The organism is Chitinophaga japonensis, assembly GCF_007830125.1.
GTDB lineage: Bacteria > Bacteroidota > Bacteroidia > Chitinophagales > Chitinophagaceae > Chitinophaga > Chitinophaga japonensis.
Genome location: NZ_VLLG01000003.1, coordinates 1851143 through 1966485 on the forward strand (window position 1 = coordinate 1851143; position 115343 = coordinate 1966485).

98 protein-coding genes and 1 tRNA gene (2 of these 99 running past the window's edge) are annotated in these 115343 nt (G+C 51.6%); 39 read left to right on the plus strand and 60 right to left on the minus strand.

Annotation, left to right across the window (positions count from 1 at the left end):
• Positions 1 to 88, plus strand: the final stretch of a protein-coding gene (locus tag LX66_RS16555; RefSeq protein WP_145715416.1) for a hypothetical protein. It extends 200 nt beyond the left edge of the window; only the last 88 of its 288 coding nucleotides appear in the window; its start codon lies off the left edge, out of view; the stop codon is at positions 86 to 88.
• A 10-nt stretch (positions 89 to 98) separates the two neighbouring features.
• On the opposite strand, the gene LX66_RS16560 is transcribed toward LX66_RS16555, so the two are convergent.
• Positions 99 to 488 carry a DUF1801 domain-containing protein gene (locus LX66_RS16560; protein WP_145715432.1) on the minus strand — a complete coding sequence of 130 codons (390 nt, stop codon included), beginning with the start codon at positions 486 to 488 and terminating at the stop codon, positions 99 to 101.
• A 94-nt stretch (positions 489 to 582) separates the two neighbouring features.
• Between LX66_RS16560 and LX66_RS16565 the strand changes: the two genes are divergently transcribed.
• Positions 583 to 1113 (plus strand): hypothetical protein, encoded by a 531-nt coding sequence (locus LX66_RS16565; protein WP_145715434.1) that lies wholly within the window; start codon positions 583 to 585, stop codon positions 1111 to 1113.
• 1 nt (position 1114) lies between these two features.
• Here LX66_RS16565 and LX66_RS16570 read toward each other — a convergent pair whose 3' ends face one another.
• On the minus strand, positions 1115 to 1831 hold the full coding sequence (locus LX66_RS16570) for a TVP38/TMEM64 family protein (protein ID WP_145715436.1): 717 nt from the start codon (positions 1829 to 1831) through the stop codon (positions 1115 to 1117).
• 258 nt (positions 1832 to 2089) lie between these two features.
• On the opposite strand from LX66_RS16570, the gene LX66_RS16575 reads away from it, so the two are divergent.
• Positions 2090 to 2539 carry an SRPBCC family protein gene (locus LX66_RS16575; RefSeq protein WP_145715438.1) on the plus strand — a complete coding sequence of 150 codons (450 nt, stop codon included), beginning with the start codon at positions 2090 to 2092 and terminating at the stop codon, positions 2537 to 2539.
• A gap of 103 nt (positions 2540 to 2642) precedes the next feature.
• Here LX66_RS16575 and LX66_RS16580 read toward each other — a convergent pair whose 3' ends face one another.
• Positions 2643 to 2933, minus strand: a complete 291-nt coding sequence (locus LX66_RS16580) for a winged helix-turn-helix transcriptional regulator (protein ID WP_244620429.1) — start codon at positions 2931 to 2933, stop codon at positions 2643 to 2645.
• 165 nt (positions 2934 to 3098) lie between these two features.
• Here LX66_RS16580 and LX66_RS16585 point away from each other — a divergent pair, with 165 nt between their 5' ends.
• From LX66_RS16585 to LX66_RS16610, 6 genes are all read left to right on the plus strand, one after another.
• Positions 3099 to 3854 carry an SDR family NAD(P)-dependent oxidoreductase gene (locus LX66_RS16585; RefSeq protein WP_145715442.1) on the plus strand — a complete coding sequence of 252 codons (756 nt, stop codon included), beginning with the start codon at positions 3099 to 3101 and terminating at the stop codon, positions 3852 to 3854.
• An 11-nt stretch (positions 3855 to 3865) separates the two neighbouring features.
• Complete coding sequence (locus LX66_RS16590) at positions 3866 to 4636, plus strand: SDR family oxidoreductase (protein ID WP_145715444.1); 771 nt, start codon at positions 3866 to 3868, stop codon at positions 4634 to 4636.
• A gap of 114 nt (positions 4637 to 4750) precedes the next feature.
• Complete coding sequence (locus LX66_RS16595) at positions 4751 to 5083, plus strand: PadR family transcriptional regulator (RefSeq protein WP_145715445.1); 333 nt, start codon at positions 4751 to 4753, stop codon at positions 5081 to 5083.
• A 1-nt stretch (position 5084) separates the two neighbouring features.
• The gene (locus tag LX66_RS16600; protein ID WP_244620430.1) at positions 5085 to 7733 is read left to right on the plus strand and encodes an ABC transporter permease; all 2649 of its coding nucleotides are present in this window, start codon (positions 5085 to 5087) and stop codon (positions 7731 to 7733) included.
• Between the two features lie 178 nt (positions 7734 to 7911).
• Entirely contained in the window at positions 7912 to 8916 is a 1005-nt protein-coding gene (locus tag LX66_RS16605; protein ID WP_145715447.1) for an aldo/keto reductase, read from the plus strand.
• Between the two features lie 155 nt (positions 8917 to 9071).
• A complete protein-coding gene (locus LX66_RS16610) occupies positions 9072 to 9812 on the plus strand; it encodes a helix-turn-helix domain-containing protein (protein WP_317130574.1) in 741 nt (246 codons plus the stop codon).
• A gap of 448 nt (positions 9813 to 10260) precedes the next feature.
• Here the strand turns inward: LX66_RS16610 and LX66_RS16615 are convergent, their stop codons facing one another.
• Entirely contained in the window at positions 10261 to 13218 is a 2958-nt protein-coding gene (locus LX66_RS16615; protein WP_145715451.1) for a hypothetical protein, read from the minus strand.
• Between the two features lie 928 nt (positions 13219 to 14146).
• Here LX66_RS16615 and LX66_RS16620 point away from each other — a divergent pair.
• Positions 14147 to 15493 carry a site-specific integrase gene (locus LX66_RS16620; protein ID WP_145715453.1) on the plus strand — a complete coding sequence of 449 codons (1347 nt, stop codon included), beginning with the start codon at positions 14147 to 14149 and terminating at the stop codon, positions 15491 to 15493.
• 140 nt (positions 15494 to 15633) lie between these two features.
• On the opposite strand, the gene LX66_RS16625 is transcribed toward LX66_RS16620, so the two are convergent.
• The 6 genes from LX66_RS16625 to LX66_RS16650 form a co-directional block, all read right to left on the minus strand.
• Complete coding sequence (locus tag LX66_RS16625; RefSeq protein WP_145715455.1) at positions 15634 to 16431, minus strand: hypothetical protein; 798 nt, start codon at positions 16429 to 16431, stop codon at positions 15634 to 15636.
• A gap of 97 nt (positions 16432 to 16528) precedes the next feature.
• Positions 16529 to 16735, minus strand: a complete 207-nt coding sequence (locus tag LX66_RS16630) for a DUF433 domain-containing protein (protein ID WP_145715457.1) — start codon at positions 16733 to 16735, stop codon at positions 16529 to 16531.
• Between the two features lie 8 nt (positions 16736 to 16743).
• Complete coding sequence (locus tag LX66_RS16635) at positions 16744 to 16998, minus strand: hypothetical protein (protein WP_145715459.1); 255 nt, start codon at positions 16996 to 16998, stop codon at positions 16744 to 16746.
• Between the two features lie 7 nt (positions 16999 to 17005).
• A complete protein-coding gene (locus LX66_RS16640; protein WP_145715460.1) occupies positions 17006 to 17314 on the minus strand; it encodes a hypothetical protein in 309 nt (102 codons plus the stop codon).
• Positions 17295 to 17564 (minus strand): hypothetical protein, encoded by a 270-nt coding sequence (locus LX66_RS16645; protein WP_145715462.1) that lies wholly within the window; start codon positions 17562 to 17564, stop codon positions 17295 to 17297. The genes LX66_RS16640 and LX66_RS16645 overlap by 20 nt, the downstream gene beginning before the upstream one ends.
• A 23-nt stretch (positions 17565 to 17587) precedes the next feature.
• Complete coding sequence (locus LX66_RS16650) at positions 17588 to 18577, minus strand: sensor histidine kinase (RefSeq protein ID WP_145715465.1); 990 nt, start codon at positions 18575 to 18577, stop codon at positions 17588 to 17590.
• 447 nt (positions 18578 to 19024) lie between these two features.
• Here LX66_RS16650 and LX66_RS16655 point away from each other — a divergent pair, with 447 nt between their 5' ends.
• A complete protein-coding gene (locus tag LX66_RS16655) occupies positions 19025 to 19288 on the plus strand; it encodes a hypothetical protein (RefSeq protein WP_145715466.1) in 264 nt (87 codons plus the stop codon).
• Between the two features lie 317 nt (positions 19289 to 19605).
• Here LX66_RS16655 and LX66_RS16660 read toward each other — a convergent pair whose 3' ends face one another.
• The 5 genes from LX66_RS16660 to LX66_RS16680 form a co-directional block, all read right to left on the minus strand.
• The gene (locus tag LX66_RS16660; protein ID WP_145715467.1) at positions 19606 to 20202 is read right to left on the minus strand and encodes a hypothetical protein; all 597 of its coding nucleotides are present in this window, start codon (positions 20200 to 20202) and stop codon (positions 19606 to 19608) included.
• Positions 20203 to 20239: 37 nt separating this feature from the next.
• Positions 20240 to 21019, minus strand: coding sequence for a relaxase/mobilization nuclease domain-containing protein (locus LX66_RS16665; protein ID WP_145715469.1), 780 nt, complete (start codon positions 21017 to 21019; stop codon positions 20240 to 20242).
• Positions 21009 to 21371: a plasmid mobilization protein gene (locus tag LX66_RS16670; protein ID WP_145715471.1), complete on the minus strand. Its 363-nt coding sequence runs from the start codon at positions 21369 to 21371 to the stop codon at positions 21009 to 21011. The genes LX66_RS16665 and LX66_RS16670 overlap by 11 nt, the downstream gene beginning before the upstream one ends.
• A gap of 190 nt (positions 21372 to 21561) precedes the next feature.
• Positions 21562 to 21912, minus strand: coding sequence for a helix-turn-helix domain-containing protein (locus tag LX66_RS16675; protein ID WP_145715472.1), 351 nt, complete (start codon positions 21910 to 21912; stop codon positions 21562 to 21564).
• Positions 21913 to 22005: 93 nt separating this feature from the next.
• Positions 22006 to 22728, minus strand: coding sequence for a hypothetical protein (locus LX66_RS16680; RefSeq protein WP_145715474.1), 723 nt, complete (start codon positions 22726 to 22728; stop codon positions 22006 to 22008).
• A 266-nt stretch (positions 22729 to 22994) separates the two neighbouring features.
• Here LX66_RS16680 and LX66_RS16685 point away from each other — a divergent pair, with 266 nt between their 5' ends.
• The 3 genes from LX66_RS16685 to LX66_RS16695 are packed head-to-tail and all read left to right on the plus strand — an operon-like array spanning position 22995 to position 26324.
• Positions 22995 to 24371, plus strand: coding sequence for a DUF262 domain-containing protein (locus LX66_RS16685; RefSeq protein WP_145715476.1), 1377 nt, complete (start codon positions 22995 to 22997; stop codon positions 24369 to 24371).
• Between the two features lies 1 nt (position 24372).
• Positions 24373 to 25509 carry an AAA family ATPase gene (locus tag LX66_RS16690; protein WP_145715478.1) on the plus strand — a complete coding sequence of 379 codons (1137 nt, stop codon included), beginning with the start codon at positions 24373 to 24375 and terminating at the stop codon, positions 25507 to 25509.
• Entirely contained in the window at positions 25506 to 26324 is an 819-nt protein-coding gene (locus tag LX66_RS16695) for a hypothetical protein (protein ID WP_145715480.1), read from the plus strand. Before LX66_RS16690 ends, LX66_RS16695 begins: the two co-directional genes overlap by 4 nt.
• 695 nt (positions 26325 to 27019) lie before the next feature.
• Here the strand turns inward: LX66_RS16695 and LX66_RS16700 are convergent.
• Positions 27020 to 27442, minus strand: coding sequence for a hypothetical protein (locus LX66_RS16700; RefSeq protein ID WP_145715482.1), 423 nt, complete (start codon positions 27440 to 27442; stop codon positions 27020 to 27022).
• A 71-nt stretch (positions 27443 to 27513) separates the two neighbouring features.
• Positions 27514 to 28272 (minus strand): sensor histidine kinase, encoded by a 759-nt coding sequence (locus LX66_RS16705; RefSeq protein ID WP_145715484.1) that lies wholly within the window; start codon positions 28270 to 28272, stop codon positions 27514 to 27516.
• 390 nt (positions 28273 to 28662) lie between these two features.
• Between LX66_RS16705 and LX66_RS16710 the strand changes: the two genes are divergently transcribed.
• The gene (locus LX66_RS16710) at positions 28663 to 28905 is read left to right on the plus strand and encodes a helix-turn-helix domain-containing protein (protein WP_145715486.1); all 243 of its coding nucleotides are present in this window, start codon (positions 28663 to 28665) and stop codon (positions 28903 to 28905) included.
• A gap of 4 nt (positions 28906 to 28909) precedes the next feature.
• Here LX66_RS16710 and LX66_RS16715 read toward each other — a convergent pair whose 3' ends face one another.
• The 15 genes from LX66_RS16715 to LX66_RS16785 all read right to left on the minus strand — a co-directional run bounded on the left by LX66_RS16715 (position 28910) and on the right by LX66_RS16785 (position 41978).
• On the minus strand, positions 28910 to 29584 hold the full coding sequence (locus tag LX66_RS16715; protein ID WP_145715488.1) for a hypothetical protein: 675 nt from the start codon (positions 29582 to 29584) through the stop codon (positions 28910 to 28912).
• Positions 29575 to 30873, minus strand: coding sequence for a hypothetical protein (locus LX66_RS16720; protein WP_145715490.1), 1299 nt, complete (start codon positions 30871 to 30873; stop codon positions 29575 to 29577). Before LX66_RS16720 ends, LX66_RS16715 begins: the two co-directional genes overlap by 10 nt.
• A 334-nt stretch (positions 30874 to 31207) precedes the next feature.
• Complete coding sequence (locus tag LX66_RS16725; protein ID WP_145715492.1) at positions 31208 to 32065, minus strand: relaxase/mobilization nuclease domain-containing protein; 858 nt, start codon at positions 32063 to 32065, stop codon at positions 31208 to 31210.
• Positions 32062 to 32442 carry a plasmid mobilization protein gene (locus LX66_RS16730; RefSeq protein ID WP_145715494.1) on the minus strand — a complete coding sequence of 127 codons (381 nt, stop codon included), beginning with the start codon at positions 32440 to 32442 and terminating at the stop codon, positions 32062 to 32064. The genes LX66_RS16725 and LX66_RS16730 overlap by 4 nt, the downstream gene beginning before the upstream one ends.
• A gap of 119 nt (positions 32443 to 32561) precedes the next feature.
• Positions 32562 to 33473: a toprim domain-containing protein gene (locus LX66_RS16735; protein WP_145715496.1), complete on the minus strand. Its 912-nt coding sequence runs from the start codon at positions 33471 to 33473 to the stop codon at positions 32562 to 32564.
• Entirely contained in the window at positions 33436 to 33714 is a 279-nt protein-coding gene (locus tag LX66_RS16740; RefSeq protein ID WP_145715498.1) for a hypothetical protein, read from the minus strand. The genes LX66_RS16735 and LX66_RS16740 overlap by 38 nt, the downstream gene beginning before the upstream one ends.
• The gene (locus LX66_RS16745; RefSeq protein ID WP_145715499.1) at positions 33711 to 34010 is read right to left on the minus strand and encodes a helix-turn-helix domain-containing protein; all 300 of its coding nucleotides are present in this window, start codon (positions 34008 to 34010) and stop codon (positions 33711 to 33713) included. The genes LX66_RS16740 and LX66_RS16745 overlap by 4 nt, the downstream gene beginning before the upstream one ends.
• A gap of 684 nt (positions 34011 to 34694) precedes the next feature.
• On the minus strand, positions 34695 to 35360 hold the full coding sequence (locus tag LX66_RS16750) for a hypothetical protein (protein WP_145715502.1): 666 nt from the start codon (positions 35358 to 35360) through the stop codon (positions 34695 to 34697).
• A gap of 26 nt (positions 35361 to 35386) precedes the next feature.
• Positions 35387 to 36271: a DNA adenine methylase gene (locus LX66_RS16755; protein WP_145715504.1), complete on the minus strand. Its 885-nt coding sequence runs from the start codon at positions 36269 to 36271 to the stop codon at positions 35387 to 35389.
• Complete coding sequence (locus tag LX66_RS16760) at positions 36255 to 37493, minus strand: hypothetical protein (RefSeq protein ID WP_145715505.1); 1239 nt, start codon at positions 37491 to 37493, stop codon at positions 36255 to 36257. Before LX66_RS16760 ends, LX66_RS16755 begins: the two co-directional genes overlap by 17 nt.
• 13 nt (positions 37494 to 37506) lie before the next feature.
• The gene (locus LX66_RS16765; RefSeq protein ID WP_145715506.1) at positions 37507 to 39051 is read right to left on the minus strand and encodes an ATP-dependent nuclease; all 1545 of its coding nucleotides are present in this window, start codon (positions 39049 to 39051) and stop codon (positions 37507 to 37509) included.
• A gap of 4 nt (positions 39052 to 39055) precedes the next feature.
• Complete coding sequence (locus tag LX66_RS16770; RefSeq protein ID WP_145715507.1) at positions 39056 to 39253, minus strand: helix-turn-helix domain-containing protein; 198 nt, start codon at positions 39251 to 39253, stop codon at positions 39056 to 39058.
• 183 nt (positions 39254 to 39436) lie between these two features.
• A complete protein-coding gene (locus tag LX66_RS16775; RefSeq protein WP_158642656.1) occupies positions 39437 to 40699 on the minus strand; it encodes a site-specific integrase in 1263 nt (420 codons plus the stop codon).
• 216 nt (positions 40700 to 40915) lie between these two features.
• A tRNA-Lys gene (locus LX66_RS16780) sits at positions 40916 to 40988 on the minus strand.
• Between the two features lie 183 nt (positions 40989 to 41171).
• Complete coding sequence (locus LX66_RS16785; protein ID WP_145715509.1) at positions 41172 to 41978, minus strand: MBL fold metallo-hydrolase; 807 nt, start codon at positions 41976 to 41978, stop codon at positions 41172 to 41174.
• A 265-nt stretch (positions 41979 to 42243) separates the two neighbouring features.
• Between LX66_RS16785 and LX66_RS16790 the strand changes: the two genes are divergently transcribed.
• Positions 42244 to 43752, plus strand: a complete 1509-nt coding sequence (locus LX66_RS16790) for a S8 family peptidase (protein ID WP_145715510.1) — start codon at positions 42244 to 42246, stop codon at positions 43750 to 43752.
• 147 nt (positions 43753 to 43899) lie between these two features.
• Positions 43900 to 45141, plus strand: a complete 1242-nt coding sequence (locus LX66_RS16795) for a purple acid phosphatase family protein (protein WP_211366259.1) — start codon at positions 43900 to 43902, stop codon at positions 45139 to 45141.
• Between the two features lie 12 nt (positions 45142 to 45153).
• On the opposite strand, the gene LX66_RS16800 is transcribed toward LX66_RS16795, so the two are convergent.
• Positions 45154 to 45855 carry a DsbA family protein gene (locus tag LX66_RS16800; RefSeq protein WP_158642657.1) on the minus strand — a complete coding sequence of 234 codons (702 nt, stop codon included), beginning with the start codon at positions 45853 to 45855 and terminating at the stop codon, positions 45154 to 45156.
• Position 45856: 1 nt separating this feature from the next.
• A complete protein-coding gene (locus LX66_RS16805; protein ID WP_145715512.1) occupies positions 45857 to 46810 on the minus strand; it encodes a manganese catalase family protein in 954 nt (317 codons plus the stop codon).
• A gap of 214 nt (positions 46811 to 47024) precedes the next feature.
• On the opposite strand from LX66_RS16805, the gene LX66_RS16810 reads away from it, so the two are divergent.
• Positions 47025 to 47393: a hypothetical protein gene (locus tag LX66_RS16810; RefSeq protein WP_145715513.1), complete on the plus strand. Its 369-nt coding sequence runs from the start codon at positions 47025 to 47027 to the stop codon at positions 47391 to 47393.
• A gap of 28 nt (positions 47394 to 47421) precedes the next feature.
• Positions 47422 to 47799 (plus strand): SRPBCC domain-containing protein, encoded by a 378-nt coding sequence (locus LX66_RS16815; RefSeq protein WP_145715514.1) that lies wholly within the window; start codon positions 47422 to 47424, stop codon positions 47797 to 47799.
• 67 nt (positions 47800 to 47866) lie between these two features.
• On the opposite strand, the gene LX66_RS16820 is transcribed toward LX66_RS16815, so the two are convergent.
• Positions 47867 to 49708 carry a family 10 glycosylhydrolase gene (locus LX66_RS16820; RefSeq protein WP_145715515.1) on the minus strand — a complete coding sequence of 614 codons (1842 nt, stop codon included), beginning with the start codon at positions 49706 to 49708 and terminating at the stop codon, positions 47867 to 47869.
• Between the two features lie 115 nt (positions 49709 to 49823).
• Here LX66_RS16820 and LX66_RS16825 point away from each other — a divergent pair, with 115 nt between their 5' ends.
• The 3 genes from LX66_RS16825 (at position 49824) to LX66_RS16835 (ending at position 53056) form a co-directional block, all read left to right on the plus strand.
• Positions 49824 to 51917, plus strand: a complete 2094-nt coding sequence (locus LX66_RS16825; protein ID WP_145715516.1) for a M48 family metallopeptidase — start codon at positions 49824 to 49826, stop codon at positions 51915 to 51917.
• 13 nt (positions 51918 to 51930) lie between these two features.
• Positions 51931 to 52521 (plus strand): Crp/Fnr family transcriptional regulator, encoded by a 591-nt coding sequence (locus LX66_RS16830; RefSeq protein ID WP_145715517.1) that lies wholly within the window; start codon positions 51931 to 51933, stop codon positions 52519 to 52521.
• Between the two features lie 88 nt (positions 52522 to 52609).
• Positions 52610 to 53056, plus strand: coding sequence for a DoxX family protein (locus LX66_RS16835; RefSeq protein WP_145715518.1), 447 nt, complete (start codon positions 52610 to 52612; stop codon positions 53054 to 53056).
• A gap of 149 nt (positions 53057 to 53205) precedes the next feature.
• On the opposite strand, the gene LX66_RS16840 is transcribed toward LX66_RS16835, so the two are convergent.
• Both LX66_RS16840 and LX66_RS16845 read right to left on the minus strand, forming a co-directional pair.
• Positions 53206 to 53610: a response regulator gene (locus tag LX66_RS16840; protein WP_158642658.1), complete on the minus strand. Its 405-nt coding sequence runs from the start codon at positions 53608 to 53610 to the stop codon at positions 53206 to 53208.
• A 100-nt stretch (positions 53611 to 53710) separates the two neighbouring features.
• On the minus strand, positions 53711 to 54139 hold the full coding sequence (locus LX66_RS16845; protein WP_145715522.1) for a DUF1801 domain-containing protein: 429 nt from the start codon (positions 54137 to 54139) through the stop codon (positions 53711 to 53713).
• Positions 54140 to 54281: 142 nt separating this feature from the next.
• On the opposite strand from LX66_RS16845, the gene LX66_RS16850 reads away from it, so the two are divergent.
• The 3 genes from LX66_RS16850 to LX66_RS16860 all read left to right on the plus strand — a co-directional run bounded on the left by LX66_RS16850 (position 54282) and on the right by LX66_RS16860 (position 59957).
• Complete coding sequence (locus tag LX66_RS16850) at positions 54282 to 54740, plus strand: VOC family protein (RefSeq protein ID WP_145715524.1); 459 nt, start codon at positions 54282 to 54284, stop codon at positions 54738 to 54740.
• 115 nt (positions 54741 to 54855) lie between these two features.
• Positions 54856 to 57387, plus strand: a complete 2532-nt coding sequence (locus LX66_RS16855) for a phosphocholine-specific phospholipase C (RefSeq protein WP_145715526.1) — start codon at positions 54856 to 54858, stop codon at positions 57385 to 57387.
• A 125-nt stretch (positions 57388 to 57512) separates the two neighbouring features.
• On the plus strand, positions 57513 to 59957 hold the full coding sequence (locus LX66_RS16860) for an ABC transporter permease (RefSeq protein ID WP_145715528.1): 2445 nt from the start codon (positions 57513 to 57515) through the stop codon (positions 59955 to 59957).
• Positions 59958 to 59961: 4 nt separating this feature from the next.
• On the opposite strand, the gene LX66_RS16865 is transcribed toward LX66_RS16860, so the two are convergent.
• Positions 59962 to 61284 carry an ABC1 kinase family protein gene (locus tag LX66_RS16865; protein WP_145715530.1) on the minus strand — a complete coding sequence of 441 codons (1323 nt, stop codon included), beginning with the start codon at positions 61282 to 61284 and terminating at the stop codon, positions 59962 to 59964.
• Positions 61285 to 61294: 10 nt separating this feature from the next.
• Positions 61295 to 61921: a TetR family transcriptional regulator C-terminal domain-containing protein gene (locus LX66_RS16870; protein ID WP_145715532.1), complete on the minus strand. Its 627-nt coding sequence runs from the start codon at positions 61919 to 61921 to the stop codon at positions 61295 to 61297.
• A 212-nt stretch (positions 61922 to 62133) separates the two neighbouring features.
• On the opposite strand from LX66_RS16870, the gene LX66_RS16875 reads away from it, so the two are divergent.
• The 3 genes from LX66_RS16875 to LX66_RS16885 all read left to right on the plus strand — a co-directional run bounded on the left by LX66_RS16875 (position 62134) and on the right by LX66_RS16885 (position 65218).
• On the plus strand, positions 62134 to 62625 hold the full coding sequence (locus tag LX66_RS16875) for a DUF4251 domain-containing protein (protein ID WP_244620431.1): 492 nt from the start codon (positions 62134 to 62136) through the stop codon (positions 62623 to 62625).
• A 38-nt stretch (positions 62626 to 62663) separates the two neighbouring features.
• Positions 62664 to 64718: an acylase gene (locus LX66_RS16880; protein ID WP_211366264.1), complete on the plus strand. Its 2055-nt coding sequence runs from the start codon at positions 62664 to 62666 to the stop codon at positions 64716 to 64718.
• 65 nt (positions 64719 to 64783) lie between these two features.
• A complete protein-coding gene (locus LX66_RS16885; RefSeq protein ID WP_145715536.1) occupies positions 64784 to 65218 on the plus strand; it encodes a nuclear transport factor 2 family protein in 435 nt (144 codons plus the stop codon).
• Between the two features lie 126 nt (positions 65219 to 65344).
• Here LX66_RS16885 and LX66_RS16890 read toward each other — a convergent pair whose 3' ends face one another.
• Positions 65345 to 66637 carry an amidohydrolase gene (locus LX66_RS16890; protein WP_145715538.1) on the minus strand — a complete coding sequence of 431 codons (1293 nt, stop codon included), beginning with the start codon at positions 66635 to 66637 and terminating at the stop codon, positions 65345 to 65347.
• An 82-nt stretch (positions 66638 to 66719) separates the two neighbouring features.
• Here LX66_RS16890 and LX66_RS16895 point away from each other — a divergent pair, with 82 nt between their 5' ends.
• The 7 genes from LX66_RS16895 (at position 66720) to LX66_RS16925 (ending at position 74135) form a co-directional block, all read left to right on the plus strand.
• The gene (locus LX66_RS16895; RefSeq protein ID WP_145715540.1) at positions 66720 to 67706 is read left to right on the plus strand and encodes a 2-dehydro-3-deoxygalactonokinase; all 987 of its coding nucleotides are present in this window, start codon (positions 66720 to 66722) and stop codon (positions 67704 to 67706) included.
• On the plus strand, positions 67696 to 68355 hold the full coding sequence (locus tag LX66_RS16900) for a bifunctional 4-hydroxy-2-oxoglutarate aldolase/2-dehydro-3-deoxy-phosphogluconate aldolase (RefSeq protein ID WP_145715542.1): 660 nt from the start codon (positions 67696 to 67698) through the stop codon (positions 68353 to 68355). Before LX66_RS16895 ends, LX66_RS16900 begins: the two co-directional genes overlap by 11 nt.
• Positions 68356 to 68361: 6 nt before the next feature.
• Complete coding sequence (locus tag LX66_RS16905) at positions 68362 to 69162, plus strand: SDR family oxidoreductase (protein WP_145715545.1); 801 nt, start codon at positions 68362 to 68364, stop codon at positions 69160 to 69162.
• A 63-nt stretch (positions 69163 to 69225) separates the two neighbouring features.
• The gene (locus tag LX66_RS16910) at positions 69226 to 70941 is read left to right on the plus strand and encodes an IlvD/Edd family dehydratase (protein ID WP_145715547.1); all 1716 of its coding nucleotides are present in this window, start codon (positions 69226 to 69228) and stop codon (positions 70939 to 70941) included.
• Positions 70942 to 70957: 16 nt separating this feature from the next.
• Positions 70958 to 72271, plus strand: coding sequence for a gluconate:H+ symporter (locus tag LX66_RS16915; RefSeq protein ID WP_145715549.1), 1314 nt, complete (start codon positions 70958 to 70960; stop codon positions 72269 to 72271).
• 60 nt (positions 72272 to 72331) lie between these two features.
• Complete coding sequence (locus tag LX66_RS16920) at positions 72332 to 73282, plus strand: terpene synthase family protein (RefSeq protein WP_145715552.1); 951 nt, start codon at positions 72332 to 72334, stop codon at positions 73280 to 73282.
• Positions 73283 to 73298: 16 nt separating this feature from the next.
• On the plus strand, positions 73299 to 74135 hold the full coding sequence (locus LX66_RS16925) for a metallophosphoesterase family protein (protein ID WP_145715554.1): 837 nt from the start codon (positions 73299 to 73301) through the stop codon (positions 74133 to 74135).
• Between the two features lie 2 nt (positions 74136 to 74137).
• Here LX66_RS16925 and LX66_RS16930 read toward each other — a convergent pair whose 3' ends face one another.
• From LX66_RS16930 to LX66_RS16980, 11 genes are all read right to left on the minus strand, one after another.
• Positions 74138 to 75709, minus strand: a complete 1572-nt coding sequence (locus tag LX66_RS16930) for a M28 family metallopeptidase (RefSeq protein ID WP_145715556.1) — start codon at positions 75707 to 75709, stop codon at positions 74138 to 74140.
• A gap of 43 nt (positions 75710 to 75752) precedes the next feature.
• A complete protein-coding gene (locus tag LX66_RS16935; protein WP_145715558.1) occupies positions 75753 to 77468 on the minus strand; it encodes an STN and carboxypeptidase regulatory-like domain-containing protein in 1716 nt (571 codons plus the stop codon).
• 174 nt (positions 77469 to 77642) lie between these two features.
• Positions 77643 to 78950, minus strand: coding sequence for a condensation domain-containing protein (locus tag LX66_RS16940; protein WP_145715560.1), 1308 nt, complete (start codon positions 78948 to 78950; stop codon positions 77643 to 77645).
• Positions 78947 to 80272, minus strand: a complete 1326-nt coding sequence (locus LX66_RS16945) for a phthiocerol/phthiodiolone dimycocerosyl transferase family protein (protein ID WP_145715561.1) — start codon at positions 80270 to 80272, stop codon at positions 78947 to 78949. Before LX66_RS16945 ends, LX66_RS16940 begins: the two co-directional genes overlap by 4 nt.
• A gap of 110 nt (positions 80273 to 80382) precedes the next feature.
• Positions 80383 to 81678 carry a condensation domain-containing protein gene (locus LX66_RS16950; RefSeq protein WP_145715563.1) on the minus strand — a complete coding sequence of 432 codons (1296 nt, stop codon included), beginning with the start codon at positions 81676 to 81678 and terminating at the stop codon, positions 80383 to 80385.
• Positions 81679 to 81753: 75 nt separating this feature from the next.
• Entirely contained in the window at positions 81754 to 82962 is a 1209-nt protein-coding gene (locus LX66_RS16955) for a glycosyltransferase (RefSeq protein WP_145715565.1), read from the minus strand.
• Positions 82963 to 83036: 74 nt separating this feature from the next.
• Positions 83037 to 84257 carry a glycosyltransferase gene (locus LX66_RS16960; protein ID WP_145715566.1) on the minus strand — a complete coding sequence of 407 codons (1221 nt, stop codon included), beginning with the start codon at positions 84255 to 84257 and terminating at the stop codon, positions 83037 to 83039.
• An 11-nt stretch (positions 84258 to 84268) separates the two neighbouring features.
• Complete coding sequence (locus LX66_RS16965; RefSeq protein ID WP_145715568.1) at positions 84269 to 85033, minus strand: alpha/beta fold hydrolase; 765 nt, start codon at positions 85031 to 85033, stop codon at positions 84269 to 84271.
• On the minus strand, positions 85024 to 85323 hold the full coding sequence (locus tag LX66_RS16970; RefSeq protein ID WP_145715570.1) for an acyl carrier protein: 300 nt from the start codon (positions 85321 to 85323) through the stop codon (positions 85024 to 85026). Before LX66_RS16970 ends, LX66_RS16965 begins: the two co-directional genes overlap by 10 nt.
• Positions 85311 to 89618: a type I polyketide synthase gene (locus LX66_RS16975; RefSeq protein ID WP_145715572.1), complete on the minus strand. Its 4308-nt coding sequence runs from the start codon at positions 89616 to 89618 to the stop codon at positions 85311 to 85313. Before LX66_RS16975 ends, LX66_RS16970 begins: the two co-directional genes overlap by 13 nt.
• 113 nt (positions 89619 to 89731) lie before the next feature.
• Complete coding sequence (locus tag LX66_RS16980) at positions 89732 to 96769, minus strand: type I polyketide synthase (RefSeq protein WP_145715574.1); 7038 nt, start codon at positions 96767 to 96769, stop codon at positions 89732 to 89734.
• A gap of 912 nt (positions 96770 to 97681) precedes the next feature.
• On the opposite strand from LX66_RS16980, the gene LX66_RS16985 reads away from it, so the two are divergent.
• The 3 genes from LX66_RS16985 to LX66_RS16995 are packed head-to-tail and all read left to right on the plus strand — an operon-like array spanning position 97682 to position 100341.
• A complete protein-coding gene (locus LX66_RS16985) occupies positions 97682 to 99259 on the plus strand; it encodes a hypothetical protein (protein ID WP_158642659.1) in 1578 nt (525 codons plus the stop codon).
• A gap of 5 nt (positions 99260 to 99264) precedes the next feature.
• A complete protein-coding gene (locus LX66_RS16990) occupies positions 99265 to 99618 on the plus strand; it encodes a hypothetical protein (RefSeq protein ID WP_145715578.1) in 354 nt (117 codons plus the stop codon).
• A 6-nt stretch (positions 99619 to 99624) separates the two neighbouring features.
• Entirely contained in the window at positions 99625 to 100341 is a 717-nt protein-coding gene (locus LX66_RS16995; RefSeq protein ID WP_145715581.1) for an invasin domain 3-containing protein, read from the plus strand.
• Positions 100342 to 100347: 6 nt separating this feature from the next.
• Here LX66_RS16995 and LX66_RS17000 read toward each other — a convergent pair whose 3' ends face one another.
• From LX66_RS17000 to LX66_RS17040, 9 genes are all read right to left on the minus strand, one after another.
• A complete protein-coding gene (locus LX66_RS17000) occupies positions 100348 to 101802 on the minus strand; it encodes a TolC family protein (RefSeq protein ID WP_145715583.1) in 1455 nt (484 codons plus the stop codon).
• Between the two features lie 10 nt (positions 101803 to 101812).
• The gene (locus LX66_RS17005; protein WP_145715585.1) at positions 101813 to 104983 is read right to left on the minus strand and encodes an efflux RND transporter permease subunit; all 3171 of its coding nucleotides are present in this window, start codon (positions 104981 to 104983) and stop codon (positions 101813 to 101815) included.
• 24 nt (positions 104984 to 105007) lie between these two features.
• Complete coding sequence (locus LX66_RS17010; protein WP_145715586.1) at positions 105008 to 106123, minus strand: efflux RND transporter periplasmic adaptor subunit; 1116 nt, start codon at positions 106121 to 106123, stop codon at positions 105008 to 105010.
• Between the two features lie 253 nt (positions 106124 to 106376).
• Entirely contained in the window at positions 106377 to 106784 is a 408-nt protein-coding gene (locus LX66_RS17015) for a hypothetical protein (RefSeq protein ID WP_145715587.1), read from the minus strand.
• 207 nt (positions 106785 to 106991) lie between these two features.
• A complete protein-coding gene (locus LX66_RS17020; protein WP_145715589.1) occupies positions 106992 to 107930 on the minus strand; it encodes a transglutaminase family protein in 939 nt (312 codons plus the stop codon).
• 18 nt (positions 107931 to 107948) lie between these two features.
• On the minus strand, positions 107949 to 108890 hold the full coding sequence (locus tag LX66_RS17025) for an alpha-E domain-containing protein (protein WP_145715591.1): 942 nt from the start codon (positions 108888 to 108890) through the stop codon (positions 107949 to 107951).
• A gap of 15 nt (positions 108891 to 108905) precedes the next feature.
• Positions 108906 to 110351: a circularly permuted type 2 ATP-grasp protein gene (locus LX66_RS17030; RefSeq protein ID WP_145715592.1), complete on the minus strand. Its 1446-nt coding sequence runs from the start codon at positions 110349 to 110351 to the stop codon at positions 108906 to 108908.
• A gap of 108 nt (positions 110352 to 110459) precedes the next feature.
• Positions 110460 to 111977, minus strand: coding sequence for a RagB/SusD family nutrient uptake outer membrane protein (locus LX66_RS17035; RefSeq protein WP_158642660.1), 1518 nt, complete (start codon positions 111975 to 111977; stop codon positions 110460 to 110462).
• Positions 111978 to 112044: 67 nt separating this feature from the next.
• Entirely contained in the window at positions 112045 to 115101 is a 3057-nt protein-coding gene (locus LX66_RS17040) for a SusC/RagA family TonB-linked outer membrane protein (RefSeq protein ID WP_145715596.1), read from the minus strand.
• A 176-nt stretch (positions 115102 to 115277) separates the two neighbouring features.
• Here LX66_RS17040 and LX66_RS28485 point away from each other — a divergent pair, with 176 nt between their 5' ends.
• Positions 115278 to 115343, plus strand: partial view of a hypothetical protein gene (locus LX66_RS28485; RefSeq protein ID WP_244620432.1) — the beginning only. Its footprint extends 84 nt past the window's final position; 66 of the gene's 150 nt are visible here — the first part of the coding sequence; its start codon is at positions 115278 to 115280; its stop codon lies off the right edge, out of view.

The following is a 115343-nucleotide window of genomic DNA, read 5'->3' on the forward strand; positions in this document are numbered from 1 at the left end:
CTATATCGGGGCGCCCACGGACAAGTTTGTGCCGATCACATTTGTGAGTAAGGAGAGCCGGAAGCTGCTGCAGCGGACCAATGCCTGAAGCCGGGAAGCTAGCGCAAGCGCTCCAGGACGCCTTTGCGCTTAACAATGTTCTTGTAATCCCACTGGATCTTCGCGGATTTTTCAAGCCAGCGCTTTAACAGCGCGGTGTCTACCTGTTTTACATCCGTGTAGCGGGCTTCTGCTGCCTTGAAGCTGCCTTCCGGTTGCAGGTCTGCTTCATCAAAAGATTGCCCGCTCCAGAACAAAAGGCGCACGCAGCCTTTGAGCTTGCTATAGCCCACAATGGGGTTGCCATCCAGGAACCATACCGGGTGCCGGTGCCATATCTTGCATTCCGCCTTAGCCAGGTGCCTGTCAATTTCCCGGGCAAGCTGCTGGCAGATCGCTTTATCTGCGTCCGGCATGGAATCATTGTAGGCCTGTATTTCCTTGTTCATATGCTGGTAGTTTTACAAACTTAAAACTACTATATTTGTTGATGCCCATACAGGCCCGATATGTCTTTAACCCAAAAAAATCAATGACCATACAATGAGACGAAGCACGGAACAGATCATGCTGGCTGCCGCCTTTTTACTGGTAAGCATGGCTTCCTGCAAACCCCGTAAAGCCATCGCGCTCAAGGAAAATATTGTCCGGAAGGAACGTATGGTATTTAACATGCTGGTGGGCAAAAACGGCCTGGAGGAACAGAAACTGAACTTCCTGGTAAAGAACGACTTCCAGGGCGCGCTGGCGCAGGTGGACAAGCAGGAAAAGGAATTTGACCAACTGATCCGGGAGATTGAAACATTGCCGGCGGAGGGCATCAGGCAGGGCCATGAGCTGAAAACGGCCGCCGTAGCCTATTATACGGCGCTGAAGGAGCTGCACGTCTTTGACCGGGAGGAAATTTCCCAGCGGGAAGCTATCCAGCAGGCCGGGGGGGAAGCATTGCGGGCCGCGCAGGACAAGTATCTTGAACTGAACCTGCAAAAGCAGGATAGGTATAAAAAAGTGTATGAGAAGGAAAGAGCGTTTTACCAGGCCCTGGAGCAGTTTAACGCCGTTAATGATATCTAGGTTATGGCTGGTGCTTCCTTTTTTTCCGCCGTTTGTCTATGATGATATAAAGCACCAGCAGCACCAGCGAAATGGCGGCTATCCAGATCAGCGCTTTTTCAATCCGGCCGTTCTTGCCATAAATGGCCAGCAGCACTACCAGCGGGGTAATGCCCGCCAGTGTGGCCAGTATGTATTTCCAGTAGCTCATTTTCAGGATGCCCGCCACAAAGCTGAGTGAATCGTTGGACAGGGAAGAAAGTCGGGTAATGGCAATGGCCGGCACGCCATACGCTTTAATAAAGCCCCGGATCTTTTCCTGCGTTTTTACACTGATGAATTTATTTACAATGGACGGACCGAGGAACCGGCCGATCATATAGCCCAGCGACGAGGAGGCAAAGACCCCCACCAGTGAAATGAGCGATCCCCATACCGGTCCGTAGCAGGTAATGGCCACCAGCATTACCAGCACGTTCGGCACAACAAACAGGAACATCTGCACCATCATCAACACGACCAGTATCAGCGGCCCAAGCAGGCCGAACTGTGATACCCAGTCATTGATCCGCTGCCGGTCTTTGCTGGTGAGGACCTCAAACGCTTCCTTCACAGCCTCCTGGAAAGGAGGGATCAGCCAGTAGCATAGCCCGAGCATCGCTATTATTGCCAGGGAGAAGAGGTAGGGCAGCTTACTGTCTGTGCTGTTGTTTGCCTGTGCTGTTATTACTTTCGTCATAGCCGGTCAGTTATAAAAATAGCTGATCAAAAATGATACTAGAAGCAAGGGGGAAATGCTTGAGGCCGGCAGGATAACGTGTCGCAAACGGCCCTTTAATTGTCATATATAGCCACGCTCCAAGTTCCATCTTCTTGCCATCTTTGTTGTGTCGAAAGGCAATCGCTAAACAACCAATATACAGCTAAGTGGAGCAGCGACCACAAAAAACGGGCGGAACCGAAAAGCCAGACGAGTAGGAACAAAAAATATTATCTTATGTCAAGCAACAATGTTTCACTACACAGGGTGCTTAAAGCATCCCCGGAAAAAGTATACCGGGCATTTACGGAAGCTACCGCTATCGCATCATGGTTACCTCCTTATGGATTTACCTGCACCGTGCAGGAAATGAAGGTAGAGAAAGGGGGCACTTTCAAAATGTCGTTCCAGAATTTCTCAACCGGGAATGGCCATTCATTCGGCGGAACGTACCTGGAACTTACACCTAACGAGTTTTTAAAATATACGGATAAGTTTGACGATCCCAACCTGCCGGGAGAAATGGTCACCACCGTGTGGCTGCGGAAAACCATTGCCGGTACCGAAATAAAGATCACGCAGGAAGGCATTCCCGCCGCGATACCGGCCGAAATGTGTTATTTAGGCTGGCAGGAATCGCTGGAGAAACTGGCCAAATTAGTGGAGCCCGAGATACCGGATGCCTGATCCGGGAAGGCGCCCTTAAAATATTAAAGCCGCATAGATCGCAGGGTCTATGCGGCTTTGATGCTGTAGCACCACGGGTTATACAACAAATTTTGATAAAAAACTATTTCCCGATTATTTCCTTCCGGTGCTTTATTCCCCAATCCGTGAGGTTGTTGATGATGGTCTGCAGGGTTTTCCCGTGCTCGGTAAGCTCATATTGAACCGTTACAGGTTGTGTGTCCAGGACGGTCCGTTTGATCAGTTTGTTCAACTCCAGTTCCTTCAGTTCCTTGCTCAGCATTTTGTTGGAAATACCCTCTATATCGCCCAGGATATCGGAAAACCTTCTCTTGTTATAATAGCAGATGGACGAGATGATGGCTATTTTCCATTTCCCGTTCAATACGTCCATTGAATCCTGGATAGCCCTCATTTCATTTTTGTGTGTCTTTTCAAAATCGGTGCACGTCATAAGTTACTTTGTTACCTCAAGGTTACTGTTACTTTTGGATACAAAGTAACTAAAATAAATCCACATGGTCTAACTTCGCAGCCCAGGAATTAAACCATCAAAAGAATGACTAAACTAAAGAATAAGGTAGCCGTCGTTACAGGCGCTTCAAAAGGAATAGGAGCCGCTATCGCCCGGCATTTTGCGGCAGCAGGAGCAAAAGTGGTCGTGAATTACGCATCCGGTAAAGAAGATGCGGAGAAAGTGGTGAAAGCCATTACGGATAGCGGGGGCACGGCCATCCCGGTGCAGGGCGATGTTTCGAAAGCAGCCGGTATAACCGGGCTTTTTGAGGAAACGAAAAATGCTTTCGGGGGATTGGATATCCTGGTGAACAATGCCGGCATCTACGAGTACCAGCCTATTGAACAGGTATCGGAAGAAGCTTTTCACCGCCAGTTCAACGTCAATGTCCTGGGATCTTTGCTCGCCATCCAGGCATCTTTGAAACTGTTTGGCGAGAAGGGCGGCAATATCATCAATATCAGTTCCGAGGCCGGTAAAATGCCGCTTCCCACGGGGTCGGTGTATTCCGCCACCAAGGCAGCGCTGGATACCATTACGATTGCGTTATCCAAGGAATTCAGCGGGAGAAATATCCGCATCAATTCCATTCTGCCCGGTGTTGTGGAAACGGAGGGTTCGCGTAGCGCGGGCTTTATCGGCAGCGATGCCGAAGCCAGGCTGGTGGCCAGTACGCCGCTGGGTCGTACCGGGCAGCCGGAAGATATTGCAAAAGTTGCCGTGTTCCTTGCTTCGGATGACGCAGCCTGGATCACCGGCGAGAAGATCTCTGTTTCGGGAGGTATTTACGGTTTATAAAAACAACAAGCATGGATAAGTTAAAAAATAAGGTAGCCGTGATCACCGGCGGCAATAGCGGTATTGGATTCGGCATTGCGGAGGCATTCAGGAAGGAAGGGGCGGTTGGCGCGATTACCGGAAGGAATGAAGCAACATTGAAAAGCGCTGTAGACGCGCTGGGCGCCGGTTTTATCGGCATTAAGGCGGATGTTACAAGCATCGACGACCTGGAGAATATATTTGAAAGGACCGCTGACAGGTTCGGGAAGATCGATGCGCTGGTAGTGAATGCAGGCGGTATCGTGGATGGTTTTCCGATGGCGGCCATCACCGATGTCACGGTAGAGAACTATGACCGTTATATGGACCTGAATTTAAAAAGCGCCTATTTCACCGTGCAAAGATCGCTTCCCTATCTAAACGACGGCGCTTCCGTTATACTGATCGGGTCCAGCGCTGCGCACCGGGCCGCACCGGGAATGGCCATTTACAGCGCAGCGAAGGCGGCCATCATATCATTGGCCAAAGGCTTGTCGCTGGACCTGTTGCCGAGAAAGATACGGGTGAATGCGCTGTCCCCCGGCTCTATCGATACCCCTGTTTTTGGAAAGATCGTACCGCAGGAACAGTTGGAACAGGTGAAACAGGCCTGGATAGCTATCACGCCGGCAGGCAGACAGGGGCTTCCCGCAGATATCGGCAACGCCGCTGTATTCCTGGCATCGGATGATTCAGCTTTTATAGTTGGTACGGAAATACTTTCAGACGGCGGTCTTACCAATATCAGCCTGATGCGGTAATCCGGCAATACTGACAATACATGAAATGCACGCCAGGCGGCGTGCATTTGTTTTTTTACATTTTGTATGTATAATACCGTCTTTTTACATACATTTACGGAATTAATACCGGAGATGAAAGGTACAAACCTCGGAGAATTTGAAGAGCTGGTGCTGCTCACGGTTGCAGCCTTAGTAAACGAAGCATACAGCGTAGCGGTATGCGACGAGCTCTCGAACCATACCGGCCGTTCCGTGAAGCTTGGCGTGGTGCACGCGGTGCTCAATCGCCTGGAAGAGAAGGGCCTTGTGAAAAGTGAACTGGGGGAAGCAACGAAGGCCCGTGGCGGTAAACGCAAAAGGTTCTATCAACTTACTACACAGGGAAAGGCCGCATTGATCAACGCCAGGTCGATGCGTGAGCAACTGTGGGCCAGGATACCGTTGCTGGCCTGGGAAAAAATGTAGCATGAAAGAACAACGGCCACACCATCCGCCCTCCTGGGCGCAGCGATTTATAGCATGGTATTGTAAGCCCGGGCTCGCAGAGGACCTTATGGGCGACCTCCACGAATGCTTTGAGCGGAATGTGCGCTCCACCGGGCCGCGCCGTGCAAAGCTGATCTACATCATTGACGCTTTCAAGTTCTTCAGAAGTTATACGGTGCGAAGATCAATATTTGTCCACCTTTTTATGAACCGGGTCATGATCGGAAGCTACGTCAAAACATCAGGGCGCAACATCATGCGCAACAAGCTGTTCTCATTCATCAATATCCTGGGCCTCGCCATCAGTATGTCCGTAGGGTTACTGCTGATCGCGTTTGTGCTCGACCTGCGTTCCTACGACAGGTTCCACAAAAACGGCGAGCGGATCTATCGCATTACCAACATACTGACGTCCAACAATGAGCAAAACGGCAAGTTTGCGACCACATCCATCAGGACGGGAAGGCTCATCCGCGAGAAGGTGACGGGCATTGAAGAAGTGGCTATTATGCGCAACGACTTTTCCGGCGATGCGCAGGTAGGCGACAATATACTCCCCATCAGGGGCTTCTGGGCGGAGCCGTCGCTGTTCAGGATCTTTACCTTCCCGATGCTGGAAGGCAATCCCGAAACGGCGCTGAAAGATCCTTATTCGGTTGTGCTCACGGAGACGGCCGCCAGGAAGCTGTTCGGCCACCAGGCTGCGCTTGGGAAGGCCATCAGGATCGATACGGTCGTTTACCAGGTAACCGGTATCATGAAGGACGTTCCCTTCTTTTCGCATATCAGTTTTGAAGCGCTGATATCATTGTCCACGGCTGAGCAGCTCCATAAAGCCGATAAACGTTTTACCGCCTGGACAAACATGTGGTCCAGCTCCGTGTACCTGCTGCCCTCGGAAGATGCCGACATGGCCGCCATCCGCGCGCAACTCAACGCGCTTGCCAGGGAGGAGAACCTTGCCGAAGAAAATACCAGGATCCAGCTCGAACTGCTTCCTTTATATAACATCGTGGTAGGAGAGAGCCTGCGTCAATCCGAGGGCGGCCCCGGCTTCACGGGCCCTCACATGCCCCCTGTGGTACTCTGGATACTCGGCGGGCTGGCATTTGTTGTGATATTATCTGCGTGTTTCAATTATACCAATCTTTCGATAGCGCGCGCGATGCGCCGCGTTAAGGAAATAGGCCTCCGCAAAGCGATCGGCGCCGGAAAAAGCGAGGTGCGGCTGCAGTTCCTGGCCGAGGCGGTCATGATCTCCCTGGCATCCCTGCTGCTTTCATTTTTCCTGTTTCTCGTATTGCGGCCGTTGCTGATCAACATGGCCCCGGAGATGCAGCGCACGGTGAAGCTGGACCTCACGCCAGCCATGGTGGTAGTTTTCATCGTTTTTTCGGTAGGCGTAGGCGTTATTGCCGGTTTTATGCCTGCGATATTCTTTTCAAAAGTCAACCCCATTCATGCGTTTGGCAGCGCTTCATCCGTGAAAATGTTCAAGCACCTGACGCTCCGCCGCGCTCTGGTGGTGGTGCAATACACGGTTACGCTGATCTTTATCACCACCACCGCCGTCGGCTATGTGCAGTACAGGCACATACTGGCATTTGACCTGGGATTCAGTACCGCCAACATCCTGAACATTAATATGCTGGATAATACACCCGATGTATTGATCCGGGAGCTTCGTGAGATGCCGGAAGTAACCGGGGTATCCCGGTCGCTGATCACCACCGGCGTTGGGAATGCCTGGGGCGGCGTTATGAAATACAAGGATTCGCGGGATTCTGCGCTGGTGATGACCAACCATGTTGATGAAAATTATTTGCCGCTGCATGACTATAAGCTCCTGGCCGGCGGCAATTTCATTGCCCGGCCGGCCAGCGCCGAGGCGGTCAGCGAGGTGATCGTTAACGAGCAGGTTTTAAAGCGGTTCCACATTGGCGCCAACAACCCCCGGAAGGCAATCGGGGAGCAGATCACCTTGAACGGGCGCAAATTGACCATTGTTGGCGTCATGCAGGACTTTCATTACGGCAAGGTGGAGCACCTCATTGGCCCGGTAGCATTTACGTTCTGGACACCTGAAGACCGGGCCATCATCAGCGCCAAAATACAAAGCGCCAACATGCCGGCTACCCTGGACAGGATAGCCGCCGCATGGAAGGAGATCGACCCGGTGCATCCATTTACGGCTGAATTCTATGATGAAGCAATAGAAGATGCCTACAGCGAGTTTTCCACCATGATCAAGATCATTGGTTTCCTTTCGTTTCTGGCCATTTCCATTGCGTCAATGGGTTTGTTCGGCATGGTGGTATTCACTACGGAAACAAGAATAAAGGAGATCGGCATCCGGAAGGTGATGGGCGCCAGCGTTGGCAACCTTATATACTTACTGAGCCGCGGTTTCCTGTTGCTCCTGTCGGTATCGGCGCTTATCGCCCTGCCGGCAACCTACTTTTTCTTCAAAACCGTTGTGCTGCCCAATTTTCCCTATCATACACCCGTGCAAATCACGGAATTGTCCGCCGGCCTGCTGCTGGTATTGCTGATCGCGTTCGTTATGATCGGGTCGCAGACGTTGAAGGCCGCGAGGAGCAACCCGGTGGTGGTGCTGAGGAGGGAGTAGGGGGGGATCCAAAGGAATAGTTTTGCGTCCAGACTGTAACTGTTAAATCGATTTTCAAAAGATGAGATGCAAAGTTATTTATATACTGGAGGACGTTTAAAATACCATTCCCTGGTTCGCTTACAAGCTTCGGGGATTTGCATACAGGCGCGCGATTGGGTTTGCCGACCTTTGGATCATGGAAATAAAACAAATTGCATTGGGCAGCCAGGGTTTGGTGGTGCCAGTGATCGGCCTGGGCTGTATGGGCATGACAGGCTTTGAAGAAGGGCATATGTATGGCCCTGCGGACGAGCAGGAAGCCATCAGGACGATTCACCGTTCGCTCGAGCTGGCCGGTAATTTTTTGGACACTGCTGACCTGTATGGGCCGCTGAAAAATGAGCAGCTCATTGCGAAGGCCATCAGCGGTAAACGCGATCAGTATATTTTGGCCACCAAGTTTGGCTGGGAAATTGATGACAACAACAAAGTGACCTGGGCCATCAACGGTAAAAGGGACTATGTGAAGAAATCTTTAGAGCGTTCGCTAAAGAACCTCGGTACCGATTACATCGATCTGTATTACCTGCACCGCCTGGATAAAAATACGCCGATCGAGGAAACGGTTGAAGCCATGGCAGAGCTGGTTAAAGAAGGTAAAGTAGGTTATATCGGTCTGTCGGAAGTGTCGTCTGAAACGGTTAAGCGGGCGCATACCGTGCACCCGGTCACCGCAGTACAAAGCGAGTATTCCTTATTTGAACGAACGGTGGAAGAGCGCGGGGTGTTGGCAACATTAAATGAACTGGGTATCGGGTTTGTAGCTTACTCACCATTGGGCCGTGGGTTCTTGTCGGGACAGATCAAAAGCATCGATGACCTGCCGGAGAACGATTTCCGCAGAGCGATCCCGCGTTTCCAGGGCGAAATGTTTAATAAGAACATTGAATTGGTCAAGGCAATTGAAGCCATGGCGGAAGCTAAAAACGTTACTTCTTCGCAACTGGCTTTGGCCTGGATCATGAGCAAGGGGATTTTACCGATCCCGGGAACGAAACGCAGAAAGTACCTGGAGCAAAATCTTGCGGCGACTACCATTGAGTTAACGGAGGCGGATCTTTCACAACTGGAAAGCATCGTTCCTTTGGGTACGGACACGGGCGCACCTTATGACGAGTTCAGTATGGGCTTAATTGATTAATTTTGGTTATGAACGCCATTAATTCGATATCAGAATTTCACAGGCTGCTGTCATTGGCCGAACCTCGTCACCCACTGGTGAGCGTGATCAATTTGGCGGGAAGCGTTTTTCTGGAAGACGAGGTCTGGAAAGGTTTCATTAACCGCTTTTATTGCGTGGCGCTCAAACGTGAAGTCAAAGGCAAGATCAGGTACGGACAGCAGCATTATGATTACGATAAAGGCGTATTGAGTTTTACCGCGCCTAACCAGGTGCAACAACTGGACCTGCAAAATATGGAATGCGGGTCCGGTTATCTTTTGATCTTTCACCCGGACTTCCTGTTACAACATACGCTGGCGAACAACATTCATCATTACGGTTTTTTCGATTACGCGGTTAACGAAGCGCTACACCTGTCGGCCGAAGAGGAAGATGACCTGATCACGATCCTTCATAAAATTGATAAGGAGTGCCAGCATATCGATAAGCACACCCAGGAGATCATCCTGACGCAGATCGAGAGTTTGCTTAAATACTCCAACCGTTTTTATGAGCGGCAGTTTTTGACCCGTAAGAATAATAATTCGGCGCTGCTGACCAGGTTTGAGCAATTGCTCGATGACTACTATAACAGCGAAGTACCGGGTTTGCTCACGGTACAATATATTGCTGCGCAGATGAACCTGTCGCCGAACTACCTCAGTGACCTGCTTCGGATTCACACCGGGCAGAATACACAGCAGCATATTCATGAAAAACTGATCGCCAAAGCCAAAGAAAAGCTTTCCACGACCCGTCTCTCCGTCAGCGAGATCGCCTATACCCTGGGCTTTGAGCACGCGCAATCCTTTAGCACGCTTTTCAAAAAGAAGACGAATTTGTCGCCACTGGAATTTCGTCGGGCTTTTAACTGATTGCTCGGGTACCAAATGTCGGAAAAGAAAAAGGGTACCCGAATAGGTACCCTTTTTGCCTGTAATTACTTGTACGTGTTTGTTATGCTTTTTTGTGGAAACCGTTGATTTTACATGGGTTTGCAAGAAAAAAGCCACTTTTTAAAAGTGACTTGGTGCTCCCGCTGGTACTATGTTAATGCCTTATAGATCGCGGCTTTTAAGTAGCTTCAGGCTTATTGTATTTAGATGGAAAGGAAAAATTTTGATGTATCCTTTTACATTATAGTTCAGTGCGTAAATTTACGAGTTGCGTAATACAGGAATATTTTTAAATAACGAGCAATCCCGAGACTATTCGGTTGGCAATTGGAAGGGAATTTTAAATAATATCAAAAATCTTCTGGAAAAATAACATCAATGGCTACGATTGAAAATCAAATAATAGAGACTTGGTTCATCAATCACCTCACTTCTTGCTCCACGTGGGAAACCTCATGCATAACTCTTTCATATTCAAATTTTTAAACTCACATCGAAACTTTCCTCTTTTAAAATTGTCTACACTAGCGGTAAAATGTCTGCCTGATGGCAAATGAATAATATGTATTGGAGGTTTGACCATAATCTTTTGATTTGGAAAGGCTGGATAATATTGACCATGAAATAAGTCATTAAACATCTGTAATATGTCTTCTTGGGGTATTTTTCTTGGTTCCGGGTTGGTTGTCAGGTAATATCTGTGGAAGCAATCCTTTCTTTGGCATTGAATAGGATGCGCTCCTTTGTTCATTCGTACTGTTATCCAGTTCCAACTTGAATAAAATAAATGGCCACATCTCAAATCCTTAATTAATAAGAGCTGTTTGCTGCAAACATATTTTTTTCGGGGAGTATGCAACTTATACATTTTTTGTTTTGTAAAAAAAGGAATTATTTTCCTATCATAGACTGCTAACTTCCGTTTTGCTTCCAACGGGTTTTTATGAATAAATATCTTAAAATTACTTTCGTTTTCTGCTATCAACTTCCCAATATAATCAGCATCTGCATCTTCTTTCATGCATCGGTTTATAAACTTAGCTTTTATATGGTATTGGTTAAACAAATGGGTAGTTCTTTTATTATATAACAAACGATTATCTCGACCTATGTTTGCCGTTGACACAAGCGCATATCTAGCCACACGGCTGCTTGGGGCAGCGATCTCCCTGTGGTATTTATTGGTTCTGTAATCGTTATATCGACCACAGGCTATTTTCTTTTCCAGCACTTTGGCAGGGAAACTTAAAAGATCTCTCAATGGAAGATATATTTCTCTTTTTCTATGACTATCCCACACTGGAAAAACGACTGTTAGAAAAAAAAATGCAGGCTGATTAGTTTGCCAATATTGAAGGTCGAATTTGCCATTAAACTTTGATTCAACTAACTCTCTTATTATGTTAATTTTTCCTTCGCCAAAAAGATAGCTATCCTGTTTCCCTGTGTGTATCTTTTGGGAACAAACGGGGCAGATGAAATGCATTCTGAATACTGAAATAATATTCCTTCTAAAAGATTCCTGATTCACTGTACAATGAAATTCAGTCTCGTTCGTCCTTCTTGTTTCTAGAATACCAACATGTCCTTTATCCTTAAATTCAATATGGTTACCGTGGTAATAATGAAGTTTTTTGGCAATATTTGTAATTCTCGAATTTCTAAAGAATTGATCGTCTTTTTTAGCTTCCTCAATTTCATTTCTGGTAATATGTATTCCATTATTTGCAGCCCTGTTAGCAAAGGCGTCCTCTATCACTCTTAATTGAATCTTTGTTGGCAGGGCCCGATGTTGGTCATCATATAATTTGATACGTTCAATATTACCTTTAAACTTTAAATCTTTCTGCCTATCTCTTAGCATGTATGATTCCCTATTTTTTTTATCCCACCCGTTACCAACGTGAAGTGTGCTGTCTATTTCAAGAAAATTAGGTTTTGTCACTAATTTGAAATCAATTCTATAGGTTGTTTTGTCATCAATTTTAACCGGATATTCAGGGATATATTCCTGCTTGAAATATTCCAGTAAAGCCTGATAATAATTATGAGCATATGATACATTACTTTCCTTAGAACATTTACCACATGCCATGTGTCGATAATAGAAACTGCCCCAGGAAATTTCATACTCATCATGAAGCGCACATGTCAATTCTTTTAATCGTATTTTAACAGAAGCAAGATGTTTAAAAGGTTTTATCTGATTATCAATCTCATCTTTGGAAGACAGTAGCTTAAATCTTTTGCCCGAATGTGTAAAAAAACGATCTTCATCCATTTCAACATAATTCCTGATAAAATCAAAGTCCTTGTGATAAGAAGTAGAGCTGGAGCAATATGAACACCGTTTATTCTTATATATTACTTCAATTGGACTTGCATAAAAAGCAGGATGATGACTATTTGCCACACAGTGATGTAATAATTTCTCTGAGAGGTTCAGTTTCCCATCGATATTATCATCAACTGTTAAAGCTAAGTCTTTAATTTTAGCATTATATTCGTCAGAAGTTGTACTACGCAATCTTTGTTTACGGCAAAGGTTGCAACAATAGGTACGGCCATTTCTGTCTGAATGCAGAAATGATTTCCAGGCAAGCAGGTACGTTCCACACTCAGGATGCTCAATACATGAGACCGTAAATGTGCGGGAATCAAAATCAAAGTTGTGAAATTTCAATTCTCCCCTCGTTTTGACCTTAAAGTAGGCACTTATCTGTTCTAAATCCCTCATTTTGGTGATCGCCACTTTATTTGAAGAACAGAAAAAACAGGAATACCTGTGAACGAGATTTGGATTACTCGAATAATAATAATTACCACATTTTTGGTGCATTATCTTAAATCCATCGCTAGTTTTGTTTACATCAAGCTCAAATTCTCCCTTGGTTCTACTTGCGGTTTTCTTTTTCCAAACACTTCTTATTTTACATTCCTGACAACGTATATGCCCTGGACGTTGAATACATGTTTGAATATTTGAGGACGAATGTTCTGCTGGTGTATTGCAGGTTCTACAAAGTAATGGTAATAATGATTTAGAATCGTACCGCCTATTGGGGATCAATAGGGATTCATCTAGCATCCACGGAAAATCAGGAATTGAATTAATTCTATCTTTTACTCTTTTAACTACGTTTTCGCTGGTTCTCTTTCGTTCAGTCTCTGTTAAACACCTTGTACATCGGCAATGTGCTATATTTTTAAGTAGCGTGTGCTTAATATTACCGACAGAATGTTTCTTTCTATTCCCACACTTCTTACATATTAATCCTACATAGTCTTTATTCAAAAGGCTAACCGGCAATGAAGTTTCTTCATCAATAACCCAATCGGAATGGGGGTATTTCTTGAATAACTTTTTAAAATCAGTAGCCTGCATAACATCGTTTTTTTATGTGAACTTTGAGGTGTACCCTAAGTTTAGGACAGGGGGTGTGCAATTTAAGAAAATATTAGGCATTGGTAAAGAGGGTGCCCGCACTCGATCCCGACTGATTGTTTTACGCAAAGTTGGCTATAAGCAAGTCCGCTGCCTCGATCAGCATATGCTTTGTGATTTCTTGCGTCTGGACGGCTGTAGGGGGCGCTTCTAATCCGTTAAAGACATTTTTTAGCATAGAAGTGGTCACAATTCATAGGTTTGGGTCAGTACCCGAAAATGCGCTTCTAGGTCTATAATCGCTTTTTTAAATAGGTGTGGATTTTCTCGTGATCGTCAGCGCCGGGTAAGCACTTTTTTTGACATTTGTCCCAATAGTCAGGGTGAACCATAGCGCCGATGGCTATTTCCTCAGGTCGGCCATCAATGGTAATTCAGATGTTGACGGGAGCTCTACCGTCCTGTTGTCTTGGTTTTGATGCCCCGGTGCCATACCAGGATCGACAAATTTTGTTTGCTTTTAATTCTCCACTATTTAAAAGTCAAATAGCCCGACATTGTTGTCGCAGCTCATCTGATTCTTTCAAAATCCCTTATCATGGCGCATTTCAAAGAAATTGGTGACCAAAAATAATCAATATACATTGGTCACCAAATAGGTCATGAATTAGGTGTTTCCATATGCGATAAATGAACGAAAATTTGCTAAAAGTGCCGGATTGGAGGGGCATAAAAGCGAAAAAGGCACTATTTCTAGTGCCTTTGTGATCCCGCTGGGATTTCCTTCGCAGTTTTCCACTAGACGGCAAACTACATAACACTACAATAACTCTATGATTTTCAATATTCTATAACTCCGTTGGGCTTTTCTATGAACTACCTTTATAGAGGCCGACAGCATTTTTATAGAGTAAATTATAGAGTAACTATGCTTCCAATCAAACCTGTATGTAAAAAGAAATTTGTACGTCGGGACGGCACCAGCGTAATCTTTATCCAGTATTGCCATTCCATTGATAAGCGCACCCTTTTAAATTCAGGGATAGCCATTCCTCCGGCCTACTGGAACATCAAACGGTCGCGCATAGACGGCAACCTTCCCGAAGTTTACGGCAATGCGTCATCGCTTAATGAGCGGCTGCAGCAGGCCATTAGAGTAGCACAGGATATATTGAATTTTACGATGAAAGAAAAGATCAGCGATCCGCTTTCGTTCCTCAAAGCTACATTCCGGCCTGATTTTGATCCGGTCTCGCTTACCCAAAAGGCGAAGGCGGCGGCGGCAATTGACCCTAAAATCAATCTTGACCTGTTTTTCCAGATAGACGATTACATTAAATGCAAGACAGGCAAAGTTGTACCTGGTATGCTGAATATCTACCGCAACATGAAAGATCATCTGGCGGCCTTTCAGGAATACAGAAAAAAGCCCATTACGTTTGAGTGCTTTGATTATAATTTCTATGAGAGCTTTGTAGACTTTCTTGCCTATGAATATGTTCAGCGCAGGCGGTCCCAGGAAGTAAACGGGAAGCGGGAAGTAATAAAGGGGCTGAAGACTGCAACCATTGGAAAAACCATCAAACATCTACGGATATTCCTCCGCGACAGGATGCGGCGCAAAATCATTGCCTCTATTGACCTTTCCGACTTCAAAATACTGGACGAGGAATCAGATGCGGTATATCTTACCTGGGCAGAAATAGGACGGATATATCAAACCGACCTATCAGATGCCCCTCACCTGGTTAAGTTCCGGGACTTATTTGTATTGGGATGCCTTACCGGCCTTCGTTTCTCGGATTTTGCAACTATCCGGCCAGAAGATATACGCCGGGATATGTTGCACAAAAAGCAGGGAAAGTCCGACCATTGGGTAGTAATACCATTGAGGGATGCTGCGGAAGATATACTGATTAACAAATTTAACAGGCATATCCCTGTAGTCAACAACCCAGACTTCAATGAGTATATAAAGGAAGTGGCAAAACTGGCTGGCATTTGCGAGCCTGTTAAGTTCTCCTATAAGAAAGGGAATAAAGACATAGTGATTGTCCGGCCAAAATATGCCTGGATAACTTCCCATACCTGCCGCCGGTCTTTCTGTACCAATGAGTTCCTGGCCGGTACGCCGGTGGAGCTAATTATGAAGATCAGCGGTCACCGAAGCCTTAGAGATTTTTATAAATATATTAGGATTAGCCCAGAAGAAGCAGGCCGAAAAATCAAAGAAATCTGGGAAAAGAGAGACGCCACTTTATTAAAAATCACTTAAATAATTGATTATCAACGAAAATATTCAAATAGTAGCTTTTCGCTAAAATTTAGTATCTTTACACTTCCTTTTTTCACTTCGCTTGAACCCAAACTTATTTAAGATACAGGCAAAGCCAATGGTAAATAACATGACTACGGTTATGTAAGACCGGCGGCTGCCAGTTTTCCATAAAGTGTGTTGTTATCGTTTATAAAATTAAGATAACGTGAGAATAGCGCCCCCATGATTTTACCCATACTTTTTCTTGAAAGCTTATTAGTATAAATCTCCCTTGCTCTTATTACCTTATGCTTGGGGTCAAAGTGATTAATTAGCGTTGATACAATGACACCATAGACCAATATTCTTTGCCTTTTGTCTTTGTCTGTGCATTCACATAATTTCCTTTCAAGGACTGCAATCCAGTTTTTTAAAGGGGAATCTGTATTATTAATTGAGCGGACAAAAGTATTCAAACTCATTACTCTGAAGTTATTGTTGGCACTCTCGACTAGCCCTTCGCCGATGATTCTTTGAATAGATCGATCTAGGATTCTAAATTCTCTCGATTCAAAAGTTTCAATGAATCTTATTAATTGTTTGCCCTTTTTAGTTCTGGCAATCGAGGAGTATTGACTTTTAATTCTTACATATTCTAAATGAGCCCAGAACTGTGCGAATAGGTAACAAACATAGGTCCTATTGAGAGCGACGTCATCAGCAGTTGAATTTCGTTCATTAATGAATGTAGAAAAGTCCTCCTTCGCTAAGGAAACTAATTTACCATATAGTTCATCCGCAGCTTTAAGAATTGGGTCGAGATTATCAACGAGAATCCTTCTAGACGCTTTTATACCATCTAACCATTTGTTGACCTCAGGATAAGCAAATTTTATTCCTTCCCATAAAAAGCCACCACTTAGAAATAAAATTAAATTTTGAAACCAAGTATTCATTATATGATCAATGATATGTAAATATATCAAAATATTAATTCGATTAGTATTTTTGAACTTTATAGAGTTAAATTTCTTTTGAACGCTGCTTGTCAATTTATTTTTTCATCCATTTTTGATATTCCGTCAGCGCCGCGTGAATAACTTCTGAAGTAAGATGCGGATAAGCTACCAAAATATCATCTATTGTTTCTCCATTAGCCAATTTCTCCAAAATTAGCTCCACCTTAATGCGCGTCCCTCTAATGACGGGCTTACCAAACATGATCTTAGAATTGATTTCTATGTATTTAAATCTATCCACAAGCCTTACTATTGCCTATTTTCAGCGTATTGATAGTTACGGGTATGCTCTAGTCTTATCGTTAACGTTGCCAACTGAATCCGGATAATATTTTGGACATCAGCAGGCAAGAACAGTCTGGTGCCTGTAGCCTGTTGCTTAAAATCCTGCGGCGTCCATCCAAATTCCTTGCAAATAAGTGCATGAAATTCCGCTCCATGAAAAAGGGACTGCAGGTACATATCGCGCAGCACGTTGCTTGTAGTGAAAAGATTTGTCTTCATATTCGTATTACTGAGGGTTTACGATTTCCAGGTTTATTCCATTCAATAGATGCTTAATCCTTACTAGGAGTGCATTATGTATATCCGGCACGGCCTTTTCTAACTTTGCCTTCCATTCTGTCGGAAGGTCTGGTCCATCTGTCCCACAGGAAGCCAGTATATTGACCTTTTCCTGCTTCAGAAAGTCGCTGCTAAGGAATGCGGTATAGGCTCCCCAATCATTAAAGACGACCTTTAATGTTCTTTGTACGGGCATGTTATGCTCACCCGGCTTATCAAAGGAGAAATAAACGATATTAAAGGGATGATTCTTCATTGCGTTGGTTTATTAAATGAACAGCTTCTATCAGACGATCAAGATTTTCAAAGAGGGTTATTACAGCACCGGCATTGACCTCACTGTTATGCAGGGCATCAGAAAGCCAACCCCATAAGAGCTTTCGCACCTCTGGAAGCGGATATTCCCAACAAAAATCCTCCAACACCTGCATAGGATTGGCGATTTCATTTACCGTCAACCTGAATGGTTTATCATGCCATACAGGATATACAATTTCATCTTCCATAAATTATCATTTGAATCAGGCGTCTAAAGCCGGTCGGGGATGTCTACGGTAAATATGTTCAGGCCACTGTCCCTGCTTTCTACGGCTATGTTCCCGCCTAACAATTCTGTATACAGCTTGCAGATATACAATCCTAATCCGGTGCCTGCTTTACCCTGCTCTAACCGCCGGTAAGGCTCAAAAATGATATCCAGATTTTCAGAAGGGATGCGTTCACCAATACTGCTGACCTTAATGATCATCCGGGAATTATTCCAACTGCAATCCAGTACTACGTTGGTTTCGGGAATACTGAATTTAAAAGCGTTGTATAGCAGGTTGTATATTACCTGTTCTAACTTAACTTTATCGGTAGTAAGCTCACCTCTCGCCAGAGGCTGTAGCTTTATGTCCAGTTTTTTGCTGTGGATAGCCTTGTAGTACGAGAAGGGGAGTTCAAAGGAATTTATGAACGGTACAACCCGGAACGTTTCTTTTTGAACGGTCATTTCAGTACTGTCGCTGCTGAGCTTGGCAGTAGCAAGCATGTTCTTCAATACGTTAATAGTGGCTGTGATGGTTGATTTGATAGCATTAAAGTGAAATGTGGCATCCATACTGTATTTGCCGGTGTTTTCGTCCTTGTAAGAATCGATGCAACTAATAGCTGTTATGGCAGTGGATAGCTGAGTGTTCAGCTCATGCCCCAATAGGCCCATGAATTGCTCAACGACGGTTTCATGGTTACTTTTAAGAAGATCACGGCTTGGCTTTTTATTCTCCAGGATAAGGTGAGCAGCCTCTGTCAGCCTTTCCAGGTTCTCACGCATTGTCAGGTAATCGTATACCCCGGTTTCTGATTCACCGGAGTAGACTGCATCAGTAAATAAGTCCTTCAGGCGGCTTCTGACATCTTGCAATGAAAATTTCTCAAAAAATCCTTCTATTACTTCTATAGGGTTTTTCATTTCGGCCAAAGTAAGCCGGAGTGGCTTTTCATGCCATTCGGGGTATAACTTGTCATTATTGTTCATAGCCTATTCGTTTAGGTAAAACAATCTTAAGCAGCCTTAAGCTGGGTCATAAAACACCTGGTAAATTTTACTAATTCTTTGAGAGAGACCGGGGCTGGGAATAAGCGATAAAATAAAAAAGAGCGCAGGTCTCTACTTGCCGCTCCGGACCGCCAAGGTTTGGAACACAGACAAGCGAGTACCCACGCCCGTAGACGTGAGCACCACTCCTCATCTCGTGTTCCTTCTTTTGGCGGTCCGGAACGAGAATCAAAGCAATGCGCTTAATTACTTTAAGACAGCAAAGCTAAAATTATTTTCTTTATAAGAACTGTATGCTTGTTTTCATAAGCTAAGGTAAAGCGAAAATATCAAAATACTGATATTAATTATCAATATTTATATTATTTATATAATAATATTGACATTATAAATAAGATTGTTGATCTTCTTTCTACATTCGCTTTAATGGCAAAAGATAGGAGATACAAAACTGTAAAGGCTTTAATCGAAAGTGGGCAGTTGAAAAACTTCCAGGATATTTATGATATTCTGCCAAAATCAGTAATTGGGGCAGATTTGAAGATCAATTACTATAAATCAACAAAACACTATAATAATCCTGGCACTTTTGAGGTGGACGAGATCATTAAGCTATCCAGGCTCATTGAAGTAGACGATGTAGTGCTATATCAGCTTTTGTCAAAAGCCAGGAAGGGCGCTATCAAATAAACAGTCTCCTCAATAAATATTATTAAAGCCGCTGCCGCAACAGTGGCTTTTCTTTTTCACCAGCAGCAAATAAAGCAAAGGACGGCTGCTGAGGGGGATGGGAGAAAAAGCCCCTTTTGTATAGATGATTTTTCCGTGAACGCCGGGTAGCGTGTTGGCGCTGCAAAAATCATCTATACAAAAGGGGCAAGCCCGCGGCAGGCGGAAAGCCGGGATTACTGCCATAAACCGGGGAGCTACGCGCCGCTCCCCGTGTCCCTGGCGTGGGGTTCCAAACAATGGAAACAGAATTTGTTACAGTTTATTTTGCACAACCACTACTTACGTTGTGCCTGCTCCCTGAGTAACTCGGCCTCCCGTTCTTTCTGCGCGGCTTTTTCCTGTAGCTCCATGCGCCGCTCCCGGTCTGCTTCCCACTGGACCACGCTATCCCTCATTGCCTTCATATCCTTGTGGTAGAGGCTGTCCATTTTGTACAGCAAAGCCTGTAAAGATGAAGTCCCCTCTATTTTCAGATAACGGTATTTAATGTCATTTGCCTTGTAATTATCCTGCCTTTCATACAGCCGGTATATCCAGCAGGCGCATATAATCAATAGCAGCCCCAATACACCGCTGGCAATAATGCCTTTTGCTAGATGATGGTGGTGTCGTATTTCCTGTTTGGGTGGCCGCCTTAGCAGATCATTATTTACTTCCAGGTGCTGCGTCAATGTATGGACGGCGGCTGTAGGGAATTTTAACTGCAGGGGCAGGCTGACAACACTTTCCTGCGCCTGGGTGATAGATTGATTAATAGCTGTCAATTGTCTGCTATAGTCGGGGACTGTAGGCATTTTCTCCTTTAGCTGACCTACGGTTGCATCTATCTCGTTTAGTTTATCTACTATGGTTTGCATTAATACCTCACTCATAATATCATCGTTTTAATTGTTTTGAAATGATTTGGTTTCATCTGCGCATTCCACGCCGGGGACTTGGCGGTATTTGCTGTTGTTTGACCTCCTTTTGCTGCATGACCTTCTGTAATCCGGCAAAGGAAAATTTTCGGTCAATGCTGCTGCCCTTAAATGAATACTGGCCTTTCCTAAAGCTGATACCCTGGATCTCCGTTGTGTCACCTTTATACTTATACTGTATATCGATTCCCTGCCTTAGCAAAAGGGCTTCCAGTTCATTAAGACTGTTACACCGGGGCAATCCTGTTTCGATTGCCTGGAATATTTCATAACGGGTGCTTTCTTCATTGTTCAGGGCCTGCAGGTTGGTTTTAGCAAGCTTCTTTTCAGTGGCCGGGATAAGCCGGTACTGCTGTGTTAATGCCTGGGCAGCCTTCTTGCCCCGTAACCCTATCCAGCTATCACTGATAGCCTTGCCCTGGTTGCTAACCAGGTTAGCGATAACGTGCAGGTGTAGATGATCTTTGTCCGTGTGTTTGGTAATCACATATTGGGTATCAGTGATTCCTAGCTTATCAAGATATTCCTGGGCGATCTGCACCATCAGGGTATCGCTTAGCTGCTCACCGGGGTAAAAGCTGAGGATGCCATGAAACACGGCCTTTTGTTTTTCCGGTAACTGTTGCCTATTCAGCTCAAAGTCATTCCCCATGTACCTGTAGTTATAATCCCTTACCCCGGCGGCGTCCAGCACCACCGCCCGGCGCTCGTCCCTGCACACGTAGCGGCAGCAGCCGTAAAAGGTCTTGCCGGTTATTACCTTACTGATCATGTCGAATCCGGTTTAAAATGCCATCCAATTGCTCCCGGTAGCTTTCAAACAGTACCATAGCGCTCAGCATCCCATCCCTGCGGGCGATTTTTGCCAGTTGGTTCAGGTTATTACCCATACCGCTGAGCTGCCGGAAATCCTGCCTTTCTTCCTGGCTTAGCCGGGCTGTTACCTGTCCATGTATTGCCATGTGCCGGATATAAACCGTATAACGCATCCGGGCTTTCCGGGCTTTTTCCTTCACAATAAAGAAGTCCGTCCGGCTGAATCGGACCCCGGAGCGGACCTCCAGTTTCACATTTTTGGCGGGCCTGCCGCCCTTCCCTTTTTTCTTTTTCACGGTGTTTTCCATTCTTCACGGTTTTAAAAGTTTCCTGGTAGCTTCGCTGCATTCCCCCACGGCGACCAACGGGAGCGGGGGGCGAGCGCGTTTTTGCGGAGCAAAAACACCGCTCGCTAACGGAGCGAAGCCCGTTCCGAATCCGCGTACAGGCGGCCTTGCCACCTGTACGATCTCCGCAGACGGGTAGCGAAGCTGCCCGTCAATCTCCCGGGCAACCCCTGCGTTCATCTTCCGGTTTTAGTAGTTGCTGGATGTCGTTCCATAGGAAATAAACCCTGGATTTGATCTTATAGGGCTTTAGCCTGCCGTCCTTGATCCAGTCGTAAATAGTCTGGCGGCATACCTGGAACATGGAGCAAACCTCTGCGATCTTAAACAGGGGCTTGTAGGTGAGGCCAGGGGTTTCATAGGTCGGGGCTACTGATCGGACCTTTTCTGCCTGCTGCACTTTTTCACGTACAATCTGGCGGACGCTTTGCCAGAACTGCGCCGGTTCATAGGGAAATAACATCGGCGCTGCTGTACTTCCTTTGTTCACATTGTCTTGCATAGCTCAAAGATTTTTCTGCAACTATAGCAAAACAACAAGCCCGTAAAAAGGAAAGTATACTTTTAACGGGCTTGACAATATTTGGCATGATCTTTACGTAGAACTACGCTTCTTAAATTTCCTGTCTAGGTTTGCCACAACCTCAATCCCATAGGGAAATTCGATACCCTCAAAAAAGCTACGGGCTTCTTCCAGGCTTTTCTCAATCTCGGTTTGCTGGTGAGGGGAAAGCTTCTTCGCTTTACAGGTAATCAGCTTTAAGTCTTCATGCATAGCATCAGGGTCTTTTCCGAACAGGTGCGTTAACAGCCTTCCATATTGACGGGTTACCCCCGAAATCGGTAGTCCACTGGCATTAGCGAAAGCGAAATAAACGACCGCCGCAGCAAAATTGGACATTTGCGCTCGCTGACACTTTTTGAAGTGCTGTAGCTGCTTGCCTTCATAGTTCTCTATGATAGTGTCCAGCTTGGGTAGGAAATCGACGTAAAAGAGTTGGCCGTATAGCCAGAAGGTTAAGACTGATAGACTAATCATTCCCGCCAAAAAGAAGCCTGGGAATGCAAACTGGTTAAAATTGGTACTAAATGGTAACGCAATAAGCACCGATACCAGATAAAATGCACCAAAATGAGTTAAAACGTGTTTAATCCAGTAGTTTGCAATGACCTTTTTCCGGGTGGCGCTTGTGCTCCAGCCGGGGTAGTCTTTGCGGTAATTCTCATGGGTGGTTACAAATGCTTGCTGGATGTAGGTATTTTCAAGGGGACGGTCGAAGGTGAAAAAGGTTTTTAGGCTCATCAAAATCTGTTTCATACACAAATCCTTTACCGAAATATACTATTTTTACGTAATAAAAAAAAGAAACTTATGAGTTTAAGCGTAATCGAATACCCTAAAGGAGCAAACAAAGAATTACTTGCTGCGAGAAATAAGGTAAGATATCCGGTTACACAACGGGCCGAAGAATCCAGTAAACTCTATGGTATCAATTTCGAGCTAAACTATAGAGGATTTAAAGCTATTATTATAACCTTTATCAAGAAAAATAATTATTATAATAAATTGAACACATTGAATCTATGGAAATGAGCGTCAAATTGAAATCGGGTCAGGAAATAAGATTAAAAACAATTCACTTTTCTGATAAGCCTGATGAGGTCAACATATATAGATTGGTACCACTTGTTGGAGGGAATGTCTATTTAAAGCTGGAGTTAAAGGATAATCGATTCCAAATTCTGGAACAGTCCTTAGAAATAGATGAAGACGGAGAATTATTACAAGAAAAATTAGATGAGCTTTTACTGCTCATTAATCCGATGGAAGCATCCATAGGAACGGAAGATAATGAAATAGATGACCTGGATACCAACCCATATGATCCTGAAAAAATAAGAGTCGATACCAAACCTTTTTCATTACGGCAAATTTACGATATGATAGAAATGGGGGATATAGATCTTTCCCCAGACTTTCAACGAAATTTAGTTTGGGATAATTTGCGCAAATCACGTCTTATTGAATCAATTTTATTGAGAATACCTCTTCCAATGTTTTATTTTGCACAGGATGAAGATGGAAAAATCTCTGTTGTGGATGGTTTGCAGCGGTTGAGCACCATTCGAGAATTTATGGACAACAATTTTTCGCTCAATAATTTGGAGTATTTACAAGATAAATGTGGTGGTAAATATTACAATCACTCTGAAAAAAATAAGTCAATTGACCCCAAATATTTTAGATGGTTTAACATGACGCAAATTACTGTGAATGTAATTGATCCTTCTTCCCCTTTCAAATTAAAGTATGATATTTTCAGAAGAATTAACACAGGAGGGCAACCTTTAAATGCACAGGAAATACGGAACTGCCTCGCAAGCGGCAGTTTGAGATCTGCTCTAAGAGAAATGGCGCGACTTGATAGTTTTTATAGTGCAACAGGTTGGAGTGTAAAAGACGTAAGGATGGAAGCCCAAGAACTAGCGCTCAGATTCATTGTTTTTTATACAAAACATAATGAAGATCCATCATTAAACAATTATAGCGGCAATATTGATTACGAATTAAACACTTATACAGAATTGTTGAGTAAAAATAAATCGTTCAACTATCAATATTATATCTCCTTATTTGATAATGCTATGAAAAATGCATGGCATTTATTCGGAGACTATAGTTTTAGAAAATGTTTGATAGATCATCTAAAACCTGGAGCAAGGCGTCAATTGATTAATAAGGCGCTATTTGTATCCTGGTCAGTATTATTAGCTCAATTTGACAACGATACAATTGTTACTAAGAATAAAAAGGACGCACTTGTTTATCCATTAGCAGAAAGAATAACTAATGATAATGAGCTGTTGATGTATTTGACTTATGGAACGAATTCAAAAGCAAACATTCAGAGTGCATTTAAGGCCGCAAATGATCTCATTTCTGCTAATCTAAATTATTAATATGTATTTTTTAAGAATAAACAACTTTAAATGCTTTCAGGAGATAGATATTCATCTCAATAGATTGACATTAATGGCAGGCGCTAATGGAAATGGGAAAAGCACTACAATTCAGGCCCTACTTTTTTTGCGTCAAACAATAGAAGAGAATTTTAGACTATTTGAAGATTATTATGTCTCGGAAAGACCAGATATTAATATCAATGTGCCATTGAACGCATCTTTCCTACTAACATTAGGTAATAGCGCACATTTGATAAATAGAACATCTGACAAAAATGAGATACAAATTGGCATTTTCTCAGAAGAAAAGGAAATGATTGTTGATTATGTTGCAGATAACCTAGAGCCTAAACTCTTCCTAACAGCCGTAAAACAAACGGATTATTCTGCTGCAACAATGCCAATACTAAAAAAGGAGTTCTATTACCTTAATGCCGAACGAATAGGACCCAGAGTAAGCCAAAGCATTCAGTTTTTTGATTACCCAAACGCGGGTTGGCAAGGAGAATTTGTAGCTCAATTGATTTCTGAACGTAGCGGATATTTACCAGTAGAGAAAGAAAGGCTCTTTGGCAATACCACAAATCCAGGATTGGAATTTCAGGTCAATGAATGGCTTAATGATATTATGCCAGGAGTGAGAATTACTGCGAAACAGAATGCTGATACATTCACTTCTCAAATTCAAGTCGAAAATATATATACAAAAGGAGATCCTACAATAGCAACTAATATTGGGTTTGGCATCAGTTACATACTCCCTATTATTGCAACAGGCCTAGTAGCAAAAAAGGAAAGTTATTTCATTGTAGAAAACCCTGAAGCTCACTTGCATCCATCTGCACAATCAAAAATAGGGAAGTTTTTAGCAATGGTTGCAAATGCAGGAGTGCATGTAATAATTGAAACGCATAGTGATCATATCATTAACGGTTTGCAAATAGCAGTTGCAAAAAGCGATTTGCAGCATCAATTTTTGACAATAAATTACTTCAGTGATAAAGACGGAAACATTCAACCAGATGTATTACCCATTACAATTTCAGAGAAAGGAGAGCTAACTGAATGGCCTAAAGGCTTCTTTGACCAGATGCAAATTGACTACGCAACCCTTTTCAAACTCCGAATGGGATGAACAATTTCTTTTTACTAAACGATGCGCTGAATACAACATCTATCTCTGAATTTGAAAATGGTATTTCCAGTTTGAATACGATTTTGACTGAGAAAAATAACGAAACAGATGTTTTGATGATGCATTCCTCTTTGTGGACGCATAACAATGGATTAGGTATTATTACTGATTTTTATTTTAGTATCGTCTCGGCAGAAATTCAGCGGTTAATTCCCAAATTTTTTGGTTCGCTAAGTGAGTACCCGGATTATATAGATTCTGAAATACAGTTTGACAGACATTTTCCAGGAGATTGCAATGCGTTTAAGGGAATAAAATTTTCCGGCATACCGATTTCTTCGGCCAAACAGATTACAGATAGTACAACTTTTAAATCTTTTAAAACTATTTGTGGGGCCGCCGTTGGTTACACATCCATACGGGCTTTTTGGGATGCTAGGGAATCTCTTTATCCCAATCTTATTTTTTGTGACAATGTTTTAGGCCAAATCCAACATCTATCAATTGGTGATGATAGGTTCAAATTGATTATAGAAAAATTGAGTCGATTAAACAATTTTACCCAAAAATGGACATCTGGTGCCTTTGATTTTAAAAGTTGCGGATTAAACTGCTCACCTGATACTCCTAAAAGAGTTGAGGATACTAAAACCCTTCGGACTTTTGAATGCCCGAAATTAGGACCACGTGTTTTTAACTTGCACGCTAAATGGTACTTTGGGAGTGAACCATTTAGGTTATACTTTTTCCCAGAAGCAAGTAATCATAAAGTATACATTGGATATATAGGCGATAAGGATGGAATCGGATTTTAAAGATGATTTTAATTTTTTGCTACTTTATATAGTTTCGACACTCAAAGAAGACATCTTCGCGCAGCCTTCTTACAACAAACACTATCGTAATGAGTAATTCACCTGCAGAAGCTTTAATTAAATGGTCGTTGTCTATCGCCCCCATGTGTAAAAAGGGTTACCATAAAAAAAGAGTTATATAAATATTTGTGTCGGATAATGAATATGTTCTATTTTGATATTTGTATGCAAAAAAGGAACAATCTTGTTATAAGATTGTCTTATTTACTAAAGTAAGATAGTATTGGAGACGTTTGATATCTGTTAATTTAATTGTAAATTCGTCTAGATAGTTCGCTCTTTGTAAAGCTACGTCCACCAGAAAAGGCCCCTCACGGCTTTTATAGAGTAAATTATAGAGTAGAAATAGAAAACCCGCCACTATGGCGGGTTTCAAGAAATTCCTGTGATCCCGCTGGGGACGATCAACTATTTTATAACCACTTAACTTTTAGTGTATTGCAGCGCTGGATAATTACAGGTACCCTTAAAGGTACCCTTTGCCTTTGTAGCTGTTTGTAGCGTTTTAGCAAGAACTATACTAACAAAGATAAGGAATTTCGCCTTTCAACGGAGCAAAACGTAGGCTCCAACAAAGGACAAGGCCGCTCAAACTTGAACGGCCTTGTGGCTAATCTGTGTAAGGTATTCAACCGCTATGATGCAAGCTTATTGGGCAATTGTCTGTACTCGTCATACTGCGCCCTTGTTTCCGCGTGTACTTCGTCAAAAATGTGAATGATCCGTTCCTTTTCCGCATTGGATATAGATGGCACTCTTTTGGTCTTATCCTTTATGCTTACCTTATCCAGCATACGCATCTTCCTGTAAAAAGTAGGTATTGACCAGCTACATTCTGCACAAACTCGATCTCTGAATTTATTGGGAAAACTTTCTGCTAGTGTATAGATATTATACAATATGCTAGGCATAATTGGCCGGTATCGTTTTCTCTTCCTTTTCTTTTGCTCGGTACTTTCAGGGGGATTTTCATTGGCAGTGTCACCGTTCATAGTAACATTGTTTGGTGAAACACTGATCGGCATTTTTACGAGTAAACCTTCTGTTCTGTTTTCCATTTGCTTTTGTTTTATGTGGGTTGGTTAATAGCTCCAATAGGTGTATAGGGTACATTTCCGGGAAATGACGACTATAGCGGCAGTGTAATGGTAAACATACTGCCTTCTGTAACCTTGCTGACCACAGAAATAGTACCCTGCAACTGCTCTATAATGCTTTGACAATTGGAAAGTCCGATACCTAGCCCCGGTTCGTTGGTATTTAGCTGGACGTAGGGTTGAAAAATAGTGACCAGTTTATCTTCGGGGATGCCTATTCCTTCATCCTGTACTTCAAAGTAAAGCAGGTTTGTTTTGCTGTAGGCTCTTACCGTAATGGCCCTGTCCTTGGTATCCGGGGTAAATTTAATGGCATTCCCCAGCAGATTGGAAATAACCCGCGTTAGCTTCAGCTTATCGCCATTAAAAGTAAAAGCAGGATCAAGGTTCATATTTAAATCTATTCGGATGCCTTTAGCTGTAGCTAATGGTCGGTACATACGGACAACTGGCGGTAGCCAAGTAGCTAATACGATATTTTCAGTACGTACAGTATCAGTATGGCCGTTAAGAAAGTCCCCAATATTACTGTGGATATCATTCAGCATCAGGCAACTCGTGTTTAATATATCCAGCACATTTATGAGGTCGTTGCTGTCCTGTACATTTTTAAGCAGGGCTATTGCTGCCTGCATTCCATGAATAGGCATACCAATATCATGGCTCCATGCCTTCAGGAAGGTTTCTATCCTTTGTAATTCCAGGCGCAAATGCCCGGTACGTTCTGTGACCAGCTTTTGTATATAGGCGGAATGCTGCAGGGGAGTGAGGAGCATGCTGAGTGCGGACATAAGGGCAAGTTTTAGATTTTCATAATGAGAACCGCCCTAAATTGAATAAGGCGCGGAACTTAACTTCGCCGCCTGCGACCCCTAGGAAGGTTTGGGACGGACAAAGAAAAGCCCACGCCTTTTTCAAGACGCAAGCCTTCTCCTTTCATCCCATCCCTGTTAGAATTTCCTAGGTTCGCAGGTGAGATTCCAGAAGCAGCTTAATATTTTAAAGCCGCAAGTTAGAATTTTTTAGGTCTTGGTCATATTCGTATATTTTTTAATTAATGAATAGTTTTGTACCTGCTAAATGATTCTCGGAGTAGCAATATAATACAAAAAGGGAAAACAACCTAACATGTTAGGTTGTTTGCAGCCTGTATAAAACCTTGCTTACACTCCAAAATATTTATGGAAAGTAAGCCGCACGCATCAGATATTGATCTCTATGTAATAGAGCAGGTAAAGAAGAAAAGACAGGAACTTAAAATATCCCAACTGGCGCTTTCGCAGGCACTTTCAGCAGCGGACAGCTTTGTGTCCAATGTTGAAAGCAGTAAATACAGGACAAAATATAATGTGCGGCACTTGAACGAAATTGCCAGGATTCTGAAATGTTCCCCGAAAGATTTTTGGCCGGATGATCCGCTATAGATATTTATGGCAATTTGTAGGCTACACCTACATACATCATGGGCAAGCCGTCCAGCCCAACATATTCAATATCTAACCTACCTTGATATTTTGCCATGCGAAAACTTTCGTGAATTCTTCCGGTTACAAGTGATTCTGAATAACGAGAGTAATTCAGTAATACTACACCCAAACCTGAAGCGGCATTAATCCTTATCTTACTGCTGATGTCATAATAGAGGTTAAGGCCAATTGTTGCTTCCAGTGCAAGACCAGGCTTGGTGTAGAATATATCATGCTCGTAAGTTCCTGACGGGAGAGTTAATAAATAGTTTTTTGCTTTCAAACTATGCCAGGTCAGTAATACATTGCCCGAAGCCTGAAGACCCAGGCCACGATAATGGAATATGCGGTAGCGAAACTTGCCGACGAGGCCAAAATGTTCCCACAATTTAGAGGCATAGCCATTCTGGTAATAAACATGATTCTGACGATTCTCATTGAGCGAGTAGGTATTGACCATTACCCTTAAACCGGCACCAACTGCCCACCTGGATTGGGTGGGCAGTTGGTAGGTCAAATGAAAGCCGTTAGATAGATGATTAATCCCGGCTCCAAGTTCAATGGATTGGGCATTGGCTACGCCGCTCAAAAGCAGTAGCGCAAAGGTAGGTCGGAATAATATTTTGATTAGTCCCATCTGTGTAATCTAATTTCACCTTTGGTGTAGTTGGTGTAGGTACTGTGCCTGGTAGGGTTCCTTTGGGCAAAATTATAGCTATTATTATCAGCAGGGTTAAAGTAATACCATTCATTTTCAAATTTTCTTCTTCCCTTCCAGGTTTCCCAACCTGAACTATTTTTAGCGTTCATTACGTTTTTAAAGGTAGAGTACCAGTCTTTTTCATAAACGCCGAAAGCGTAGCCTTCATAAAGTTGCTGTGAAAGGGACATTAACTCTATTTCAAAACAACCAGGGGATTGAAACATGTCAGGTGTAAATATAACAAATTCGTAGTCGATCAGCTTACCGATGTCATTCTTATGCACATCTTTCCCTTCCGACCCTGTAACCGTATAGTCTGCCCAGTTGTTGTTAGAGGGCAAATACGCCAACCGTGCTACCCATATAAATGTAACATCCGATTGACCTGTACGTTCATAACGATGATTGATCTTAAACTTAGTCTGGCTCAAATGTTCATGTAGGTGTTGGGTCGGGGGCAGTCCGCAGCTCATGGGTACTACCGGCGGCAGGACTGGTTCTTCATAGATAGGGTTGTATATGGACTCCTCGCAGCCAAAATTGGCATTACTGACCAGGACCAACGGATTGAATATTTGCTTAGCCATTGGTTCATTCACCGCTGTTAATTTAGTGCCGCCGTTACCGTCACCTATCCATACCGGAATGTGGTTGGAGAAATTAGTAAATTTCTCTTCATTTATTTCAAACGGTGCCGCTACATAAGGTTGTAAATTAACGTCAAGATTAGCGCCGATATTGGCAAAGTGTACGAATGGCGTATAGGTAGTATCGTAATGATAATTCTGATCGATGAAGTCCTGCCAGTTAGTGTAATTTGAAAAGTCCTCGAAACGTTGCGCAAATATGGTATTGAAGATTGTGTTTACCGTAGGATTATCATTGGCAAAGGTAAGCAAACTATATATCTTGTTGCGTGTCCCATTGATATCGCTTACGAGTTGGGCCATTATTGCCGGATGGTTATTATATATCTCCAATAGCCCCAGCGTCATTGCAAAGTCAATTTTGTTAAATGCTTCTTCAGCCGGGTCGTCCGGATTAGCTAGAAGATCATCTTCCGTAATGTCTGTGCCGAACGTGTAGTACGTAAAGGCAGGAGCTGACATTGTTTGCAGATTACCTTTGGCCGGGTGGGTAGTTGTTTGTTCCGTGGCCTTCTTAGTGCATCCTACAGCCAATAAGGCCGTGACAAGGCCCATTGCGATAGATTGTTTAAGCATGATTGGGTGGTTTTATTGTGAATGAAAATTTTCCGTGCAAAGCTATAGCTATTGTTTACTAGCTATTACAGGCAATAACCTGTAATTATTACAGTCATTTGCCTGATGCGCTGGTGCAAATGCCTTCTCTTTTCTCCAGTGACGATGTATGTGGTTTCTCCTGTTGTGGGTGTCCAGTTGTCCCTATATTATTTCCTTCCGGTTGTCGATCCGGTAATCCGAATGTATAGAAATTGGATGGTAATGGCATTGCAGTAAGCCAAAGAAACCAGGAGCCAAATACTACCTTATAAAGCAACCTGGCATCCCGTTCCAGGGTTTAATAAGAGAGCGTTTAAATACCCCTTCCTTTTTTCTTCTTCCTGCGCCATGCCTCAGCTACGGGAGAGATATACGCTCCGCTCTTGCTGCGTTGCCCTTGCGGCAACCGCTGATTCAGGATAAGGGCTTTTTCCAGGGTAGCCAGGGAGTAGCCAATGTCACTGCCTTTGGTCTTTACCTTTTTATCGTCCACAAAGGAGATACCCCTGCCTTTGATGACGGTATAGCCCAAAGCCTGCATGCGCTGCTCAAATTCCCTGTAAGTGCCGGACTTTTCCAAAGCCTGTTGTACATCCGTTTTAAGTTGCTCCTTACGTTTGTCGCTGCGGGGCAGCAGCCGTTCTTTGGGCGACAGAAAGGCGCGGGGGCTAAGGACTTCCCGCAGGCCATACTGTTTTTCCAGCCTGCGGCAGAGGGCGGCGGTGCGCCTGTAGTCTTGGCTGTCCTTGGCCGCCTTGCCATTGAATCCTACCCGGTTGGCTACGATGTGAATATGCGGTTGTGCGGCATCCTTGTGCAGTATGCAGATATATTGGTGATCTTCCACGCCAAATTCCGCGGCACAGGCCTGGCCTATCTCCATCCATTTATCATTAGAAAGGGTTTCACCCGGCGCCAGCCGCAGGGAGATATGCAATACCGGCTTTTCTACCCGGCTGCTTAGGGCGGCTACCTCCCTGAAATCCCTTGCCAGCTCCCTGGTATTTCCGCTACATCTATTGTAGAATAAGACCTCTGCCCGGTCCTTATGTTGTAAGTTATCCTTCAGGGAAAGTTGCGCTTTCTGAAGGTCGGAAAGCCCCTTTTTATCCTTCAGGCAATAGCGGATACAACCGGAAAAGGATTTACCTTTTGTTACACGCCCGATCATCGTATATAGCTTTTTATTTCCGTGACCAATGCCTTTATCTCTACTGCCAGATCCATCAAGGTGGTACAATCCTGGTCGCTTAAGACGTCATTGCTGTTCCGTTTTCTGGCGATCTGGTTCATGTTGGCCGACAGGTGGTTCAGCAATCCTGTAAATTCCAGCACTTCCCCCGGCAGCGGTCTGTGGCTGCTGTCAATTTTTCCGGTCAGCCCCATCTCCCGCAGGTAATTGGAAGCGTCCAGGAGCACTGCTTTGGCCCTCTTCTCGATGTCTTCTTTCTCGGTCAGGCTGCAATGCACACTGATACAGGCCTCCCTTTTGACCAGCTTTTTGGGTCGCCCCCCTTTATTCTTCTTCCTCACTTTCTCTGCTTCCATATAGCGATCTTTTAATCATCAGGAACACCTTTATCCAGCCGGACCAGCCCCCCGAATGCGATAGCATGAGGGGGGCCAGCGGTTTTGGGCTTCCCAAAACATAGCTGGCTACGTCAGCGTCAAAAGCGCTGGCGTAGCCGCCGCTGCTCCCCGGGGCTTCGCTGCTGCCGGATAAGCCAGTCGTTTAAGTCCTTTTTATGTTGGTAAAAATCACTGCGGTCTATATACTTTTCCCTGTCCCATTTCAGGGCCTTTTGGGTGTAGCTCCTGCCGCTGTCGTCCCTGTCCAGCATGAGGTGTATCCTGGGGTATTGCTCCATCAGGGCGCGGCTTTTTTCCAGGAAAGCCAGTGAGTTGAGGATAAGACAATTTGTCAATGGTCGCTGTTGCTCCTGGTTGACGGTGAAGAAAGACAGGAAATTAAAGAAGCCCTCAAAGACGGTAAGCGCTCCTGCCTTGTTATTAATAAGGGTCACATCCTTCGGGGAGCTGCTGCCTTTAAAACTGCTGCTGCGCAGTTCATAGCCGCCGCTGTTGTTGGAAAAGCCTATGGCTTTTTGCTGCTTTCCGTACAAATGAAAGTCCACTTCTTTGCAGAAACGGGCGGCAAGTGCTGGCGGAATGCAGCGGCTTTGCAGGTAATCCAGCAGGGATTTATCAGCCAGGGGGCGGCTGGAAAGGACAGTGATCTTGCTGCCCGGAGCGGCTTTCTTTTCACCCGCAGGATGTTTGGGCGGGTGAAAAGAAAGAGAGGGGGCCGGCCATCCGGCAGACAGGCGGGCCAGCAGACTGCCTACCGGGCAGTTAAAGTATAGCGTCCCGAAGTCTATCAGGTCGCCGCCTTGACCGCTGCCATGATCGTACCATAGGTTTAACCGGCGGTCCACCTTAAAGGAAGCGGTATTTTCCGATCTGAGCGGGGACAGATACCAGTAATCATTATGGCGCACTTTCACCGGGTGGTGACCCAGGGAGTGCAGATAATCTACCAGGTCAATCTGTTTGGCCTGGGTACAGGTTAGCTTTTTCATACAGCGCTTTTTTTTGGTAGGCGTTCCGTTTGAGCAGGTATATCCAGTCGCAGGCCAGCGTTTTCCAGCTCGGGACAGGCTTTCCTTTTACGCCTTTCCAGCCCCTTGCCTGGTAATGCCGGAAGAAGGTAGCGGCCTCGTTACCGCTGCAGCCCTTTTGCAGAAAGTAGATCTCCACATGATGGAACAAGGGCGGCAGGTGCCGCCCCAAGCCCAGGAAAGAGAACTTTTTGCACTTCATCGGGATGGAATTTTACGCTCGAAAAGTTGTTGGATGTCCTCGATCTTATAATAGATCACATTGCCGATCCTGGTATAAGGCAGGGTGCCGTTGGCGCGAAGCGTCAGCAGCTTGCCCGCCGATATGCCCAGCAGCTTTCGCACTTCATCGGATTTTAACCAGGGTTTGGCGGCAGTAGCCCCTCCGGGTTTAAGCAGGTGTTTCATGGTATCTATCAGCTCTGCCTTTAACTGTTCCAGGTCACTTATGGTTACAAGCTGGTCCCTGGTGATCCTCTTCTCTGATTGACTGTTCATACTTCTACCTGTTTTAAGCGGTACACATTTATCTTTCTTCACCTTATCATTCACGAAGCATAAAGCAAGCGGCACGATAGTTTATCAGGCTGTAGTATTAGCCATTAGCTGCTCTTTCAATCCTTTACTGCCTACTTCTTGCTGCCCTCTGTACAAACTTAGTATGAGGCAAAGGCCCAGAAGCAGGTATGGCGCTGAGCGGAACGATTTGGCGTTCGCTGGCGCTGCGATTTTTGGAACGGGAGGTTTGGAGGCAGGAAGGGCTAAGGTAGGGCCGGAGAAATTAGAAAAGTATCACCAAGGGCCATACCTGAAAGAAATAGTGCGGTAAGGCAGGCTGGGACTGGGATGTCCTATAATGATTTGATGCAATATATTGCGCAGATAGTGATAAAAGGACTTCGCGGCGGTGTACTATCTGTCTGTTGGGTTTGGCTATATTGGTTGTTTTCCCGGCACGGATACGGGCAGTAGATACAACAACGCCAAGCTGTTTTTTTGCTACAATTAATCCGTCCCGAAGGGCGGATTTTATGTTCACCGGAACATAGCAAGTTGTGTTTTGAGCTGCTCGAAATATTCTCCGCAGCTCAAAACAGCTTCCGGGGGCTGTAAAAACTCTTCTGTAGTCAGGGTTCTGAGAAAAAATGAAATAATGATATTTGGTCGTACCAACTTTTATTTTTAAATCCAGTTTCCATCAATAAATCTTTGAAATCGCTCATCGGTTATTGGGATGGTAAACACTGGTTCAATATAACTACGCAACCTTTTTGCTAAGTCATGGTACTTCAAAAATTGCTTTCCACTGATGTTATCGGGCAAGACCCATTTATGCCGGTAGTCGACATAAAAACCGCAATTCTTTAAGGTATTGGCTTTATTCATCAATTCAATAAGCTGTTTAACTTCTATCGGTTGTAACGAGCCTAACCTAAGCCCTTTACTTAAAAAGTGTGCTACTGTTTGAAGCTTATTGTCTGAGCCGCCATCGAAAGGATTTTGGTGGCAAGATTCAATATTGGGATCAGATAGTGATGTTAGAAACTCCTTTATATTTAAATGTTTATAGTCGTGTTTTATAAACAGGTCTTGTTTCTCATTTGGTTTAAGCAAATATGGATAAACATAAGAAGATATTAGCAACAAGGACTTTATCATTTCTTCGATACCTAAAACCAAATGAGATACACCAATACCATAATCCTTTTGCGTTTGGGCCATGTCTGCATAAAGTAAATGCCTTTTGCTGTTCTCAAAAGAGTAACACGCACCGGACATGTAATCGCAGTCTAACCAATATCCATACTCATCATCTTTAGGAGCTTTATGTCTTCGAGATGTTGCCACAAGTACCGTTTTATTTGGCGTCAGGTCTAAATTTGATTTAATATCACTGGTGATTTTAATGCTTTTACGGATTCCGTAAAATTAATTTCCTTTGAAAATACTATTATTTCATCACCTACTCTATTGGAGGCTGCCTGTGAAAGTTTGTAAAGAATTTTCCTTTCCTGGGCATAGAGATTTAGAATAAAATCATGATTGTCGTATGAAACCATCCACTTTTTTTTCATTTTTAAGACCTGCCTTGACAGCTTTTGGTGATCACTATTAGAATAGAAATTCATGTACAAATCTGCTCCTTTCTGATAGTATGGAGGGTCTAGATATATAAAGACTTCTTCATTGATTCGATTCATCTTGTTAATAAATGTTAGGCCATCCATACAAGTTAGTGTTATTCTATCTCTCAGTTCGGCGATCCGCTTAATCCTTTCTATTAAGTCTTGTTTATTAAATCTAGCATCAATCTTATATTTGCCGGTCTGATTTTGGCCTCCAATAACACCCCCCTTAATAACTCCGGACACATTCGTCCTATTCAGAAAAAAAGTTGATTTAGCAAGTTCAAACTCATCCAACTCATACGCTGTTTTTTGAAATTCTTTATACTTATGCCAATTTTTCATTGTTATTTCTACTTCGCTAATCCATTCACAAAATTCTTCTGGTCTGTTTAATATCGTTAACCAAAATGAATAAATTGAGCGATCTAAGTCATTTATATAAACATGATTTACGTACCCTTCAAATAGCAATCGTAGTGCTAACCCTGCTCCACCTGCATAAGGCTCCGCATAACTACAGCCAATAAAATTATTTTCGTAGAACAGTTTTGAAACGAAAGAAAAAATACAATTTTTCCCTCCGGGGTATCGCAAAGGTGAATAATAGTTAGTGTTAACCTTCTTTTCCATGTGTTAACGTTAAGATTGATCCTATAATAATTGAGATGGCGATCGTTTGCTCAATATTTGATGTAGATTGATAGTTGTGGGCTCCAGTATGCAACAACTGAACAATACTTTCTTTTTTCACATTTTGATTGGACAGCAAAGTTTTGATATCTTGATTTATTTCTTTTTTTGCTTCCTCAAAATTGTCCTTCAAATAGTCTTCAAGTCTCTTTTTACAACTATTTGCTGCCGTCTCGCAAAGTAAGCGCAAGGACATACGAATCAAGCCTGGGAAAGAGCTTGAAAGCTCATCTTTTCGAGAAGTGTAAAATATATATAAGTCGGTTATGTCCCGATAAAGGTTGCTGACTTCACCGATTTTAAGATATAGTTTTCCTCCAAACAACTCAACACCTTTCTTTACAATGCGTCTAGAAAGACGAGATGCTTTCTGTCTTTCCGTGGTTTCGTCAAATCGTATTTTAGATAAATGAAGTTTATTATCTTTGTTCCTGTCTATAATTTGTTGTGAGGTCGGTTCTAATACCTCTACTACTTTTCCTCTATTCTCTCTTGTGCTGATTGTTTTTGCCTTTATCTTTTCTGAAATATCTGATAAAATAGCCCTTGCATCATCGTCATCATGTATGCTATTTAACCTTCCCCTTTTTATGAAGAATCCAATAGAATTCAGAATATCCTCTTTAAATATTTCCTCTTTTACAAAACGTTGATTTAAATGAGGGTTATTACTAATAATTCGTGTATCTTCTTCTAAAACCAGAAAAGGGCTTTTCTCTTCTCCCATAAACTTATGTAAAAATATATCCCTCTCTAGAGGCTGCCAAGATCCGGTATCACTATGCTTTCTGTATACGTTATTTAATGCTATCTTTTTTGTGCATACATTACATGGAATTTCTAAAGGGAAATCGGGGATTTGAAGGGCTGTGCCTTTGGGGATCGTGACACATCCATGTTTTATTTTACCAAGAATTATTCTCCGGTTTCCATCATATACTAATGGTTTTTTCCCGTGATAGACAACGGTAGGCAACTCACTAAAATCATAGTAATCGCCCATCTCTTTAGCTAATTTAGATAAAGACCATTTAAGAGACTTGTCTTCGATTGCCCTATCAACAATATCTTGATCTTTTGCACGGGCATCAATAGGATCACGGGGGTTTTCCGTCCAGAGAACCAAGTCCTTAATATTTATATATTCAACTTTTTGTTCCATAATGAATAGGTGGTTAATAATTCTTATACTTGGTTAATAAGATTTCATATTCTGAAATAAATTCCTCTACCTCCTGAATATTGTTTTCTATCCATGGATTTATCACATTGGTACAATTCCTGCCCCAATACTGCTTTTGAGAATTGAACCAAGCTTTAGCTTTATCTCTGTTTGTTTGTATTTCCTTTAAAGTAAAATCTTGAAAAACATGTTGCTTACTATAGCCATGTTGAATTTTATCCCAAATAGGTGATTCATCAGAAAGACCATGGAGAAATTCAGCTAGTATCCTTTCAGGAGATTTTTGTCCTGGGAGTATAATGATATTGTCAAGCTGATTTATTCTCCTCATTTTAGAAGATTCAGACTTAACATCACCATCAAGAACTATTAGTGATTCAGGGAACTTAAACCCTTTGATCCTTTTTCGTGACAATTCAATAAGGTTATCACAACCTAATGTACAATTTAGGAACTCCAGACCAGAGCTTCTTCTCTTTATTATTGCTCTAAAGAAAATTTCTCCTTCACTATCTTCTGTAAATACGGGAATTTTCCTTGTTGGCGGCTGGATTGCTAATGCAACGTTTAGTTTGTTTCTAATTACATCAAAGGATACGTTTTCAAGGGCTTTAACTTTGGAGTCGATTTTTTGCAAATAGACAACCTTCACTTGATCCTTTTGGTGTTGATCTTGATGAAGTTCGCAAGCCCTTTCCAAAATACTTAGGGAATGTGTAGTAAAAATAACTTGCAAATTCAATTGGGAAGAAAATTTTCTTAGAGCTTCAATGAGTTTTATTTGCGATGCCGGATACAGAGTAGCGTCTAATTCATCGATTACTAAAATTCCTCCTCTGTATGCGGCACCGTGAGCAGTTTTTAGACGCTTAAAAGATAGAATGGCCAGTAATATCTTACCGATATTGTCTTGCCCAGCGGAATTCATTTTCCAGTCATAAAATTCAGTATTTACACCCAAAGTGTTTTTCTGCTTGCTTACCAAGTAATCAACAGTAGTCATTTCAACGTCTGGGATAATTAGAATTTTATTATGCCAATCTTTATAGAAATTAAACTCGTCATTTGTAAGAACTATCTCTTTGCTTGTACCTATTCCTGTATCTTCTCCTATAGGGAATAACCTAGACAAACTCAGATAAATTACAGGTAATTGAATGTATCCCGATCCCTTAGAACGGTCTCCCTTTTTCCAGAACCGAATACCAGAATCTCTTTTAATACTCTCCACAGTAAACTCCGGATCTTCATCATCATTTATATGGAGTGTCCACTCATGACTTTGAGGCGTGTCAAAAGCGTCGGATAGTTTGAACTTCTCACTGAACAAAGATTTGTAGTTGCCTCCACAAAGGGGTCTTTCACCATAGAGAGGATTCTCTTTATCTGTAATAGTAAATGGTTGGCTTAAAATACCTAGCAAGGTAGTTTTCTGAGTACCGTTTTGTCCAGCAATAACGGTTAGATTTGTACCTAAAATAAAACTAACATCATTGAAGCCCCTAAATTTCTTAATGTGTACACTTTTTATAAACATAAACCTAGGTGTTTTTTAAGTCAACAAGCAATTCTTTTGCTTCCACATTAAGTATTCGGGCTATCTCGTAAAGAATTTCGAGTTTGGGTTGTTTGCGATTCTGCACGTAGCTATTCACCATATTGTAACTTTTCCCAAGTTGCTCTGCCAGCCATGTTTGCTTAATTCCCTTTTCTTCCAATACTTCTTTGATGCGGTTCATTGCTTAAGGCATTTAACGCTAAAAATACCTTATTTTTTATAAAAACATATCATTACAGGAGATATTTTTATTACCTCGTATCATCATAAAATAGCAAGCCACGGATCATTCGGCCTTTCTATTGTTTATTCTTCGCGGTTAAAGCTTGAATAGTTTCTACAATAAGAAAGGCTTATCTTATTTTTACACCGCCTTCTTTTTCAGCATAGACACCGGCATTTTCAACTCTAACCGCTGCTTTAACGCCTGCATATCCTGGCTTATCTTTTTCGCTACGATCTTGGCATAGATCTGCGTAGTACGGATAGATTTATGGCCCAATAAGGCGCTAACCGTTTCCAGTGGTACACCGTTGGCAAGGGTAACAGTGGTGGCAAAGGTATGACGGGCGGTGTGGGTGGTAAGGTTCTTTTCAATACCACATAGTTCTGCAAGCTCTTTCAGGTAACTGTTCATCTTCTGATTGCTCTTTATGGGCAGCAGTACATTGTTAGCAATGCAATAAGCGTTGTTCTTGTATCGTTCCACTATCTCTTTAGCTATCGGCAGCAAGGGCACATTTTCCCGGCACCAGGTCTTTTCCCTGTTTTTGATAATCCAATCCTCGCCGTCGAAGTGTTTGGTAACGTGGGCCGGTTGCAATAAGGAAGCATCCTTATAAGCATAGCCAGTAAAGCACATGAATAAATAGGCGTCCCTGACCTCCACAAGCCGGGCAATAGGCAGTTTCTTGTGATAAAGCTGCATGATCTCCATTTCGTCCAGTATATCCCTTTCCGGGTTGAAATAGGAGCATTTATACCCGGCCAAAGGGCTTTTATCCAGCCAGTCTCTTTCCGTGGCAGCCTTTAGGGTCTGCTTTACGTTCTTGAGGTATTTCATGGCCGTATTGTTTTCCAGACCCTGCTCCAGCGTCAGGTAGTCGGCAAAGTCCTCCGCGAAGGCATATACGATTTGATCCAGGAGAATGTCTTTACGCTTGTATTCGGAACCTAGAAAATCCGCGACTTTTGCTTTAGTGGTTTTCCAGCGGGACAAGGTGCCTTTTGCCCGTTTGCCTTTCTCTACTTTCTTTTCGAGCTTTTCGATCATAAACCCAAGCGTTTCCAAAAGGGTCTTGCTTTCTACGGGCTTTTTACCCTGGAAAGCAATCTTTACCATGGTTGCGGAAACATAATCATGCTGTGCACATAGCATGTCATAGTGTTTTTTAAGGGCTGCCTTAACGCGGTCAATAACCGCATTGATCTGTCGGGCATCGGCAGCATTGCCTATGGCCCTGCCAGCTTCCTGGTTCCAGTTTTGCGGGGTGGTTTTTAAGCCGAGAGAGAGTTCGGCCCTTTTGCCGTCAATAGTGATCCTTACGGTAATGGGAGCTTTCCCGTCCTGGGACATTTTCGATTTCTCCAGGATCAACAAAATGGAGAGTTTTTCATTAACCTTCATCGCACATAACATTTTTAGGTGAACAAATACCTAAAACCCTACTTGCACCAACGTCAAGGGTTACTCGGGTACCAAATGTCGCGAAAGAAAACAGGTACCCGAATAGGTACCCTTTACACCTGTAATTACTTGTGCCTCTTTGTTATGCTTTTTTGTGGAAACCGTTGATTTTACACGGGTTTAAAACAAAAAAGCCACTTTTGAAAAGTGGCTTTGTGATTCCGCTGGGACTCGAACCCAGGGCCCATACATTAAAAGTGTATTGCTCTACCAACTGAGCTACGGAATCATCTCCCCATCAACGTTTTGCGGGAGTGCAAAGATAGGAATTAATTTTTTTCTTCCAAATATTCCATGCAAATATTCTTTCGTAAATGTCTCAAACGCAGCAATTATGCATCTGCCGGCAAGTATTTTAATTACTGCCGACGGTCAGGCAACACACGCGGGAGCAGGTATGCCGCAACAGGAATTATTGCGTAAACAGGTCTCCCTGCCGGTACTGCACCGCCGCCGTACCAATAGCATACACGGCCGTTTCCTGGAAACGGGAGGCCACCACGATCTCGATCCCGTTGGCATGTTCGTCAAATAAAGCCTGCACCAGGTCCGGGTGGTTGTTCTCGGCAGAAAGGTGCGAAAGCAGCAGATGGCTCATAAAAGGAGGACGGTAGGTCTTGAACAGCTCCAGCGCCTGGTGGTTGGACAAATGCCCCTTGCCGCCGCGGATGCGTTTTTTTAAATAGTAAGGATACCTGCCATTCTCCAGCAGTTGCTCGTCATAGTTGGCTTCCAGGAACGCCGCGTGGCACTGTTGAAAATGCTGGATCACATGCTCACAGGGCGCGCCGATGTCCGTAAAAATCCCGATGTTCACCTGGCCATTGCTTACAACAAAGCTGTGCGGCTCTGAAGCATCGTGGTGTTTGGGGAAAGCGGTTACGGTCAGGCTGCCTACCTGCACCGGCGCGTAGGCGCTGAAAGATACTACCTGCTCTGCCCGCAGGGAAAGCCCCCCGCTGCACAGGGTAGCATGGGTAATATATACCGGCAGCCGGTATTTTTTGGCGATGATCGGAATGCCCCGGATATGGTCCGTATGCTCATGTGAAACGAAGATTGCCTTTACCTGCTGCATGGATAAGCCCAGCCGTCGCATACGCTTTTCCGTTTCCCTGCAGGAAATACCGGCGTCTACCAGCACAGCCTCCGTATCATTCCCTATATAGTAGCAGTTGCCGTTACTGCCGGAGTTCAGCGATGTGATGAATAATGACATGATAAATGCAAAGAAACCGTTTTTTTATTTTTTCCGGGTATTATTCACCTGTTCTTTGAACGTATCCTCCGGTAGGGCCAGCAGCCGGGCTAAGCCGGCCGGCCCGTCTTCGCAGCCTTACGCCCGATCCGGCCTTTTTTATTCCGGATAATTTGAGTACATTCATTTGGCCCTATGTAACTGTAGAACTTATATATGATATGTAGCCAGCACTTTGTTGTAATTCCCTTACGTAGTCTCCTTTTACTTATTAAAACTTATCACTATGAGAAAAAATCCCCTTTTACCCCTCGCATTACCCCTGTTAATGCTATTGGTTGTCAGCTCCTGTAAAAAAGACCTGCATGTGATCAACGGTTCCCTCAATACCTCGCAAGGCCCCCGGCAGGACCGCGGCTTTATCGTCATTGCACGGGAAGGCGCCAAGCTGGAAAGCATTTCAGCCAGCCTGTTCAAGCTGGGCGTGAAAGATTTCAGGCTGAAAGAAGCCATTAAGGAAATAGGATTGATCCACGTACAAACCCCCGACCCCAGCTTCCCCGAAAAAGCAAGAAAGATCGCAGACGTGCAGTCCGTGGTGGTAGACCTGGTCATGAACTGGCGGCTGCCCACCGAGCATTACAAATCCCGGGAGTTTAACAAGGCGGCAGCGCCTGCCACGGCTCCTTACGCCAAGTCGCAGGCCAGCATCGGCACCAACCCCCTGGCCTTCCTGCAATGGGGCCTGAGCTCCGTAAATGCGCCCGATGCCTGGCGTAAAGGCTACAAGGGCCGCGGCGCCAAAGTAGCGGTGCTGGATGGCGGCTTCCTGCTGAACGATTCCGAAATTGCCCCTAACATTATTCTCAGCCACAGCTTCATTGAAGGGGAAGATGTACAATACCAGGGCGCTGAAGGCTTCAGCCATGGCACGCATGTTGCCGGCACCATTGCCGCGCTGGACGACGATTTCGGCGTAGTGGGCGTAGCGCCGGAAGCCAAACTGATACTGGTGAAAGTCCTCACAGATGCCGGCTCCGGCCCCTGGAGCGGCATTATCGACGGGATCATGTACGCCGTTAACCACGACGCCAATGTGATCAACATGAGCCTGGGCGGAGAGCTGCCCCGCAGGACCTTTACAGACGATAACGGTACGCCCGACGATCCTTCCGATGATTACGTGGTGGAATACAACCGCGACATCAAAGACCTGGTGCTGGCGCTGAACAGGGCCACTGTGTACGCCAACCTGCGCGGCGTGACCGTAGTGGCGGCTGCCGGCAACGACGGCTATAACTATGACGAGGAAAAGAACTTCATTACCTATCCGGCCGCCTGCCTCGGCGTGCTGTCCATCGCTTCCAACGGTCCGCTGGGCTGGGGGATCAACCAGGACACCACCCTGTACGTGCCTTCCATCTTTACCAACTATGGCAAGTCATTCGTGCACTACGGCGCGCCCGGCGGCAATTACACGCTGCCGCCCAATTTCCAGGTGGTGAATGTAGGCGGTATCGTGCGCCCGGAATACGTATTCAACTTCGTGTTCAGCATTGGCGGCTATGAGGCCTCTACCGGGTCCTTCTACTATGTATGGTCTTCCGGCACCAGCATGGCGGCGCCGCATGCCAGCGCAGTAGCTGCATTGCTGTACGGGAAATATCCCCGGCTGATGTCGCCGATACTGGTAGACCTGGTCCTGAAGAAAACCGCCGGCGATTACGGCGCGCCCGGCAAGGATGCCTATTTCGGCCGCGGGCAGGTGAATGCCGCGAAGGCGGTGAGCTATTAAGAGAATGTAAAATGAAAAATTTCAAATGTAAAATGTAAAAGTTGGTAGCCGTGTATAATTAAGGCAATCATGCTTCCTTGAAGCATCGTCTCCAACTTTTACATTTTACATTTATTATTTTACATTTATCATTTTCATTTTACTATTATGCAAGCATCTGAAAAAGGCCGCAGCAGAAGGCGCTTCCTGCATTCCCTGGCAGGCGTGGGCGCTGCCGGGATGGCCGCTGGCCTCTTACCGGGATCCGTAATGGCGCATGCGCACCTCCTGGAGCCGGCAGACCCGGACAAGGGGCACGTGTTCCTCACAGCGCCTTACCTGCAGCAGCCGCAGCCGAACGCCATGACCGTCATGTGGATCACCAACCTGCCCGCCTACAGTTGGGTGGAGTTTGGAGAGACGGCCAGCCTGGGCCACAAAGCTCACAGCGTCACCGACGGGCTGGTGGATGCCTACAACCGCATCAACCGTATTACCCTGCAGGGCCTGAAGCCCGGCACCCGCTACTACTACCGTGCCTTTTCAAGGGAGATCACCGGCTTTGAGCCCTACAAGCTCACCTATGGCAACACCATTGAGAGCGATACCCTGAGCTTTACCACGCCGGAAGAACGCCCCGAAACGGTGAGCTGGCTGATCATGAATGATATACATGACCGCCCGCATTCCATTCCGCACCTCATGAAGCTGAACGGCAACGATCCCTACGACTTCGTATTTTTTAACGGGGATATGTTCGATTTCCAGACAGACGAGCAGCAAATCATTGATCACATGCTGGAGCCCTGCACTTCCGCGTTTGCGAAGGAAAAACCTTTCCTGTATGTGCGCGGCAACCATGAAACCCGCGGCAAATACCGGCGGGACCTGCACCATTATTTCCGCAACCCGGACAGCCGGCAGTATTTCAGCTTTACCTGGGGGCCGGTGCATTTCATTGTGCTGGACACCGGTGAAGACAAGCCGGATGATCATCCCGTGTATGCCGGTATCGTGGACTTTGACGCCTACCGGCAGGAACAGTTGCACTGGCTGGAGCGGGAAGTGCAGACCCCTGCCTTCCGGGAAGCGCCCTTCCGCGTGGTCATGATGCATATTCCGGTGTTTTACTCCGGCGACTGGCATGGCACCATGCACTGCCGGCAGTTGTTTGCGCCGGTATTTGACAGGCATAATATAGACCTGTGCATTTCAGGGCACACGCACCGCTACGGGGTGCACGAACCGGTACAAGGGCAGCACAGTTACCCGCTCATTATCGGCGGCGGCCCCAGGGAAGGCAAGCGCACCCTGATGAAGGTAAAGGCCAGCCGCAAACACCTGCACCTGCAAATGCTGGACGATGCCGGCACGGAGGTAGGAAAATACCACCTGGCGGCCAAACGCTGATGCTGCCATACATCACAATTGCGCCAGCAGTTGCGCCAGCGCTTCATAAGGGCGGTAGCCGGTCATCATCACACTTTTTTTACCGGCGCTGTGTATGACCAGCGTGGGGAAACGGGTAATGTTGCGGTAGCTCACTTCCTGCAGGTCCTGCCGGAAAAGGGCCAGCGCGGCGTCCTGCTGCAGGTCCGCTTCAAAGCGCTGCAGGTCCAGGGTGCCGGGATGCGCCGTTTCCAGGTCGGCGGCGGCTTCCAGCAGCACCGCTTTTTTGGCAATATTCCTGCCTGCCGCCATTACCGCGTTCCGGGCGTAATAAAGATACAGGTGCTCGGCACGTGCAGATTGCAGCCCGGCGCATTTCACCGCCAGGCAGGCCGGGTAGGAGGAGGCCGGCGGGTCCAGGAACCAGATACGGTCGTTCAAAGGCTGGCCGGATACCTGCCGCGCCTGCATCCATAAAGGCCCCATCTGCAGGGGCTTGCTCACCGCATTCATGGTGTCGTGATATGCTTTCCAGTCGGCCAGCAGGCCGCCCATGCAATAGCGCCAGGAAATACGGCCTTCATATTCCCGCAGCAATTGTTGCCAGGCGGGCTCAAATGCCCAGCTCCAGCAGCAAAGCGGGTCAGTGTAGTAAACAACTTCCAACTGGCCCGTTTGCTGTTGGGCATGGGAGTGGCCGGTAGCGGCCTGGTGCTTTTCAGTGGTTGCCTGCATATTACTTGTTATGTTCAGGGGTGGACATGCTCCAGTGCTGTTCGCCATCGGTAGAAGCCTTTTTTATTTCACCGCAGCGGATATCGCTGAGCTGCCGGTCCATTTTCCTTACATCCTGCTGTGTCCTGTCGGTGCCCTGTGGCTGTTGGTCCAGCAGGCCGTTGGTTTCCAGCACGTGCTTGATGGGGTCCTCGATGTACTGCCAGGTTTCTCCCAGGTCCGGGCTTTGCCCTTCATTCCAGGGGCCGCGCACGTTGGAGCCGTTGGACATGTTAAAGTACAGGTTGCTGTAGCGCGGATCGCTTTGCAGTACGCCCGGCGGGAAATTGGGCTCAATGGTGGCAAGCGCGGCCTGGAACATCTGGAAATGCGCTACTTCGCGGGTCATCAGGAAGTTCAGCGTTTCCTTTACATTCGGGTCATCCGTAAACTGTAACAGGTACTCGTACGTGATCTTGGCCCTGGACTCTGCCGCAATATCCGAGCGGAGGTCTACCGTAAGATCGCCGTTGCAGTCGCCGTTAATGTAGGAAGCCGTCCAGGGAGCGCCCTGGCTGTTCATCAGGGCCGGGCCGCCGCCGGTGGAGGTCAGGAACTGCGGCGCAATGATGGCTTTATGAATGAACTCTTCCTTCGCGGTTTTGCCATTGAGTAACTGCATGATCTCCGAATTGTCGGCCGCTTTTTTTAGATCGCCGTTAACGCCCTGCAGCAGCATCTGGATGGTAGCGCCTACAATTTCCAGGTGACTGAACTCTTCCGTGGCAATATCCATCAGCACATCGTATTTGTCGGGGTAGGGGTGGCGGGCGGCAAAGGCCTGTACAAAATAACGCATGGCGGCCGCCAGCTCCCCGTTGGCGCCACCGAACTGTTCCAGCAGCAGGGTGGCGAAGGCCGGATCCGGCTTGGACACCCTGGCATTGAACTGTAATTCCTTTACATGGTAAAACATAATAAAATGGTTTTTTGAATGAACAAATGAGTAAAGCGAGGATCATCTGCGGTGAATCAAAAAGCAGTCCATATACCAGTGCAGGGAGAGTGGGTAAGGGCGGGCCGGGGAACGTTGTAGCGTAATTTCTACTACTGCAGCCACAGTGTTGTCCGGCCCAGGCAGCCAGCGGCAGTGGCACTGTTTTTAGGGTACCGTATCATGATCCTTACACATGCAGGCCATTTACCCGATAGCATTATTATTATGGGCGCAGGGAGTGTACTACCTGCTCACCGGCCTCTGGCCCTTTTTGCATTACGCCAGCTTTGAAAAGGTCACCGGCCCCAAAACGGATGTATGGCTGGTAAAAACAACGGGCGCTTTGATCATGGTGATCGGCCTGCAACTGCTGGGTGTGGCGCTGTGGCAGGAAACGGTGCAGGCGTCCACGGTGCTTGCCGGCGCCGGTGCTGCGCTGGCGCTGTTGCTGGTGGATGTGGTATACGTGGCTAAAAAGGTGATCCGCCCGGTTTACCTGGCAGATGCAGCGGCAGAGCTGGTGCTGCTGGGCCTGTGGATGTTGTACCTGTACCAGTGGTAACGGATATTTGAATACCTTTGCACACATCATGAAAGACTTCAAGCAGCATTTTACCGTACCGGCCCCGCCGGAAGATGTATACCGGGCGCTAACCCATCCCCTTACCATCCAGCTATGGAGCGGGGAGCCGGCGGAGATGTCTACGGAGCCAGGCTCGGAATTTTCCCTCTGGGAAGGCAGCATTGCCGGCAGGAACCTGGAGTTCGAGGAGGGCCGGAAGATCGTACAGGAATGGTATTTCGGCGAACAGGAAGCGCCCTCCATTGTTACCATCATCCTGCATCCGTCAAAAAAAGGCACGGACGCGGAGCTGAAGCATACCAACATTCCCGACGAGGCCTACCGCGATATTGTAACAGGCTGGCAGGAGGCCTATTTCGGCGCTTTGATAGACTTTTACCTGTAATGACATTTCAATAAACAAAGAAGAGACCGTGGAGGCATCCGCGGTCTCTTCTTTTATTTTAAGGGGTTCAGTTCCCTAGCTTCAGCAGCTTGATGGTTTGTTGGCTGCGGCCCTGTATCACTACCAGGTAATAGATACCGTTGGGGTACCGGCTGCCCAGGGTAATGGTGCTGTTAGGCGCTACATTGTGCCGGGTTTCCACGATCCGCCCGTTGTTGTCCGCCACCTGTATGCGCAGCGGCTGCTCCGTGCTGCTTTGCAGCAGCAGCGTAAAGTGGTCTGCGCTGGGGTTGGGCCTTACGCTGACGCTTACACTTGATTTTTCCGTTTTCCTGGACAGGTCGGGAGCCTGTACCAGCGCCGGCAGGTCGGGTGGCAGGCATACCCGCTTGCGGCGGGAGGGCCGGCTTTCATTGTGAAAATCGTCCAGGGCCGTTACCCGGTAATAGTAGGTGCTGCCGGGGCTCAGCGCGGTATCTGTAAATGTCGCCTGGTCCATACCGGTAATAGCCAGTATGTTCTCCGCCAGCTCCGTGTCCATATGCCGGTGGGTAGAACGGTAGATCACGAACTGTCGCGCTTTCTGCAGCGCGTTGGCGGCAGGGTGCCTTTTCCATTGCAGCACCACGGAATCATTCCCGTAGGAGCGGGTTTTAAGCCGGTAAGGCGCGGGTGGCGGGATGCTGTCGCGCCAGGGCATGGCCGGCAGCAGTGCCGGGTGCTGGTAAAAGAACAGGCGCAGCGAATCCCGGAAGCCCAGCTTGTTGGGATGGCGCAGGCTGCCGGTATTGTAAACGGATTGCCCGTATACATGCGGGTAGGCCGGGTCCCGGTTCATCCGCACCTGGTTGGGTATCTGCGAAGGGTTGGCCCAGTTGGCGCCCTGCGCCGGCTCATTCACTTTATAGCCGGCCATACCGATGTAGATGTGCCGGCCGCTGGCCTGGTTGTTCCACCAGGGAATGAGCACGCCGTAATTGGCGCCCGGCTGCCCGATGTACCAGTACACCTGCGGCATGATGTAATCCACCCAGCCTTCCTGCAGCCAGCGCCGCGTGTCTGCATACAGGGTAGTATAATGCTCCAGGCCGGCGGTAGGGGAGCCGATGTCCGGGTTGCTGCTGTTGCGGTAAATGCCGGAAGGGGATACGCCGAATTTCACCCAGGGTTTCATGCTTTTTACGCTGTCGTATACCCTTTTGATCAGCAGGTTCACATTATCCCGCCGCCAGTCTGCCCGGTTGCTGAAGCCGCGCGGGTCTGCCGCAAAGGAAGAGTCGTCGTTAAAAGGCGTGGTGCCGGCCGGTGCGGAGGGCGGGTAGAAATAATCGTCAAAGTGGATGCCGTTCACGTCATAACGTTGAAGAATATCCGTTATTACGCTGCTAATGTAGTCGCGCACCGCCGGCAGGCCGGGGTCCAGCACTCGCAGGTTGCCCTGGCTCAGCAGCCATTCCGGGTGCTGTTTGGCTACATGGCTGGCGGCAAAGCCGGGCAGGTTATTGGCATTGGCCACGGCCCGGTAAGGGTTGATCCAGGCATGGAACTCAATGCCCCTTTTATGGCATTCCGCTATCATGAACTGCATAGGGTCCCAGGCGGGGCTGGGCGCATTGCCCTGGGTGCCGGTAAGGTCTGCCGACCAGGGATCGATGGCGCTGGGATACATGGCGTCGCACTGGCTGCGCACCTGTATGAACAGCGCATTCAGGCCGGTAGCCTTGTGGTGGTCCACGATGTTGATAAAGGCGGCCCGCTGCTGTTCGGGCGTTTGCGTGCGGTTAGGCCAGTCTATGTTCGCATAGGTGGCGATCCAGGCGCCGCGCAGCTCGCGCTTGGGAGCCTGCTGAGCCTTTACGGTAGTACATAGGAAGAGCCATAACAGAATACAAGGTAAACGTTTGATCATAGGGGATGCATTTTGATGTTACAGTAAAGGGGTACTTTCGTTTATCCCTGATAAGTTACTGTTTTTTTTATTATGTTGCGGCAAACTTTAATCAAACACCCATTGTACCCGTACCATGAGCGACTTTCTGTACCCGCCCTCGCCGGCGCATGTTTACCCGGAGCAGTTAACGCCCTCGCCGGCTTTCAGGAAACAAGCGATGAAAGTGATAGCAGCCATCCTGCTTTTCCTGCTGACCTATATCGTACTGCTGGCCGTCGCCATAGCGCTGGCCGTGGCCTGCTGCTTTGCAGGCATTATGCTGGTAGTGCACCTGCCCAAGATCATCACCATCATGATAGGATTGGGACTGATAGCCGTAGGCGTTTCCGTGCTGTACTTCCTGGTGAAGTTCGTATTTGCCGTGTCCAGGGATGAGAACCCCGGCAGGATCGCCGTAACGGAAGCGGAGCAGCCCATGCTGTTTGCCTTTATCCGCCGGCTGGCGGCAGATACCAATACGCAGTTCCCGAAAAAGATCTTTCTCTCGCCAGAGGTGAATGCCTGCGTGTTTTACCATTCCAGCTTCTGGAGCATGTTCCTGCCCGTGCGCAAGAACCTGGAAATAGGCCTGGGACTGGTGAACAGCGTCAACATCAGCGAGTTCAAAGCAGTGATGGCGCACGAGTTCGGGCACTTCAGCCAGCGCAGCATGAAGCTGGGCAGCTTTACCTACAATACCAACCGCATTATCTACAATATGCTGTATGACAACAGCGGCTATGCGGCTTTCCTGGAAGCCTGGGGCAACATACACAGCTACTTTGCGCTGTTTGCCGGTCTTACCCTGAAGATAGCGCAGGGCATCCAGTGGATACTGAAAGGCATGTATAAGCTGATCAACAAAAGCTACCTGGCGCTGAGCCGCGAAATGGAATTCCATGCGGATACCATTGCGGCCAGCGTGGCCGGCGGCAACAACCTGGTAACGGCCCTGAGCCGGGTGGAGGTGGCGGGCGGCTGCTATACGTCGGCCATCAACACGGCCAATGACCGGCTGAAGGAGAAGAAGGTGGCCCGCAACATTTTCCGCAACCAGCTCACCGTTTTCCGCTCCATGGCCAGCGAGTACAAGCTGCCGCTGAAACAGGGCCTGCCGGAAATATCCTACCAGTTCATCCGCTCCTTTTCCCGCTCCCGCGTCAACTACCGGAACCAGTGGGCCAGCCACCCCACGCTGGAAGAGCGGAAGCAGCACCTGGAGCTGGCCGGTATGGATGCGCCGCCCGATGAGACCAGCGCCTGGGCCATCTTCCGGGAGGCAGACCAACTGCAGGAAAACCTGACCGCCCACCTGTACCGCTCCGTACAACTGGAGGCCGATGTGCAGCACTACGATGCACAGGAGTTTGACGCCTGGCACGCTGCGCAGCAGGAAACCTACCGCCTGCCCGCCGCCTATAAAGGATTTTATAACAGCCGTTATATTGACACGCTGCAGTGGGATTTTGACCAGGTGGCCGCGATGCCGGCGCCCGCCACCTTTGAAGCCTTGTTCAACGAAGAGAACGGGCAACTACAGGCCGCTATTACCAGCCATGAAGAAGATAAGGCCATTATCAACGCCATTAAGGACCGGCAGGTAGAGGCAGGCAGCTTTGATTTTGACGGCGTAAAATACCGCCGCAGCGATTGTGACAGCATCCTTGAAAAGCTGGAGGCGGACATTGCGGAACTGAGGGAACGGCAGGAACTGGCGGACAAACAGGCCTTTGCTTTTTTTTATGCCCATGCCAACGGCATGCAGGCGGAGGTGCTGGAACGCTACCGGCAGTTCCAGGCCTTCTGCAAACGGAATGATGCCTACCTGCAGATCGTGAACCGGATCAACCGCACGCTGCAGCCCTTTTACGATGGCGGCCTTACGCTGGAGCAGGTGGCGGCCGCGGTAGAAAACCTGCGCAACAATGACGAATGGGAGCTGAAAAGGGCTTTCCGGGGAGTGCTGGATGATAGCCTGATCACACCGGCCACGCCCGGCCAGTTGCATGACCGGATAACGGCGTTTATAGATGCCCGTTATACCTACTTCGAGGACCAGGCATTCCGGAATGAAGAGCTAAGCACCCTGTACGACCTGGCGATAAAAGTGGCCAATGAGCTGGGCGATATCCAGTTCCGGTACTACAAGCAGTTGCTGGAAACCCAACTGGCCGCTTATAAAAAGTGAGTACATTTGACCCATGTACGAACTGATATTGGCGCATATTGCCCGCCATGTAACGCTGGATAAACAGGAACAGGACGCCTTCTGCGCCGCGCTGCAGCACCGGAAGCTGCGCCGACGCCAGTACCTGCTGCAGGAAGGGGACATTTGCCGCCATGATCATTTTGTGATCAAAGGCGGGCTGCGCCAGTACGAAGTGGATGCAGACGGCCGGGAAAACGTGATGCAGTTCGGCTTTGAAGACTGGTGGATATCCGACTGGTACAGCATGCTTACCAATACGCCCACGGTATATAACATTGAGGCGCTGGAAGATACCGAAGTGCTGCAGATAGAACGGATCAAGCTGGAGCAGCTATTTATTACCATGCCCAAACTGGAAAGGTACATGCGCATTATTATGCTCAACGCTTTTGTGGCCCTGCAGCGCCGGGTGCTGTTCATGCAAAAGCCGTCCGCGGAAAGATATGCCGAGTTCCTGCGCCGCTACGCCCACGTGGAGCAGCGCGTGGCGCAACAGCATGTAGCGTCCTACCTGGGTATTACCCGGGAAACCCTGAGCCGCTTAAGAAGCCAGATGATAAAACAGCGGGGCGAAAAGCTGTGATATTTATCACAACTATTTTTTACCAAATGTCACAGGTCCCGGTGCCCTTTACGCCCCAACTTTGTGCTGGAAAAAAAAGTACAAAGCAATGATCCAACAGCTCTTTTCAACAGACAACAACTGGGTAGGACTGGTATTACGGCTTACGCTGGGACTGGTCATTTTTCCGCATGCTGCGCAAAAATTGTTCGGTTGGTTTAACGGGCCGGGGCTTTCCGGCGAAATGCAATTTCTCACCCAAACGGTCGGCCTGTCCGCATTTGTAGCCTGCATGGTCATTATCGTGGAATGCCTGGGCACCCTGTTGCTGCTCACCGGCTTTGCTACCCGCATAGCGGCGCTGGCCATGATGGGCCTGTTCATCGGTATGATAGCCGTGGTGCATTATAAAACAGGCTTCTTTATGAACTGGTTTGCGCAGGCGCCGGCAGGGCAGGAGGGCTTTGAGTACCACCTGCTGGTGATCGGCATGTGCCTGGCCATGCTTATTACGGGAGGAGGCCGGTTTTCACTGGACCGGCTGCTGGCGCAGTAGGGAAAACATATAGGGTTGCCGGTTACAGGCCGGAGCAGCTTCAGGCATAACCTGTCTACAACCGGGTTATGCCTTGTTGCATTGGGAGTAACGATGAATAGTGTAATATCTACGTATAAGGACCGCTGTTATTAGTACCGTATCCGTGGTTATCGTACTAGGGTCCAGTTCTCTGCCAGCACGTTGGCCAGTGCGTCCCGCAGCTCTGAGAGCCGCGTGGGCTTGGTCATAAAATGCATGGCGCCCATGTTGATGGTTTCCGAAAAGTCATCCGTGAGCTTGGAGGTGGTATAGATAATGATATGCGTCTGTTCCAGCTTCCGGATCTTCTTTAATGCCTGCAGGCATTGTTTGCCGCTGAGGACCGGCATATTGAGATCCAGGAAAATAAAGTCAGGCACAGGTAATTGCGCTGATGTCAGCATATCAATAGCGTCCATCCCGCTTTTACAGGCATAGCAGATAGCGGACTCATCCACTTCTTTCAGCGCTTCGCAAAAAAATTCCCTGTCATCGGGATCATCATCTATGATCAGTAGAATTTTAGGTTTCATGGTCATTTTGCTTTAGGTGGAACTGAAAAGACTGGCAAATTAAAATTAGCTATATTTTTATAAATTGCGCATAGGTACCTGTTTGTTCCTGCCGGGTTGGCTACCCCTGCCGGGCGGGGTACATGGCCTGGAGGGTATCCACGCAATTGCGGATCAGCTCACGGAGCACGCCGGTATCTATGTCCTCCAGTTGCTTAACGTAGAGGCAGCCTTTGCCGGCCTTGTACTTACCCAGTTTTTCCAGCAGGGCTTCCTGCGTTCCCATGCCCGGCAACACATAGAATGTGAGCGCATTTTTACGGGGCGAGAAGCCGGTGAGCGGGGCGTCTCCTTCATGCCCGCTGGCATATTTGTAGTGATAGCTGCCAAAACCAACAATGCCGGGCCCCCACATAACGGCGGGGTAGCCGGTTACCTCCTGCATCAGTTGCAGGGCGGCATAGCTGTCGGCGCGTTTCTTTTCGTCCGTTACGCTGTCCAGGAAAGCGGTAACGCTGCTGTTGGTGGGGAGTGTTTTCTGCGTGGCCATGGGGGAGCATTTATGGGTCAAATATAAGATAAGGCAGCCTGTACTGAAAATTGAATAGTGATAAAGTAAACCGCAGTTGTTAAATTTGAATAGCGAACATTCCTGCGGGAATTTCCACGTTATATAAAAAAACAGGACTCTTATGATCACAAAAATGTCGCACACTTCCTTATTTGTGCTGGACCAGGACAAGGCTTACGATTTTTATGTAAACAAGCTGGGATTTAAAGTACATACGGATGTACTGATGACCGATAACAACTGCGAAGACGGCGCCAGCGCAGAAAAAGAAGAAAAAGACGCGGCCAATGGCGGATACCGCTGGCTGACCCTCAACCCGCCGGATCAGCCGGACCTGGAGATCATCCTGATGCCCGTGGACGGGTTTGATTTTGAAGCGCAGCAGGCCATCCGCCTCCTGCTGGAAAGAGGCCTGCTGGGCGCCGGCGTATTCTACACGCCGGACTGCCGCGCTACCTATGAAACACTGAAAGCCAAAGGCGTAGAATTTAAATCCGAGCCCCGGGAGCAGTTCTACGGTATTGAATGCATCCTCACAGACGGTTGCGGCAACTGGTTCAGTATGACGCAGCCGAAATAGGATGCAGTAAGTAAGATGAAGGATGTATGAAGTATGAAATAGGAGATAAAAATTTACGATACTTCGCCTTACCTTCATACTTCCTATATCTTACCTCACACTTCATATATAAACTATGGATTCAAGAAGGGAATTTCTGAAAAAAGCCGCCCTGCTTTCAGGGGCGGCGGGGTTTGCTGCGCTGCCGGCATCGGTGCAAAGGGCGATGGCCATTGACCCGGCCCCCGGCTCCACCTACCTGGATGCGGAACATATTGTTTTCCTGATGCAGGAGAACCGTTCTTTCGATCACTGCTTTGGCGCGCTGCAGGGCGTGCGCGGGTTCAATGATCCCCGCGCCATCCGCCTGCCCAACCGCAACAGCGTATGGCTGCAGTCCAACGCCGCCGGTGACACCTATGCGCCTTTCCGCCTGGACATGAAAGGCTCAAAAGTAACCTGGATGGGCTCCCTGCCCCATGCCTGGAGCGACCAGGTGGATGCCCGCAACAACGGGAAGTATGACCAGTGGCTGGTGGCGAAAAGCTCCGGCCATGAAGCTTACGCGAAAATGCCGCTTACCCTGGGGTACTTTACCCGGGAGGACCTGCCCTTTTACTACGCGCTGGCGGACGCTTTTACCGTTTGCGACCAGCATTTCTGCTCCTCCCTGACCGGTACTACGCCCAACCGCCTGTATTTCTGGTCCGGCACCATCCGCGCGGAACAGCACGAAGATTCCCCGGCCAGGGTATGGAACGGGGAAGCGGACTACGACACCATGGTGAGCTGGAAAACCTATCCCGAGCGGCTGGAGGAGCAGGGCGTTTCCTGGAAGATCTACCAGAACGATATCAGCGTGGACGGCGGTTTTACCGGTGAACGGGATGCCTGGCTGGCCAATTTTACCGATAATGCCATTGAGTTTTTTTCGCAATACAACGTAAAGCTGTCCGAACGGTATATCCGCTACCTCGAACAAAGCGCCGCCCAACTACCCGGGGAAATAGCCGCCCTGGAAAGCCGCCTGCAGGGAATAGCGGGAGGGAAAGAGGCAGACGCTTTGCAAAAGCAACTGGAGGACAAGAAAGCCCGGCTGGAACAGGTGAAGGCCGAACAACAGGTATGGACCCGCGAAAAATATGCGCAGCTCTCCCAATACGAGAAAAACCTGCACGAAAAAGCGTTCTGCAATAACCGGAATGATCCCGGCTTCGGTGAGCTTACTACACTGGAATATGAAGATGGCGACACTACCCGCCAGGTCACCATCCCGAAAGGCGATGTGCTGTACCAGTTCCGGCAGGATGTGCAGAACGGCGCCCTGCCCACGGTTTCCTGGATCGTGGCCCCGGAGAACTTCTCCGATCATCCCGGCGCTGCCTGGTATGGCGCCTGGTATGTGTCCGAAGTGATGGACATCCTTACGCAGAACCCGGAAGTATGGAAGAAGACCATTTTTGTGCTGACGTATGACGAGAATGATGGTTATTTTGACCATGTGCCGCCTTTTGTGGCGCCCAACCCGGCTGATCCTCATGCCGGTAAAGTTTCCGCCGGTATAGACACCCGCGTGGAATACGTGAGCCGCCAGCAGGAGCAGCAAAGAACCTACATGCCCGAACAGTATAAACGGGAAAGCCCCATCGGGCTGGGCTACCGGGTGCCGCTGGTGATCGCCTCGCCCTGGAGCCGCGGCGGATGGGTAAACTCGCAGGTATTTGACCATACCTCTTCCCTGCAGTTCCTGGAAACTTTCCTGCGGCACAAGACGGGCCGCCCGCTGGAAGAGCCTAACATCAGCGCCTGGCGGCGTGCGGTGTGCGGCAACCTGGCTTCCGTGTTCCGTCCGTATAACGGGGAAACGATCAAAACACCCGTGCCGGTAGAGAAAGATCCCTTCATTGAAAGCGTGCATAAGGCAAAGTTCAAAGGGCTGCCATCCGGCTATAAAAAACTGGGCCGGGCGGAAATTGCCGCTATCAACCAGGATCCCGCTGGTTCCGCCATGCTGCCCATGCAGGAAAAGGGCATCCGTCCGGCCTGTGCGCTGCCGTATGAATTATATGTAGAAGGCGCTTTGGATAAGGACAAAGGCCTTTTTGAAATATCCTTTGCAGCAAAGGACCGTGTGTTCGGCGCTCATGCCGCCGGCTCGCCCTTTACCGTGTACGCACCGGGCCGGTACCGGCAGGAAGTGATGAAGATATGGTCCTATGCCGTATCCCCCGGCGACCGCCTGCAGGATACCTGGGCGCTGCAGGACTTTGAGGAGGGGCGCTATCATTTGCAGGTGCACGGGCCCAACGGCTTCTTCCGGGAATTCAGCGGCAACAGCCAGGACCCGGAACTGTCCGTGGCCTGCGCTTATGAACATGCCGCCGGCAATCCCAAAAAGCTGAGCGGCAACCTCGTGCTCCGGCTTGCCAATACCGGCCGGGCGCCTTATACCGTGGAGATAAAAGATAATGCCTATAAAACCCGCGCCCGCACCCAACTGCTGCCCCCCGGCCAGTCAAAAGAGCTGGTGCTGGACCTGCGCAAAAGCCATGGCTGGTACGATTGCAGCGTGCTGGTGAAAGGCAGCGCGGGCTTTGAGAAAAGGTACGCCGGCCGGGTGGAAACAGGAAAAGGAAGCTTCACAGACCCCTACATGGGCAGGACATAGCTTTGTCCGGAACCGGACAGCCGTATTCGGAACCGGACAGTGTTGCTTTAGTAAACACCTGATTATCAGTTTCAGCCATGGCAGGCATTGCTTTTGTTGCACCTGCATGCTGAAACAATTCCGTCATGCTGAAGAACTACTTTAAGATCGCTGTAAGACAACTGCAAAAGCAAAAACTTTATGCTGCCGTAAAAATCGGGGGCTTTGCACTGAGTATTGCCGCCTGCCTGCTGATTGCATTGTACATCCGTCATGAAGTGAGCTACGATAAATATTACCCGGATGCGGACCGCATTTACCGGGTAGTGGGGGAGATGAGCGACAATGGGGTAGTGAACAAGGGCTGCTCCTTTCCCGCGCCTTTTGCCGGCGCTATGAAGCAGCAGTTCCCTGAAATAGAGCTGGCGCCCCGGCTGATGCCCAGCAATCTCTTTACCGGTGCGGGCAGCAACCAGCTAAGGCCGGCGGGCCGGGCGGAGAACACCTATGAAGAAGGCTTTACCTACGCCGATCCGCAACTGCTGGAGATGTTCAGCATACCCATGGTGTACGGCGACCGTGCCCACGCGCTGGACGAGCCCAATACTATTGTCATCTCCAAACGTAAGGCAGATAAGTATTTCCCCGGGGAGAACCCCGTGGGCAAGATGCTGATCCTGAATGATGACGGGAAGAAGCCCTACCGCATCGGCGGCGTGATGGAGGATATCCCGACCAATTCCCACCTGCACGGGTTTGACTTCCTGCTGACGCTGAAAGGCCACGAGCTCTGGCCCGGCGAGCAAACCACCTGGGGCGCCAGCAACTATGAGAATTACATCATGGTGCGCCCGGGCACGGACATTGCGCGGTTGGAAACCCGCATGCTGGATTATACCGTGAACGAGTTTTACATTCCCCTGCTGAAACAGGAAGGCAGCAAGAACCTGGAGCGGCTGGGAAAATCGCTGCACCTCCGCTTGCACCTGCAGCCGGTAGGCGATATCCGCCTTTATTCCCAGGGAATAGACGATAGCAGGTCGCACGGGGACATCCGTTTTATCTGGCTGTTTGGCGCCATCGCCGTATTCATACTGATCATTGCCTGCATCAATTTCATTAATCTTTCTACCGCCAAATCGGCCAACCGGGCGAAAGAGGTGGGCCTGAAAAAAGCCATCGGCGCTTTTCGCAGCAGCCTGGTACAGCAGTTCCTGGCGGAATCGCTGCTGTACAGCGTACTGTCCTTTATTATCGGCCTGCTGCTGGCCTGGCTGCTGCTGCCGTATTTCAATTCATTGGCCGGCAAATCCTTATCTGTTCCCTGGACGGCCTGGTGGCTGGCGCCGCTGTTCCTGGCATCCGCCGTTCTGATCGGGCTGCTGGCCGGGCTCTACCCGTCATTCTATCTTTCTGCTTTCCGGCCGATGGCCGTGTTAAAAGGGCACCTGAGCCGGGGCAGCCGGAACGCCAACCTGAGAAGCGTTCTCGTGGTGTTCCAGTTCACTACTTCCGTAATACTGATCATCGGCACCTTTGTCATTTACCGGCAGATGCAGTTCATCCTGAACCGCAAGCTGGGATTTGACAAAGACCAGGTGCTGATGATCCAGGGCGCGCAAACGCTGGGTGGGCAGGTGCGCGCCTTCAAGGAGGAGCTGCGCCGGCTGCCGCAGGTAAAAAGTGTGGCGGTCAGCGATTTCCTGCCGGTAAGCGGCACCAAGCGGAACGGGAACACTTTCTGGAAAGAAGGACGGCAGCGGGAGGATATCGGCGTGCCCTGCCAGAAATGGGACATTGATCATGATTACATCAGGACCATGGGCATGAAAATAGTGGCCGGCCGGAATTTTTCCCCGGATATGCCTTCAGACTCCCAGGCGATCATCCTTAACCAGGCCATGGCCCGCAAGCTGTTCCCCAACGGCGAAAACCCGGTCGGGCAACGCATTACCAACTACGGCACCTACGAGGTAATAGGGGTAGTGGCGGATTTCAATTTTGAATCCATGCGAACGCACATAGAACCGCTGTGCATGACGCTGGGTAACAGCCCTACCATTGTGGCCGTAAAAGTAGGCGGTACGGATATGCAGGGAGCGATCAAAGCGGTGACGGGCGTATGGAAAAACTTTGCCGCGCACCAGCCTTTCCGCTATACTTTCCTGGACGAGCGTTTTGCGCAGATGTACGCCGATGTGCGGCGGATGGGGCGCATTTTTACCAGCTTTGCCGTGCTGGCCATTATCGTGGCCTGCCTGGGCCTGTTTGCACTGTCGGCCTTCATGGCGGAGCAACGCAGCAAGGAGGTGAGCATCCGCAAAGTGCTGGGCGCTTCCGTAGCGCAGGTAACCACGCTGATATCAAAGGATTTTGTGAAGCTGGTATTGATTGCGGTGCTGCTGGCCACGCCGGTGGCCTGGTGGGCGATGAATCAATGGCTGCAGGACTTTGCCTACCGGGCAGAGATCAGTTGGTGGATGTTCCCGGTAACGGGCCTGCTGGTAGTGCTGATCGCGCTGGTCACCATCAGCTTCCAGTCCATCAAAGCAGCGGTGGCTAATCCCGTGGAGCGTTTGCGGGCGGAGTAGTTTTTTACTGCTCCACCAGCTCCTTTACCGGGCTGGTCGTACTGGTGACCACTTCCGCCTTCAATTCGCTGAGTATGGAATACAGCCCGAAGTAGGTGCGGTTTACATACAGGGAATGGCGGGAGCCCCGGGCTACTTTGGAGTCGCGTACTTCTTTCAGGTTATACAGGTAATCCATGTAGTCGTATATCTCCTGGAAATAGGCTTCGTTGCCAAAGTCAAAACGCTCCTGCGTAAAGGGCAGGGTCATCAGGTCTATCATCTGCTGGAAAAGCCCGGAGTAGAACGCTACTTCCTTCGGCGAATCACTGGGGTGTATCATTTCCAGGTTGGTGTAGATCTCCATGCGCCTGGCCTCATCCTTCAGAACCTCCTTGTCTACCAGCATGAAATAGTTGGTATAGAAATCTTCCGGTATCTCCTTGATGCAGCCAAAGTCAAAGATGCCTACGGTGCCGTCTTCCCGCATCAGGAAATTGCCGGGGTGCGGGTCTGCATGCACTTTTTTCAGCCGGTGCATCTGGAAATCGTAAAAGTCCCAGAGCGCCTGGCCTATTTTATTGCGCGCCTCCTGTGAGGGGTTGCGTTGCAGGAATTCCCTCAGGTGATGGCCGTCCAGCCAGTCCATGGTGATCACCCGGTCCGATGACAGCTCGGGGTAGTAGGCCGGAAATACCAGGTTGGGAATATGCGCGCACAGGGCAGACAGCTCCATGGAGCGGCGCAGCTCCAGCTTGTAATCCGTTTCCTCCAGCAGCTTGGTCTCGATCTCCTCGAAGTATTTGTCCATATCCACCTCGTTCATGCCTACAATACGGACGGCAAAGGGCTTCACGATCCGCAGGTCGGACTTCACGCTGTTAGCCACCCCCGGGTATTGTATCTTGATGGCCAGTTGTTTGCCCCATTTCCAGGCCCTGTGCACCTGCCCGATGGATGCGGCGTTGGCGGCCTGCATCTCGAACTTGTCGTACAGTTGCGAGGGCGACTTTCCCAGCGTTTTCTGGAAGGTGTTCACTACCAGCGGCCCTGAAAGGGGAGGAGCGCTGTACTGCGACATGGCGAACATATCGGAATAGGCCTTGGGCAGCATGCCCTTGTCCATGCTGAGCATCTGCGCTACTTTAAGGGCGCTGCCTTTCAGGTGGCTAAGAGTATCGTAAATATCTTCAGCGTTGTCGGCGTGGAGGGATTCTTTGCTGAGGTTAGGGTCTACCAGCCGGCGGGTATAATGTTTTAAATAATTGGTGCCTACTTTCAGGCCTGTAGTGATAAAGCGGCCGGCCCTTTCTACTTTGCCGGTCGGGATGTTCGATTGTTCCTTCATCCTGATGTTGTTATTTCCCGGTAAACATGAACTTTCCGAAATCCAGCAGGCTGTCAAATGTATTGGAGCTGATCAACTGGAAGCTGAGGTGCACCGCTTTTTCAATGGCGGCATCTGTCATTTCAAATTGCGGGCTGCTGTCATTGATCCAGTACCGGAGCACAAACAGCGCCTGTACCCAGAAGCCGTGCACGTACTGGTCGGAAATATACTTGCGCTCCCTGATCTCGTTGGTCTGGTAGCCTTCTTTGACCAGCGCTTCCGCGTACTGCATAAAAGCTTTGCGGAAGGTGTCCAGTTGGCCCTGGTGCAGTACCGGGAAGCGGAACCGTTCCTTTTGCAGGAGGATGTAGCTGCGGTCTGCCTTCAGGTTTTGCACCCAAAGGAAATAGAAGGCCAGCAGCTTTTCCTGTGCGGAATAGTTCTGATAGGTCTCGTCCGCTTTCAGTTGCTCCAGGGTGGCCTGGAAAATACCCAGCCATATGTCCTTTTCCAGGGCGTCCAGGGAGCTGTAGCTGTCGTAAAAGGACGCCTCCGGCAGATTAACGATCTTGCAAAAAGCGTACACGGAAACGGGCGGCTTTCCATTTTCCAGCCAGTATAGCTTATACGCATCGCGTAGCTGTTGCTTGTCCATAGTATAATTTTTTACGGTTTGGCGCAGGGTTGGCTTTGCTAATGCAAAATTACGGCAAGCCGGTGTATAATGAACAGCAGGGCGGGGAAATAGGGACGGCGGATTGTTAAATAAAAGCTAAATGTTAAAGTTGGCCGCTCACGCCGCCGCCGCTGCAGTTTGGAATGAAGTTTGGCGTAAATTTAGCAGCAGTCCAAAAAAAGAACAGTGTTATGAGAAAGTTGTTAAATGGAACGATCTGCTTATTAATTGCACTCGCCAGTGCCCATCATACTTTTGCCCAGGACGATAAAAAAGACCAGATCAAAGAGGCGATAGCCGCCCGGTCCTATGTATTTAAAGCGCAGACCGTGTTGCCGATGGGCGGCCGCAGCCGCCAACTCACTACCCAATACGATGTAAAGGTGGCGGAAGATTCCGTACTGGTGGATCTTCCCTATTTTGGCCGCGCTTATACCGCCCCGTTAGATCCTACCAAAGGCGGTTTCCGCTTCAAGACAAAGGATTTTGAGTATACGGTCGATAACAAGCGTAAAGGCGGCTGGAATATCGTTATCCAGCCCAGGGATACGGATGATGCGCGACAACTGGCCCTGATGATCTCCGAGGACGGTTATGGCACGCTGCAGGTGATCAGCAATAACCGCCAGCCGATCAGTTTCAACGGTTATGTAACGGCGAGGGAGCCACGAAAAGAACGGTAAAATATCGTATCTTACCTCTTCCCTAATAAACCTGGAAGATGCGATTACACAAGTCAATGCCCGTTGCCCTGCTATGCCTTCTTGCCCACACCAGCTATGCTCAGCAGGAAAAACCTGAAATACTATGGGACACCTACGGTGTGCCGCATGTGTATGCCGGCAATATGGCCGACATGTACTATGGCTTTGGCTGGGCGCAGATGCACAATCACGCCAACCTGGTACTTCAACTGTACGGGCAGGCCAGGGGCCGGGCCGCTGAATACTGGGGAGAAGAACAGGTGCAGATGGATCAGCTCATCCACCTTTTCAATATCCCGGAGTTGGCCAGGCAACACTATGCGCAGCAGGAACCGGCCTTTAAAGCCTGTATAGACGCCTTTGTGAAAGGCGTGAACGCCTATGCGGCAGCGCACCCGGAAGCCATCGGCCCCGCCCTGAAGCAGGTGCTGCCGGTAACGGCTATCGATGTGATGGCGCACGGCCTGCGGGTATTATACATACAATTCCTGGCGCCGGATGATATTGAAGAAGCCCTGCAACTGGGAAGCCGTGGCTCCAATGCCATCGCCATTGGTCCTTCCCGCTCTGCAGACGGTCATGCCATGCTGGTAGCCAACCCGCATCTACCCTGGGGCAACCTGTACCTTTTCTTTGAAGCGCAGCTCAGCGCGCCGGGCTATCACGCTTACGGCGCTACGCTGATAGGCGTGCCGGTGCTGGCCATTGCCTTTAACGATCACCTGGGATGGACGCATACGGTCAATCCCCTGGATGCGGTAGACCGTTACGAGCTGAAAATGCAGGACAGCAGCACCTACCTGCTGGATAATGAAAAAGTGCCCTTCCGGCAGCGAACCGTATCGCTGAAAGTGAAGCAGGGAGACGGCAGCATCCGGGAGCAGTCCCTTACGTTGAAATATGCCAGGCAGGGACCGGTCATCACGGGAAAGAACGGGGAAGCCTGCGCTGTCAGGATAGCGGGCATGGCGGATCGCCCGCACCTGATGCTGCAGTGGCATGAGATGGGAAAGGCCGCTAACCGTGCACAGTTTGAAGCGGCGCTGCAACGGATGCAGCTACCCATGTTCAACGTGGTATATGCCGATGATGCGGGCAATATTTCCTACCTGTTTGCCGGGAATATACCAGTGCGGCCGCAGGGAGACTGGGAGTTCTGGCAGCAGATGATAGACGGCAGTAAATCCGCCTACATCTGGCAAAAAACGCATCCCTACCGGGACCTGCCCCAATTGCTGAATCCCCCGACAGGTTTCCTGCAGAACGCCAATGATCCGCCCTGGACCTGCACCTACCCGCCGCTGCTGCGCCCCGCAGATTACCCGCCCTATATGGCGCCCGTTTATATGTACCAGCGGCAGCAGCGCGCAGTGAACATGATCCGCAGCGACTCCTCCATTACCTTTGATGAACTGGTCAGCTACAAGCTCAGCACCCGCATGGGGGCCGCAGACCGTTTCCTGGACGACCTGCTGGAAGCGGTGCGCCGGTATCCCGATACGGCCGCTGTGAGAGCCGCCGCAGTGCTGGAGCAGTGGGACCGGATGGCGGATTCCGCCAGCACCGGTGCGGTGCTGTTTACCAAATGGTTTGACAAGCTTCCTCAAAGCATGTACAAAATACCCTGGAGCCCGGACAACCCGGTGGAAACGCCGGACGGCCTGAAAGATCCGAAAGCGGCGGTGCAGTTGCTGGCCGATGCCGCGGCCGAGGTACAGGCAGGCTATGGCCGGCTGGATGTACCCTGGGGACAGGCCGCCCGTTTCCGGGTTAACGGTTACGACTATGCGGGCAATGGCGGTCCCGGTCATTACGGGATATTCCGCGTGATAGACTACCGCCCCGGCAGGGATAAAAAATATACCGCCGTTGCCGGCGATAGTTATGTCGCCATTGTATCATTCGGCAAAAAAGTAAAGGCAAAAGTGCTGCTCAGCTACGGCAATGCCACACAACCCGGCAGCCGGCACAGCGGCGACCAGTTGCAGCTCCTGTCCGCGAAAGAACTGCGCACGCCCTGGCTGGAACGGGAAGCCGTGCTGCAGCACCTGGAAGAAAAGGAAGTACTATAAACGGATCGCTTAGAATTTCTTATGTGATTGTGTATATTTAATAGTTGAAAAACAAACTTGAACACATGAAACGCCCTTTATTATTCCTCGTTGCGTGCATGATAGCACAGCTTTCCTTCGCACAATCCAAAGATGAAAAAGCCGTGGCCGCCGCCGTGGAAAATATGCGCAAAGCCATGATAGACGGCGAAAGGACCGCGTTGGAGAACCTGGCGGACAGCCGCCTTACCTACGGTCACTCCAGCGGGTTGATCGAGGATAAGCCCACTTTTGTAGAGCATATTGCCAGCGGAGGTTCCGACTTCGTAAGCATTGACCTGCTGGACCAGACCATTACCGTTGCCGGCAATACCGCCATTGTGCGCCATGTGCTGCATGCCGCCACCAACGACAATGGCAAGCCGGGCAAGGTAGCCCTGAAAATACTGCTGGTATGGCTGAAAGAAGGTGGCGAATGGAAGCTGCTGGCGCGCCAGGCTGTGAAGGAGCCGGCGAAATAATAGAATAATAAATGTAAAATGATAAATGTAAAATATCAAAGTCGGCAGCTATGTTTCAATCTAGCCTTGCTGCTTTAATTGCATACTTTCTCTAACTTTTACATTTGAAATTTTACATTTATCATTTTACATTCCCTTCAGCTTCCCGTAGTCCATCACTAGCCGGCAGAACGCTTTTACCCCCACGTCCAGGCGCGAATCGTCAATGTAAAAGTCCGGGGTGTGATGCGCCGCTGCTTTGGCCGGGTCCTGCCCGGCCGGCATGCCGCCCAGGAAAAAGAAGAAGGCAGGCGCTTTGTCGCCGAAGAAAGAGAAATCCTCTGCGCCGGTGGTCCATTCCGTTTCCATTACATTTTCCTTTCCCGCGGCCGCTTCCAGGGAAGGTGTCATCATTTTCACCAGCTCCGGGTCATTGTAGGTGACCTTGGTTTTGGTATCGATGCTTACCTCCGCGGTAGCGCCGGAAGCTTCCGCTATTTTGGTAGCGGTAAGCCGCATCTTTTCATGCACCTGCTGCTGCATTTTGCTGTCCAGGGTGCGGATGGTGCCTTCCATCACCAGCTCTTCCGGTATGATGTTGCTGCGCACGCCGCTGTGTATCTTTCCTACGGTGATCACTACCGGGGCTTTGGTAAGCGCCATCTGCCGGCTCACAATGGTCTGGAAGCCCTGGATGATCTGCGCCGCCACCACGATAGGATCAATGCCGCTCCAGGGCTGCGACCCGTGGGACTGCCGGCCTTTCACCTTCACCACGAACCAGTCGCTGGAAGCCATCTCTGCGCCGGGTTTGAACTTGATCTTGCCGACGGGCGTCTGTGAATTGATGTGCAGGCCAAAGATGGCGTCCACTTTCGGGTTGTCCATTACGCCTTCCCTGATCATCAGCGGCGCGCCGCCTTCTTCCGTACCGGGAGGGCCTTCCTCCGCCGGCTGGAAAATGAACTTCACGGTGCCGGGCACCTCTTTTTGCTGCTGGCTCAATACTTTGGCCGTGCCCAGGAGGATGGCCACGTGCGTGTCATGCCCGCAGGCATGCATCACGGGCACCCGTTGCCCCAGGTATTCTGCAGAGTCCACGGAGCGGAAGGGTACGGGCGCTCTTTCAAACACCGGCAGCGCATCCATGTCTGCGCGCAGTGCTACTACCGGCCCGGGTTTGCCGCCTTTCAGGATGCCCACCACGCCGGTCTTGCCAACGCCGGTCTGCACTTCCAGGCCCATTTGCCGCAGGTGCGCCGCTACGTAGGCGGCCGTTTTGTATTCCCGGTTGGACAGTTCCGGGTGCTGGTGCAACTGTCTTCTCCAGGCAATCACGGAATCTTTAACGCCGGCGATACGCTGGTCAAATGTTTTGGATTGCGCCATTGCGAGCACAGGTGCAATGGTCACCACGAGTAAAAGCGGGAGTCTCATCATAGGGCCTTTCAAGATTTTGGTTGATCCTACAAAATACAATTAATCGCACAGAAATGCCAGTGCTTTTAGCTAACTTACCCCCATGGATACTTTCCTGAGTTGCGACTGGGGCACTTCTTCCTTCCGCCTGCGCTGGGTGCGGGTCCCGGACCTCGTTATCCTTGCAGAACAGCGTTCGCGCGAGGGCATTGCCGCTACGTGGCAGGCCTGGCAGGCTGCTGCCCGGCAGGATGCCGCGGCCCGCTGGCAGTTTTACCTGGATGCTGTTACCCCCGCTATTGCCGCCATGGAGCAACATACAGGCCCGGTGCCGGCACAGGCGCCGCTGATCATTTCCGGGATGGCTTCGGCGGCTATCGGTATGATGGAGCTGCCTTACGCTACGCTGCCTTTTGCCGTGAACGGCGCGGATGCCGTGGTGCACCGGGCGCGGGCTACGGCGGCGTTTCCCCGCGATGTGCTGCTGCTGTCCGGCGTGCGCAGCGAAGAGGACGTAATGCGTGGCGAAGAAACGCAACTGGCCGGCTGTATCATGGAGGACCACGATACGGCGGAAGGCATCTTTATTTTTCCCGGCACGCACTCCAAGCATATACAGGTGCAGCAGGGGCAGGTAAGGAGCTTCCGCACTTACATGACCGGGGAGCTGTTTGACCTGCTGCGCCGCCACAGCGTGCTGAAGGAAACGGTGGCCGGCCTGGAAGCATTGCCGCCGCCTGCCTTGCACAGCACTTTCAGCGAAGGGGTAAAGGCCGGCGCCGCAGGCAACCTGCTGCACACGGCCTTCGGCGTGAGGGCCCGTTATCTGCTGGGCGATACTACCAAAGCAGCTAACCTGGATTACCTGAGCGGCCTGCTGATAGGCACGGAACTGCAGGCGTTGCAGCAGGCGCCGGCGCATATATACCTGTGCGGCGGGGCGCATCTGCAGGCGGCTTACGCCATGGCCCTGCAGGTACTGGAGCTGGCGCCGCGCGCTACGGTGTTTCCCACGCAATGGGCGGAGGAGGCCGTGATCAGGGGACAGTATAAAATATTCCGTCAGTTAACAGCACATCATGTCACATAAATTTTCACAAACACTATTTAATAAAATACCCGTAGTAGGCATACTCCGTAATATGCCGCCGCTAACGGTGCCGGTGCTGGCCCGTTATTACTGTGAAGCGGGGCTTACGAACCTGGAAGTAACGATGAACTCCGGCGAGGCCGCCACTACCATTACCCGGCTGGTGCAGGAATTTGGCGGCCGGCTGAACATCGGTGCGGGCACCGTGTGCACGCCGGAGGACCTGGACGCCGCCCTGGCTGCCGGCGCGCAATTCATTGTTACGCCCATCCTGGAAGAAACCGTGATCAACGCCTGCGTGCAGCGGCAGGTACCAGTCTTTCCCGGGGCTTACTCGCCTACGGAAATATACCGGGCCTGGCACCTGGGTGCTACCATGGTAAAGGTGTTTCCCGCCACCAGGCTGGGGGCTGAATACATCAGGGAGGTGCTGGCGCCGATGGACTACCTGCAGTTGCTGCCCACGGGCGGCATCACGGTGGATAATTTTACGGATTTCCTGTCCGCCGGCGCTGCCGGCCTGGGCATGGGCAGCCAGTTGTTTCCCAGGCAACTGGTAGAGGAGGGCGCCTGGGAAGCGCTGTCCGTGTTGTTTAAACAACTGGTGGCGGCTTATGAAGCCTACCGGGATACGACCACGAAAAAATAATACTGCATGTCCCTCGTTATATTGATCACCGGCGCTTCTGCAGGACTGGGCGCCTCCATCGGCAACTACCTGCACGGCAAAGGCTATACGGTATACGGCACCTCCCGGCATATTCAGCCGGGCGCGCTGCCTTTTCACACGCTGCAGATGGATGTGAACAACAATGCCGGCGTGCAGGAGGCGATAGCGGCCGTTATTGAAAAAGAGGGCCGCATTGATGTGCTGGTCAACAATGCCGGGCTGAGCATAGCCGGCGTTACCGAACATCTTTCCCAGGAAGATGTGCAGCAGGTGTTTGACACCAATGTACTGGGCGTGCTGCGCACCTGCCAGGCGGTGCTGCCGCATATGCGCCGGCAGGGCAGGGGCCTGATCATTAACGTCAGCTCCATTGGCTCGGAAACAGGATTGCCCTACCGGGGTATTTACAGCGCCAGCAAAGCGGCGGTAGACCGTTTCACAGAGGCGTTACGGTTAGAGGTGGGCGCCTGGGGCATACAGGCCTGCTGCCTGCAGCCGGGAGCGGTGCATACCGGCATCAACGCCCACCGGCTCCGTTCCTCCCTGCCGGAAGACTCGCCTTACCGGGACCGTTTTGAAAGCGGCTATGCCGCCATTGACGCCAGCATCGATCATGGTGCTGATCCCGGTATATTCGGTCCCGTTATAGAAAAGATCATACAGGCCCGCCGCGTAAAGCGTTACTACCGCGTAGGCAAGCCCATAGAAAAACTATCCGTGATCCTGAAGAAATACCTGCCGGAAAGGATGTTCGAAAACCTGCTCCGGAAGTACTATAATACCTGATACATTTTTTGTAAGTTGTGCGCATAGCATCTTACAGATTTCACGTTTTTAAATGAATACCCGATGTCCACATTCAGAAGCGCAGACTGGTTCGGCAAAAAAGATAAAATGGGCTTCATCTACCGGAGCTGGATGAAGAACCAGGGCTTCCCGGAAGACCTTTTTGACGGCCGCCCGGTGATCGGCATTTGCAACACCTGGTCGGAGCTTACGCCCTGTAATGCGCACCTGCGCGATATTGCCGCTGCCGTGAAGCGCGGCGTGTATGAAGCCGGCGGCTTCCCCGTGGAATTTCCCATCATGTCGCTGGGCGAAACCCTGCTGAAACCTACCGCCATGCTGTTCAGGAACCTGGCCAGCATGGATGCGGAGGAATCTATCCGGGGGAACCCGGTAGACGGCGTGGTGCTGCTCACCGGCTGCGACAAAACAACGCCCTCCACCTTAATGGGCGCCGCCAGCGTGGACCTGCCCACCATCGTGGTGCCCGGCGGTCCCATGCTCAACGGCCGTTTCCAGGGGCAGCAGATCGGTTCCGGCACGCATGTGTGGAAATTTGCCGATGATATGAAGACCGGGAAAATGACGCCCAAGGATTACCTCTTTGCAGAAAGCTGCATGTCCCGGAGCGCGGGCCATTGCATGACCATGGGCACCGCCTCTACCATGGCCTGCATGGTGGAAGCGCTGGGCATGTCCCTGTCCGGCGCGGCGGCCATACCGGCGGTGGATTCCCGCAAGAAGGTACTGGCGCACCTGTCCGGCCGGCGGATCGTGGAGATGGTGAAAGAAGACCTGAAAATGTCCAAAATACTGACCCGCGCCGCTTTTGAGAATGCCATCAGGGTAAATGCGGCGGTAGGCGGGTCCACCAACTTTATCATTCACCTCACGGCCATTGCAGGCAGGGTGGGCGTGGACCTGCACCTGGAGGATTTTGACCGCCTGGGCAGCCATGTGCCGCTGCTGCTGAACCTGATGCCTTCCGGCAAATACCTGATGGAAGATTTCTATTATGCCGGCGGCCTGCCCGTGATCATCAACGAGCTGCGGGACCAGTTGCATATGGACGCCATCACCGTTACCGGCAAAACGCACGCGGAGAACATACAGGATACCTGCACCTGCTATAATGCAGATGTGATCTATCCATACAAACAGCCCCTGATAGCGGAAGCCGGCATTGCCGTGCTCAAAGGCAACCTGGCGGAGAACGGGGCAGTGATCAAACCTTCTGCCGCCACGCCGGCGCTGATGCAGCACCGCGGCAGGGCCGTGGTGTTTGAGACCATCGAGGACTATCATGCACGCATTGATGATCCTGCGCTGGATATAGATGAAACCTGTGTAATGGTGCTGAAGAACGTAGGGCCGGTAGGCTACCCCGGCATGCCGGAAGTAGGCAATATGGCCCTGCCCAAAAAGCTGCTGGACAAAGGCGTGACGGACATGGTGCGCATTTCCGACGGCCGCATGAGCGGCACCGCCTATGGTACGGTAGTGCTGCACGTGTCCCCGGAATCCGCCATCGGCGGCACGCTGGCCCTGGTGGAGAACGGCGACTTCATAGAACTGGACGTAGCAGGCCGCCGCCTGCACCTGGATGTGCCGGAGCAGGAACTGCAGCAAAGAAAGGCGTGCTGGCAGCAAACCGAAACACCCTATGACCGCGGCTATGCCAGCCTGTATGTGCGGCATGTGCTGCAGGCGGACAAAGGCGCTGATTTTGATTTCCTTACCGGCCATTCTGGTGCTGAAGTAAGCCGGGACTCGCATTAAAACATTACGACATTCCATGACTTTACTCATCATTTTCCTCTGCATAGTTGCTTTAATCCTATTGATCACCTGGGGCAAGGTAAACCCCTTCCTGGCTTTCCTCGTCGTATCCATTGTTACCGGGCTGCTGCTGGGCATTCCCCTGAATGATATCCCGCAGTCCGTGAACAAAGGCATTGGCGACATGCTGGGATCGCTGGTAGTGGTGATCGTACTGGGGGCCATGCTGGGCAAACTCGTGGCAGACAGCGGGGCGGCGCAGCGCATTGCCTCCGTGCTCATGAAGATCTTTGGCGTAAAGTATATCCAGTGGGCCCTCATGCTGACCGGCTTTATCATCGGCATCCCGCTTTTTTATAACGTGGGCTTTGTGCTGATCGTGCCGCTGATATTTTCTGTGGCCTACCAGTACAAGCTCCCGGCCGTATACATCGGGCTGCCGATGCTGGCTTCGCTTTCGGTTACGCATGGCTTCCTGCCGCCGCATCCTTCGCCGGCTGCGCTGGTAGTGCAGTTCAACGCCAATATGGGCCTCACGCTGATATATGGCGTCATTGTGGCCATTCCTGCCGTGATCATTGCCGGGCCGGTCTTTTCACGGTCACTGAAAAAAATTGAGGCCAAACCGCTGGAATCTTTCAGGGCGGCCCCGATGCCGGAAGACCAGTTGCCCGGTACGCTCAACAGCCTTTTGTCTTCCCTGCTCCCGGTGCTGCTGCTTATCGTTACCACCCTGCTGCTGTTCCTGCTGCCCGGCGACGGACCGCTGAAGACCTTCCTTACATTTATCGGGGAGCCCACGATCGTGATGCTGATCACCATCATCATTGCCACTTTCTCGCTGGGGCGGCGCATGGGCATGTCCATGCAACGCATCATGGGCATTTACGCAGAAGCGGTAAAGGATGTGGCGATGGTGCTGCTCATTGTCAGCGGCGCTGGTATCCTGAAGCAGGTGTTCGTGGACAGTGGCGTGAGCACGCAGATCGCTACGGCGCTGCAGGGCTGGAATATTCCGCCGCTGGTGCTGGCCTGGCTGATTGCCGCCGTGATCCGGCTGGCGCTGGGGTCCGCTACGGTAGCGGGTTTGACTACAGCGGGCATTATTGCGCCCGTGACCGCGCAGTTGCATGTAGACCCCAGCCTGATGGTGCTGTCCATCGGCGCGGGCAGCCTGTTCTTTTCCCATGTGAACGATGCCGGTTTCTGGCTGTTCAAGGAATACTTCAACGTGTCCCTGAAAGATACGTTCCGTTCCTGGTCACTGATGGAAACCATCGTGTCCGTTGTAGGGCTGTTAGGCGTGCTGATACTGCATTTGTTTGTATAGATGCTATGATCTTTCCCGCCTGTTTTATATATTCAGGGGGAATAACCATTACAGGCACATATGAAAACCCTTCCGTTTCCCCGGATCAGCTATCCCTTTACGTATGGCATGAACCCCCATACGGCTGCAGTGGATGTATATACCATCAACTGGGCAGTGAAATACGATCTTATTGAGAACGAAGCCATGCTGGCACGCTACCGGCAAATGCAGCTCAATGCCCTGGTAGGCAGGCTGTACTACAGCGCCGGTTTCCAGGCCCTGCGCCTGCTGGCCGATTACAATTTCCTGTTCTTTATCATGGACGACCGCTGCGATGCGGTGCCCCGCGGGCAAAAGAAAGTCTACTGGGAGGGCAACACGGCCCGCCTTACGGCGGTCATGGACCAGCATAAAAGAGTGTTCCGCGGTGAGGGCCATCCTTTTGAGGTGGCGTTCAGCGATGCCTGGGAACGTACGCAGCACGCGGCGGATGCGGAATGGCGGAGCTGGTTTGCCGCTACCATCCGGGAGTATTTTCATGCCTGCATATGGGAAGCCGGCAACCTGGACGCCGGTACGCCGCCCACCCTGGAAAAATACCTGGCAATGCGCCCCTATATCGCCGCCGCGCCTTTTAACGTATGCGCTATTACGTATGCGGAGAACATCCGTTTGCCCTACGAAGTATACCGGCACCCGGTGGTAAGGCAGTTAATGCACTTGCCGGCCCGGATCGTGTGCTGGGTGAACGATCTTTTTTCCCTGCGCAAGGAGCAGCAAGCGGGCGATATGCATAACCTGGTGCTGGTGCTGCAGCAGGAGCGGGGCCTGTCAATGGAAGCCGCCATGGAAGCCGCCGCCTGCATACATGCGGAAGATATGGCGCAGTACCTGCGGCTGGAACAGCAGTTGCCGGTGCTGGACAAGGCCACCGGCAAGGAGCTGGCCCGCTATCTCACCTACCTGCGGGCCATGATCAGCGGCAACCTGGAATGGAGCACTGTCGATACAAATCGTTATTATTGTTGAAAATTTCAGAACTATTATGGCGCTCTCCCGCAGAAGTTTCCTGCAGTCTACCGTCAAAAGTGTAATACTCCTGGGTATGGGCAATGCCCTGCCGGCTTTTATGCCCGCTGGTTTCATCCTGCCTGCGCGGAAGGATATCCGCCTCCGCTTTGCGCTGGCGTCTGACGGACACTATGGGGAACCAAAATCCGACTATGAAGCCCGCCACCGGCAAATGGCGGACTGGCTGAATGCAGAGGCAAAAGACCGCGGGCTGGATTTTGTGGTGGTGAACGGCGATATCTTTCACAACGATCCCGTGTTCCTGCCACAGGCAAAAACGGCCTGGGACCGGCTGGAAATGCCTTACTACGTATCGCACGGCAACCATGATATGACAGCAGAGTCGCACTGGAAGGAAGTGTGGGGCATGCCTTTCGATCACGGGTTTGAAAAGAAAGATGCCGGCTTCATTATCCTGAACACCGCAGATATAAAAGGCGTATACACCGGCCCGGACCTGGAGCGCACCAAAGTTTTGCTGGAACAATATAGCTCGCACAAGCACCTCTTCGTGTTCATGCACATTACGCCGATGAAATGGACCAAGTACGGCATTGACCGCCCGGATATTGTGGACCTTTTCAGCCGCCAGCCTAACCTGAAGGCTGTATTCCACGGGCATGATCATGACGAGGACGGCATGAGGGAAAAGGACGGGAAATACTATTTCTGGGACGCACACGTAGCCGGCACCTGGGGCACAGATTACAAAGGATACCGGGTAGTGGAAGTATTAAAAAACGGGTCTGTGCTGACCTACCAGGCAGACCCATCTGCGGCAAAGCAGGTGAATAACAATCGTATCGCCTGACCTTACAGCGGGAAATCTACATCAAATACAAAACGTGCTGCTTTGGGCAACGGCTTGCGCGGCAGCATTTCGTCCCGCATGGCGGTATTATAGACAAAAGCGGCTACAATGGCGGCGGCCTGTTTCAGGTCTTCCATCTCCAGGTGATCGTAGGTGTCCATATTGCTGTGATGCGTCCGGGTGTTGTATTCCAGCGGGTCCTGTATGAACTGGAAGCCGGGAATTCCTACGGCATCAAAAGGAAGATGGTCCGTAGCGCCGGTGTTGCTGATAGTAACGCCGGTAGCGCCCAGGTCCGCGAAGGGCTGCAGCCAGTTCCGGAACACAGGGCCCACTGCTTCATTGTTCTGCAGGTAAATGCCCCTGATCCTGCCGGAGCCGTTATCCAGGTTGTAATAGGCGGATACTTTCTTTTGCTCCGGCAGTAATTGCATATCGGCCGGGTTGCCGAAATGTTTCTTTACATAGCCGAAAGAGCCCAGCAATCCCTGTTCTTCTCCACCCCATAACGCCATGCGGATGCTGCGTTTGGGCTGCACGCCCAGGACTTTGAGAATGCGCATGGCCTCCATCATCACGATGCAGCCTGCGGCATCGTCTGTAGCGCCCGTGCCGCTATGCCAGGAGTCCAGGTGGCCGCCCAGCATAACCAGCTCGCTTTTCAGCTTTTTATCCGTGCCGGGTATTTCGCCTATCACGTTATAGCCCTGCGTATCGGTGCTGTCCCACTGGTTCTGAATGTTCATTTCCAGCGTCACCTCCTGCGCGGAGCGCAGCAGGCGGTAGATGCGCAGCATGTCCTCCGTGGACAGGGCGATCTCCGGCAACGGCGGCGTATAACCTTTGGCGTAGTACACCCCGCCGGCTACGAATACGGTACCATCCCTTCCCCTGGGGCGGGAGGGATTCAGCAGGGCAATGGCGCCTTTATCCGCCAGGTATTGCCGGGTTTCGTTCCTGCTTTTGAAGATGCCGGCATATTTGGCCACCCCGCCGGGCTCAATCATATACATATCCGGCAGCTCGCTGAAGGTGGTGGTGTCTGCATAACGGGTGGCAAAGGGCGTAAAGGCGGATGCCAGCACGGTATCCCGGGGGCGGGGCCGCACCATCACGATCTTTCCTTTGATGGCGTCGCCCATTTGGTCAATGGCCGCTTCGGAAAGCGTGTCCAGCATCACCACGGGCCCGGTTACCAGTCCCCCGGTGCCGGCGGTCCAGGCATGGGGGTAGGCGATCAGCGGCTGGTAGTAAGGCGTTTTCTGCGCCACGTAGGACATGGTGGAGCGCCAGCCTTTGCCAAACTCGCCCCAGGGCTCCAGCCCGGCCTTCTGTATGCCCCATTGCCGCAATGTTTGCACGATCCAGCGGGCGGCGTGTAAATACCCGGGGGAGTTGGTGAGCCGGGGGCCGGCCACATCCGTCATGTAATGCGCGATAAACGGGATCTGTGAATGCGCAAAGGCTTCGGTCCTGATCTTTTGCATCATCGCCGTGTCTACAGGCGTTTCCTGCGCCCGCAGGCAGCAGGGTAGCAGCAGCGCCAGGGCTGCGGTAAAGCGTAAGGTGCTCATAAGCAGTGAATAGACGGTTGATAAAATAGTTGATCCAATATACTTAAAATAAGCTGATCCCTGCGCTCCAGCCAATGACGCCGGGATCGTTTTGCCGGTACCCGGTCTTCGGTACCGTTCCCTGTGCGGAATAAATGGAAAGGACCGGACCGGCAAACAGGGTGCAGTATTTTCCCAGGCGGTAATTCAGCGCCGGCTGCAGGCGCAGCAGCAGTGCCGAGCGGTCCCATTCACCCAGGTAAAGGTTATGGGAGGTCAGCTCCGTAGTCAGCGACAGTTTTTCAGTAAAAGGCCATTCCCGCCCCAGGCCATAGCCCAATGTAAAGGCCCTTTTATTGTAAACGGGATGCAGGCCGCCCGTTAAAATGCCATACAGCCGCGGGCTGCCTGACTTAAAGGCCAGGTTCAGCAGGGTTACCTCGTTGGCGTATATGGCTAAGCGGTAGTAGCCGCCTTTGCGCACAATATTCAGCAGGCCGATGCTGTAGCCGGAAGAGGTGTCGGCAATATTCACGATGCCGATCTGCGTGCCTTTCAGGTGCCCGGCGTAGTTGAAGATGCCCGCTACCTGCAGGCCCCTTACTTCCCCGGAGCTGATATTGCCTGCGCCGGCCGCCTGGAAGCCCTTTACAGAATGGTCTGCCCTGTTGAATATGCCGGCCATTTGCGCGCCATTCACTTTTTTTTCCGCTATGTTGAATACGCCCGCCGCCTGCAGGCCCCTGATGGAATCGCCGGCCATGTTGAACACGCCCGCCATCTGCGCGCCTTTTACACTTCCCTTCACCACGTTGAATACGCCCGCCGCCTGGAAGCCCTCCACCGTGTCCAGTGCAAAGTTGTGCACACCTGCTAGCTGCACGCCATTTACCTCGCCGCCTACCATGTTGAACACGCCGGCGGCCTGGAAGCCTTTGGCATCTTTTTTATCGATGTTGAAAACGCTGCCTATTTCAAAACCGTTTAGCCCATAGGCATAACCGCCCACCGTGTTCACGGAGAATTTATTGATCACCTGCGCATCCAGCTTGCCGTGCGTGCCCAGGCCGGGTACCAGCGAGTACTGGAAAGGTTTGTCGGCAAAAAAGCGGCTCAGGTTCAGGCTTTGCATGCGTTGTTTGGAAGACAGTATGAACTTGCCCAGCCAGGTTTTTTCCACGCTTACTTCCACCGGGGCCAGCATTACGGGCTGGGCCTGCCGGATGGTGACGGCCATTTCCTGGTCCTGGCCGGCATGCACGGTCAGCGTGGTGTCCCGGTACAGGTCCTTGCTCACGGTGATGGCGGCCGCGTATTTTTCATTGCTCTTTAGCCGCAACCGGAAAAAGCCCTGGTCATTGGTGAGCGTGGATATGAATTGCTGTTTTTCATATACGGTGGCATTCACGACGGTCATGCCCGTTTCCCGGTCCTTTACGTAGCCGCTGACGGTGTAGGAGCGGGAAAGGTCCGGTGCGGTACGCTGGATAATGATATGATCGCCTACTTCCCGGTACCGGAGGCCCGGCCCCAGCAGCATGTCCAGCACCTGCCGCACGGGCTTATCCCGGGCGGCCAGGGTTACCAGGCTGTCGTTCCGCACGGCGTCGCTGGTGTAGGAAAAATGGAAGCCGCCCTGCCTGCCTATTTCATTGAGCACCTGCACCAGCGGTTGCCGCTTTGCATGAACGGTAACTGTTTTTCTTAACAGTTGCTGGGCGTGACAGTAGTAAGCGGAGCAGAGCAGATAGCTAACAGTAATGAATATTATTCTTATCAAGCCTGGGCTATGATTCATGAAGGCAAGATACAAATTACTGTTTTAATGCATGCGCGGAGCGACCTGGCATACGTATAAAAAGTACAGGGCCGGATAGATATCCGGCCCTACTGATGAAATAGGAAAATTCATTTAATGTCCCTTCGAATATCTGAATTCTTTAGCTGGATTATGCTAATGATTCGTTAACGCATTTGTTAACGCGGCCCCGGTCTTCACCTCCTGCGTCACCAGCCGCATGGCGGCCTCCCGGATCGCTGTCGCTTCCTCGCAGGAGAGAAAGCTGTCGTTTGACATGAACACAAAATCCATCTGCCCCCGGAACGTGGTGGTGACCAGGGTATTGGGGTTTCTCCACGGAAAGGCCACCGTAGGGCTGTAAATGGTTTCCACCTCGAAGGACTGGTAGCTTTCCGGTATGTTCAGCCGGCCCATGTTGGAGAAAGTAACGTCATGGCTGCCACTGGTGACCTTTAACAATTTTACCAGTTTGCCGGCGGATGCATGGATATATTCACCGATCATCAGTTGTATGAACACATTCAGCTCTTCAATTTTTTTGGACAGGTCTTCTTTCAGTTGCCAGGCCTGTACCCAGAAGCCTTTGGCAGTGGGTGGCGCTGCGGGGTCCAGCGAAAGGTTTACGGTGGGAGCATAGGCAAACAGCGTGTCCGGTCCGATGGCGTTAATAAAGCGGCGTATATCCACCGGCGTTATCAGCTTGTTTTTGGCGGCGTCTCCCTTTACCTGTTGAAAAGCGCGCAGCACCGCTACGCACAATGCCGCGTGCACGCTGGTGCCTTCCGCCTTGCAGCGGGCTACGAAAGCGGCGGAGGTGGCGGCGTCCAGCTTCCAGTGCAGGAGATAGTCTTTGCCTTTGGGCGGTATCTTTTTGCGCCACAGCACAAAGGACAGGGTAAGCCAGGCCAGTATGGCGGAGCGCTTGCCTTTCCGTACCAGTTGCCTGTTCTGCAGGTAGGGAGCGGGTATCAGGTCCTGTATGGCGTTGAAGGATGTGTAAGGCGTTAACGTGGTTCCGGGCTGGTCCAGCAACTGCAATACTTCCCGCAGGAGGGTGGCCACAGAGGCGCCGTCGCAGATGCAGTGATGGCAGACCAGCATCAGTTCAGACACTTCGGCGGAACGTATCCATACCACCCGGCACAGGGGACCGTTGCGCATATCGAAAGGCGTGCTCCATTCCGCCGCGGATTCCCGCTGCCAGTCGTTGTCCTGCTGCCTTTCCACGATGCGCACCGGTATGGCGGCTACCTGCGCATTCCTGATAAAATGCGGCATTCCCTTTTTGTCGGGTGCTACGCCTGCCTGCAGCAGGGGATGCCTGGCCTGTATGGCCGCCAGTGCCTGCCGGAGGTTTTCCTGGCGGACAGCACCGCGGATCTTTGCCACGAATGCGCTGTTGAGCGGCGTGTGCCCGTCGCCGTACATGATCCTTTCGCCAATGATCAATTTCCTGTTCATGTTTGTGTTTTTGATGTGCTAATGCGCTGATATGCTGATGTGCTGATGAATGAATGCGAATCTTCTTGTAATCCCATTAGCAGTTCCATCACTTTATTTTTAATAGCTTCTGCTTCCTGTTCCGGCAGGTAGTGATCATCTGAAAGCAGCGAAAAGCTCAACCGGCCTTCAAAGGTGCTGGCAATGATGAAATACGGGTTAGCGGATTTAAACACCTGCACGGGATTGTAAACGGCCACTACTTCAAACGAATGGTAGCTGGCCGGTATATCCAGCCGGCCCAGGTTGGAAAAGGTGAAAACCGGCTTGCCTTTGGCGGCGATAAAATATTTTTCCAGCCTCTGTACCAGCGCATGCTGGCATTCGTAAAGTACCAGTATGCGCTGCTGCTTTATAGCATCCAGCTTTTGATGCAGTTGTTTGTGCAGTTGCCTGGCCTTGTCAAAGAAACCCGCTTCCCGGTTGTTGTCCAGCCTCAGGTCTACGGCGGAGGCAAAGCCCAGTAGCATATCCGGTTTTATAGCAGGCAAAAACCGCCTGAGGTTTACGGGAGCATATATTTTGTTATGCACTATTCTGCTACCCGGCGCTTGCCGGAACGCTTCCAGGAAGGCCACGCATAATGTGGTATGTATGGTTACCTGCTCCTGTCTGCAGCGCGCTGTGAGCGCAGCGGTGGCGGCCGGGTCTAGCTCCCAGCGGAGGGTGTAGCTTCTGCCCCGGGGCACATGCTTACGGGGGCGTTTAAGAAACAGTAATACGCGCAGCAGCCATACCAGCAGTCTGCCCTTAAGGCGTATTCCCTTGTCCGTTAGTATGTTTGCCGGCACCAGTTCCCCGATAGTGGAAAAGGTAGGGTGGGGCGTTATTTCCGTATCCGGTCGGTCCACCAGCATCAGTATTTCCCGGCACAGCGTTACGAGGGAGGCGCCGTCGCATATTACATGATGGCATACCAGCATCAGCTCCGAGGCTTCCTTGCCCTGCAGCCACACTAACCGCATCAGCGGGCCCTGCTGCATGTTAAAAGGCAGGTGGCATTCCGCTTCTGCTGTTTGTATCCAGTCATTGTCTGTATAGCGCTCCATGATGCGCAGGGGTATTTCCGGTATAACAGCCGGTGTAACGAACCAGGGCGTTCCCTGCGCATCTTCCACTATGCCCGCGGTAAGCGGAGGATGCCTGGCCTGTATCTTGTTCAGGGTCTGGCGCAGGCGGTGTGCCGGGAATGTGCCATGTATTTTCACGGTAAATGCGATGTTTTTTGGTGTGCAGCCATCTCCATAAATGAACCGCTCGATAAATAATAGCTTTCTATTCATGATAAAAAGGATTTTTTTGATCCAATAGAAAGCTGGCACGGTTATGTACGAAGCTGGAAGTATGAAGTATGAGGTATGAAGTAAGCGGCAGGAGTCCTACTTCCCACCTCTTACTTCATACTTCCTACTTCAGCCGTTACTGTTGTCGCCTTTTTTTCTTCCATTAATAATTCCATGGCTTTGTTTTTTATGGCCTCCGCCTCTTCGTACGCCAGGTAGGCATCGTTGGAGAGGAAGGAGAAATTCAGTTGATCATCAAAAGTGCTGGCAATGATACCATTCGGGTTGGCGGATTTGAATATCAGCACGGGATTGTGGATGGTCTCTACCTCGAAGGAATGGTAATGCCTGGGAATGTCCAGCCGGCCCATGTTGGAGAAGGTAAGATCGTTGTTTCCCCTGGCGGTGCTCATGTACTGCGAAAGTTTTTTCACTACCGGGTGGTAGTATTCGTTGAGCATGAGCTCCTCGTATACTTTCAGGTTCTCCAGTTTTTCCGACAGGCGATCGTTCACCTTCCTGGTCTGCGCGCTGAAATCCAGTCCCGGGGCTTTGTCCAGGGAGAGCGTAATGCTGGTGGCAAACCCGAACAGCATATCATCTTTTATTTCCGTAATGTACCGGCGCAGGTTCACCGGGCAAAAGACCTGGTTCTTAGCTTTGGCGCCTTTTACCTGGCGGAAGGCCCACAGGAAGGCGGTGCACAGCGCGGCATGTACGGTGGTGCGCTCCTCTTTGCAGCGCCGCACCAGCGCGGCGGTGGCGGCCTTGTCCAGCTTCCAGCGCAGGGTGTAGTCCTTTCCCCAGCGGATCTGTTTTTTACCTGGCACAAAGAAGAGGAACAGGCGCAGCAACGCCGCGATCACCCTGCCTTTGCGCTGCAGCTTTTTGTCAGACAGGATGGCGTCCGGCACCAGGTCCGCAATGCTGCTGAAGGACTCATACTGCCCGATGGCCAGGCCGGGCTGGTCCAGTAAAAGCAGTATTTCCCGGAAGAGGGTAACGATGGAGGCGCCGTCGCAGATGCAATGGTGGCACACCAGCACCAGGTCAGACACCACGCCGGACCTGATCCATACCATGCGCAGCAGCGGCCCCTGCTGCATATCAAAAGGCTGCGCGCATTCCTTTTCAGATTCCCGCATCCAGTCCTCCTCGGAACTGCGTTCCACGATCCGCAGCGGCACCTCGGGTACCGGCGAAGGGGATACGAACCAGGGCGTGCCCCTGCTGTCCTGCTTTACACCAACGGTGAGCAGGGGATGCTTGGCCTGCACCTTCGCCAGCGCATTGCGCAGGGCCGCTTCGTTCACAACACCCCGGATCTTTACCGTAAAGGTGATGTTCTTCGGGATGGTGCCGTCTGCGTAGATGAACCGCTCCAGGAAAAGTAGCTTGCGTTTCATATCAGATAGTGTTCAGTTTTTAGAATGTAAAATGTAAAATGATAAATGTAAAATGTAAAAGTTGGCGGGAGCCTTTTACATTTGAAATTTTACATTTATCATTTTACATTCTTCTACAAAGGTTTCCAGGTATTCCACCGCTTTGCTATTGCCTCCCGCCTGGATGAAGGTGTCCCGTATGCGGGAGGCGGCATTACGGTACTGCGGGTTTTCCAGCAGTTGCCACATGGCGGATCGCAGATCGTTTATCCGCAGCCGTTTGTAGCGCAGCTTGATGCCACAGCCGGCCTTTTCTATCAGGGACGCTGTATGGAAATGGTCGTAGGCAATGGGCGTGATCAGCATGGGCAGCCCGTTCATGAATGTATCATTTACGGTATTGAATCCGCCGTGGCAGATCACTGCGTCCATTTTTGCCATGAGCTGCGACTGGGGCACATAGCCCTGCACCATGAAGTTGTCCGGCCATTGCTCAAAGATGTCCGGGCTGGTGGCGGCCACGATGGTCAGCGGCTGATCTGCAAAGGCGGTGACCAGCTTGCTGAAAAATTCCCGGCGGATATCTACCAGCAGGGTGCCTAGGGAGACGTATACTTTGGGCGATGTCGCCTTGTCCAGCCGTTTCCAGTCAAAGGGCGTATCGTTGGGCCGCCCTTTTACCGGGCCTACAAATTTCATGTGCGGCGGCGGGTGGGCGATGCCGGAAAATTCCTGCGAGGTGAACACGATATTCAGCTTGTCGGAATTTACTACAGATGCCGGCGCATAAATGCCGAACTCCTCTTGCAGCGCCATGATATGGCGCACCCACCAGGCATGCACTTTAGGGGCGCTCATGGCGTCGCCGCCTACATCCGGCGGCACCGGCGTGGTGGTAACGCAGGGAATGCCCTTGTTATAGGCGCATATCGCGCCGGCAAAGGTGATGCAGTCATTGATGATCACATCCGGCTGGAACTCGTCCACGATGCGCGGCAGGCCCTTCATCAGGAACCGGCAGAAGGGGAGGTAAGTCTCTTCCAGCGCCAGCTTCAGTGTTTCCGCACCGGAAATGTGCGGACCATCGTCCTGCCGTTTTAATATGCGCTGTATTTCCGGTAAATGTTCCTCCAGCTCTGCATGGGGCACGATGAACCGCCCGCCGGCAGGTACATGCGCAGGCGCAATTTCCCGGATGCCTGCCCAGGCTACCTGGTGGCCCCGGGCTATCAGGCTGGCCCCTACGCTCAGCGTGGGACTGATATGCCCGAAGAAAGGAGGAACGACGAATAAAAATTTTGACATAGAAGAATATTTTAATGTGCGAATATGCGAATGTGCAAATGTGCAGATGATGGAATATTATGTTTCGCGGGCATTCATTTGCACATCTGCATATTTGCACATTCGCACATTCGCACATTCACACACATTTGTTCTAATAACCCTGCCGCTCTCACCGTTCCTCCCGCGCTTTCAAAGGAGCCGCGCAACTGTCGCGCAGCGGCGGCATACCGGCTGTTCTCCAGTATCTCCCACACGGCATTTTTCAGGTGCTCCGCTTTGAACCGTTTGAAGTTGAGCCGCTGCCCGCTTTCCGTGGCCGCCACCCTGCCGGCTACAAAGGACTGGTCGTAGGCAATGGGGATCACTACCAGGGGCAGGCCGTGCGCCAGTGTTTCACAAACCGTATTATGCCCGCCATGGCATACCACGGCATCCAGGTAGGGCAGCAATGACAGTTGGGGCACTTTTTCATACACCAGGAAATTAGCGGGCCAGGCATCAAACAGGCCGGGATCGGATACCACTACCACGGTCAGTTGCTCCTGGCCCAGCGCCGTGCATACCTTGCTGAAAAATTCCTTTTTATAGCTGTGGTCAAAGGTGGTGCCGATGGACACCAGCACTTTGGTTCTATACGGCATGCTATGGAACTGCTCCCAGTCAAACGGGATGGCGGCCGGCCGGTGCTGTATCACCGGGCCTACGAACTGGTACTGCTCCGGCAGCTCCGTGTCGCCAAAGAAGGCCCGGGAGGTAAATACGAGGGTCAAGGCGTCGGAACGCTGCAGGGGCCTGTCAGTATCCAGCCCCAGCTCCTGCTGCAGCGCTATGATCTTCCGGTCGCCCCATTCCTTTATCCTGGGCAGGTCGTCCATGGCCCTTACGGCGGCGGGGGCGGTAACTGCCGTGGCGTAGGGAATGCCTTTCTTTTCCGCGGCGATGGCGCCGGCAAACAGCTCGTGGTCATGGATCACCACGTCCGGCTGAAAATCTTCCAGCCACTGCGCAATGCCGGGATACATGTACCGGTTCAGCGGTATCAGCACATCGTCGTACAGGAATTTGATGCTTTCCACGCCGTACACCTCCTGCTGGCGGATACCATCCAGGTATTGCGCGCCATCGCCGGAGGACGCTTCTGCCGGGTACTGCACCAGCAGCAATTGTCCGCCGGGCGGCAGCTTTTCCTGCAGGGCCGGCTCCAGGCTGATCCAGCCCACGGCATGCCCGCGCAGCAGCAGCTCGGCGCCCAGGCTCAGGGTAGGATTGATATGCCCGGTCAGGGGCGGCACAACAAAAGCAAATTTTGCCATAGGCGTTGTCGTTATAGATCGGTCTCAAAAAAGTTTTTTAGTTCATGTCCAATGGTCATGGGCTCCTGCACCGGGATGTTGTGGTCGCCATTGACCAGCAGCAGCCGGGAGCGGTTTATTTTTTCCTGCAAGTGGCGGCCTGCCGGTGCGCAGTCGGACGATGCGCCGTAGATCAGCAGCGTTTCATGCGGGATGGCGGTGATCTCCTCACTGCTGAAGAAATGCCGCTCCTGCTGCATGTCCTGGCGGATGCTGCTTTCCTTTAGCAGGAACTCGTACATCCGGTGCCGGCGCTCCAGTTGCCTTTTGCCCGGCTGCAAGGCATGGCCGGGCTGCCCGTTGATGAAATGGAGCAATAGCTCTTTGCTATAGATGTCCACGATGCTCATGGTTTCCTGTTCATAAGGGTCCGGGCTTTCTATCACGGCCAGCTTTTTTATCTTTTGCGGGAAGCGCGCCGCTGTTTTCAGCGCGATCAACCCGCCGTAGCTGTAACCGGCCAGGTGCACGGCGTCCAGTTGCAGCACTTCCAGCAGTTCCATCAGCTCATCGCTCATGGCCTGCAGGTGGTAGCCGTGGCTGGACTTTCCGCTCATACCGTGACCTTTCAGGTCATACAACACCACATGGAACCGTTGCGCCAGTATAGGCGCAATATTGAAATAATAGATAGACAGGTTGGTGAACATGCCGTGTATCATCAGCACGGTTTCTGCCGCCCCGGTATTCATCTCCTGCAGGTGGATGCGGGTATGTTGCAGGTCCACTACAGGCATGAACGGATGTATTTGGTGATATCGCCCAGGTTCAACTGGATGATCTCGTCCAGGTCCATGTTGGACAGCCAGCCCGTAAAATCAATGTTCCGGCCAAAATGCGCCTTTACCTTTTCCGAAAAGGCCACGATCTCGATACTGTCCATTTCCAGGTCTTTGGTAAAGGAGCTTTGCGGGGTGATCTCGAGGTCTTCCACGAATTCTTCGCCGATCACTTCCGTGATGAATTGCTTCAGTACGTCCAGGATCTCCTGCTCGCTCAGGTTGGTAGGTTGTGTTAACTGGTCCATCCGATAATGTAGTTTTTATACTTGATTGTATGAATGATAATGTCTTTGATGGTCAGGTCTTCCCCGTTGATCGCTGACACCGTATAGGCTTTCGGGTTACCCTGCAAGCCTTTGCCCAGGTGCTTGCCGTAGGCTTCCTTGGCCACCCAGTAGCGGGTGAGCCATTCGGCAGGATCACGGTCGCCCAGCAGCGCCAGCTCCGCGGGATCAAACACCAGCTCTTTAAAAGCCGTGTTATGCTCCCGGATCTCTTCTATGTCTATGCCTACCGGCCGGCCCTGGCGGGCAATAGCTACGGCGTCGGTATTTTTGTGCGCGATGGAAATATGGATGCCGTCCGTCATGGGGCCTTCGGGAAAAGGCTGCCCGGTTTCGCCGGAGGCAATGGCAAATTCCACCGGGTAGTACATGGCCTGCCGCTGGTCCAGCAGCAGCGCTTTTACCGCATCTTTGGCGGCCACCCGGCTGATGGTCCATTCTTTCTTTTTATGCAGGGGCAGGGCATTGTAGTGTTTCTTCTCCGCCTGGTTGAAGTAGCGCTTTACAATGAAATCCCAGGAATTGACCCGGCTGTAGGCATTATGGAACATGAACACGCCCGGTACGATCTCCGCAGACAGGGCGTGCCCGGGGGAGATGAGGGCATTCCACAGCCGTTCATCTATTTCCAGGCGGCGGTTCTGCCAGCCGCGTACAATGGCCCACACCTGGTTGTCCCGCTTCAGGATGAAATCCGCGATGGCAAATTCATCGTTCAGCGATGTAAGCCGGCAGGTGCATTCAAAGCGGCCCTGCTGGTCCTGCAGGGGTGCGTAAAATTCCACCTCCTGTATTTTCACGGGGAAGGCTATACGGTCTTTGGGCAGCGTTAGCTGCAGCCACAGCCCGAAGAGTTGCCCGGCATTGTCCAGCAGGGAGCCTTTGCCGGCCCTGCCTTCAATGATGCCGGTAATGCCTTTTTCGGCGATCACGCTCACCTCCCGGATGCCCTGGTAGGCGGGGCCGTGAAACATGCGCTGGCTGTAGATCTGCTCCGGCGTAATGTGCAGGTCCAGCGGAGCGCCGATGTCTGCCTGCTGCCGGTCCGGCCGGTTATACTCCCGGGACAGCAGCACTTCTGCGCTGGCGTATTTTTCCAGGTGCAGGTACAGGCGGCCCGGCGCTTTCCACTCGCCCAGTATGGTTTCCCGGAAAGGCGTGGCCACGTTCATCCATTGCAGCACCTTTACCTGCATGATCTTTTGCACCTGCATGCCCGGCGCGTTTTCCAGCGCGGCATCCCCGAACAGCTCCAGTATCATGGTCATGGGGATCACCGGCTCCATATCGTCCGGGCAGTGCCATCCCGGCCGCTGCCGTATCAGTGAGTGATCCAGCAGGTAGGGGTGGGTGTCCAGTGAAACATGAAGGGGGCTGCTGATGGGAGTTGCTTTTACCGCCGCTGCCGCCACCGGTGCTTGCACCGGCGGGGCCGTATGCCCGCTACCGTTAGTGACATTATTATTAGCGCTGTTCCGTTGCTGTAATATTTCCAGTACAGAGTGCTGGATATGCGATATCTCTTCAAAATTGGCCAGCAGGGCCTGCATGACGGGGGAGGCGGCTGTTTCCGGCATGCCGGCTGCCCGCACGGGCGCTGCTACCGGCAACTGCTTCAGCGCATCCAGCTCCCGCAGGATGGGGGAGCCTAGCTGCAGCTTCACTGGTGCGGCGGCAGGTTTGCTTTTAACAGCGGCTGCGCCCATGAAGGAGGTATCCACTGCCTGTCCTTCCACAAAAAGCGCGGCCAGGACCCTTTGCAGTTGGCAAAGCCCTGATCTGACGGGTACGCTGGCCGCTATGGCGCTGTAGGTCTTTCCTTTTAAAGTATCATCCACAAAGCCCACCAGGCCGCCCGCGCCTACCTGCACAAACACCCTTACGCCCTCCTGGTGCAGTTTTTCCACCAGTTCCCGGAAACGTACAGGCTGCAGCAGGTGCTCCACGCTCAGCTCCCGGATGGCAGCTATGGTATCGGGGTAAGTGCTTAGGGTGGTGGCGGACCATACGGGCACGCTGGCTTCCCGGAACTCCAGGAGGTGCATGCCGGCCAGCAACAGGTCCAGCTTTTCCCGCACAAAAGGGGAATGGAAGCCGGAGCGGAAAGGCATTACCTGGTAAAAGATCTGCGCTTCGCGCAAGGTGGCGGTAAACTTTTCCACGGCTGCATGCGTGCCGCAGAGGATCACCTGCTGCGGGCAATTGTCTATGGAGAGGTAGATGTCCTTCGTGTTCTCCAGCAGGGGGCGAAGCTTGTCATAACCGCAGCCGGCCACCAGGAAGGTGGCATCCTGCTGTTCAAACAAAGCGGGGTCCAGTTGCTCCTGCAGGCGCAGCAGGGAGGCTTCTTCCACCATGCCTGCGGCGCGCCCGGCCAGCCATTCACCCAGGCTGTGCCCGGCGTTCAGGTCCGGCTGCACGCCCAGCCGCTTCAGGGCGGCGTCCAGTATGCCGCTGCTTTCAAGCTGCTGCTGCGCTGCGCCCAGCACGCCGGTGGTGGCGGCGACGCGGGGCAGGCCGGGCAGGTTGAAGTAAGCGGCCACGCTGTCGGTCTCACCGCTGGCCAGGCCGTCCAGCCCGGGGAACAGGAAAGCCGTTTTGCCGCCTGCCGCCAGCAGGGGATCATTGGAAAACCAGATGTCCTGCCGGTTCCGCCAGGGCATATCTTTATTGACTATTTTAATGGCCTTGCTGATGCGTTCCGGGGTAGGATCAAACACGGCTATACGATAATGGCCTTCCCCGGTTTCTTTTTGACCCGTTTCCAGCGCCCTGACCAGCGCGGTTTTATCGTGGCGGGCCAGCAGCAGCACGGCATCTTTTTTTAAACCGGCGGCCAGCCCGTTGAATTGTTTTTTTACGGGGGCTGTATTTTCTGCAAAGCCTTCCAGCACCACATGGGCATTGATGCCGCCAAAGCCGAAGGCATTTACGCCGGCGCGGCGCGGCAGCCCGGTAGCTTCCCAGTCCACCGCTTCCTGTACGGGCGAAAAGCGGGTTTGGTGCATGAACGGCAACGGCTCTTCGCAGTGGAGGGTAGGCGGCAGCTTGCCATGGTAGAGGCCCAGCGCGGTCTTAATGAGCCCCGCCATACCGGCGGCGGGCATGGCATGGCCGATCATGGATTTAATGGTGCCGATGCCTGCTTTGGGCAAGGAGGCATCATTACCGAACACCTGCAGCAGGGTGTCCAGCTCTGTTTTATCGCCCAGTTGGGTGGCGGTGCCGTGCGCTTCTATGTATCCTATTTCCCGCAGGTCGGCGCCGGCCTGCTGCCATGCCTGCCGGATGGCTTTGGCCTGTCCTTTTACAGAGGGGCTCATCACGCTTGCGCCGGCGCCATCGCTGGATACGCCCACGCCTTTGATCACCGCGTAAATGCGGTGCCCGTCGCGTACGGCGTCCTCCAGCCTTTTCAGCACCACGAAACCGCAGCCTTCCCCGATCAGCAGGCCGTCCGCCTTCTGATCAAAGGGCCGTATCTGCTGGTTGCGGGACAGGGCGCCCAACTGGGTGAAGATGCTCCAGAAAGGCGCGTTCTGGCTGGCATGCACGCCGCCGGCGATCACCATATCGGCGCGGCGGCTGCGCAGTTCCTGTACGGCATGATCCACGGCGATGAGGGAACTGGCGCAGGCGGCGTCTATGGTATAGGCCGTGCCGCCCAGGTTCAGGCGGTTGGCCACTAGGGAGGCCACCAGGTTGGGGATCAATCCCATGGCGGTATCCGGGCCAAAGCGGCCTTTCTTTACCTGGAATTCTTTCTTGACCCGGTCCAGCGCTGCTTCCGGCAGTTCCGGCAGCAGGTGCCGCAATACCCGCACGATCTGCTCGCCGGTGCGGATGATCTCAATGCCCCTGACGGCGCCCGGGCCGGGGTAATTGCCCTTGCCGATGATAATGGCGGTATTGTCCAGCGGCAGCGCTTTTTCAAACACGCCCGCATCCGCCAGCGCCTTATCGGCCAGGCCCAGGGCCAGCAACTGCTCCGGTTCGGTACTGTCTACCACCAGCGGCAGTATGCCGTATTGTATAGGATCAAATAATGCATATTCGTCTATAAACCCGCCACGCCTGCAATAGAAGCGGTCTACGGCGGGCTCCCCGGAAAAGAACATGCCTTCCAGCCGGTTTTCCGGCACCGTTTGAATGGCGTCCACCCGGTTGATGATATTATTCCAGAAAGCCGCTACATCCCCGGCCCCCGGAAAAATGCAGGACATGCCTATGATTGCAATATCAGTGTTGCGCTCCATCTATTGAATTTGAAGAAAGAAGTAAGAAGTATGATGTATGAAGATTGAGGTAGCACGCTGGAAGTATGAATATGTGAAGCTCATCTTACTTCCTACCTCATACTTCCAACTTCCTATTTCATACTTCCCGCCATAATAACCACCTGGCTTTCGTTACCGTATTTCAGTTCGTCGATAAAAGTTTCCATACCGTCCGGCAGCGGGATCAGCGCGATGCCCCTGCGCTCATATTCCTTTTCCAGGGAGGGCGATACCATGCCGGTGCCTTTCCAGGGGCCCCAGTTAATGGCCATGACCTTGGCGTTCAACTGTTGCTTCAGCACGCGGGCGTAGCGGTCCATCACGCTGTTGGCGGCGGCATAATCCGTCTGTCCACGGTTGCCGTACACGGAGGCTACGCTGGAGAACAGGATCACAAACTGGGTATCTGCATTCAGTTGTTCGGCCAGCACGCGCAGCGGCGTTACCTTGGTGGAGAACACCCTTTCAAAGGATTCCGGCGTTTTCTGGTGAAACAGCTTGTCTTCCAGCAGGCCGGCCCCGTGCACCACGCCATCTATGCGGCCGTACTCCTTGTACACGCTGTGGATGAAGGTGCGCAGGCCTGCTTCGTCGCGCAGGTCCAGCGAGTGGTAGGCCACCGTGGCGCCATTCTGCTCCAGGGCGGTAATGGTGTGCAGTATCTGGTTGTACTTGTGTATCTCGGCTGTTTTCTTTTCGATGTCCGCCGGCTTTTTCAACTGCCCCTGTGCCACCAGGTATTGCCTGATCTCGTCCTTGCTTTTCAGGAAGGCGTACTGGTCCTGCATGTGCTTGCGCGGGTCGGCGGAGCGGCCTACCAGTATGTAGTGGCAGGGATACTCTTTGGAGAAGCGGATCATCAGTTCCGATGTGATCCCCTGTGCGCCGCCCAGCACCAGTATCACGGACTGTTTGTCCAGGTGGATGTCCGGCGCGTTGCCGATGGTAAGGCGGGAGGGCACCGGTTCCCGGGTTTGCCGGGCATCGTTGTGATAGATCACTTCTGAGGGGCCCTCCGGGTGCAATATCTCATCCAGCGCAATGGCGGCGATCTTTTCCGGCGACAGCTTGTTGGCCAGGTTGATGGTGCGGCATTTCGTATGCTCGTACTCTTTATCCAGGCTTTTGAAGAAGCCGGTGTAACCCTGGAAGTGCTGCAGCAACTGCAGGTCCGCCTGTCCCAGGTGCCCGTCAAAATCGGAGATGGCGTACACCCATTTCACTTTATCGAAGTCCAGCTTTTTTACGAGTGAGAAGGAGCTGATAATATCCGGCCGCTGCGGGGAGGAGAAGATATCGAGAATGATCAGGCCGTGATAGCCTTCCAGCGGATCTGCCTCCCGGATAATGGTGACGGATGCGCCCTGCTGTTCCAGCAGGTTTTTGATGGCAGTGGCAATAGGCCCGCCATCATCCGTCACCGCAAAGGCGTATCCTTCCAGGTGGGCCACTGCATTGGCCTGCAGGAGGGAAGGCGTGAGCTCAAAGCGCATGCGGGACAGCTTTTCCTGCAGCCCGTTGTTTACAAAGCCCTGTTCTATGATCTTTTTGGCTTCCTGCACCGGCTCAAACTGCCCGGCGCTGGTTTCCGCCAGCCACTGGATCAGTCCCTGCAGGGTTTTGATGGCGGCCAACTGTTCCATCTGCTCCTCCGCCTGCTGGCCGTTCTGCTGCAGTCCGCCCAGCCTTGTTTTCAGCTCGCCGATGATCTCCATGCGCTTGATGGAGTCTATGCTAAGGTCCGCTTCCAGGTCCAGCTCCAGGCCCAGCATGTCGGGCGGGTAGCCGGTCTTTTCGCTCACTACGTTCAGCAGCACGGTTTGTATGTCGGAAGCCTGAAGCGGGATGTTGGATGCAGGAGGCGGGATGCTGGAAGCAGGGGGCAGGATGTTGGATGTGGTGTTGAGAGCGGCAGCTTCCGTCGCGTTTTCCGTGATCCAGTCCACCAGCCCTTTCAGGGTTTTGATGGCAGCCAGTTGTTCCACCAGTGTTTCCTCGCCCACGGCAGCGTTCCTGAAGCCGCCCAGGCGGGTGCGCAGCTCACCGATGATCTCCATGCGCTTGATGGAGTCTATGCTGAGGTCTGCTTCCAGGTCCATTTCCATGCCCAGCATGTCCGGCGGGTAACCGGTCTTGTCGCTGATCACGGCCAGCAGTATTTCCTTTACATCCTTGCCGGCTGCGGGAGCGGGCTGCGGTGCGCTGCTGCCGTTCGTATAAGCATGGCCGTTGCTGCTGCCGTTCCCGCTGGCATGCAGGGGAGCTGCCGGGGGGATGGGCTGAGCAGGCGACAGGTCCGGCAGGGGAGCGGTATTAAAATGTTGTGGTGTATGGCCCAGGTAGCCCAGTATCACATCCCGCTGGGCCTGCACAATATGTTTTACGCTGTTGAGGTATGCTTCCACCATTTGTTCGGCCCCGCCCTGGTTGATCACCACCGTATTGGGCTGGGCGCCTTTTAAGCGCAGCGGTGTGGTAATGGGCAGTGCGCCATGCGCCGGCAGCTTGCCGGTAGCCGGTACGGCCATTTGCCCGTTTACCAGCCATACGGTGCTGCTCTTTTTATATTGTTCCGGCGCATCGAGGTCCAGTGGCCCGGCATTGCGGCCTTCAAACAGTTTTTCCATCTGCACGGGCCTGCCGCTGGCCATGTACCGGGCAATGGTGTGCAGCAGGTGGGTAATGCCCGGCTGGTCTTTATCTTCCGTATGCAATATCAGCTCATCATCGCCGATGATGGCCCTGGTCAGGTTGCTCAGCACTTTACCCGGCCCCGTCTCAATGAAAATGCGGGCGCCCTGCGCATACATCTGTTCTATCTCTTCCGCAAACTTCACCGGCTGCACCAGGTGCTCTGCCAGCCTTTCCCGGATGGCGTCCGGTGCAGAGGGATATACCGCAGCGGTGGTATTGGACCATACCGGGATGGATGGCTCGCGGAAAGCAGCATCACTGATAGCGGTATGGTACAACTCTTTGGCCCTGGCCAGCAGGGGGCTGTGGAAGGCGCAGGCTACTTCCAGTTGCTGGAAGTAGATGTTGGCGCCCTGCAGTTTTTCCGCCAGCCGGGCTATGGCCGGTGTAGTGCCGGCTACTACCCATTGCAGGGGTGAGTTATGGTTCACCAGCCAGATGTCTTCCGTGTCCCAGGTAAGGCCGGTGAGCACTTCCTCTTTGCAGCTCACGGCCAGCATGGCGCCTTTGTCATCGCCCACGGCGTCCAGGATGGCGGCGGCCCTTTTTTCGCTGAGCGGCACCAACTGGTCTTCTGCAAACACGCCGGCAAAGCAGAGGGCCGGCAGTTCGCCGTAGCTGTGCCCTGCCAGCATATCCGGCGCGATGCCCAGCGCCTGCAGGAAGGTGGCGATGGCCAGGTCTACCATGCCCAGCAGGGGCTGCGCCCGGCGCGTGTCCCTGATGGCGGTTCTCTGTTCTTTCTGGCGCGCGGGATCAAATGCGGCCGCCGGGAAGAGCACCTGCTCGTAATGCGGTTTGTCCTTTAACAGGCGGCGCATGGCGGGGAAAGCTACCAGCAGGTCCCTGGCCATGTCCACGCGCTGGCTGCCCTGCCCGGGAAACAGGAAGGCCACCTTCCCCTCTACGGGCTGCGTGGGGTAGATGCCGTTAGCCGCTACGCCGGTAAGGGCCAGGTCCAGCTTCAGCAGCAGGTCCTCCGTGCTGTCTGCCACTATGCAAAGCTGTACGGGCAGCGCGTTGTATGTGTAAAGGCTGTATGCAATATCTTTCAGTTGAATGTTATCGTTATTTTCCAGCAGTGTCTTTACCTTTTGCAGCAGCGGCTGCACATCATCCGGGATGCGGCCCCTGAACACCAGCAGCTCCGCCGGCCAGGCGCTGATCACGGGCGTGTCGGGCACGGATGGGCTGTGGTTTTCTATCACGGCATGGAAGTTAGTGCCGCCAAACCCGAATGCGCTGATGCCGGCTATCCTTTTATCCGCGTTCCACAGCCCTGCCTGTGTGTTGAAGGCAAAGGGGCTGTGCGCCGGGTCATAGAAACCATTGGGTGTTTGCAGGTGCAGCGTAGGCGGTTTTACGCCGTGGTAAACGGACAGCGCCGCCTTGATCAGGCCTGCCAGCCCGGCCGCACATTTGGTATGGCCTATCTGTGTTTTTACGGAGCCTAAATGCGTTTGCGCAGCGGTAGCGCCGGAGCGTACCAGTAGGTCCGATATGGCGCTGAGCTCTGTACGGTCGCCTACCACGGTGCCGGTGCCATGCGCCTCTACCAGGCCGGCAGCGGCAGGGGAGATACCCGCCTGTTCGTAGGCGCGTTCCAGTGCGCTGGTCTGCCCGGCCTTGCGGGGAGCGGTGAGGCCCAGGCTCTTGCCGTCGCTGGAGCCGCCTACGCCTTTTATAACGGCGTAAATGGTATCGCCGTCGCGTTGCGCGTCCTCGTATCTTTTCAGCACTACCATGGCTACGCCTTCGCCCAGTGCAATGCCGTCGGCATCTGCATCAAAGGTGGCGCACTTGCCCTTGCGGGACAACGCGTGCGTGCTGGCGAACATCAGGTAGTCGTTAATGCTGTTGTGCAGGTCTGCCGCGCCGGCAATCACCATGTCGGACTTTTCCAGGATCAGCTCCTGGCAGGCCAGGTCGATGGCGGCCAGGGAGGAGGCGCAGGCGGCGTCTACCGTGTAGTTGCGCCCGCCCAGGTCCAGCCGGTTGGTGATACGGCCGGCTATTACATTGGCCAGCACGCCGGGGAAAGAGTCTTCCGTGAGCTTGGGCAGCGTATCGTGCAGCTCCGGCGGCACTTCCCCGAATACCTGGGTAAAGAGGGAGCGGAAACCGTAGTTGTTCGCCAGGTCGGTGCCGGCTTCCGCGCCAATGATCACCGATACGTTCTCGCGGTTGATATTGGCGCTGCCGTAACCGGCATTGTCCAGCGCCTGTTTGGCCACCAGCAGGCTCAATAGCTGCGCGGGGTCAATGGCGGCCAGCGATTGCGGCGGAATGCCGAAAGCTACCGGGTCGAAATCAATTTTAGGAATGAAGCCGCCCCATTTGGAAGGCGATTTTTCACCGCCGGTAGCGGCGGGGTCAAAGTAGAGGGCTTTGTTCCAGCGCTCGTCCGGCACCTCCGTGATGCAATCTTTCCCGAGTATAATATTGCGCCAGTATTCTTCTATATTCCTGGCGCCGGGGTAGATGCAGGCCATGCCCACGATCGCTACATCCAGCGCTTTTTCAGGCCGGCGGGGCGCCGGCGGCGGCGTGGCCTGCTGCACCAGGGTAAAATTATCTTCGGCCACTACCTTGTGCAGCTCCGCTATGGAGATGATGCGATCCCGGAGCGCGGCTACCTGTCCTATCATGTACATGCCGGCCTGCAACTGTTCCCCGGCATTGATCTTTACCAGGGCATCGCCCCTGCGCTCCATACCTTTGGCGGCTATACGCAGGCGGCCCACATTCAGTTGTTCCAGCAGGGCCCATATCTCTTTTTTATCTGTACCGGCCAGTTGCAGGCGCGTTTTTTCCGCGTTGAAGAAATCCGCAAAAGGCGTGTACAGGCAGCGGGTCTCGTGCCCGGGAGCGGTTTCCAGCAGCACCGTTTCCTTATGCTCCATGGCCTGTTCCTGGAACTGCTGCAGGATAGCGCCGCTGCTTACGGCCTCCCGGGTATAGATGTAGGCGGTGCCCATCAGTACGCCTATCCTGGCTCCTTTGGCGGCTAACGGCGCCGCCAGTACGGAAACAAACGCTGCGGAAAGGGCGTCATGAATACCGCCGGCAAAGAATATGCTGAACTGGCCGGCATGCTCCTCCTGCAGCAGGCGTTCCACCTGCCGCTCCCACAACACCATGCTGGAAAGGGGGCCTACGTGCCCGCCGCATTCCCGGCCTTCAAATACAAAGCGCCGCGCGCCTTCCTTGATAAACATGTCCAGCAGGGAGGCGGAAGGCACATGCAGGAAGGTCTTGATACCCGCCTGTTCCAGGGCTTTGGCCTGGGAGGGCCGTCCGCCCGCAATCAGCACGATGGGCGGCCGCTCTTCCTTTATATAGGAGATCTGTTCTTCCCGTAGCTCCGGCGGGGCAAAGCCCAGTATGCCCACGCCCCAGGGCCGGTTGCCGGCCAGCGATTTGGTATGGAGGATGAGCTGGCGGGCCTGTTCTCCTTTTAACAGGGACAGCGCCACAAAGGGCAGGCCGCCGTCGTCCGCCACGGCTGCCGCAAATGCAGGCACGTCGCTTACGCGGGTCATAGGCCCCTGCGCAATGGGATAGGGAATGCCCAGCTCTTTGGAAAGCGGGTTGCCCGGGCTTAATACATTCAGTGTTTTTGCCTGGTGCAGGTGCCCGTGGGCAGCTTCCTGCAGGGCAAATACCAGCCTGCCCAACTTTTTGTAGCGTTGCGCCAGGTCAATGCCGATGGCGATGTCCTGGCCCAGGGGCAGGTAGCCTTTGTCCAGGTCCAGCGTGTGCAGGTATGGTTCCAGGTCGGCCTGCGTGGCCTGCTCCGGCAGGGCGGGAGAGTGGGGGCGTACCAGCACCCGGAAGTGGTCTATGACCCGGGTTTCGTTGCCGTTCAGCTTTTCGCATACGCTTTTAAGGGCGGCGGGCGCCTGGCATTCAGGGAACAATACGAGCTGGCTGTCCAGCACCACGCCTGCCGCGCCGGTAGCGTACAGCGCGGCGGCCGTATGAATGCCTGCGCCGCCCTGCACCCAAATGGGCACATCCCTCACTTCCCTGGCTACACGCTGGAACAGGATGAAGGAGGATTCATCGCTTACCTGCCCGGCGCCTTCATTGCCTTTTACAATAATACCGCTGGCCTGTGCGGCCCTGGCTTTGTGCGCTTCGCCTATGGAATGCACCTGGTAGTATATCTGTACGCCGGGGCGCAATGATACCTTCATGCCATAGGGCAGGATGGCCAATGTCACCTGTTCCGGTAAGGAGATATCCATAGGATGGGCGCCGGCAAAGCAAACGCCGAAGGGCTGATCGCTTTGCGCGGTGAAGCGGGAAAGGGCGGCTGCTGCTAATGCTTTGTCTCGCCCAAGGTGAATGACAGGAAATGCTTTTGCTTTCGCCAGGGCCAAAGCAAGCCCTGCGTCGGGTTTTTCAAAAGGAGTAACGCCAATAATATTCATCCGTTAATATTTTAATTTTCTTAATGGATAGATGGAACACGGATGTTCCTGTACATAGCCACCTGTATGGTGCTCGGTCATCTTTTCATAGTTGTATGGTTTGCTCCGGCAGCAGGCAACGGTTAACGGTATACCCCAAATAATTCCCGTGCCTTACCGGAAGGCTTATGGCTATCTGAAACTAATAAGTGCCTATCATTCCTATATATACGGTCTATTCGACGGACAGGGTTGTTGTTGCGTGCATTTTTTTTGCAGAACATAGGGAAGACCAGGTGAATGATGGTTTGAAGATGCACCTGGTAACGTACCGTATTTAAAAGATATAGTCAGCTCAATAAAGATATCCTACCTGTAATGCTCACACGTATCCATGTTATTCACATGCGTTTGGCAGCTCCTGTTCAACTGTTCTACATGAACATCCGCCTTATGCCGGCGAGGGAACAAAAGGTGCTGCTAAAACTATCACATTTGTAATTGCGGCATTTTTGATGCGACGAAGTTTAAGGCTCATAGGGTCTGTAGTTTGTGTTAATCTGACATGAATTTACAAAAAAAATAGTTCATAATACCCCCCTGTAACCCACTATGAGCGCCCGGTTCATTCCAAATAGGAATATATAATTATTTTATATCCGTATAATCCTTACAGGAAGGGAGCGATGAATATTTATGAAGCGTATTTTTTTATTATTAAGTCTTTTTCAGGGTAGGTAAGCAATACATTATTCCCTGTATTAACGCAGGTATATGCTGCGGGATCACGAATGGCAAATGACGATGATTCGTGTGAGAGGAAATTATGATATATAGAAAATCCGGTTTATGAAACTTGCTGGTCTCAATAAGTTTGTTTAGCTTCGGGCACGGCGCATCTCTGGTTGCCCCGATGATCCCTGTTACAAACCAATGAAGCAAATTTTTACTCTCCGCACCTTATTTCGCGGCTGCTTATACGCCGGTTTCGCAAATATGTTCCTGCTGATGGCATTGCCAGGCTATGCGCAGTCCGACAGCTCTGAACCCGCTGCCCCCGTTACCCAGACCAGCGACAATACCAATGATATTGTACCCGTGGAATTTGACCTGGGGGCCCGCTCCCTGAAGCACATCCTGCCTTTTGACAAGCAGTTCTCCATCAAATTCACGAACATACCGGCCGGCGTACAGGCCATCATTGCCCGCGTATATGTGATCAACGATGCGTCCTATGAGCGGAAACATTACCGGAACGGGCCGAAGGAGATTGATTTTAAATACGTGATGTCACTGCCCGACAACCGGGTACTGAAGTCCGACTCCCTGGTGAGGAACGCCGGCTTTTCCGGTACGGAGGCCAGCACCCTCTTCCCGTTCAAGCTGAAGCCGAACCACAATTATATCCTGGAAGTGGAGGCCAATGAATCCGCGCCGCTCACTGCCAGCCAGCAGGAAGCCCTGGCCGCCACGCTCAAGGAGGACGCCAGCCTTACCCGGTTCATTGACACTATTGCTTACCAGCGTTTTGTGAACCCTACCGGCTACAAAATGCTGCCTGCCGTTACCGAAGGATTTTCTTCGGCGGTAGCGACCGCGGTGAAAAAGGCAGATCCTTCCTATATCCTCGTTAAAAAGGATTATGAAACGGAGCTGAAGAATATCGTGGAGCTGTTCCGGGGCATCGGCAATGCCTCCCGGAACCTGGCGGACCTGGAGAGAAGGCTGCTGGGAGGGAACAATGCCACCCTGTCCGCCAGGCAACGGCAGCAGCAGGTGAATATAAATGCGGTACGGCGCAACGTGCGTAACATCAAATGGATCGCGCTCCAAAAGAACGATGATACCTATACGAAGCTGGTAGGGCAGTTGGGCAAGATCGCCCGGGAGAATGACAGCACCGCCCTGAACGAGGCCCTGGCAGACGATACCAGCGAATTTATCCGCGAGTTGGACGAGGTAATAGCCGCCAAGGACCAGGCCATAGATGAACTGATCAGCCAATATATCGTCAGCAATGTGCGCAGCAACCGCGTGCTGTCCGCCACCTACCCGCAGGATTTTGTGAAGCAGGCCCGCCTGTACATCACCTTTGATCTGGGGCTGGCGTATGTGGGCCGCATGGACCGGGCTAACGTATATACAGGACTGAACATTTATTTCCGTCCCCTGGATAAAACCATCCCCCTGTCGCATTACCGGGAGCCCTGGGACTTTGTATTGTCCCGCACTTCCCTGCTGCTGGGCTTTTCCATTACTTCCGTGCAGCAGGACAGCGTACGGAAAGGATTGCTGGATGACAACAAGGCGCTCGTGCTGGGCGTAGGCTTCCGCCTCACCCCCTGGCTGAAGATCAACAGCGGCGGATATTTCTATTATAAACTCCCGGCCAATCCCCTGGCCAGCACCAACAATTACCGCTTTGCCGCGGCGCCTTTCGTTTCTCTCTCGATCGATGTAGATGCCAAATCGCTTTTACAGGGAATAGGGGACGCCGTTTTTAAACAATAAGCACCATGGCTATAAAAGTAAGAGGGCTCACCTTTGAGCCGGACACCATCCGTAAGGGCACCACGCCGGTTACCGTATCGTTTGAGGCTAAAACAGGCAATATGGCCAGCCGCGACGTTGTTTTCCTGCTGACGGTGGAAGAAGAGCAGCCGGTCTTCATCATCACGGAGGAGGGGGAACGGGAAAAGTCGGACCGCTCGGAGAAGGACATCGAGGCTAACTGGACCTTGTATGAAATGGAGCTGGAATTTGAGCTGACGGAGGGCTCCTTCAGGCTGCAGCCCTGCCAGATCGTGCTGGAGGCCACGGACGCCAACGGGGATACCTCTTCCACGGAAGGCGTATTGTATTTTAAATAACGGATTATGCAGCACAAACCATATATATTATTATGCCTGTTCATTGCCGCTGTCATGGGCTGTGAAAAGGATGTGGACACCTATACCATAGGCGGGGAAGACGGCCCTGCCGTAGCAGACATTATCCGGTTCAGCGGCGTTTCCAGCCTGCAGTTGGAGGCGGACAGCAGCAGCACCAGCGTGCTTACCGTACAGCTACACCCGGAAGCTGATGCCGCCAACCGGGATGTACAGTTCAAGACCTCGCTGGGCACTTTTGAGAACGGGGATACGGTGCTGACCGTAAAAGCCAATGCCAGCGGGGTGGCGTCTGCAACGCTGCTGAGTGACCAGGCAGGTACGGCGAAGGTCTCCGCGGAAGTAAAATCCATCCGGATCGATACCACCCTGGTATTCCAGCCGGCAGCGCCTGATGATATCTTATTATCTGCAGACGCTTACCGGGTGGATACCAATACATCCGTGAACGTTACCACGCAATTATTCAGGAACCCGGGCCGGGGCAAGGTCACCAGCCCGGTGAAGGTATTCTTTACTGTTACCGCGCCGGATACAGCCACGTATCAACTGGTGTACCCGGCCTTTGCTTTTTCGGAAGAGAAGGCGGCTACCATTACCATCAGCAATCCCTTTAAACAGGCGGGGGCGTTCAGGATAGCCAGCTACGTGCTGTCCGCTCAGAACGATACGCTCCGCAAGGAGATATTGATAGCAATACAATAACGCCTGTTAACGCCATCCTCCCCCCAGGGCCTGGTACAACTGCACGGTGCCGGCCAGCATTTTCCTGCGCGCCTGTATCAGTGACAGTTCTGCTTCCAGCACGCTTTTCTGTGCCGTAATGATCTCCAGGTAGGAGGCATAGCCGCCCAGGAACAGGTCGTTGGCGGTAGAAACGGCACTTTGCAGCACGGTCACTTCCTTTGATTTCAGCTTGTACACTTCCTGCTGGTTGGCAATGTTGCACAGCGCCACGGATACCTCCTGGTAAGCCCGCAGTATTTTTTGCTGGTAATCGTAATAGGATATCCGGGTATTGGACTGCTGTATCTGGTATTGTGCGGTGAGCTGTTTCTGGTTGAACAGGGGAGCGGTAATGCTGCCCAGCACCCCATAGGCCAGCGAGCCGGGATTCAGCAGCAGCCCTGCCTTGAAGGCGTTATAGCCAACATAGGGCGTAATGCTGAGTGAGGGCAGGAAGGCTTTCCTGGCCGCCAGCACGTCTGCTTTGGAGGCTGCCAGTTCCAGCTCCGCCTGTTTAATGTCCGGGCGGTTGGTGAGCAGGCCGCCCGGGATGCCGGGCCGCCAGGTAGCAGCCAGGGTATCCACGGCCAATTGTTTACCGCGGGGCACCGGCTGCGGGAACCGTCCCAACAGGTAATTCAGCTCTGCTTCCACTACCAGTTGCCGTTGCCGGGTGGTATACTCGCGGCTGCGGGTGTCCAGCAACTGCGCCTGGAACTGCTGTTCGGCCAGCAGGGTAGCGCGGCCGGCCGCTTTCTGCACCTGCACGGTGGCCAGGGCCGTTTCCTGTAGCGCAATATTCTTTTGCAGGATGGCCAGCTCGCTGTCCAGCGCTATTAATTCATAGTAGTGGGCCGCTACTTCAGACACCAGCAGGGTGGTAATGAGCCGCTTGCCCTGGGTGCTGGCCAGGAAGCGCATCAGCGCCGCCTTTTTACGCTGCTTCAGCTTACCCCAGAGGTCTACCTGCCAACTGCTGCGCAGGCCCAGGAAATAGTCCGGCACCGCGGGATCAGGTATGCGCTGGTCCTTGTCTATGTTAGGCGAAAGGTTGGTATCGTAGTTGCCCACGCCGTTCATGGTATAGTCCCCGAATTTGTCTACGCCGGCGGAGGCGGTCAGATTCGCCGTAGGCAGCCAGGCATGTTTGGCGGCCAGCAGCACGGCGCCGGAGATCTTCACCTTCTCTTCCGCTTTCCGCAGGCTGTAGTTGCGCTGCAGGGCCGTATCAATGAGCGCCCGCAGGCGGGCATCCTTGAAGAACTGCTGCCAGGGCATGTGGCCGATGCCGGCCGTGTCTGTGCTGCCGGTAAAGGTGTCCGGCATGGCAGGCTGCTCCGGCAGCACCAGCGGCTGCGGCAGGCGGCAGCCCAGCACCAGCAGCAGGCCCAGCGCCGCCAGGTACTTAATATTATATCGTGGTCTTTTATAGTTGTTCATTATATACGCTTTAAGCATTCACGGCAGCGGCCGTTTCGTTCTCATTCTCTTTCTCTTTTCTCTTACGTTTACCCTTGCGGGTAGTACCGGCGGCAAACAGCACGTATAGTCCCGGTATTACCAGTACGCCGAACAGCGTACCTATCAGCATGCCCCCTGCAGCGGCCGTTCCTATGGAGCGGTTGCCCATAGCGCCTGCGCCGGTGGCGATGCACAGCGGTACCAGGCCGGCAATGAAGGCAAAGGAGGTCATGAGGATAGGCCGCAGGCGGGATACCGCGCCTTCCTTGGCGGCCTCCAGCGGGCTGAGGCCCTGTTTGTTCCGCAGGATGGCAAATTCCACGATCAGGATGGCGTTCTTGCCCAGCAACCCTATCAGCATTACCAGGGCCACCTGTGCGTAGATGTTGTTTTCCAGGCCCAGTAACTTGAGCGAGAGGAAAGCGCCGAAAATACCTGCGGGCAGTGACAATATCACCGGCAGGGGCAGCAGGAAGCTCTCGTACTGCGCCGCCAGCAGCAGGTATACGAACACCAGGCAGATAATGAAAATATAGATGGCCTGGTTGCCGGACAGGATCTGTTCCCGCGTCATGCCGCTCCATTCGTAGGTGAAGCCCCTGGGCAGCGTAGTGGCAGCCGTTTCGCGGATGGCCTGTATGGCGTCGCCGCTGCTGTAACCCGGCGCCGCATCACCGTTGATCATGGGGGAGGTGTACATATTGTAGCGGGTAAGCTGTTCCGGCCCATATACCCTTTCCAGGCGGATAAAGTTGGAGAAAGGCACCATCTGCCCCTTGTCGTTCTTCACATACAGGTGCAGCACGTCTTCCGGCTGTGTCCTGTACTGGGGCGCGGCCTGCACCATTACCTTGTACATCTGCCCGAAGCGGATGAAGTTGGAGGCATAGTAGCTGCCCAGCAACGTTTGCAGCGTGGACATGGCATTCTCTATGCTGACGCCTTTCTGCGCGGCCTGCTCCTGGTCCACGTGGATCAGGTACTGCGGGAAGCTCACGTCAAAGCTGGTAAAGGCGGCGCCTATCTCCGGCCGCTCTTTTAATGCGGCAATAAAGTCATTGGTGACCTTGGCCGTTTGTTCCAGGTTGCCGCTGCGCGTCATGTCCAGCAGGCGCAGCTCAAAGCCGCTGGCGTTACCGAAGCCCGGCACGGTGGGCGGCGGAAAGAATTCGATATTGGCGTCTGTGATGCGCTTCACCTTCCTGTTCAGCAGCTCAATAAGCTGGGTAACGGATTCCCGCCGCTTGTCCCAGGGCTTGAGGTTGATCATACCCATGCCATAGGACGCGCCGGCTACTTCATTCACCAGGCTGTAGCCTGCCAGGGTGGATACGGATTCCACGGCATCGAGGTCGCGGGCGGCGGCATACACTTCCTTCAGCACGTGCTGGGTACGCTCCACGGTAGCGCCGGGCGGCGTGGTCACATTCACATAGATCACGCCCTGGTCTTCCGAGGGAATAAAGCCGGAAGGCAGCACGCTGCTTACGCCCCAGGTAGCCACGAAGAACAGCAGCAGCAGCGCTACGGTGATCAGCCGGCGGCCGGCCATGCGGCCTACCAGGCTGCGGTAGCCGTTGGCCGTGGCATCATACCCGTTGTTGAAGCTGCGGAAGAAACGTGCCAGCAGGCTGTTGGACGGTTTTTTACCATGCGTGTTGCGCAGCATGAGCGCACAGAGTGCAGGCGTAAGCGTTACCGCATTCACGCCGGATATGACAATAGAAATGGCCAGGGTCAGGGAGAACTGCCGGTAAAACACGCCCACGGGGCCGGACAGGAAAGCCACCGGCACAAATACGGCGGACATCACCAGCGTAATGGCCACGATAGCGCCGCTGATCTCCTTCATGGCGGCCAGCGTGGCTTCCAGGGGCGGCAGGTGCTCCTCGCTCATCTTCACATGCACGGCCTCCACCACCACGATGGCGTTATCCACCACGATGCCGATGGCCAGCACCAGCGCAAACAGCGTGAGCAGGTTGATGGAAAAGCCCAGCAACTGCATGAAGCATAAGGTGCCGATCAGCGCCACCGGCACAGCCAGCGCGGGGATCAGCGTGGAGCGGAAGTCCTGCAGGAACAGGAACACTACCAGGAACACCAGTACGAAGGCCTCCAGCAGGGTGCGCAGCACTTCATGTATGGAAGCGTCCAGGAAGTTGGACACGTCATAGTTGAAATTGTAGTGCATGCCCGGCGGAAAGGAGGTGGCCTTCAGCTCGGCCATCTTGTCCTTTACGTTCCGGATCACCTCGCGGGCATTGGAGCCGGGGCGCTGTTTCAGCATGATGGAGGCGGAGGGCTTGCCATCCGTTTCCGATACCATGCTGTAGGTGAGGGAGCCGAATTCCAGGTCGGCAATGTCTTTCAGGCGCAGCATGGAGCCGTCTGCTTCCGTGCGCAGGATAATGTTGGCGTACTGCGAAGGCTCGAAGAACTTGCCGGTATACCGCAGTACGTACTGCAGCAGTTGCGGCGCCTTGTCGGAGCTGATACCGGTCTTTCCCGGCGCTGCTTCTATGTTCTGGCGGCGGATGGCGGCTACCGCTTCTTCAGCGGAGATATTATAAGCCAGCATGCGGTCCGGTTTCAGCCATACGCGCATGGCGTATTCCCTGGCGCCCATGATCTCCGCACGTCCTACGCCGTCAATCCTTTTGAGCTCCTGCAGCACATTGATGTCTGCAAAGTTGTAGATGAATTGTTCGTCCAGGCTGGGATCATCGCTCATGATGTTGAGGTACAGCAGCATACTGTTCACCTCTTTCTCCGTGGTCACCCCGGCCTTTATCACCTCTTCGGGCAGCTCGTCAATAATGGTGGCTACCCTGTTCTGCACGTTCACGGCAGCCTGGTCCGGGTCTATGCCCACGTTAAAGAATACCTGTATCACCGTAATACCATTGTTACTGGTAACGGTAGACATATAGGTCATGCCGGGCACGCCGTTGATGGCCCGTTCCAGCGGGGTGGCCACCGCCTTGGCGCACACCTCCGCGTTGGCGCCGGTATACCTGGCCGTAACGGTAACGGAGGGTGGCACGATATCGGGAAACTGGGTAACCGGCAGGCGGAGCAGGGCCAGCAGACCCAGTAGCGTTATGATCAAAGAAATGACCAGCGACAGCACCGGCCGCTTTATAAAAGTATCAAACATGTATTGCTTATTTTTTCAGGACACTTACATTTTTATCACACTGTCCGCGGGAACGGGCACCGGACGGATGTGCATACCGTCGCGGAGGCTTTGCGTGCCTTCGCATACGATCCGCTCACCCGGCTTTATGCCGGCCTTCACTATATAAGAATAGCTTAACCGGGTGCCGGGCGTAAAACTGCGCATGGCAATGCGGTTACTGCTGTCCACTACGAATACGTAGTTCTTGTCCTGCATTTCAAATACGGCCTTCTGGGGAATGAGCACGGCCTTTTCAATGGTGTTGGTCAGTTGTATGCTGCCGCTGGCCCCGTGCTTCAACAGCTTGTGCGGGTTGGGGAAACGGGCGCGGAAAGCAATGGCGCCGGTAGACGCCTGGAATTCTCCTTCCACGGTTTCCACCTTGCCGGGATAGCTGTACTCCGATCCGTCTGCCAGCGTGAGGCCCACGGTTTTATTGTCCGGTCCTTTTTTGGATTTTTTATACTCGAGGTATTCTGTTTCCGATACGTTGAAATAGGCGTACATCTCGTGCGTGTCAGACACCGTGGTAAGCAGGGTACCGTCTGTTACCAGGCTGCCGGTCTTTAAGGGAATGCGGTCTATAATACCGTCAAAAGGCGCCCGGATATTGGTATAGCTTAGCCGCATGGATGCTTTGGTCACCGCGGACCTGGCTTCATCTATACGTGCTTTCAGCGCAGCCAGCTTGGCCTCCGCTACCTCCAGCTCTGTTCGGGAAATGACCTTTTTATCTACCAGCAGCTTTACCCGCCGGGTGTTCACTTCCGCGGCTTTGGCTTCGGCCATGGCGCTGCTCAGGTTGGCGTTGGCTTCTGCCAGTTGGTTCTTATATTCTTCGTCGTTAATGGTAAAGAGCAGTTGTCCTTTTCTTACTTCCTGCCCTTCGTCTACATATATTTTATCGAGGAACCCGTCTACCCGGGCCCTGATCTCAACATTTCGCACGGCCTGTAAACTGGCTACGTAGCTATGCTGTATGGAAGTGTCTTTTTCCACCAGTTGCGTCACTGGGAATGGCCTTGCTTTTTCATGGTTTTTCCTGTTGTTGCCATTGGTGGTGCATCCGTACATGAAAATGGCCGCCCATCCCGTAATGGTCCAAATATATTGTTTCATTATTGACAATCCTGTTTTGCTGCGCTGTTCACAAGCGCCCCGGTTAAGAATACAAATAGAATACAAGTGATCATTGCCCCCTTTCATCATCAAGCATGAAAAATGCGCAATTAATATTTCCCGGATGAGTGTGTGGCCCTACACACCTCCCAGCCGTTATTAACTGTGAATGCTTAATTTATAAAAGCAGCGTGCCCGACATGCAGTGGCGGGTCTTGTTTTTTACCTTGGAAAGCGTCAGAAAAGGGAAGGATCAGAACAGGGTGAACCGGAACAGGAAGTTATAGTATGCCGGTAAGAAGGCGTCCTGCCATTGATATTCGCCGGCTTTCGTCTCTTTGATCTGGATGCAATAGTCCGGTTTTTCATATTGGTATAATATACGCGGACTGCAGTTGAACTGCTGTATGGCAGCGCTGATGTATAAACGCTGCTTGCGCTTTTTAGGGGTGTTACGGAAGATCTTTTTGACATTCATGCCGGCCTCATCGGTCTGCAGTTTTACGAGCAGCTTGCTGAGTGCGCTGTCGTCAAATATGCCGGTGGTGATGTGTGCCTGTTTGTCAGCCGCTGCTGCGGGCGTCTGCAAGTGGCTGCTGTCAGGGAAGAAACCGGCAGCCTGCCACAGGCTGAATATCAGCCAGCAGTAAAGCCACTTCATCGGTATGTGTATTTTCTTCAGCATGCCTTGTCCCACAACGATAGCCGTAAAATTAAAATTTATGTGACAACGGTCAAAGCGAAACTGTATGAACGGGGATAATTAACAATTAATAATGAATAATTAAGGATATTTTTAACATTTTTATTTCGTTGGAACATTTATCCCCCGTGCAATTATTAATTATTCATTCTTAATTATTAATTACTACTGCTGTCCCGCAAATGTGCTCTCCGGTAATTCCTCCGGAGCTTGCTGCGCATCCGGCTGCAGGTGCACGTTGTTCATTTCTTCAAATATGTGGCCGTCTTCATATCCTACGGAAACGAATACTGTCAGCGTTTGCCGGGCAGGGCCCTTGAAGGTGCCCTTTACGGGGCTGCAATCCCTGAAGTGCCGGCCTACTGACAATTTTACATGCTTGTTGGTTACCCATACATTGTTGGTGGGATCTATGCCGGCCCATCCGTAACCGGGTATCCATGCTTCCACCCAGGCGTGTGTGGCGCCTTCTCCCCGCATACCGTTCTTGTTGGGGCAGATGTACCCGCTCACATAACGGCAGGGGATATCGCAGGTGCGTAGCACCTGCAGCATGAGGTGGGCAAAGTCCTGGCAAACGCCCGCGCGGTGATCCAGTATTTCGTCTACCGTTGTTTCTACCGTTGTGATGCCTTTGAGGTATTTGAACTGCTTGAAAATGTATTCGCTGCAGGATTCCGTTACCGCCGCCACGCTGTCCCGCTGCCGGATAATATTTACAATATCGTTGACGGCGTCCTGCGAGCGGATGGTGTCCTTGCCGGCCAGCTCCAGCAATTGCAGCGATTCGCGGGTTTCCTCCTGCAGTTGCGCAAAGCCGGTATGAAAATTTATTTTCAACTGGGAGGACGCCGTGGTGCGCACCAGCAGCTTGCTTTCAATAACCAGTACCTTGTGCGGCGGCAGTACGTTGAACACGCCGGCTTTGTTGCCCCAGTAGTCTGTAAACGTGTGCACCTCCGGGTGATCGGTAATAAAAAGATCGTGCTGCAGTATTTCCTGGTCCGGGCAGGCATAGGGAAATATCTTGATCTCGTTGGCGCTTTCCTTTACCGGCCTGTCGTACTCGTACCGGGTAATATGATGGATCCTGAAAATTGACATAGTATGATTTAGATAAACTTATGCATAAGAGAAAAACTGCTGTCCCAGTCGTTTATTAAAGTGCAGCAGCTCCTGCCGTATCTCCTCGAGAAACTGCCGCAGCGTGTCATTGTTCAGCGTTTCGAGGTCGGTGTACCGCACCCGGCTGATCAGGCGGCCAAAGCAGCGCATCAGCGATGCATTGTCCGAGGAGGGATTGCTGCGTATTACTTCCTGCAAGCGCCGTTCCATTCTGCCCAGGGAGTGGGCCACGGAATGCGGGAAATTGTCGTTGAACAATACCTGGTGCAGCACATTGTAATTATAATTGGCGCTGCGGTAGGTCTTTAAGTGCAACTCGTAGCCGGACAGGGAGTACAGCAGGTAGCGCCATTGCATAATGTCCTGTACATCGTCCAGGTTGTACTGTATGCGCTGGTACTCCCGGTTGGTGAGCACAATGGTTTCCAGGCAGCGCTCGGCGTACTTGCCCAGGTTCATAAAGCTCCAGCCCGGTCCGCGGGACATGGTAATGTCTGTTACCCCGGTGTACAGCACCGTGTGCCGGGTGATGAGGTTCATGACCTCCGCGGCCTCGTAGCTGTTCAGCCGCTGGTCCAGCGAGGGCTGGTTCATGAGGTGGTAAATGGCGTTCACTTCCTCCCACACTTCTTTGGTGATATGGTCCTGCACGCCCCGGGCGTTCTCCCGTGCGCGGCCTACGATCGTTTTCAGCGAGTTGTTGTTGGTGGTATCCGTAATGAGGTTTTTCAGCGCCGCCCCGGTGTTAAATTCCATAGCGGTGATTTCCTCCGGCGTGGCCGAGGAAAAGGTTTCCAGCACCTGCCGCCAACTGTAGGACCCATACACATCCTTGTCCAGCGACAGGATGTAGTGGGTGGATACAGCGCGTAACAGGCCGCCGGCCCGCTCCATGTAGCGGTTCATCCAGAATAATGCGTCAGCGATCCTACTTAACATACTATAGTGTGAGGGTTAGTCAATGATCCATGTATCCTTGCTTCCGCCGCCCTGCGAAGAATTCACCACCAGCGACCCTGCGCGTAAGGCTACACGGGTAAGGCCGCCCGGCACGATCTTGATGCCTTGCGGCCCGCAAAGCGCGTAGGGGCGCAGGTCCACATGCCTGGGCTGGAAAGCGCCGTCAATGAAACAAGGTACCGTGGATAATTTAATAATGGGTTGCGCAATATAATTGCGGGCATCCGCTTCAATGGCGGTGCGGGCTTTGCTCCATTCTTCCTCCGTTACCCGGTTGCCCATGATCATGCCGTAGCCGCCGGACTGGTTGGTGCGCTTGATCACCATGTCCTGGATATTAGCAAACACATGCTCCCGCGCATCCGGCTGGCTTAGCTCGTAGGTGGGCACATTGGAGAGGAGCGGCTCCTCGTTCAGGTAATAGCGGATCATGGCGGGTACGTAGGCATATACCGCTTTGTCGTCCGCCACGCCATTGCCTACGGCATTCACGATGGCTACGGTGCCCTTGCGGTAGGCGCCCATCAGTCCCGGCACGCCCAGCGCGCTGTCCGGCCGGAATATCAGCGGGTCCAGGTATTCATCGTCTATGCGCCGGTATATCACATGCACCTGTTCCAGGCCGTTGGTGGTTTTCATATATACCTTGTGGTTATCCACCACCAGGTCCCGCCCTTCTACCAGGGATACGCCCATTTGCCGGGCCAGGAAGGTATGCTCGTAATAGGCGGAGTTGTAAATGCCGGGCGTGAGCAGCACAACAGTGGGGTTGGATATCTGCGCCGGCGCCAGTTGCAGCAGTATCTCGTGCAGCAGCAGGGGATAATTGCTTACGCGCCTTACATGGTTGGAAGCCAGCAGCTCGGGAAATATACGTTTGGTCACTTCCCGGTTTTCCAGCATGTAGCTAACGCCGGAGGGAGTACGCAGGTTGTCTTCCAGTATGTAGAAACGGCCGTCCCCGCCCCGTATCAGGTCTATGCCGGAAATGTGCACGTAGATGTCATAGGGCACGCTGATACCGTGCACCTCGCGGGTATAGTGCGGGCAGGAGGCGATCAGCGCCGCCGGCACTATTTTGTCCTTAATGATCTGCTGTTCGGAATAAACGTCTTTTAAGAAAAGGTTCAGGGCTTTCAGCCGCTGCTTGATCCCTTTTTCCACCAGCTCCCATTCCTGCCCGGTAATAATGCGGGGGATAATATCAAAGGGAAAGATGCGCTCTATGCCGGCATTGTCGCTGTATACGGTGAAGGTAATGCCCTGGTTCATGAAAAGCTCGCCGGCCAGGCGGTCCTTCTGCTGCAGGGCTGCTACGTCCAGCTCCCGGAGCGAAGCAAATACTTTGCTGTAATGGGCCCGTACCTGCCCGGTGTCGCACATCTCGTCCCAGATGCCGTCTGCACAACCATAAGTCTGGAGAAAGTCTTCCACGCCCATAACTACACAATTTTGGTTGATAATGTAATGATTGTAACAAGATAGTATTAAAAAGTATAAAAAAAAACCGGCCGCATATGGAAAATGCGGCCGGCTGATGAAGAACGTTCAATACCCCGGGTTCTGCTCAATACCATACACGTCCACTTCCGATTGCGGGAATGGCCATAGGTAGTTCCTGTCTGTAAACTTCCTGGGCTCGCCGCCGGGATTGATAATGGCGGTGAGCGTCTCCTTCGCAATGCGCCAGCGCAGCAGGTCAAAGTAGCGGGTGCCTTCCAGCGCAAACTCCACGCGGCGTTCCCGGCGGATGCGTTGCCGCATCTCCGTTTGTGACAGTCCCGCCGGTAAGGGCGGCATATTGATGCCTTGCCGGGCGCGGACGGCATTCACGGCATCGTACACACCCTGGTCCGGGCCGGATGTTTCATTTTGTGCTTCGGCATACATCAGCAGGATGTCTGCATAGCGGAGCAGCACAAAATCCTGGTCGCTGCGGGTGGAGTAGTTGGTGGGTGCGCGCGAGGTGTCCAGGTATTTCTTTACCAGGAAGCCGGTGCGGTTGTTACCATCTTTGGCGGGATCGAAAATGCCATCGGGACTGTATTTCCAGGGATCGCCGGGCACGTATACCGTTTTGCGCAGGCGCGGGTCGCGGTTTTCATAGGGGTGCGCGGTGTCGTACAGCGGCGATTCCGTGATGGGTTTGCCGTCCGTGCATTCAAACGCATCCACCAGGTTTTTGATGGGCTGTATCCGTTCCCACTGGTCCCAGCCCATCTGGTAGTCCAGGGTGCTGAACATATTGGGCAGCAGGTAGCGGGCGGAGAAGATGATCTCCGGGTTGTTGTTCTGGCCGGGTTTTACAAAGAGGCTGTAGTACTCATCCGCCAGGTGGAACAGCCCGCCGTCTATCACCGCTTTGGCGGTGGCCGCCGCTTCCCGGAAACGATCGTTGTACAGCAGCACCCGCGCTTTCAACCCCTGTGCGGAGGCCTTTACGGCCCGGCCGCTGTAGGGCGCATCCGGCAGATGGGCGATGGCCGTATCCAGGTCGTTCAGTACCTGCTCCATTACTTCCGCTTGGGGGCTCTTTTGCAGGTCCCGGGCATAATCCAGGCCTTCGGGCTGCAGGGTGATGATAACGCCGCCGTATATATTGGCCAACTGGAAATAGAAATAGGCGCGCAGGAAGTGTACCTCTGCTTTATACTGTTGCAGGGTAGCGGCATCTACCGGCACCCGGTCCGCATTGGCCAGGAAATAATTGCAGGAGGCAATGGCCCGGTAGTTCAGGTTGTACCAGTCATTTACAATACCACCGGTGGTAGGCTCCAGTTGTCCCAGCGCGATGTTGTTAAAAGAGGTGCTGCGCGGATAGGCGTTATCGGAAATGCCATCCCAGTACATGGTGAAAGCGCCAAAGCCTTCCGTTACGCTTTGCGACTGGTTGACAGACAGGGAAGCGTAGCACCCGGTGAGGGCCAGTTGCAGGTCGTCCTCCGATTTCCAGAAGTTATCCTCTGCCGGCTGGTCCAGCGGGTATTTGTCCAGGAAGCTGCTTTTGCAGCCTGTGATCAGCAGCGCTATAAGGCAGCCCAGTTGTAATATATTTCGTGTGTACATTATTGTTAATGTTTTTGGATTTAAAAATTCCATGTCTTTTCTTACATCATACTTCCTCCTTCTTACTTCAGAAAGTCACTCTTGCCCCAAAGGAATAGATCCTGTTCTGCGGGTAGTTTACGAAGCGGGTGCTGCTGCTGCCGCGTTCCGGGTCCAGGGAGGGATAGTTGGTGATGGTGAAGAGATTATCGCCGGCAAAGTAGATGCGCAGGGCCGAGATGCCCGCCCGCTGCAGCCATCCTGCCTGCAGGCTGTAGCCGAGCTGCACGTTCTTCAGGCGCAGGAAAGATGCATCCCGCAGCAGGAAAGTGGAAGGCATGCCGGAAATGGGCCCGTAGCCCGATACATAGATGGCGGGCAGCGAAGCGCCGGGGTTCTCCGGGGTCCAGGCATTGCGCCATTCTTCCGTGGGCGGCGTGGACTGGGTGAAGGGCTCAATGCCCCAGCCGGTTACATAGAATTTTTGTCCTTCCACGCCGTAGAAGAAGGCCGTGAGATCAAAGTGCTTATAGGCGGCATTCAGGTTCAGGGAGTAGGTGAAGGAAGGATAGGCCCCGTCTGCATAGGTGCGGTCGCTGGCATTGATCACTTTGTCGCCGTTCACATCCCTGAACCTGAGGTCGCCCGGTTTGGGGTCAAAGGGCTGGGCAGGAGCATTGCGGATCTCCTCTTCCGACTGGAAGATACCGGCTACTTCATACAGGTAATAGGTGTTGTAGGGGTGCCCTTCTTCCCGTATTACGTTGCTGCCTATTTCCCTTGCACCGAATTTCGTGAGCTCATTTTTGAATGCCTGGAAATTAATGCCGGCGCCGTAGGAAAGATCGCCCATTTGATCCTGGTATTTAATGCCGAATTCCCAACCGGTATTGCGCATGGTGCCGCCGTTGATCACGGGGCCGTTCAATCCCAGCCAGCCCGGCACCTGTGCGGTGCGGAGGATGTCGTAGGTCTTTTTATCATACCAGTCTGCATTCAGGGTAAGGCGGTTGTTCAGCACTGTGAAGTCCAGGCCGATGTCCAGCACGCGGGTGGTTTCCCAGCGGATATCCTCGTCTACCAGGGTTTGCCGTTGTGCGCCCGGGTACACGGCGGAGTTATCCATCGGGTAGTTGGTACCGGTTTTCAGCACGTTCTGGTAAGGGTAGTTGCCGATGTTCTGGTTGCCCAGCTTTCCCCAGGAAGCGCGCAACTTCAGGTCATTGAGCCAGGCTGCGGATTGCAGGAAGGGTTCCTGCGCCAGGCGCCAGCCCGCGGAGAAGGAGGGGAAGAAGCCCCAGCGGGTATCGCCGGCAAAGCGGGACGACCCGTCGTAGCGCATGTTGGCCTCAAAGAGGTATTTGTCCCTGTAATCGTAATTCAGCCGCCCGTAAAAGGAGCGGAGGGCCCATTCAAAGGCGGTGCCGCTGCTGCGCTGCCCGTCTGTGCCGGCAGCATCCAGCTCCCGGTGATCGTTGCCGGGAAAGTCGCGGCGGTAGCCGCCCAGGTCTTCTTCTTTATAATATTCTTCCTGTGCGCCGCCCAGCACCTTGAGCTGGTGGGGCCCCAGTTTTTTTTCGTAGGTCAGTTGGGTATAGATCACCGGGTAAATGGAGTTGCCGTCGTCCACCTGCAGGCCTTTTTCGCCCACGTCCAGGTCGGTGGCGTATTCCCCGGTGAACCAGTCATAGAGCGGCAGCACCGGCCGGAAGTCTTTTATTTTCTCAAAGCGGAAATTGAACCCGCCCCTGGTTTCCCAGGTGAGCCCTTCCAGCAACTTTACGGTGGCAAACAGGCTACCTTGTACGTAGTACTCCCGTTCTACTGCCTGTACATGATCTGCAATAGCCACGGGATTTTTGTTATGATACACGTAAGGGTCTCCACGGTAGGTGTAGTGACCGCTGCCATCCGGTACAATAGGGCCATACATGGGGCCCTGGGAAAGCGTGGCCAGGAACTGGTCCTCGCTGCCCTGGCGGGGATAATGCCGGTCGCTGTAGTTGAAGTTGAGGTTGGCGCCGAAGGTGAGCCGCCTGTTCACCTCCGAGTTGAGGTTGAACTGCAGGGTGTATTTTTTAAAGTCAAAGCCCATCATGGTGCCCGGCTGGTCTATGTATCCCAGGCCCACGTTGTAGGAGGTGCCGCCTTTACCGCCGCTAACGCTGAGGTAGTGGTTCTGCGTGTATACGGTGCGGAACACGATATCCAGCCAGTTCACATCCGGGTAGCGCACTTTATCGGTGGCGTTGCGGTACTGGTCTATGAATTCGTCCGGGTAGGCCGGCGCCTGGCCGGAGTGGGCGAGGGCTTTGTTGTACAGCTCCATGTATTCCACGGAATTAGTGATCAGTTTGGGCAGGCGGGTGGCCGAGGTGATGCCCAGGTTGTAGCTGTATTCGAGGTGCAGTCCTTCCTTACCGCCTTTTTTTGTAGTGACCAGTATAACGCCGTTGGCTGCACGGGCGCCGTAGATGGCAGCCGAGGCGGCATCCTTCAGCACGGACACTGTAGCAATATCGTTTGGGTTGATGGCGTTCAGGTTGCCGGGGATGCCGTCGATGATCACCAGCGGATCGTTACCGGCCCCGCTGAAGGTGCCCACACCCCTTACCCGGAGGGATACGCCTTCGTTGCCCGGCTCACCGGTGCTTTCCACCACGTTCAGGCCGGGCAGGCGGCCCTGCAGCAGGGAAGCAGGGTTGGTGACCACGCGTTTGTTCAGCTCTTCAGCGGTGGCGGTTACTACGGCGCCGGTAAGGTTTACTTTCTTTTGGGTGCCGTAGCCTACTACTACCACGTCTGTGAGCTCGGTAGCGGCTGTTTCCAAGGTCACTTCCAGTTGCCGGCGGCCGTTCAGCGGCATGCTGACCGTTTTGTAACCGATGAAGCTGAACTGTAGGGTGCCATTGGCCGGCGCGCTGATGCGGAAGCTGCCTTCAGCATCGGTTTGCGTGCCTGTTTGGCCATCGCCATTGGCCAGGGTAACGGTTACGCCGGGGAGGGGCTGGCCTTTGCTGTCTTTTACCAGGCCGGTAACGGGTGTTTGCTGGGCGGGAGGGTTGTGGTGCTGCCATACGGCCGCCTGCAGCCAACAGGGGAGCAACAGCAGCCATGTGCAGCAGATGCTGATAAGGTTCTTCATACGTAGAATTTTTAAACGTGAATGATAATTGTAGTGTTAACAATTAAAGGGTTTCATAGTATCCGGGGTAAATAGCTGTGCGTAAAACAAATTAGGCAAAATAGCGGTGAAAGTAGCTGTGTTGTGAATTTTGTACCATGGTTGGCGAATTTTGCAAAGGTTTAATAACACATTAAATGAGTCGCAGGCTGACGGATGCAGATGCGCTGGCGGCGCACGTAAAGGAGCAGTACGGCCAGGTA

What these genes read in the sequence shown, in the direction of transcription:
- LX66_RS16560 (WP_145715432.1), bottom strand. Translation starts at nt 488, where the DNA reads ATGAACAAGGAAATACAGGCCTACAATGATTCCATGCCGGACGCAGAT.
- LX66_RS16565 (WP_145715434.1), top strand. Translation starts at nt 583, where the DNA reads ATGAGACGAAGCACGGAACAGATCATGCTGGCTGCCGCCTTTTTACTG.
- LX66_RS16570 (WP_145715436.1), bottom strand. Translation starts at nt 1,831, where the DNA reads ATGACGAAAGTAATAACAGCACAGGCAAACAACAGCACAGACAGTAAG.
- LX66_RS16575 (WP_145715438.1), top strand. Translation starts at nt 2,090, where the DNA reads ATGTCAAGCAACAATGTTTCACTACACAGGGTGCTTAAAGCATCCCCG.
- LX66_RS16580 (WP_244620429.1), bottom strand. Translation starts at nt 2,933, where the DNA reads ATGGACGTATTGAACGGGAAATGGAAAATAGCCATCATCTCGTCCATC.
- LX66_RS16585 (WP_145715442.1), top strand. Translation starts at nt 3,099, where the DNA reads ATGACTAAACTAAAGAATAAGGTAGCCGTCGTTACAGGCGCTTCAAAA.
- LX66_RS16590 (WP_145715444.1), top strand. Translation starts at nt 3,866, where the DNA reads ATGGATAAGTTAAAAAATAAGGTAGCCGTGATCACCGGCGGCAATAGC.
- LX66_RS16595 (WP_145715445.1), top strand. Translation starts at nt 4,751, where the DNA reads ATGAAAGGTACAAACCTCGGAGAATTTGAAGAGCTGGTGCTGCTCACG.
- LX66_RS16600 (WP_244620430.1), top strand. Translation starts at nt 5,085, where the DNA reads ATGAAAGAACAACGGCCACACCATCCGCCCTCCTGGGCGCAGCGATTT.
- LX66_RS16605 (WP_145715447.1), top strand. Translation starts at nt 7,912, where the DNA reads ATGGAAATAAAACAAATTGCATTGGGCAGCCAGGGTTTGGTGGTGCCA.
- LX66_RS16615 (WP_145715451.1), bottom strand. Translation starts at nt 13,218, where the DNA reads ATGCAGGCTACTGATTTTAAAAAGTTATTCAAGAAATACCCCCATTCC.
- LX66_RS16620 (WP_145715453.1), top strand. Translation starts at nt 14,147, where the DNA reads ATGCTTCCAATCAAACCTGTATGTAAAAAGAAATTTGTACGTCGGGAC.
- LX66_RS16625 (WP_145715455.1), bottom strand. Translation starts at nt 16,431, where the DNA reads ATGAATACTTGGTTTCAAAATTTAATTTTATTTCTAAGTGGTGGCTTT.
- LX66_RS16635 (WP_145715459.1), bottom strand. Translation starts at nt 16,998, where the DNA reads ATGAAGACAAATCTTTTCACTACAAGCAACGTGCTGCGCGATATGTAC.
- LX66_RS16640 (WP_145715460.1), bottom strand. Translation starts at nt 17,314, where the DNA reads ATGAAGAATCATCCCTTTAATATCGTTTATTTCTCCTTTGATAAGCCG.
- LX66_RS16645 (WP_145715462.1), bottom strand. Translation starts at nt 17,564, where the DNA reads ATGGAAGATGAAATTGTATATCCTGTATGGCATGATAAACCATTCAGG.
- LX66_RS16650 (WP_145715465.1), bottom strand. Translation starts at nt 18,577, where the DNA reads ATGAACAATAATGACAAGTTATACCCCGAATGGCATGAAAAGCCACTC.
- LX66_RS16655 (WP_145715466.1), top strand. Translation starts at nt 19,025, where the DNA reads ATGGCAAAAGATAGGAGATACAAAACTGTAAAGGCTTTAATCGAAAGT.
- LX66_RS16660 (WP_145715467.1), bottom strand. Translation starts at nt 20,202, where the DNA reads ATGAGTGAGGTATTAATGCAAACCATAGTAGATAAACTAAACGAGATA.
- LX66_RS16665 (WP_145715469.1), bottom strand. Translation starts at nt 21,019, where the DNA reads ATGATCAGTAAGGTAATAACCGGCAAGACCTTTTACGGCTGCTGCCGC.
- LX66_RS16670 (WP_145715471.1), bottom strand. Translation starts at nt 21,371, where the DNA reads ATGGAAAACACCGTGAAAAAGAAAAAAGGGAAGGGCGGCAGGCCCGCC.
- LX66_RS16675 (WP_145715472.1), bottom strand. Translation starts at nt 21,912, where the DNA reads ATGCAAGACAATGTGAACAAAGGAAGTACAGCAGCGCCGATGTTATTT.
- LX66_RS16680 (WP_145715474.1), bottom strand. Translation starts at nt 22,728, where the DNA reads ATGAAACAGATTTTGATGAGCCTAAAAACCTTTTTCACCTTCGACCGT.
- LX66_RS16685 (WP_145715476.1), top strand. Translation starts at nt 22,995, where the DNA reads ATGGAAATGAGCGTCAAATTGAAATCGGGTCAGGAAATAAGATTAAAA.
- LX66_RS16690 (WP_145715478.1), top strand. Translation starts at nt 24,373, where the DNA reads ATGTATTTTTTAAGAATAAACAACTTTAAATGCTTTCAGGAGATAGAT.
- LX66_RS16695 (WP_145715480.1), top strand. Translation starts at nt 25,506, where the DNA reads ATGAACAATTTCTTTTTACTAAACGATGCGCTGAATACAACATCTATC.
- LX66_RS16700 (WP_145715482.1), bottom strand. Translation starts at nt 27,442, where the DNA reads ATGGAAAACAGAACAGAAGGTTTACTCGTAAAAATGCCGATCAGTGTT.
- LX66_RS16705 (WP_145715484.1), bottom strand. Translation starts at nt 28,272, where the DNA reads ATGTCCGCACTCAGCATGCTCCTCACTCCCCTGCAGCATTCCGCCTAT.
- LX66_RS16710 (WP_145715486.1), top strand. Translation starts at nt 28,663, where the DNA reads ATGGAAAGTAAGCCGCACGCATCAGATATTGATCTCTATGTAATAGAG.
- LX66_RS16715 (WP_145715488.1), bottom strand. Translation starts at nt 29,584, where the DNA reads ATGGGACTAATCAAAATATTATTCCGACCTACCTTTGCGCTACTGCTT.
- LX66_RS16720 (WP_145715490.1), bottom strand. Translation starts at nt 30,873, where the DNA reads ATGCTTAAACAATCTATCGCAATGGGCCTTGTCACGGCCTTATTGGCT.
- LX66_RS16725 (WP_145715492.1), bottom strand. Translation starts at nt 32,065, where the DNA reads ATGATCGGGCGTGTAACAAAAGGTAAATCCTTTTCCGGTTGTATCCGC.
- LX66_RS16730 (WP_145715494.1), bottom strand. Translation starts at nt 32,442, where the DNA reads ATGGAAGCAGAGAAAGTGAGGAAGAAGAATAAAGGGGGGCGACCCAAA.
- LX66_RS16735 (WP_145715496.1), bottom strand. Translation starts at nt 33,473, where the DNA reads ATGAAAAAGCTAACCTGTACCCAGGCCAAACAGATTGACCTGGTAGAT.
- LX66_RS16740 (WP_145715498.1), bottom strand. Translation starts at nt 33,714, where the DNA reads ATGAAGTGCAAAAAGTTCTCTTTCCTGGGCTTGGGGCGGCACCTGCCG.
- LX66_RS16745 (WP_145715499.1), bottom strand. Translation starts at nt 34,010, where the DNA reads ATGAACAGTCAATCAGAGAAGAGGATCACCAGGGACCAGCTTGTAACC.
- LX66_RS16755 (WP_145715504.1), bottom strand. Translation starts at nt 36,271, where the DNA reads ATGGAAAAGAAGGTTAACACTAACTATTATTCACCTTTGCGATACCCC.
- LX66_RS16760 (WP_145715505.1), bottom strand. Translation starts at nt 37,493, where the DNA reads ATGGAACAAAAAGTTGAATATATAAATATTAAGGACTTGGTTCTCTGG.
- LX66_RS16765 (WP_145715506.1), bottom strand. Translation starts at nt 39,051, where the DNA reads ATGTTTATAAAAAGTGTACACATTAAGAAATTTAGGGGCTTCAATGAT.
- LX66_RS16770 (WP_145715507.1), bottom strand. Translation starts at nt 39,253, where the DNA reads ATGAACCGCATCAAAGAAGTATTGGAAGAAAAGGGAATTAAGCAAACA.
- LX66_RS16775 (WP_158642656.1), bottom strand. Translation starts at nt 40,699, where the DNA reads ATGAAGGTTAATGAAAAACTCTCCATTTTGTTGATCCTGGAGAAATCG.
- LX66_RS16785 (WP_145715509.1), bottom strand. Translation starts at nt 41,978, where the DNA reads ATGTCATTATTCATCACATCGCTGAACTCCGGCAGTAACGGCAACTGC.
- LX66_RS16790 (WP_145715510.1), top strand. Translation starts at nt 42,244, where the DNA reads ATGAGAAAAAATCCCCTTTTACCCCTCGCATTACCCCTGTTAATGCTA.
- LX66_RS16795 (WP_211366259.1), top strand. Translation starts at nt 43,900, where the DNA reads ATGCAAGCATCTGAAAAAGGCCGCAGCAGAAGGCGCTTCCTGCATTCC.
- LX66_RS16800 (WP_158642657.1), bottom strand. Translation starts at nt 45,855, where the DNA reads ATGCAGGCAACCACTGAAAAGCACCAGGCCGCTACCGGCCACTCCCAT.
- LX66_RS16805 (WP_145715512.1), bottom strand. Translation starts at nt 46,810, where the DNA reads ATGTTTTACCATGTAAAGGAATTACAGTTCAATGCCAGGGTGTCCAAG.
- LX66_RS16810 (WP_145715513.1), top strand. Translation starts at nt 47,025, where the DNA reads ATGCAGGCCATTTACCCGATAGCATTATTATTATGGGCGCAGGGAGTG.
- LX66_RS16815 (WP_145715514.1), top strand. Translation starts at nt 47,422, where the DNA reads ATGAAAGACTTCAAGCAGCATTTTACCGTACCGGCCCCGCCGGAAGAT.
- LX66_RS16820 (WP_145715515.1), bottom strand. Translation starts at nt 49,708, where the DNA reads ATGATCAAACGTTTACCTTGTATTCTGTTATGGCTCTTCCTATGTACT.
- LX66_RS16825 (WP_145715516.1), top strand. Translation starts at nt 49,824, where the DNA reads ATGAGCGACTTTCTGTACCCGCCCTCGCCGGCGCATGTTTACCCGGAG.
- LX66_RS16830 (WP_145715517.1), top strand. Translation starts at nt 51,931, where the DNA reads ATGTACGAACTGATATTGGCGCATATTGCCCGCCATGTAACGCTGGAT.
- LX66_RS16835 (WP_145715518.1), top strand. Translation starts at nt 52,610, where the DNA reads ATGATCCAACAGCTCTTTTCAACAGACAACAACTGGGTAGGACTGGTA.
- LX66_RS16840 (WP_158642658.1), bottom strand. Translation starts at nt 53,610, where the DNA reads ATGAAACCTAAAATTCTACTGATCATAGATGATGATCCCGATGACAGG.
- LX66_RS16845 (WP_145715522.1), bottom strand. Translation starts at nt 54,139, where the DNA reads ATGGCCACGCAGAAAACACTCCCCACCAACAGCAGCGTTACCGCTTTC.
- LX66_RS16850 (WP_145715524.1), top strand. Translation starts at nt 54,282, where the DNA reads ATGATCACAAAAATGTCGCACACTTCCTTATTTGTGCTGGACCAGGAC.
- LX66_RS16855 (WP_145715526.1), top strand. Translation starts at nt 54,856, where the DNA reads ATGGATTCAAGAAGGGAATTTCTGAAAAAAGCCGCCCTGCTTTCAGGG.
- LX66_RS16860 (WP_145715528.1), top strand. Translation starts at nt 57,513, where the DNA reads ATGCTGAAGAACTACTTTAAGATCGCTGTAAGACAACTGCAAAAGCAA.
- LX66_RS16865 (WP_145715530.1), bottom strand. Translation starts at nt 61,284, where the DNA reads ATGAAGGAACAATCGAACATCCCGACCGGCAAAGTAGAAAGGGCCGGC.
- LX66_RS16870 (WP_145715532.1), bottom strand. Translation starts at nt 61,921, where the DNA reads ATGGACAAGCAACAGCTACGCGATGCGTATAAGCTATACTGGCTGGAA.
- LX66_RS16875 (WP_244620431.1), top strand. Translation starts at nt 62,134, where the DNA reads ATGAGAAAGTTGTTAAATGGAACGATCTGCTTATTAATTGCACTCGCC.
- LX66_RS16880 (WP_211366264.1), top strand. Translation starts at nt 62,664, where the DNA reads ATGCGATTACACAAGTCAATGCCCGTTGCCCTGCTATGCCTTCTTGCC.
- LX66_RS16885 (WP_145715536.1), top strand. Translation starts at nt 64,784, where the DNA reads ATGAAACGCCCTTTATTATTCCTCGTTGCGTGCATGATAGCACAGCTT.
- LX66_RS16890 (WP_145715538.1), bottom strand. Translation starts at nt 66,637, where the DNA reads ATGATGAGACTCCCGCTTTTACTCGTGGTGACCATTGCACCTGTGCTC.
- LX66_RS16895 (WP_145715540.1), top strand. Translation starts at nt 66,720, where the DNA reads ATGGATACTTTCCTGAGTTGCGACTGGGGCACTTCTTCCTTCCGCCTG.
- LX66_RS16900 (WP_145715542.1), top strand. Translation starts at nt 67,696, where the DNA reads ATGTCACATAAATTTTCACAAACACTATTTAATAAAATACCCGTAGTA.
- LX66_RS16905 (WP_145715545.1), top strand. Translation starts at nt 68,362, where the DNA reads ATGTCCCTCGTTATATTGATCACCGGCGCTTCTGCAGGACTGGGCGCC.
- LX66_RS16910 (WP_145715547.1), top strand. Translation starts at nt 69,226, where the DNA reads ATGTCCACATTCAGAAGCGCAGACTGGTTCGGCAAAAAAGATAAAATG.
- LX66_RS16915 (WP_145715549.1), top strand. Translation starts at nt 70,958, where the DNA reads ATGACTTTACTCATCATTTTCCTCTGCATAGTTGCTTTAATCCTATTG.
- LX66_RS16920 (WP_145715552.1), top strand. Translation starts at nt 72,332, where the DNA reads ATGAAAACCCTTCCGTTTCCCCGGATCAGCTATCCCTTTACGTATGGC.
- LX66_RS16925 (WP_145715554.1), top strand. Translation starts at nt 73,299, where the DNA reads ATGGCGCTCTCCCGCAGAAGTTTCCTGCAGTCTACCGTCAAAAGTGTA.
- LX66_RS16930 (WP_145715556.1), bottom strand. Translation starts at nt 75,709, where the DNA reads ATGAGCACCTTACGCTTTACCGCAGCCCTGGCGCTGCTGCTACCCTGC.
- LX66_RS16940 (WP_145715560.1), bottom strand. Translation starts at nt 78,950, where the DNA reads ATGAACAGGAAATTGATCATTGGCGAAAGGATCATGTACGGCGACGGG.
- LX66_RS16945 (WP_145715561.1), bottom strand. Translation starts at nt 80,272, where the DNA reads ATGAATAGAAAGCTATTATTTATCGAGCGGTTCATTTATGGAGATGGC.
- LX66_RS16950 (WP_145715563.1), bottom strand. Translation starts at nt 81,678, where the DNA reads ATGAAACGCAAGCTACTTTTCCTGGAGCGGTTCATCTACGCAGACGGC.
- LX66_RS16955 (WP_145715565.1), bottom strand. Translation starts at nt 82,962, where the DNA reads ATGTCAAAATTTTTATTCGTCGTTCCTCCTTTCTTCGGGCATATCAGT.
- LX66_RS16960 (WP_145715566.1), bottom strand. Translation starts at nt 84,257, where the DNA reads ATGGCAAAATTTGCTTTTGTTGTGCCGCCCCTGACCGGGCATATCAAT.
- LX66_RS16965 (WP_145715568.1), bottom strand. Translation starts at nt 85,033, where the DNA reads ATGCCTGTAGTGGACCTGCAACATACCCGCATCCACCTGCAGGAGATG.
- LX66_RS16970 (WP_145715570.1), bottom strand. Translation starts at nt 85,323, where the DNA reads ATGGACCAGTTAACACAACCTACCAACCTGAGCGAGCAGGAGATCCTG.
- LX66_RS16975 (WP_145715572.1), bottom strand. Translation starts at nt 89,618, where the DNA reads ATGGAGCGCAACACTGATATTGCAATCATAGGCATGTCCTGCATTTTT.
- LX66_RS16980 (WP_145715574.1), bottom strand. Translation starts at nt 96,769, where the DNA reads ATGAATATTATTGGCGTTACTCCTTTTGAAAAACCCGACGCAGGGCTT.
- LX66_RS16985 (WP_158642659.1), top strand. Translation starts at nt 97,682, where the DNA reads ATGAAGCAAATTTTTACTCTCCGCACCTTATTTCGCGGCTGCTTATAC.
- LX66_RS16990 (WP_145715578.1), top strand. Translation starts at nt 99,265, where the DNA reads ATGGCTATAAAAGTAAGAGGGCTCACCTTTGAGCCGGACACCATCCGT.
- LX66_RS16995 (WP_145715581.1), top strand. Translation starts at nt 99,625, where the DNA reads ATGCAGCACAAACCATATATATTATTATGCCTGTTCATTGCCGCTGTC.
- LX66_RS17000 (WP_145715583.1), bottom strand. Translation starts at nt 101,802, where the DNA reads ATGAACAACTATAAAAGACCACGATATAATATTAAGTACCTGGCGGCG.
- LX66_RS17005 (WP_145715585.1), bottom strand. Translation starts at nt 104,983, where the DNA reads ATGTTTGATACTTTTATAAAGCGGCCGGTGCTGTCGCTGGTCATTTCT.
- LX66_RS17010 (WP_145715586.1), bottom strand. Translation starts at nt 106,123, where the DNA reads ATGAAACAATATATTTGGACCATTACGGGATGGGCGGCCATTTTCATG.
- LX66_RS17015 (WP_145715587.1), bottom strand. Translation starts at nt 106,784, where the DNA reads ATGAAGTGGCTTTACTGCTGGCTGATATTCAGCCTGTGGCAGGCTGCC.
- LX66_RS17020 (WP_145715589.1), bottom strand. Translation starts at nt 107,930, where the DNA reads ATGTCAATTTTCAGGATCCATCATATTACCCGGTACGAGTACGACAGG.
- LX66_RS17025 (WP_145715591.1), bottom strand. Translation starts at nt 108,890, where the DNA reads ATGTTAAGTAGGATCGCTGACGCATTATTCTGGATGAACCGCTACATG.
- LX66_RS17030 (WP_145715592.1), bottom strand. Translation starts at nt 110,351, where the DNA reads ATGGGCGTGGAAGACTTTCTCCAGACTTATGGTTGTGCAGACGGCATC.
- LX66_RS17035 (WP_158642660.1), bottom strand. Translation starts at nt 111,977, where the DNA reads ATGTACACACGAAATATATTACAACTGGGCTGCCTTATAGCGCTGCTG.
- LX66_RS17040 (WP_145715596.1), bottom strand. Translation starts at nt 115,101, where the DNA reads ATGAAGAACCTTATCAGCATCTGCTGCACATGGCTGCTGTTGCTCCCC.